This window comes from Gelidibacter japonicus, assembly GCF_010725055.1.
GTDB classification, from domain to species: domain Bacteria; phylum Bacteroidota; class Bacteroidia; order Flavobacteriales; family Flavobacteriaceae; genus Gelidibacter; species Gelidibacter japonicus.
In genome coordinates this window covers 57,672-173,014 of the sequence record NZ_BJKB01000006.1, presented here as the reverse complement: position 1 = coordinate 173,014, position 115,343 = coordinate 57,672, and the positions used below count along the sequence as shown (strand labels likewise).

The window sequence follows — 115,343 nt, the reverse complement described above, 5'->3', positions numbered from 1 at the left end:
ACTATGATTCTTTGCGCTTGTAGGGCCTAATAATTAGTCCTAAAGGTTTATCGTAGGTCAAATAATTGGCCATCCAATCGTAAAAAGCCATGATCTTATTTCTAAACCCTACCAAGGACATGATATGGACAAACATCCAAACCATCCAGGCAAAAGTGCCTTGGAATTGCCATTTAGGCAAATCTACTACCGCTCTTTTACGACCAATGGTTGCCATCACACCTTTATTTTTATACTTAAATGGCGCCATGGGTTCTTGATTTATCAATTTGATGATATTATTAGAAAGCAATTTGCCTTGTTGTTGGGCAACGGGAGCCAACATAGGCAAGCCTTTGGGGTTTTCAGCGGATACGCAAGATGCCACATCGCCAATGGCAAATATATTCTGAGTGCTTTTTACTTGATTGAAAGTATCTACCAATATGCGGCCGCCTGCAATTGCATCGGCAGGAAGACCATCAATTGGCGCTGCTTTTACCCCAGCGGTCCAAATGACCGTATCTGTGGCAAATGAGGTGCCATCTGCCAATGTCAATATCTTGCCATCGTAGGCCTCAACTTTAGCACTAAGATGAACGTTCACGCCCAATTCCATCAAATACTCCAGGCTTTTTGTTGATGATGCTTCCGACATGGCCGAAAGCAGTTTGTCAGCAGCTTCGTAGAGATTGATCTGCATTTTGGACAAATCGAGTTCAGGAAAATCTTTTGGCAGTACAAAATGCTTCATCTCTGCCAATGCCCCGGCCAGCTCAATTCCCGCCGGTCCACCTCCAACAATAGCCACATTCATCAACGCATCAATAGCTTGTTCGTTTTGATGTGCCATAGCCTTTTCCAGGTTTTGATAAATATAGCTCCTCATATTCAATGCATCCGGTATAGATTTCAAAGTCAGAAGTTTATCCTTAACCGGTTCAAAGTTGAAGAAATTATTCGTGCTTCCAGTGGCAATAACCAGAAAGTCAAAAGTTATGTTTCCAATGGATGTGTGTAAAATTTTAGAATCAACACCAACCTTATCAACCTTGGCCATTCTGAAACTGATGTTTTTGTGATTCCTGAAAATCCGCCTTACCGGATAGGCAATACTATCAGGCTCCAGTCCACCGGTCGCGATCTGATACATTAAAGGCTGAAAATTATGGTAATTGTGTTGGTCTATCAATAGGACTTCGACGGGTTTGTTTTTGAAAGCTTTCGCTATGGTTATCCCTCCAAATCCTGCCCCAACTATAACAATTTTGGGCTTGGTCTGCATGTTCATTGACTATAAATTCTAAGATTTAAACACTATTGAAAAGTTTGAGAGTTTAGGTCCATAAAGATACGAATTCCATCGCCCTCTAAAAATTATATATCATTATATGATAGAAGCGAACACAATGCTTTACTCCAAGTACAAAACGGGTAATTTCAATAGGGTTTACCGTTAAGTCATCTAAATTTCTTTAAATTAATTACTTAGCCATCAGCCTTACAATAACTAAATATTTAAGCTATTTCAATTAGGTATAGTCCAATAATTTATCTAAATTTAGGTGTAGATTCACCTTAAAAACACGTTGTAAAATGACCTATATAAATGACAATGTTATCCCTGGAAACCACGGTAAGACATTTACTACAGATGTTAGAAGCCCTGAGGAGAAATCAAAATTGAAAGCTGCAATCATGAAAATTGACGGGGTAGCCAACGTGATTTTTGAAGACACTTATCCATTGGAGGTTACCATTCACACTGATAAAGTTGTACATGTAAGTGAGATACAGGAGAAAGCTACTGAACTGAAATTTCATGTGATTGCAAAAGGGCCTTTCTTTCCTCTGTTTTAAAGAATTACTTTTCTCTTTCTTTTACAAGAATAATACTTGCGGTAACTCCAGTTAACAGGTTCCATTTTTTTGACGATACCTGAACCCCATTGTCGTCATAGACTTGAAATTCTGCCGTGTTTGGACCAGACTCACCTTGATTGAGCGCCACAAAGTCTATTTTATTGATACCTTCAACCAAAGGCACATCAAAGCTCTTGTAATTACCTGTGAGCAATAAATCGGCTATAAAGACATTGCCATTGACAAAAACCCGAACCCGATCTCCGTCTGGATACTCATGGTCCCTACATCTAATATTTGCTTTTTTTCCGGTGATATTGAAGTTGCCCAAAAATTGATCCTCCATGGTTTCCATACGAAAGCCTTGTTCTACAGCTTTCTTATTCCATTTGTTGTCAAATATTTCTCCAGGGTCACGTAAGTTGCTATTGTCAAACATTGAAAACTCGGTTTCACGCTTTTTGATGGTGATAGGATTTTCAGCTTTAGGTTGCTCCTCCTTTACTTTGGGCTCAATTTTAACAGGTGTAGGTTCGGGCTCTTTCTTTTCATCCTTTTTTTCCACTGCAGGAATAGGAATACTCTTAACAGGAAATTCCTGAGCCATGGTTTGGAAAACTGCAACCATAAAGAAAACGCCAAAAAGTTTATATTTGAAAGATGTCATAAGCTTTAAAACTATTTCGGATATAAGAATCAAAAACCATACCTATCAGCGAAACTAAGGATTAATTCTGACTATAATTTTAAAGGAAACGTTAAAACTTCCCGTTAAAACTCAATCGCAATTTTCTAATATATTCTTCCATTAGCCATTCTTTGTAATTCTTAGTGCTGTTCATCATACAATAAGAATACTGTTTGATACGATATGAAATGTCGTCCATCAAATATTTGGTGAGGTCTCTCGCTTCAAAAATGGTATCTGCATTTGCGATACACATTTTGGAATGTTGTTGTATGGAGCGTTCAATAGTAACCATTGATTTATTGCCTTCAGCAATGGCCTTTTCATATTCAGCTTTGACATCAAAATCGATATTTTCAGAATTCTTAAAACGCTCTCTAATAGACTCTGGCATGACGTACACAAAATCGCGCTCAATGTCTTCGTCATTTCTTAGATTTTCGAGGTAAAGATCTGGGTATTTAAAAATGTGCTGCCAATCCACCGGCTGTTCCCATGGCCCAAAACGAACGGCATTATTGCCCAAATCCAAAACCGTGAATGATTTTTTGTCCTTCAGAATTCGGGATCCCCTCCCGATCATTTGAAAATACAAGGTCAATGAACGGGTTGCTCGATTCAAAATAACCGATTCAACACTGGGCTCATCAAAACCTGTGGTCAATATACTGACCGAGGTCAAGATGGCGTCCGGCGTGTTCTTAAACCATTTTAAAATTTCCTTACGCTCCTGCTTGCTGCACGTATTATCCAAATGCTTGACCTTGTAGCCTGCGCGCTTAAAAGTATAATAAACTTCTTTGGAGGTGTTGATGCCATTATTAAAGATCAAGGTTTTCTTGCCCTTGGACATTTCTTCGTAAGCAAAAACAAGTTTCCCCAGCATATAGGAATTAGTGTAGAGTGTTTCCGAAGATTTGACGGTATAATCCCCGTTGATCCCTATTTTCAACGTGTTTAATTCCACATCAAAGTTATACAGATCGGCACTTGCCAAAAACCCGTTTTTAATCAAGGTTGAAATATCATCACCAACAATTAATTTTTGGTAATTATCTTTCATCGGCAATTTGATATTCGAACTTAGAGGTGTTGCGGTGACTCCGAGAATAAAGCAGTTTTCAAAAAATTTAAACAGTTTTCTGAACGAATTATAATGGGCTTCATCAATAATGACCAATCCGATATCATCCAATTTCAGTTTTTTATCAGTGAGACGATTGTTTAATGTCTCAACCATGGCAACAAAACATTTGTATTGGTCCTGATCAGGGAGCTCCTTGACGTGGCTATTGATGACTTTGTTTTCAACATCAAAATTAGTCAGCATTTTTGAGGTTTGCTTACAAAGCTCAATGCGATGCGTGAGGATAACTACCTTTTTATTATGGTTTTTAATATAGCGCCTTACTATCTCAGAAAAAATCACAGTCTTTCCTCCTCCCGTTGGAAGTTGGTACAACAAATTAAAATTGTCTGGAGCAGTTTCCATGACCTCAAAAATCTTAGTGAGATCAGCAAGCTGATAGTCATAAAGATCTTTTTTGGTTTCTGTTGGGTTAAGATGCTCTAAAGTTTCTGACATAAAAAATTGGGGTTCAAAAAATTTCCACAAATTTAAGGCTTTATAAGAGTTATTCTTAGTTAATGTTGAAAAGAATTAAAAACTCTTACTATTCTAATTCATGATTATCTGTTAGTTATATAAGTGGGCTTGAATGATAAATTATAATAGCTACCAAGAATGCGCATAAGGTATTTAACGGAAAAACAGTTTGTATTCCGAAGGAACATTCAATGGTTCAGTCTACCGGAAGTCCAAATGGATACTGAAATTGTACCATATCGGTAATGATTTTTTTCAAAAGCCACCTCAGGATAGCTAAAAAACTCAATGCGATTCGCTTTTGAGTTGTGCCTGCCTATCGTCAGTCTGGGTTTTTACTAAAAAAAAAGAGAAACGAGCTGTTTCTCTTTTTAAAATTCCTAAGCTTTTAGATACTTAAGAAATGCTAATACGCTTAGCTGGTTTGTCTTTCGCCTCTTCCTTCTTAGGTAGATGTACCGTTAGGATACCATCTTTATATTGGGCACTGATTTTATCAGACTCAATAGTATCCGGTAAGGTAAAGGTTCTTTTAAAAGACGAATAACCAAACTCTCGTCGTGTGTAATTTTCTTCCTTGTGTTCTTGCTCTTCTTTGGTTTCTGAAGATATGGAAAGGATTTTATTATCTACATCAATGTTAAAATCTGATTTTTTCTTTCCAGGAACTGCGATTTCTAAAAAGAACTCATCGGCGTTTTCTTTAATGTTAACGGCCGGAAGCGTTATTCCTGTGTTAAAATTGGATAGAAACCCTGTTCCCATTCCACCTTCAAATAAATTGTCAACCCAAGATGAAAAACTTGGTAAAGAAGATAAGTTTCGTTTTGTAGAAACCTCATTGCCGTTTTTTGGCATTGTTACTAAAGTACTCATTGTTAATCAAATTTAAAAGTTAAACATTATTTTGATTACTCTACTTCAAAATAAATACCAATAGCCATTTTATCTCATTTTACTGACATTTTTGTAGTTGCAGCAGACATTTTGACATCTATAACCGCCTGTAAACTAACAATTTGACAGCATTTAACATATAATTAACTACTTTGTATCGCATAGTACTGTAACAAAACATTTGTTGCATCGTCTATATGGTATAATCATCAATTAAAATTAAAGAAATCATGAGAACATTAGACAGCAATCAAACCACAGGAACATTTCAAAATTCAAAAACATCTACTTGGAATAGTAAAAGACGTTTTAAAAATTAGTTCCATTAGAATTTCATCAATCAGCCATGTATCTTGGCACAAATCAATTCACAATGAAAACTTTATCCAAAATAATCGACTCTTCATGTACTCAAGATGACGACCTAGAGACGGTTAAAACGCGATCTTCATTACTACTACTGGCGTCCTAATCAAGCGCCAGTTTTTTTTGGCATCCATTTTGTGATTTCGTTAACACATCCTTAAAACTACAGACGATGAGACATTCACAAAAATCCGCGCCACAGGTCAATGCCGGCTCCATGGCAGATATTGCATTTTTATTATTGATCTTCTTTTTGGTAACCACCACTATCTCGGCAGACAAGGGGATCAATCGGAAACTCCCTTCCCATTGTCCGCCAGGAACGGATTGCACACTAGAAATCAACGAACGCAATATTTTAAGAATCGTCTTAAATTCAAAAAATGAATTGATGGTTGATGGCGACATTACCAAAATTGAAGACTTGAAAGCAATTACTAAAGTGTTCTTGGACAATAATGGAAATGGCTCTTGTACTTACTGCAATGGAACATCCATAGTTTCGCTCTCTGACCACCCTAAGGATGCCGTGATCTCGTTATCCACGAGTGAAAACTCCAACTATGCAACCTTTATTGCCATTCAGGACGAACTTTCCAAGGCATATTATGAATTGAGGGAGGTTTATGGTTATTCTGTTTTTGGAAAATCGCCGGACAAACTGAACGCTTCCGAGATTATAGAAATCAAACAGGCCTATCCCTTTATTCTTTCCGAAGCAGACACAAAATAAATTGTTGTTGTCCGGCATAGAGTCAAGGCTGCTACACTATACCTGCATGCCGCCTGGCCTATAGCAAAGTCTTGATTTTAAACCATTGGCAACACCTATTGTTTAAATTAAAATCGCCAACCACTCTCCATAGAATCAATTTCTAAAAAGTAAGGTGTCATTTTTTTAAATCTCGTGATTGCCAAAACTGGTCATTCTTCTTTTGGCAACCTGAAATCAATACACACCTTCCTCCTTCCCCACGCTCTTGCGGCTTCAATGTCTTCTCCCATATAAATGTCAATATGGTTACGCCATTTGTGGTGCATTTTATCCTTCACTAAATAAATACCTTCAAAACCTTCAATAACTACGGGTGTATTGTGTTTTAATCCTTTTCGAAGTAAGTCTCGAGACACCGCGATATATTTCATTCCTGGCTTTAAACTGTCCCCAAATGCAGTAATATTTGGGTTTCCACTGGTTTGTCGAACCGTAGAATTATAGGCAGACGCAGTCACAACGACAGAATCCCAAATATATTCAGAATCTTCTTTTGGCTCTTCAGAGCAGCTGATGGTTAAAATCATTAAAAACAGAAATCGGAATTGCATGAAATAAATATACAACATTAATACAATTTTGTAACTTGTCGTTTTTAAAATAATACTACCAAACATGAAAAACACTATTCTTTCCTTAAGTCTCATCACCTTATTTATGAGCTGTAAAAACGAAAAAAAAACAATGACAGAGAATGATCCAAAACAAGACTCCATTGCGCTTATTGAACGAGCAAAGGCTATTCATGATCGCGTGATTACCCTTGACACACATTGTGATATCAATGTCAAGAATTTTACAGATTCTATTAATTACACCCAAAACCTAAGCTCACAGGTAACCTTGCCAAAAATGGATCAAGGCGGATTGGATGTAGCTTGGTTCATTGTTTATACAGGTCAAGATGAATTAACAGATAAAGGCTTTAAAAAAGCGTACGATAACGCTATGGACAAATTTAATGCCATACATAAACTGGTAAATGATATTGCACCAGACCAAATTGAACTGGCATTAACGTCAGATGATGTACGACGCATTGTCAAATCCGGTAAAAAAGTAGCCATGATTGGCATTGAAAATGGATACCCTGTTGGAAAGGACATTTCAAATGTTGAGAAGTTTTATGATTTAGGCGGACGCTATATGTCCCTATCCCATAATGGTCATAGCCAACTGAGTGACAGCAATACAGGTGAAGCAGATTCCATTTGGCTACATAATGGCTTAAGTGATCTTGGCAAGAAAGTAATCAAAGAGATGAATCGTTTGGGCATGATGGTAGATGTTTCTCACCCGAGTAAAGAAGCGATGAGAGATATGATCGAATTGTCCGAAGCACCCATTATCGCGTCCCACTCTTCGGCGAGAGCGTTGTGCGATCATAGTAGAAATTTGGATGACGAACAACTGATGTGGTTAAAAGAAAACGGTGGAGTTGTCCAAGCAGTAGCTTTTGGAGCATACCTGAACACTGAAAAAGCTGAAAAATATGCAGCTTTCAAAAAAGAAGTGGCCTTGACGGTCATGGACTCAATGAATGTTGCGTATTTGGATTGGAATGCCCGCAATGAACTGTCATTAGAAGAACGTGAAGCTTATTATCAAGTTTTGGAAAAAGTTAATCCTATTGTGGACGCAAAATTAAAAACCATGGAAAATGTGCCACATGGCGTTAGTGTCTCAGATCTGGTAGACCATATTGACTATATGGTAAACAAAATAGGAATCGAACATGTGGGCATTAGCAGCGATTTTGATGGTGGTGGTGGAATTGAGGGATGGAGTGATGCATCGGAAACCTTCAATGTGACGTTAGAACTCGTAAAACGTGGCTATACTGAAGAGCAGATTGGATTGCTATGGAGTGGAAATTTACTGCGCGTCTTGGACGAAGTTCAAGCGGTGGCCAAAAAACTACAGAGTTAAATCAGAACCGTTTATATAAATAAAAGTCCGCATGCCGCGGACTTTTTTTTGTTCAAAAAGTGTAAAATGCCATAAAACAGGCATCATTTGTTTTTTATAGTCTCAACAAGTTGAACTGCTTTTTCAGCATCAGCTTCAGAAACAAAAAGTTGAATCTCACCAAAAATCCCTGCATAAGAAGAATCCATTTTATTCACCTCCTGATATTCTATACCTTCATTTTCCAGAATGTTTTTAATTTCCATGACCCTGACTTGGGAGCTGCCTGAATATATTTTTATGTCGCTCATAATCTCTTGTTTTTAAAATTGACGTTATCTCTGTAAGTTAGTCAAAAAAAATAATATTAAGAAGATAAAACGACCTCAAACGAGCGTTTGTTTAATTCATAACATTTCAGGAGTAAAACTGTTGGAGAAAAACATCAATTGTAGCACTTTCAGTACTATCGTAAGACCACTAAACACCTTAAACCCAAAACCTATAGGGAGGTTTCTTAAAAACTAATATTCCAAAAGCTCTCTCAATGCCGATTCAAACTTCCCTTTTGCCAGATACTGTTCTTCCAATTGATTGATAAATGGGATAGGCGTTTCCATACTTGCCACTCGTTTGACGGGTGCGTCTAAGTATTCAAAACAATTTTCCATAATCAATGCACTCAAATCACTGGCAATGCCGCCAAACATAGAATCTTCTTGTAAAATGATGGCGCGCCCGGTTTTCCTAACCGATTTATAAATGGCTACGGTATCTAAGGGTTGCAGTGTTCTTAAATCGATCAAGTCTGCTTCTATATCCTCATTTTTAGATAAGGTTTCTAATGCCCAATGCACTCCCGCGCCATAAGTAATGATTGTAATGTCGCTTCCCTCTTTTAAAAGTGCTGCTTTTCCAAATGGAATCGTAAAGTAACCGGTTGGCACATCCTGACGAATACTTCTATACAAAGCCTTGTGTTCAAAATACATTACCGGATTTGGATCATTGATTGCGGTAGCCAATAACCCTTTGGCATCATAGGGAAACGCAGGGTAAACTACTTTTAAGCCTGGGGTTTTCGTAAACCAGGCTTCGTTGGTTTGTGAATGGAAAGGTCCGGCGGCCACTCCGGCGCCACATGGCATTCTGATGACCACATCGGCATTTTCATTCCAACGGTAATGAGATTTTGCCAAATAATTGACAATTGGATTAAATCCGGAACTGACAAAGTCGGCAAATTGCATTTCCACCACCGCTTTCATGCCTGCGATGGATAGGCCCATAGCTGTTTCAACAATCGCCGATTCGCAAATAGGCGTATTTCGAACACGTTCACGTCCAAACTCTTCCACAAAGCCTTCTGTGATTTTAAATACCCCGCCATATTCTGCAATATCCTGCCCCATAATCACCAGATCTCTATGGCGTTGCATACTCTGTCTTAGGCCTTGGGAAACAGCATCTATAAAACGGATATTCTCAGGCTTTTGATTCGACTCAATGTGCTGATAATCAAAAGTTTTATAAACATCATTTAATTCGTCAGTTTCATCTGGAACTATTGCTTCTTCTGCACCTGCAACCTGTAGGGCATCCTCAATTTCGGCCTTAATAGTTTGATGTAATTCTTCGTCTTTTGCACTAGTAAGAACTCCCAAATTGAGGAGGTATTTTCGGTAATTATTGATGGGATCCTTAACTTCCCATTCCGCCATTAATTCATTTGGAACATATTTGGTACCGCTGGCCTCCTCATGGCCACGCATTCTAAAGGTCTTAAATTCAATTAGGATAGGTCGCGGACGTTTGCGTATGCTTTCTGCAAGTTTTAAAACCTTACCATAGACCTCAAGAATATTATTACCGTCAAAAATAAAGGAATCAATGCCATAGCCTTTGCCTCTATCAGCTAAATCTTTACAATGATATTGCTCTGAAGTGGGTGTCGATAGACCGTAGCCATTATTTTCAATACAAAAAATGACTGGTAGCTGCCATACTGCCGCCACGTTTAGAGCCTCATGGAAATCGCCTTCGCTGGTTCCACCTTCCCCTGTAAAAACCGCTGTAACCTGTCCTTTGTTCTTCAATTTACTTGCCAATGCAATACCATCGGCAACGCCCAATTGCGGTCCTAAATGCGAAATCATTCCTACAATATGATAATCTTGGGTTCCAAAATGGAACGAACGATCGCGTCCCTTTGTAAAGCCATTGGCCTTTCCTTGCCATTGACTAAACAATCTGTGCAAAGGGATATCTCGGGTCGTAAAAACACCCAAATTACGGTGCATTGGCAGGATGTATTCGTTAGTTTGCAACGCCATCGTCACACCCACAGAAATGGCCTCTTGTCCAATACCGGAAAACCATTTGGATACTTTGCCTTGACGTATAAGAATCAGCATCTTTTCTTCAATAAGTCGAGGCTTCAACATGTTCTTATAAAGTTGAAGAAGTATTCTATCATCAAGATTTTTCTTGTCGTAATTAATATGGCTCTTGGCTGATGTCAACATAAGGTTCAAGTTTTAAAGATCAAATGTAAATAAAATTCGAGAGATTGACTCTAAACCCTCTATTCTTTTAGCCTAAGAAAGCAACAACATATAACAGTATTTTAGTTACTTTTGTAATAAAGGCAGTTAAATTAAATAAGCTATATAAAATATGAATGTGATACCAAGTGTAAATCTTCAGGATTTTGTTTCTGGTGACCCGGTTAGAAAGCAAAAATTTATTGATGAAATAGGAAAGGCTTATGAAGAGATAGGCTTTGTAGCTCTTAAAGGCCACTTTCTGGATACTCATTTAGTCGATGATCTTTATGGTGAGATTAAGAATTTCTTTGCATTACCCTTAGAAACAAAACAGAAATATGAAATTCCTGGAATTGCCGGTCAACGTGGCTATGTGTCCTTTGGAAAAGAAAGTGCAAAGGGTCAAAAACAAGGTGATTTGAAAGAGTTTTGGCATTTTGGACAATATGTGGAAGACGATCCTGTCCGGGCCAAGGAGTATCCTGAAAACGTTACAGTTACTGAATTGCCAAGATTCAATGAAGTTGGCAAGGAAGCTTATGCGATGCTCGAGAAAACGGCAAAATATGTCCTTCGGGCCTTAGCGCTCCATTTGGGCTTGGAAGAAACTTATTTTGATCAGTACATCCATAATGGCAACTCCATTTTAAGGCCTATTCATTATCCTCCTATTCAGTCTGAGCCTAAAGATGCGGTTCGGGCTGCGGCTCATGGCGATATCAATTTGATTACCCTGCTAATGGGCGCCCAAGGACGAGGTTTACAGGTGCAAAATCATAAGGGAGAATGGATTGATGCCATCGCGCAACCAGATGAACTGATGATCAATGTAGGTGATATGCTATCACGTCATACCAACAATAAATTAAAATCAACGATCCATCGAGTCGTCAATCCGCCAAGAGAACTTTGGGGAACCTCACGCTATTCCATTCCGTTTTTTATGCACCCAATCAGCGAAATGAAATTGGATGTTTTAGAAAGCTGCATTGATGAAGACAACCCTAAACAGTTTGAGGACATTACCGCTGGAGAGTTTTTGCATGAGCGTTTAATAGAATTAGGATTGATTAAGAAATAGTCGGCAGTTTACGGTTTCCAGTGGGCAGCCATGCAACTGAAAACTGAAGACTGCCTGCCCGTCTGTAGCGTTTGTGAAGCCGGGAATACCAGAAGACTGAAAACATGGATTTACAAGACCAACTCAAAAAGCTGTTCCCAGAACACACCCCTGAAGAGACTCCAGAAATCGAACCATCGAATATATGGCTGCAGGATGACCCTATGATTTGTAAATATGAAAAACGAAAAGGGAAACCCATCACGATTATAGAAGGTTATACCGGTGCTACTGAGGATTTCAAGATATTGGCAAAAGAACTGAAAACTAAACTAAGTGTTGGTGGAAGCTTTAAAGACGATAAAATAATTATTCAAGGAGATTATAGGGATAAAATTATGGAAATCTTAAAAGAAAAAGGATTTACAGTAAAACGCGTGGGAGGTTAATGGGATTCGGAATTTTACATATTACCAACGGCAATAATCTGACCGATTATTTGAATGAACTAGGAATAGAAGGCGATTTTTTGACCTGGCAGGAAATGCTCTGTGAAGGTCCAACCACAGAAGAAATTGAAACCGAAGAGTTTTTTAATCTACGAAAGGAGTTTTTGTCTGAATTTTATGATATTGAAATCGCTGAAGCCGAGCTTAGAAGCGAATTGGACATTTTGAACCATACCGATCAGTTTGAAGAAATCATCCTATGGTTTGAATACGATTTGTTTTGTCATATCAATTTAATGGCCATTATCAACCTTTTGAAACAAAAGAAAATTGATATCCCACTGTATTTGGTGTGTAGCGGTAGAGTAAAAGGTGAAAAAGAACTTAAAGCTTTGGCAGATTTAAAACCTGATCAACTCCGCAAGGAATATGAAAACAAAATTAAGTTATCCGAGGAGGATATTGAATTAATGGGCTCATTATGGCGAATTTATTGTGGTCAGGATCACAATCTATTTAAACCATTTATTGTTCAGAAATCTTCCTTTCCCTATTTGAGCAATTGCTTAAAAGCACATTTAGAACGATTTCCTGATTCCAAAACGGGACTTTCAACTTTAGAAACCCATACGCTTCATATGATTACAGACCAGAATATCACATCAAAAAGGCATTTATTGGGATATATCCTCAATTTTCAAGGTTATTATGGTTTTACTGATCTTCAGATTGAAAGAATGATTGACAGACTGGGTATTTTTTATATTGAGGAAGAAAACCGAATTGTTCTCAACCGAAAAGGATATGATGCCATAGCGCAACTAGCTAATTTCTCATCAGAATTACCTTCTAAAATGATCTATGGAGGCGTCAAAAAAAATGATTTTCAATTTAGTAAAATTGAAAACAAACTAATTAAAAAAAGCTAATGTCAATAAAATCATCAGAACTCATAATCAATCCGGATGGGAGTGTCTATCATCTTAACCTTCGACCTGAACATCTCGCCACAACAATTATCACTGTTGGTGACCCTGACCGCGTAGATCGCGTAACCCAACATTTTGACGACATTGAATTTCAGCAAAGAAAAAGAGAGTTTCATACACAGACAGGTACCTATAAAGGCAAACGGATCACGGTGATTTCCACAGGAATTGGAACTGATAATATCGATATTGTATTCAATGAGTTGGATGCCTTGGTCAATATCGATTTAGAAAAACGAGAAATCAAAGATAAACTTACTTCCTTGGAAATTATTAGAATTGGAACCTCTGGCTCCATTCAAAAAAGCATCCCTTTAAATTCTTTTCTGATCAGTGATTATGCCGCAGGCTTTGACAGTTTATTGCATTTTTATAAAAGTGAACACATTCAACATCCAAAAATTTCTGAAGCCTTAATAAAGCATACCAATTGGAGTCCTTTAAAATCGAAGCCTTATATTGTAAGATGTCATGAAGGATTGTACAATAAATTCAGTTCGAACAAAACGGTTAAAGGTTTTACAGCTACCAATGTTGGTTTTTATGGACCACAAGGACGTATTTTAAGACTTCCGCTTCAGGATGACAATCTTAATCATAAATTGGCAAGTTTTGATTATAACGGCATGCCCATCACTAATTTAGAAATGGAAACTGCTGGGATGTATGGTATATCTGCACTTTTGGGCCACAAAGCTTTATCAATGAATGCCATAATTGCCAATAGGGCTACTGGCGAATTCAGCAAGGACCCAACCAGCCTTGTCAATGATTTGATAATTTATACATTGGACAAGCTGGTAGAATAATTCAAAAGGACAAAAAACCCAATCAAAAACATAAAAAACGGACTCCAACTCCATTAAAAATTGGATTGTGGAGTGGATAAATAAAACTCTCAATGACGACAGTAAAAATTGGTGGTGTACCTGAACACTTTAATCTTGCGTGGTATTTAACGCTAAAAAATGGTGAGTATAAGAAAGAGAATATTAATCTACGTTGGGAAGATTATCCTGGAGGTACTGGCGCTATGAACGAAGCCCTTCGGACTGGAGAAATTGACATGGCCGTTATTTTGACTGAAGGAATTGTTAAGGATATTGCAGAAGGGAACCCAAGCAAAGTTGTTCAGGTTTTCGTAGAAACGCCTCTTATCTGGGGAGTCCATGTAGCTGCAGGATCAGAGTTTAAATCTATTGAAGAACTAAAAGGAAAACGCTGTGCCATCAGTAGATACGGCTCTGGATCTCATCTAATGGCGTATATAAACGCCGAAAATCATAATTGGGACTTGGACACAGATCTCAATTTTAATGTCATACAGGATTTAGATGGTGCCGTTAATGCATTAAGCAATGGCGATGCCGATTATTTTATGTGGGAGAAATTTATGACAAAACCCATTGTGGATTCGGGAGTATTTAGACGCATTGGCCACTGTCCTACCCCTTGGCCTTGCTTTGTAATTGCCGTAAGAAATGAATTTCTGGAAACCCATGAGAATATCGTAAAGATTATTCTGGAAATCATCAATAATACGACGATCGATTTTAAGGAAATTCCAAGTATTGATAAGATGATTGCCAACAGATATGAACTACAGTTGGATGACGTTCAAGAATGGCTTAGTTTAACAGAATGGTCCCAGAGCAATGTGGATAAAGCAACCATAAATAAGGTGCAGCAGAAATTAATAAAGCTTGATATTCTTTCAGAACAAAGACCTTACCATGACATTGTAAAAAACGTATAAGTTGATGGCTATAGCATTAACGTTTAATTAAGTTTCCTTATGATTCAGGGGGGAATTGTCTCAAAATTAATTACATTTGTAGTCCGAATCGCAGTAATACCCCCTGGCATACTTAAACAGATATTGACATGACAATTATTTTAATCCTTGGTTCTTTGGTTGTTTTAAATTTCCTACTTCTAAAATTCAGTTGCAACAGAACTACAAAAAAGGTCATTTCTGAAGCAAAACCCATCAATCGTCCTATTTCAGTTCCCAGTCAATCGGAGACGCAGGAACTTGCACCAACTGGGAGTTAGTTTTACTAAAACATTTATTTCCAAACCAATATCCTCTATTGGCACTTAAAGGGGAAGGATGACCCGAAGTAAAAATAGTGTGTTTTGAGGCATCAATAAATTTAGCTTTTTTGTGGGCGTAACTTCCCCATAGTAAAAAAACCACATTCTTTTTTTGTTCATTTATTGTTTTGATTACACGGTCCGTAAAGATTTCCCAGCCATGCTTTTGATGACTGCCAGCTGCTCCAGACCTTACCGTTAAAGTCGCGTTGAGCAAAAGGACACCCTGTTTTGCCCACGGCTCTAAATTTCCTGAGACTGGATATGGATTACTCAAATCAGCCTCCAATTCCTTAAAGATGTTTTTGAGCGAAGGCGGATGCGTAATTCCTTCGTTAACCGAAAAACACAAACCATTGGCCTGCCCAGCACCGTGATAGGGATCTTGACCTATAATGACTACTTTAACTTGATCAAATGGGCACCAATTGAATGCATTGTAGATGTCTTTCTTTTTTGGGTAACAAGTGTACGTTTCATATTCCAATTCAATAAATGCCATTAATTCCTTGAAATAGGGTTTATTAAACTCCGATTGCAAATGTTTTTCCCAGCTGGAATGCAGATTTATGTCCATAATGAACTTTTTGTTTTCGATAAAAATAAGGTGATTTTCTGGATGTGATAAAATATAGATTCCAAAACTTTAAATTTCCTTAAATTTGAACTTAATTAAAGATTCCTTAGAAAAGCATGCATATTCAAGATAAAACCTTAAAAGATATCGAATTTTATACCGTCTTAAACCAAATGGCGGAGCATTGCTTGACCCATTTAGGGACTGAAAAGGCCTTACAGATCACTCCTTTCCGCAAAAAGGAAGATATAATGCAAGCTTTATGGCTGACCAACGATTATTTAGCGTCCTTTGAGAATGACAATCGTATTCCGAATCATGGATTTGAACCCATCACCAAAGAAATCCAATTTTTAAAAATAGAAAACTCATTCCTGGAAACGGGGAGTTTTAAGAAAATAAAAGCCATTTCTATCACCAGTAATGATATTATAGGTTTTTTGAAGAAGTTTAAGGAATACTATCCAAATCTCTTTGAGTTTTCCTCACCAATTCCAATTACCAACGAATTGATTCAGCAAATAGATGGCATCATTGATCGTTTTGGAGATGTAAAAGACAATGCGTCTGATGAACTATTTAAACTGAGACAGGAAATCAATAGCGTTAGAGGTAAGATCAACCAAAGCTTTATGTCGGCATTGAACGCTTACAGTGCCCAGGAATATTTAGATGACATCAAAGAATCTGTCGTTGAAAACAAGCGGGTCCTGGCAGTCAAAGCCATGTACCGCCGCAAGGTCAAAGGTGCTATTTTAGGTGGGAGCAAAACAGGAAGCATTGTGTATATTGAGCCAGAAGCGACATTTAGATATACCCGAGAACTCAATAATTTAGTATTTGAAGAAACTGAAGAAGTCAACAGAATCTTAAAACAGTTGACTGACTTTATGAGGCCGTACCGTGAACTTTTAAAGAATTATCAGACGTTTCTAACTGAATTGGATGTGATTTTCGCAAAAGCAAAATACGCAAAATCCATTAATGCACTTTTACCAGAAGTTACGGAAAATAAAGACTATCACCTAAAAGATGCAATCCATCCGTTACTTTATATTTCGAATCAAAAGAAAAACATAAAAACCTTTCCTCAATCTATAGAGTTACATCCAGAAAACAGGATTATTGTAATTTCAGGACCAAATGCCGGTGGAAAAAGTATTACTCTAAAAACAGTTGGTTTATTACAGGTGATGTTGCAAAGCGGCCTTTTAATTCCGGTTCATGAACGAAGTAAAATTTGTTTGTTTGATCGAATTCTAACGGACATAGGTGATAATCAATCCATAGAAAATCATTTAAGTACGTATAGTTACCGATTGAAACAGATGAATTATTTCTTAAAGAAGTGCAATAAAAATACTCTTTTCTTGATTGATGAGTTTGGTACTGGAAGTGATCCAGAATTGGGTGGCGCATTAGCAGAAACCTTCTTGGAAGAATTTTATCATAGAGAAGCCTACGGAATTATCACCACCCACTACTCTAACCTCAAAGTTTTGGCCAACGAATTGCCATTTATGCAAAATGCCAATATGATGTTTGATGAAAAAAGCTTGGAGCCAATGTTCAAACTTGCCTTGGGTCAGGCCGGAAGTTCATTTACCTTTGAAGTGGCACAAAAAAATGGCATCCCGTATAGTTTGATCAATCGTGCAAAAAAGAAGATTGAACGTGGAAAAGTGAGGTTCGATGCTACAATTGCCAAACTCCAAAAAGAACGTTCCAAGCTCGAAAAGACGGAACGCTCTCTCAAGGTCAACGAACAAAAGAAATTAAACGAGGCTGAAAAATTAGAGGAAATCAATCTGAAAATACAAAAAAAATTAGAGAGCTATCAAGAACTGTATGACAGCAATCAACGTCTGATTTATTTGGGACAAAAATTGGATGATTTGGCGGAGCGGTATTTTAATAATAATCAAAAACGTGAATTAATGGCTGAATTGTTCAAAATTGTCCAAATCGAAAACTCCAAACGAAAAAAAGTTTCGGCCAAGGCAAAAAAAGTTCAAAAAGCCAAAGAACAAAAGGTGATCAAAGAAGCTGAAAAAACTGTAGAGGTCATCCGTGAAAAAAAGAAAGCCGCCAAGAAAAAAGTAGAGGCTGCTCCAAAACCCACTCCTATTTTTAGAATTGGCGATCGCGTAAGGTTACAGGACGGAAGGGCTGTTGGCAGTATTGATAAACTTGAAAAAAACAAGGCCGTTATCAACTACGGTATGTTTACGACCAATGTAAGTGTGGATCAACTGGAATTGGTGGAAGCGGTTAAGAAATAAGTGGGCAGTGGTCAGTCGGCAATAAGCAGTCGGCAGTAAGCAGTCAAGTAAATGTGTTTAATAAATAAAACATCATGTCTATAGACTTGGAAAAAAACAAACAACTCATTCTTTTTGACGGGGTCTGTAATCTTTGTGATGCCTCGGTGCAATATGTCATCAAACACGATAAAAACGATCTGTTTCGATATACAACATTGCAGGGAGAAGTTGGACAAGCCATTATTAAAAAATATGGTGTCGATACTGATAAAATGGATTCTATTTTACTCTATTCGCCAGAAAATGGTATTTCCTATAAATCGACCGCAGCTTTAAAAATTGCATCAAAATTAGGGTTTCCAAGACATTTGATGGTCGTGTTTTTGATTGTCCCTGCATTCATCAGAAATTGGGTTTACGACTTCATTGCACAAAACAGATATAAATGGTATGGTAAAAAGAAAGAATGTATGATTCCCACAAAGGAATTAAAGTCAAAATTCCTATAACAAAAAAAGTCCTCGGAAAAGGACTTTTTTCATTTAACAACTACTTAAAAACTAAATTAATCTAAAATTTTAAATATTATTGAGGGAATAATAAATTGATTAATAGCACATTGTTTTGCTGCGGTAAAATTACACAATGGACTTGTGCTCAAATAAAATAGTCGTTGTATGCATTGAAATATTTGATTAACCAAAAAAGGATGTCAATATCTTCTACAAATGACATTTTTTAGTTCTTTTCAGACGATTTCTCACGTACGAAAATAAAAGCCATTAGTTAAAAATTAATTTAACCTTTTGCGATGTATTTCCATTTCTTAATGGGAGCTTCAAGACTTGGTATTAAAGGGTTGCCAATCTGCTATTATACAAGTAGTCACCATACATACTTCTATAATAGACTTTTCTTTCTATTGATTGAATAACTGGCGTTGCAAAATCAGTATCATACATTTGACCCATCACATTTAAGCCTCCTGGGCTAAAAACGTTTATTTCCATGAGTTTAGATCCTACAATATCAATCCCCACCAAGAACATTCCGTCTTGAACCAGTTTTGGTCTGACAATATCTGCGAGTTCCATAATCTGATCGGTCATCTTTACTTTTTCAGGTTTCCCACCTGCATGAATGTTACTTCTAATATCTCCAGAGGCATTGACGCGTTGCATTAAGGCATATTGACCATCGACCTTCAATGGCTCGCCATTCATTAGGAACAGTCGTGTGTCGCCTCCTTTAGCTTCAGTAAGATATTCTTGGGCAATCACGAAGCCGTCACGACAAATGGCATCAATAGTTTGTGATAGATTATGTTCGTTTTTTTTATCCATCATAAATACATTTGTCCCACCAGAGCCCTGTAATGGTTTGAGAATCATTTTCTGTTTCTGTTCTTTAAAAAACTCCTTTATTTCATTATGGTCTCGGGTGATGATCGTTTTTGGACGTAGAATCTCTGGGAAATGCTGAAAGTACATTTTATTCACCGCCCCAGCTAAACTGCTAGGGTGGTTAAGTACCAACACACCATTTCTCATGGCGATTTCTCCAAATATAAAGGCCGCATTATAAGCCCAATCCCGCTCATTGATTTCATCTGCTGGATTGTTCCTCAAGAACAAAACATCCAGTTCTTTTGATGACACATTGACAAATTCCTCTTTCTGAACGGCTTTAAAGTAAGTTTCCTCGCCTTTAAAAGTTCTATCTTTTATAGTTTTACATCTTACAGAAAGATGTCCTTTTGACGCATACGACAATTCACCAACACCAATAAAAAACACTTCATGTCCTCTTTTATACGCTGCGTACCCCAAAGCAGGAGTCGTATAATTCCACTTTTCTGTAGCGTGATCATTAATTATAAATCCTATTTTCATGTTTTTCTTATTTTATTTTACAAGATCAACAATATTCATCCCCTTCCTTAACTTTTTCAAGCGTTCCTTTACCTCATTACGTTCCAAAAAAGCGGGTAATACAGGTTGCTTCAGTACGTTTCTGTAAAGCAATTCTTCAATCAAGGCAATATGGGTAGTATTAAACTTACCCGTATAAAGAGGTTCAAGCCGCCCGCCTTTTTCTAGGTAACGCATCAAATCAATAAGTCCCGCAAGATAAACGGCGTCTTTAGTAAGTCCGCCCCCTCTGTAAACACGCATGCTTATATAATAAGCTACACGATTTGGAAAAGCATAAGATTCTCTTAACAAATTAAAGGTTTCGATAAAGCTGGCATTGTCTATCATAGACTGTACGGCTATAACACGTCCAGCCAAAAGTCGTAAACGGTTTACGGTCAATCCGCCTACCAAATATTCAGCGATCACCGCTAAGCCTTCCTGTAGCTGATCATAGCCTTCAAAGCCTTCGTACATTTGTTTTAACGGTTGACTTTTACCATTGCAATAAGTCAGAATGTGGGTGCCGATTTCATGCTGAATCAACGCATCGCATCGATTCGCATCTAAATTCATTTCATTATTGATGAGCAATTTCGATTTTGACACCATGATGCCGGCTACATCATCCCTAACTTCAATGCCAAGATCCAAATCAGGAAATTTCGCTGCATAATAATCTATTTCTCTTTGTGCGCGATCTGCAAATTCTGAACTATTAAATCGCTTCGAACCTTGAATGATCTCACCATTTGGATAAGTTGCCAAAATGTGTTTTGCAGCGTCCATAACATCTTCTCGGATCACTCCATAAAGACTTTCACCAATAAATCGAAAGTTATCGGAACCACGCTCCTCAAGCATGATCAATTGCTTTTCAATTTCGAGACGTTTTCCTCGGAGTATAAATGCAATGGTGGGGTCTTCAACAAGATCTATCGGAATGTTGAAAAGCTTACGTTTTTCGAGTTCAGGATCTATCGCAATCAATCGATATTTGAATGATGGTGTGGTTGTAAATTCATTTTGTTCAAATTTTTCCCATTCCTCGTTACTGTTTACCGGTGTCACCCTTAACAGAAAGGACATTCGTTCACTAATTTCTGCAATTTTAGTATCAGAAGAAAGGGTCACAGCATCAATGTGAGTCTTGCCAAGCATCAAATAATTTTCAAAAACATCAGTAGTCTGCACCCTTATAAATTCATAGACCGCTCGCTTAATAGTTTCAGAAAAAATGGTATAGAATTTCCTGAAAAACAAAGAAAAAAGCTCATCCGTTTCAGGATTTTGATAAACTGCAGGAATTGAAATACCAATAACAAGGGTTCCTAGCTTTTTGGAAGTATTGACATCCACCAATGGTGTTAGGTGTTTTGGATGCCTGAATTCTGTTGAAATAAATTTTGTGCTAACATTTGATACTGTTTTTTTTATTTCATTAAACCCTTCCTCAAGTGCATTTACAGTCTCCATTGATTTGTTCTTTGGTCCGTAAATTTGGAATTGGTTTTTTAATACATCTTTATTGGGCCACAATTCTAAAATTAAAAAAGCTTCAAACTTTTCAGAAGTAATCAATCTGATAGCTTCCAATAGATGTGAAATATCAATACTATCTTCAACAATCAAATAAGAAGCTTGTGTCTTTAAAAGCCTCGTGAAATAAACATCCATGACCTTGTATCTATATACACAAATAAAAGGAAGCAGTTTGTCAATATGAAGCAATCCTTTTTTTGGCAACTCCGCATTTACAGGAACATTGTCGGAAATTTTATTGCATATGGTTTGTACTAATTCAGCATCTATTTGATGTTCTTTGATCATTTAATTGGAGTATATATTATAGAAATTTAAAGCATGTTCGGGCAATTGCTTCTTTAAGCCTTTTCTGATGGCAGATACAACTTCTGGATAGATGATTTGGTCCGTTTCATCACAGTAAACCTTTGCCACTTCAGTAGCCAGAACTAGAGTGTTCTTAAAATTGTTGGTAATAAATTTTAGAAAATAACCGTTGCCTTGAAACGTGTCATTGATTTTGGATGTGGTCGGGATACCATTTGGCAACTTAATTTTGGACAACTGTTCTCGCCAAGCTTCTATTGCATTATCAAAGCGCTTATTATCAATGTTTGAGGTTCCCAAATTCCAAGTTGGCACTTCCCTATCCCAACGCTTCCAATTATAACTATGCAAATCATAGACTACACAACATCCAAATTTAAGTTCTAATTTTCTGATAAGTGCGTGAACCACTTTATAAAAGTTCTGATGTTTTTCAAGACTTCGTGACTTTTCGTCTTCGGTCAAGGGCTCTTTCCAGAGTTGTTTTCCCCAAGCGTCTTCATATATAGCATTCTTAGGATCTCTATTCAAATCGTATTCAAATCTGGAGTCCATTCCCGAAATCACAATAGGCTGAGGCTTCAACATCGTTTTGGTCTTTGGATCTTCCTCATACCAGCGGTCATATTCGGTATGCAGACATTTAGGCCAAAGTTCCTTACGAAATTGGTGCCCGTTGTGTACGGCTGCACAAGCATAAGGAACGTAATCGTCAATTTTTATAGTGAAAGAGTAATCAGAAGCCACCGCTTGAAACAATTCCTCGTTTTCTATTTTTGATATAATGTCAACAATGGATAGTTTTTGCATAAGTCGTAATTTATAAGAACTTTAGAGCTTTTTATATGACATAAAATTCTCACATCTTAACAAATTTATCAAATAATGTTCTGTTAGTCTCCAATCAAAATGATAAATAATAGTTAAGATACCTTTATTTATCCTAATGTGACCATAGAAAAACGTCATTTTTTAAGGGGCATTAAGATGATGTACATGGTTTTTTAGAATACCTTTGCACGCTTGTTGGAACAACTCGTAATGAAATCAAAGTATTATATTGCCGTCATCACAGCCTTTAGTATTTGGGGATTTTTTAGTCTTGTACTGAAGTCTCTTGATTCTTTCTCGGCTTTTGATATTCTTAGCTATCGAACCATAGGTTCTGTCCTCATCATGCTGTTCGTATCCTTGGCACTTCGTCCTAAGGCATTGAAAACAAATATAAAGCTGTTTAAATCAATAACAGCAAAGGATAAACGTCGGATCGTCATCATCAATGTGCTGAGTGGCCTGTTTTTGGCTCTCAATTGGTATATTTATATCTATGTGATGAATAATGTGAGTGTTAGCGCTACCTCCTTGGCCTATCTGATCTGTCCCATCTTGACCATGGTTTTAGCCTATTTATTGCTCAAGGAAAAACTTTTCAAATTGCAATGGGTCTCTGTGATTTTGAGTTTGATTGGATGTCTGCTACTCTCTTTAGGGAATTTTACGGATTTGTTTTACAGTATGATCATTGCTTTTACCTATGCCTTGTATTTGGTCCTGCAACGTAAAAATCAGGAAATGGATCGTTTTTTAGTGCTGACCTGTCAAGTGTTTTTTGCGGTGATTTTTCTATTACCGTTCATAATCACTTATGATTCTCCCAACGAAAAAACACCATTTTTTTACGGAATGTTGGCGCTTATCGCCGTAGTATTTACCATCATCCCGATGTTTCTTAATATTTATGCTTTAAGAGGACTGAACTCTTCAGTGGTGGGCGTATTCATTTATTTGAATCCGCTCATTAATTTCATGCTCGCCATTTTTTATTTTGATGAGAAGGTCAGCCTGATTGAAGCTATTTGTTATCTTCTGATCATTATCTCTATCGTCATCTTTAATTTTGCGGCAATAAAAAATCGTATCAACAGAAGGCGCGCTGCGCATATTTGATATTACGATTTTACATCGAAAGTTTCCGTTGGATCCTTATCGTCATCGTATTCCAACATGTTCTCCCCGTTTGCTATTATAGCGCAAACAGTGGCATCACCAGTTACGTTAACTACTGTTCTAAACATATCGAGAATACGGTCAACAGGGAAAATAATGGCAATCCAAGCGGGATTGAGTCCTACGGAATCCAATACGATAATCAGCATTACCAAACCGGCACTTGGCACAGCCGCAGAGCCTATTGAGGCCAGGGTGGTGGTCATCACCACAGTTAATTGCTGTCCTATAGTCAAATCAATCATATGCAATTGGGCCAAGAAAATGACGGCCACAGCTTGATATAAACTGGTCCCATCCATATTTACCGTAGCACCAATTGGCAAAACAAAGCTGCTTATTTTCTTGTCAACACCAAGATTTTGTTCAACACATTCCATAGTTACTGGAAGTGTTGCAGCGCTGCTTGAAGTAGAGAATGCTAAAGTTTGTGCGGGACTCATTGCCTTAAAAAAACCAACATAAGGAATCTTTTTAACAAATGTCTTTAAAATCGAAGGATAGGTTATGAAGATCATGACCAAAAGGCCGGTAAGAACGGTTAAGGAATACCAACTTAAACCTTTAAATATTTCAACGACCTTTCCAATATCATCCCCAGCCATTTTGCTTACAACACCTGCCAACAGGGCAAAAACAAAAAATGGGGCTGCCTGCATTACCAAATCTACCATTTTAAGAAACACCTCATTAATACCATCTACCAACTTTAAAACAGGAGCCGATTTTTCATCTGGAATAAACAAAAGACAGACACCAAAGAAAATCGCAAAAAATATAATTTGCAACATCAAGCCGTTGTTGGAAAGAGAATAGAAAAAATTGTCCGGAACAATATCAATCAATGGTTGTAATGGTGTAGTTTCCTTACGTTTATCTGCCGTTGCAATTTTATCTGATACTGAAACCTCCTTTAAATCTTGTTTAGTCAGCTCTGAAATCTCTTGGGCTCTCTGAAAAAATTCTGGATCCTCGAGATAATTGATGCCATCTTTTATTTCGTGACCCTGTGAGCTGGCCCATATTTCATAATTGATTCGGTTGTCTATCCGGCTTTGCTCGTCAATAAGCTTCCCTGGCTTTATTGTGTTGACTAAGATTAAACCTAACGAAATCGCAAATACCGTTGTCAAGAGGTAAAGAAGCAAGGTCTTTCCTCCCATTCTTCCCAAGCTTGACGGGTCTCCAATATTGGCAACACCGCCTATTATGGAAAACAATACCAATGGGACCGCAATCAATTTCAACAAATTGATAAAAATAGTACCAAATGGATCAATCCAGTTGATGGTAAATGAGCTCCAGCCCATATAACTGGATAATAGCGCCCATATAATACCAAGGACCATTCCAATGACGATTTTCCAATGTAGTGCTAGTTTTTTCATGTAACTATTATTTTCATTCCCGCGAAGGCGGGAATCTCTTAATTTTTAATTAAGGGTAATTTTCGGAAGCTAAAGGCTCCTTCTTTTATTCATGAGACTCCTGCCTGCGCAGGAGTGTGTAATCCGCCAGAACCAATGCAGCCATAGCCTCAACAATAGGAATTGCTCTTGGCACTACACAAGGATCATGTCGTCCTTTTCCCTGCATCTCTACAATATCTCCTTTATTGTCAAGAGTGTTTTGTTTCTGAATAATCGTGGCTACTGGTTTGAATGCCACTCTAAAGTAAATATCCATTCCATTGCTGATTCCACCTTGAATACCTCCTGATAAATTGGTTTTGGTGCTTCCATCTTCATTGAATTGATCATTGTGCTCACTTCCTTTCATTTTGGCGCCACAAAATCCGCTACCATATTCAAAACCTTTCACGGCATTGATGGACAACATAGCCTTGCCGAGCTCGGCATGCAATTTATCAAAGACAGGTTCTCCAAGTCCGATAGGTAGATTGTGAATCACACAAGTGACGGTTCCACCAATGGTATCGCCTTGTTTTCTAATCTCTCTAATTCTTTCAATCATCTGATTTGCAACGACTTCATCCGGACAACGTACAGTATTAGTTTCAATCTTTGAAAAGTCAAGATCCTGATAAGGCTTTTCTAAAAAAATGTCGCCAACAGATGAAGTAAAAGCATGAATTTTAACATCTTTCAACATTTGCTTTGCAATGGCCCCTGCAACAACTCGGCAAGCGGTTTCACGTGCAGAACTTCGTCCGCCACCTCTATAATCACGAACACCATACTTTTTGTCGTAGGTGTAATCGGCGTGACTTGGACGGTAAACGTCTTTTATATGAGAATAATCATTTGATTTATGATCGGTGTTTTTGATGATAAAGCCAATTGGAGTGCCTGTGGTCTGGCCTTCAAAAATTCCTGATAGGAACTCAACCACATCTGATTCTTTGCGCTGGGTGACGATATCAGATTGTCCTGGTTTTCGGCGGTCCATTTCTGATTGAATGGCTTCAAAATCTAAATGTATTCCTGATGGACAACCATCTATTACGCCACCAATGGCTACGCCGTGAGACTCACCAAAAGTTGTGAGTTTAAACAATTTTCCGAAGGAGTTTCCTGCCATAGATATTATTTTGTGCTAATGTAATTGTATTCTGAGAGAAACAAAAATAGAATTTTAAAAGGTTTTTTGAATTTTTAATTGCCGAAAGATAACAATTCCTTCATAAATGCTAACAATTATTCCATGGAACACTCATTCTGAATCCTTGATTAAGTCCTCCACCAAAAAGGTATTGAATATGAGGTTCAAACTCAGTTTATCAGCCCTAAATCCTAAGGCTACAACAATGCTTGCCTCAAAATTGTGATAGGATGCAAGGCTTCTCTTTGTGTGCCATCCATGATTTGGTGCCTGCAACTCGTACCATTTGCTGAGATAATGGCTGTCTCCGAAGCTTTTCTCACCGCAGGGAACAAGGTTTGCTCACCAATTTGCATACTGACCTCATAATGCTCCTTTTCATACCCAAAACTCCCTGCCATTCCGCAGCAACCACTCGGAATTATGGTAACTTTATAATTCTCAGGAAAATTAAGAATTGTAAAACTGGACAATTGATTGCGTAAGGCTTTTTGGTGACAATGGCCATGGAACTTTATGATCTTTTCCTCCTTGGTAAATTGTGATGCCTTAATATGCCCCATGTTGATTTCCTGTTGGATAAACTCCTCAATCAATAAGGTGTGTTTTGCGATATTTTGCGCGGCTACCCTATCATCTGCCAGCCTTGGGTACTCATCCGTAAACGTCAAAATGGCCGAAGGCTCAATTCCAACCAATGGTGTTTCGGCAGAAATCAAATCTTTAAAAACGGCAACATTCTTATTGGCCATTTTTTTGGCTTGCTCCAGAAGCCCTTTGGATATAAACGAACGTCCAGATTCTGAATGGGAAACAAACTTTACATTATAATTCAGACGTGTCAAAAGTTCTATCGCATCCTGTCCAATCGGTGTATCCAAATGATTGGTAAATTCATCGTTAAAAAAATAAATTGTTTTAATATTATTTGACTCAATTACTTGATTGTTAATTGATCTTATATGCTTATCTAAACTTTTTTTTGAAATCAATGGAAGTGATCTTTCTTTTGCAATTCCGAAAGTATTCTTTATCATTGATGAGGTTAATCTGTTTTTGAAAAAGAAATTTGTCATCTGCGGAAATACACTTGAAAATCCATTCAGAGTATTATTATAGGCAAACAATTTTGTTCTCAATGAGACACCATTTGCCTTTTGATATTGGTATTGAAACTCCGCTTTTAAACTTGCAACATCCACACTACTTGGACATTCACTAGCGCATGCTTTACAACTCAGGCAAAGGTCAAAAACCTCCTTTAATTCTTTATGGTCAAACTTATTGGCCTTCTCTGAATTTGTCAAAAATTCACGCAAGGCGTTGGCCCTTGCCCTTGTCGTATCTTTTTCATTGCGAGTTGCTCTATAACTCGGACACATAGTGCCGCCAAATTCTGGTAACTTCCTGCAATCGCCAGAGCCATTACATTTCTCAGCTTCCCTCAAGATGCCCATAGAAGCCGAAAAGTCCATCATGGTATCAATTTCCGGTTCAGTTCTATCAGGTTGATAGCGTAAATTCTCATCCATTGGGTAAGCATCAACAATTTTTCCAGGATTGAAGATGTTTTGAGGATCAAAGGCTTTTTTTATACGCCTCAACAATTGATAATTCTCCTCTCCAATCATTAATGGAATAAATTCTGCCCTCACAATCCCATCGCCATGTTCTCCACTCATGGAGCCTTGATATTTTTTTACCAAATGCGCCACATCTGTTGTTATTTGTCTGAACATGGCTACATCCTCGCTTTTTTTAAGATTGAGAATTGGTCTTAAGTGTAATTCTCCCGCTCCGGCATGTGCGTAATAAATCGCTTCCTGATTATGATCTTTCATCAATTGCGTAAACTCACCAATATAGTTGGCCAAATCAGGCAATGCGACCGCGGTATCCTCAATACAAGCTGCCGATTTTCTATCACCAACTATATTCCCCAAGAGTCCCAATCCTGCTTTTCTTAACTCAACGGCTTTCTCAATTTCAGGTCCAACAAGAACAGGCCAAGCATAACTTAATCCAGATTCCTGGATGGCTTTTACCAAATGTTCAGCTTGCTTTTCGACGGCTTCAAAAGAATCTGCCCGAACCTCACACATTAATATGGCTTTGGGATCATCAACAATAAACGCCCTGTTTTCAGCCTGGGTTTTATTTTGCTTAGTACAATCCAAAATAGTTTTGTCCATCATTTCACAAGTAAAAAGATTGTGTTGCATGGTCAGTTCAACACTCAGCAAACAATTTTCTATACTATCAAAATGCGCCGCAACCATTATACTTTCTTTAGGTGGCAGCGGGTCTAATTGCAATACTATTTCGGTAGTAAAGGCTAACGTTCCCTCACTTCCAGATAACAACTTGCACATATTGAAGTCTGTAGAACCTTCCTGAAAAACAGTACTTTTCAGAAGTTCATCAATGGCGTAGCCTGTATTTCTTCTATGGATTTCAGGCTTTGGGAAATTTGCAGTTATTCGCTTTTGAACATCTTCTGGATGAAGCTCCTTATATATAGTTTGATAAATTTGCCCTTCCAAAGTGCTCAATTTCATTTTTTCAAAGAATTCAGTTTTGGTGGTGTTTTCAAAGATGACTTCGCTCCCATCGCTAAGCAAGGTTTTCATTTTCAAAACCTTATCTCTGGTAACACCATACTGGATTGAAGTGGTTCCTGACGAATTATTTCCCACCATTCCCCCAATCATACAGCGGTTGGAAGTGGAGGTATTTGGGCCAAAAAAAAGCCCAAAAGGTTTTAAGTAGTTGTTGAGCTCATCTCTTACAACTCCTGGCTGAACGGTAACCGTTCTATTCTTCTCATTGATGTCTATAATTTTGGTAAAATGCCTGGAAACATCAACCACAATTCCCTCACCAACACATTGTCCTGCCAAAGATGTACCTGCAGTTCTTGGAATAAGTGAAGCTGAATTGGTATTGGCAAATTGGATAAGCAATTTTAAATCCTCAACAGTTTTAGGATAGGCTACAGCTAAGGGTAGTTTTCTATATACAGAAGCATCTGTTGCATACAGCGCTTTCATTAAATCGTCAGTAAACAGCTGCCCTTCCAACTGACTTTTGAGCTCTATTAACATTTTATTTGACTCTTTTACCATCACTTTTTTTAAAACTCTATTTATATTAAAATTTTGTTATAAATTTAGAGGTAATTAGTCAATTTTAACACAAAGTTGGCGTTATAATTTCTTTCGGATATCAATACGAGGTGTATTTTTGTTAAAACTTTAAAACTTAAATTATGAAGAAAATATTTTTAATCGCTATTGCCTTTGTTGGAGGCACTATGTTTATGAATGCGCAAGATATTGCTGACAACGCCATTGGTTTACGTATTGGTGACAGTGATGGTTTTGGTGCTGAAGTTTCATACCAACGTGCCCTTGGCTCCAACAACCGTTTGGAGTTGGATTTGGGACTAAGAAACGGTAGTGACTATGACGGGTTTAAACTTGCCGGAATATACCAATGGGTTTGGAATATTGATGGAGGATTTAACTGGTACGCAGGTCCAGGTGGTGGCCTTGCAAGTTATGGTTACAAAAGATATGAGGATAACTATAAAAAGGACAATCAAACCTTTATATTTATTGCTGGCGATATAGGAATTGAGTACGTTTTTGATATCCCTTTAATGCTATCATTGGATTTCAGACCAGAAATTGCTTTTGGAAATGATTATAATGACGATTTGGATTTCGATATAGCCTTAGGTATCAGATATAGATTTTAGCAATACATGTCTCTACATAGAGAAATAATCATAAAAATAAAACCATCATTAATTATATAGTGATGGTTTTTTTATGTGTTTTTTATATGCATTTGTCGGTATTCAGTTGGCGTCATCTTATATTCTTCCTTAAAAATTTTAGAAAAATAACTTCTACTTGTCAGGCCTATTTTATATACGATTTCTGAGATGTTAAAATTAGTATTCCTTAATAATTGAGAGGCAAGATTCAATCGCGCATCATTGATATAATTATTGACTGTAGAGTTATAAAGAATTTTGAAACCCTCCTGAAGTTTGGTCTCCGTTAGGCCCACTTCTTGGCAAATATCATTTATTGTATTTGTTTTTTCTATATTTTGATGAATATACTGAACTGCATCTCTTACCCTGGATACTTCATACTGCCTTAAAACATGCCTATTCTCCTCATTGTTCAGATCGTCTTGGTATTGTGCAATTTGGTTTCCCAACAATTGATACCCGCAGCTAATCATGAAAATAGTCCTTAAAAAATAATTGTCATTGAAGTTATTTATCTGTTCAAAAACTTCGGCAAGAGCCAAACTGTAATACCCCTCATGGTAAAAACTGTTTTTAGCCAAAACATCACCAAATATGTCGTTGAGATCAGATTTTATAAGTTCTGAGGAGCATTCGTCATAAAGCATAAAGCGCTCTCGGTCCATTTCCAAGCTATAAAGATTGATCTCCTGGTCCTTTTTGAAACTTATCACGTGACCGTTATAATGCTGACTTGCCACAATAGCTTGTTGGAATTCATGAAGATCATGAAGTGTCTCTTCATTGGAAAAGCGGTGAATGAAACTGCCTTTGGTACAGTATAAAAACTTTAACGGATGAGTGAAATCTTTTACAAACTGAATTTCAACATCCATTTTAAATTTACAATGGTATTCAATAATGCCGAGCCCAGATTCAAGCATCATCGCCTTGATATATCCTTCTCCTATATTCTCTGAGAGTTCAACAAAATATTCCCTACAATTAAGTTGAAAAGGTAATTGAAATGCTTCAGCCAAATCCTTTATGACCAAATCGACAGGCAGGGAGTTGACTTTTATTGTGGTCATATAGGATGAAGTTTAGACTCCCAACATTAGATTGCAGGTAGAGTATTTAAATATAAAACTTATTTTACAAGCTCACAATCTTTTAGAGTTTTAACATAAATAGCTTCATATTGTGGCACCACATTTTCAATCGCGAATTTAGCAGATTCTCTTGTGGCATTGAGCTTGAAAGTTTCGAGCCTTTTTTTATCACTCAAAATATAAAGCGCATTTTTAGACATATCTTCCACATCATTGACATCGCTGAGAAAGCCCGAAACACCTTGTATGTTTACTTCGGGAATCCCACCCGTATTACTTGAGATAACAGGAACGCCCGACGCCATTGCTTCTAAGGCTGCCAAACCAAAACTTTCTGTTTGCGATGGCAATAAAAACAAGTCGCTAAAGCAAAGTATTCTATCAATTTCATGACTGTTGCCAAAAAAGACTACCTTATCCAAAATGTCAAGTTTTTTGCACAACTTTTCGGCTTCTGCTTTTTCTGGCCCCTCACCTACCATCATTAATTTTGCCGGTATTTCCTTTTGTATATTATAAAATATCTTAATTACATCTGGAATGTTTTTCACCTTACGAAAGTTACTAATATGAGTGATGATCATTTCGTCTTCATTGGCCATCACTTCTCTTTGACAATCCGTAAATTGTATTTTATGACGGCTAAAGTCAATAAAATTAGGAATAACGTCTATCTCCTTTTTAATATCGAATAAGCGCATCGTGTCGTCTTTTAAACTTTGGGATACTGAAGTTACGGCATCTGAATTATTAATGCTAAATGTAACGGCCGGTTTGTAGAAAGGATGGCTTCCCACCAGTGTAATATCCGTGCCGTGAAGGGTAGTTACTATCGGGATGTAAATACCTTCTTCCTGCAACATTTTTTTTGCCATATAAGCAGCATAAGCATGCGGAATAGCATAATGTACATGGAGAAGTTCTATTCCGTACAATTTTACCATGTCTACCAATTTACTTGATAATGCAAGCTCATATGGTTGGTATAAAAACAATGGATATTCTGGTACGTTAACCTCATGATAATGTACATTACTCCCCAACAAATCCAATCTTACTGGCTGACTGTAAGTGATGAAATGAATTTCATGCCCTCGTTTGGACAATGCCAAACCTAATTCTGTTGCTACAACCCCGCTACCCCCAAAGGTTGGATAACATACGATTCCTATTTTCATTTTTTTGTTCTTTTTAGTTCAAACTAAAGTTTTCAAGTACTTAAAGTATCTAAAGTTATGTAAGTGACTAAAGTTGGTTATTCATCAAATAATTGTTCAACTGATTGTTCAAAATTCTTGAGCCCAACTTAAAGTGCTTAAGGCTCTCAAAACTTATAACTTTTTCTACTCAATGATCGCTTCATAAATCAAGCGTTGAATTTCTGTTCTGATACCCTCCTTTAGCAAGATATTGTTGCTGGCATTAGGATAGGTCCGATTTGACAAAAACACATATACAATTTCCTGTTCTGGGTCGGCCCAAGCGTAGGTTCCCGTAAAACCAGAATGTCCAAAACTAGACAATGACACACAACCACATGTTGGTCCCTTAGTGCCTAACTGAGGCTTGTCAAACCCAATTCCTCTTCTTACCCCACTACCACAATAGTAACAGTAATTAAATTTATCAATAGTTTCGGGTTTTAGATAACGCTTCCCACCATAATAGCCTTTCTGAAGATACATCTGCATAATTTTTGCAACATCGTTACTATTGCTAAAAATCCCAGCGTGCCCACCAACACCATTTTGCATTGCCGCACCCATATCATGAACATAGCCATGAACAGTCTGATGCCTAAAATAATCGTCTATCTCTGTTGGCACCAGTTGTGAGTTACTAAAAATGGCAGCTGGATTGTAGGTCGTGTGGTTGGCGCCCAAAGATTGGTAAAAATGCTCTTGAACCAATTCATCCAACCCTTTGTCATAGTGTTTTTCAATATATTCTTTCAGTATAAAATACGGAAAATCGCTGTATCGATATTGCAATCTTGACAGCAAATCACTGTCTCTGATTAATTTTTGAATGGTATCGGGGTAATCATGTCTCAAATACATTTCATCAGCCACCTTAACATTGAACATTGGGCTCGATACCCTCCTATAATATTTGGGATCTGGTTTTTTGGAAGCATCCAAAGTAGCACTGTAGAAGGGAATCCATGGCTTTAATCGAGCATAATGTGACAACATCTGCTTCAAGGTCACATTTTTCTTGTTGGAATCTCTATATTCTGGTAAAATTTGTGACAATTTGGTCTCAGTGGAAACGATGCCCTTTTCTTCTAACTCCATTAAGAGCGGCAATGTTGCCAATATTTTGGTAAGGGAGGCCACATCGTACATATCATCCAAATCTACCTTTTCCTTGCCCTCATAAGTGTGCTTGCCAAAGGCTTTGTTATAAATGACCTTTCCTTTACGGGCCACTAAAATTTGCATCCCCGGAGCTGCCTTATGAGCAATGGTGACCTTAGCCATTGAGTCTATCTTATTTAATTTTTCAGAACTCATTCCCACAGATTCTGGAAGCCCATAGCTCAAAGACTGTATGCTGGGAAATTTAATTCCATCACCAACCATAAAATGCTCTCCTGTAGAAACAGGTAGAGTTCCCTTTGCTGGGATAGCGCCAAAAATAAGCTGTACTGATTTTCGCATGGAAATCTCACTATTTTGATAGCTGACTACAATGCCCTCAAAATTTTCTATGGAATGCAAATCGATAAGCGCATAAGGTCTTGCAAACACATCCAAAATGACGGTATTGGTCCGGGCCATTTCATAGAGCCAAACCATCTCTTTATCTGAAAATTGATATGGTTTCCAAGGGTTGACATTCGATTTGTGAAATCCGACGATAACCGTATTGTAGTTTTGGAGTTTGGTCATCAACTCGTCCAATTTTGTTGCTTTTATATGATGAACTTTGGTGTATTTTCTCAATTCTTCCAAATAGGCCGAATTATCAATTGCATCACCCATCTCGACGTAGGCTATTTTTTTTGTTTCCAGATGTCTTAATGGTAGAATCCCTCTTTGATTTCGAACTACAGTTATGGCATTTTCCATGACTCTTTCGTAGAGAAGATCATCTTTTAGTCGGTTGAGATCCTCCACAAGACCTGTGGTAGCTATGGGACTGAAATTATGAAGGCCAACTTTATATTTTGCCATTAAAATCTTTTTAACAGAATGCGCCAAGCGCTCTTCAGTAAACTCATTGGCTTCATAGGCGGCAACAATTTTATCAATGGCTACGGGAACATTTTCAGAAATTAAAAGAACATCATTTCCGGCCAAAAATGCAGCAAGGTCAATATCTCCTGGTTTACTAAAGTTGGAAACCCCCTTCATCTCTAAGGCATCTGTGAAAATCAGGCCTTCAAATTGTAGGCGCTCCTTTAAAATGTCTGTGATGATGTGTTTTGAAAGAGACGACGGAGTACCTTCTTTTGGTTCAAGGCTTGGCACGTTTAAATGCGCCACCATAACGCTGGATAAACCTTCCTGAATTAATTTTTTATAAGGGTACAACTCTATCGAGTCAATACGTCTTTCGTTGAAATTTATGGTTGGCAAGGTTTTATGGCTGTCGGTGTCAGTATCGCCATGTCCAGGGAAATGTTTTGCATTTGCCAAGACTCCGGCATCTTGCATCCCTTTCATAAATGCCAGACCTTTGGCCGTCACATTATCTCTATCTTCGCCAAAGGAGCGGTTTCCAATAATCGGGTTTTTCGGATTGGTATTGATATCGACCGCAGGAGCAAAATTGAAATGAACGCCTATTCGTTTGCTGTGTTCGCCAATTTGTCTGCCCACCTGCTCCACGATCTTATTGTCAGTGATGGCACCAAGGGTCATATTATAAGGAAAAGCATAGGTCGAATCCAATCGCATGCTCAATCCCCATTCTGCATCCATTCCAATGAGCAAGGGAACATTAGAAATAGCTTGATATATATTATTTAATTTGGCTTGTTTAACTGGACCACCTGTAGAATAAATGATCCCACCAATTTGTTGGTTGTTAATCAGTCTGGCAACTTCAGCTTCATTGCTCTTGTTGCCGTTTGACAACGCTCTAGCCATAAATAATTGTCCTACCCGTTGCCGAGTATCCAAGCTATTATATACACTATCTACCCATCTTTGCTGAGCTATCGGGTCTTTTGCCAATAAAGGATTTACTGATTTTTGAGCTACACTGTTGAATGAAATAAAAAAGAATATAATGAGGGAAATTGCTAAGCGCATATAAATTCAGGTCTTTTTAAAGTCTTATTACCAATATCAATTAGAGCGGTAAAATACCACTTTTACATTGAAGCTGATAGTACTTTAAGATAGTTTTATAATGAAGCTAGTTAATAAAATTTATTCGGGCAGTTAAGTTTTACTTAATAAATCGACTGTGCCAGCTTTCACTTGCAGGGACCTCCCAATTTTCGTTGAATTCGGCAATATTATTCACCAAATTATTGAAGACAATGGTGTTTTTTGAGACTGCCTTCTCTTTTGCCATTTTTTTGAAATCCAATAAGTTCTTGTAGGCAATGAAATCACCTTGTTTATAGGATACGTTCATCTTGTCCATAAGATCCACATCATAATCCTTTTCCAATTGTTGAATAAAGTGGACAGAAGCATCAATACTACAACCGGTTGCAGCATTTAAACCTTGATTGATTGCAATAACTATAAAACGTTTATATTTAATGAGATAACCAGCTTGCAAATCGGCACCATGCGCGGTCCAGTTGGTTATAAATATGTCCAATTTGGACTTTATTTCTGAAATTTCATCGTCCGTAAACGAACGATTGGCCTGATAGATCCACACTCTTGATTCTTCCGGTAAAGTATTAAAATCGACTAGCATATTTTTATTTTTTTTCTAACTACAAAAGTACACAATTACATTCAATCTCTATCTTGGGATTCTACCTTAAATAGCAGGTAATCTAATATTGCCTTAGCGTTTTGGTCTGTGACACAAAGAATTTTGACTTTATCAGATGCGGTAGCGATGTGTATTGATGCGATCTCATTGCGCTTTTGAAAAATACTCTGTTTTATCTGTACTGACTGAATTTTTTTCAATTCGCTGATGTTTCGTACACGATCTATAAATCCAGTATTTACGGTAAGATATTCATCTGTTATCTGATAGCTTGCTTTTTTATAAGTAAAGTGGACAAAAAGAACGATCCAAGGTATGATGATGATATAGATCAGCCAAAAATAATTTCCGAAAATAAAAAATGCCAGAACATTCACAAATGCACCCACAAGTATTGAACGAAACGTGAGTAACCGTATATAATAAAATTCTGGTTTTTCATATGAATCAACATCAGCATATCGGGTAAAAACCTTCTGAACCAAATGCATGACTTGATGTTTCTCCAAGGCTACAATCTTAAAGTTCTTTTGTTGTTTTTTATTTACCATGGCCTGTTTGATCGACAGGGTGTGTAAGCCAAAATACTGCTTTAACCGATTGGTTTTAATGATGATATTTTGAATTTTGACAGGTACAAGGATCAGTGAAAGCTTGTTAAATAGGCCTTTGTTAATTTCAATAGTGTTGTCGTTTTCAATAACCTCCAAATTGAAGTTTGAGATAAAGGTGTTGATAACGGAAAATAGCATAGAACCCAAAATTGCGAAAACAACAATAAACACGTTGGCCAACAAGAGATTTAGGATACTACCAGTTTCAATATTGACTGACGTTTGAAAGTGATCAGAGATGCCGAGGTCTTGAAGGTAGTTTTCAAACTCATTATACAATCCAAAAACAAAGGAAACGATGATCAAAAAGCTTTTGATATGATTTTCTGAGATACCTTCTAAGAGCAAACGCTTCATTGAAGCCTTGAAAAACAGAGCGCTTTGGACGGGCTCATCACCCAACCCGTTATCTGAAATAGGTCTACTAATGAACAATTGTTTTTTAAGGTTTAGGGCAACAGAATGGCTTAGAGCGTTGATTTCGATTTCGGCCTTATCATCCCCAGCGGTTTCGATGGTTAAGGAAACAACATTAATGATCTGCTGGATGAAGTTCTGTTTAATGTGGATATTTTGAATCTTGGATTTGGGAATAATGGTCATATCCTTATTGATAATACCTGATGACAAATAAAATTGGTCGTTGTCCAAGTGAAATTTAAAATTCAGGTATTTGAGAATCGCCAATACAAAAATCAACACAAAAACACCTAAGGCAATCAATATTAAACTTGTAGTGGATAAAAAAGATGCTGATTCACTTTTGGATAAGGACAGGCCCAAAGCCAAAAACAGAACAAAATAACGTCTGATAAATTTAAAGGTATTTAGCGCAAAGATAACAAGAATGCCTTTGGAGGATTGCCGTGCAGGTTGAGAAAAATCAATCGATTCCATTTACTCTGTTACTTAAAAAATCATTGATTTGCTTTGCCTCGCTGTAATTCAGACCAGCTATTCTCAAGTCAATCCCCGATTCTCCCGCAGTAAAAATCTTTAAGGTTGCCAAGTTAAATCTTCTGGCCAACCAGGAGCGGGAAATTTCTATATGTTGAATACGTGAAATAGGAATTACAGAAATTGAATTTACCAGCAATCCTTTGGAAAAAATAACATCTTGCTCCCTTATGGCATATTTTCGCTTATTGAAGGCCAGTAACGCAACAACAAAATTTAGAATGCAGAATAAAGCACAAGCTGAAAATAAATACCAGAACGCCAATTGAAAACCCTCGTGCACGATTTTGAGTTTAGCAACCATCAATGCTGATACGATAAGTGCATAAAAAACCCATCTGTTTATTACAATAATCATGAGATATTGTTTTGAAATAGGTTTTAAAGCCACATCATCAATAGAAGGCAAAATATCCAGATTGATTTGCTGATTGGTGAACATGGGCAGTTTAAATCTTGGTTTTACTAAACGACTTATTTACTATCTTATCTCTCAAGACTTACATCAGTAAAAAATCCATAGATGAGCAGTTGGCTTGGTAGATTCACGGGCTTGTTACTTCGAACAAATTTGTTAAATCGACCATGGTTTATTCAAGTAAATCTATATGTCTATCGTGATATCCCAATAAATATAAAACCCCATCCAAGCCAATACTGGATATGGCGCTTTGTGTACTGTTTTTTACTTTTGGTTTTGCGTGAAATGCAATTCCGAGTCCAGCGAGATTAAGCATTGGCAGGTCATTTGCGCCATCACCAACAGCTATGGTCTGATTGATATGGATCCCTTCTTTTTTGGCAATTTCCTTAAGATATTCTGCTTTTTTATCACCGTCAACAATCTCTCCAATATAATTTCCCGTTAGCTTGCCATCTTTTATTTCCAACTGGTTTGCATATACATAATCTATCCCCAATTCCTTTTGCAAGTAATTTCCAAAATAGGTAAATCCGCCAGATAAGATAGCCGTTTTAAATCCATATTTTTTAAGCGTATCAATAAGCCTTCTCGCACCTTGTGTAATTGGCAAATTGATAGCGACATCGTGCAACACATCTTCACTTAACCCTTTTAAAAGCTTCATACGGCGTATAAAACTTTCGCTAAAATCAATTTCGCCATTCATGGCAGATTCTGTTATGGCTTTTACCTCGTCTCCAACACCTGCCAATTCGGCTAATTTATCAATTACTTCAGCCTGAATTAAAGTAGAATCCATATCAAAACATACCAAACGCCGGTTGCGGCGATAAATATTATCTTCCTGAAAAGAGATATCGACACTTAGATCGTGGGAAATTTTCATGAATTTCGCTGTCAATTCGGCTTTATTATCAATTTTACCTCTTATGGATAATTCTATCGATGCTCGCGGATAATTCTCTTTTTTGGTGAGTGATAGGCGGCCTGTCAGTCTTTTTATAGCATCAATATTTAAGTTTTTTTCTGAAACAACCCTCGTAACAGTTGAAATCTGTTCTGCAGTTAGTTTTTCACCCAAAATGGTAATTATATAACGGTCTTTACCTTGATTGTCAACCCACTTTTCATAATTTTCAGAGGTAATGGGTGAGAATTTAGCCTTGACACCAAGCTCATATGCTTTAAATAATAAATCTTTTAAAACTGCAGCAGATTTGTCTCCGGATTCAATCTCAAACAAAAAACCCAGTGACAAGGTATCGTGAATATTAGCTTGTCCAATATCTAAAACTTTAGCCCCATACTGGGCTAAAACGTTGGTTAAACCTGAAGTCAGTCCAGGCTTGTCCTGTCCTGAAATGTTTAATAGGAATATTTCTGTGGCCATTATAAATCCTCTGCATTTGCTATCAATTCTGCAATATCCATCACAGCAATTTCAGATTCCTTGTTTTTTGATTTGACACCATCGGTCATCATGGTATTGCAAAATGGACACCCAGCTGCTATAATATCTGGTTTCACCTCGACCGCTTCCTCTGTCCGTTTGACATTTATTTCTTTATTTCCTAGCTCAGCCTCTTTAAACATTTGAGCGCCACCGGCACCACAGCAGAGTCCTCTGGACTTGCAGCTTTTCATTTCAACCAGTTCCGCATCCAATTTTCGTATCAAATCTCTTGGTGCTTCATACACATTGTTGCCTCGCCCCAAATAACAGGGGTCGTGGAAAGTGATACGTTTGCCTTTAAATTGGCCTCCTTCAACGGTCAATCGTCCTTCATCCAAAAGTGATTTAAGAAATTGTGTATGGTGCATGACTTCATAATTTCCACCAAGTTCTGGATATTCATTTTTTATGGTATTGAAACAATGCGGGCAGGCAGTAACAATTTTTTTGATTTCATAGGCATTGAGAACCTCGATGTTGGTGACCGCCTGCATCTGAAAAAGAAACTCATTACCTGCACGTTTTGCAGGATCGCCAGTACAGCTCTCTTCAGTTCCTAAAACGGCAAAGTCCACCTTGGATTTATGTAGCAGTTTTACAAAAGCCTTGGTTACCTTCTTCGCTCTATCATCAAAACTTCCCATGCAACCTACCCAAAAGAGGACTTCTGGTTGTTTGCCTTGGGCCGTAAATTCTGCCATAGTTGGCACAATAAGTTGTTCGCTCATTTTTTATGAGTTTATATGTTTTTGTTTTTTATTATTTTACTCCAAAAGATTTAATCAGCAACTTTTTGCCGTACATCACATTTTTTATACTATAAAACACAATGTTAGGATGACAGTTGTTCACTATCACCCAAATTAAATTACTCGTTTTTCCAGTTCAATCTATCCATTTGATTGTATGGCCAAGGGGCACCATTGTTTTCAATATTGGCCATCATGTTGTTGAGTTCCATGGGTGCTGCAGATTGTTCCATGATCAAATAATTTCGCATTTCCATAATGATGGACATAGGATCGATGCTCACCGGGCACGCTTGAACACAGGCGTTACATGTAGTACAAGCCCATAATTCTTCGCGTGTAATATAATCGTCCAATAATTGTTTACCGTCATCCTTAAAAACCCCGTTGTTGGCATCTATATTTTTTCCAACTTCTTCCAATCGGTCACGCGTATCCATCATGATCTTACGAGGTGACAGTTTTTTACCAGTTATATTGGCTGGGCATTCACTTGTACACCTACCGCACTCTGTACATGTATAGGCGTTGAGCAATTGTACCCAACTCAAATCTTGTACATCGCTAGCACCAAATTTCGCGGGAATTTCGTCCCCAGCCCCTTCTGGCTGTGCTGCAAATGGATCGACGTTTGGATCCATCATCATTTTTACTTCCTTGGTAACGGCTTCATTATTCTTAAACTGTCCTTTTGGGACAATCTTTCCAAAATAGGTGTTTGGAAACGCCAAAAGAATATGCAAATGCTTAGAAAAATAGAGATAGTTTAAGAACGCAAGAATTCCTAAAATGTGCAACCACCATGCGCTTCGCTCAATAATATGGATGGTTCCATCTGAAAATCCACTAAATAACGGAGTCAAATACTGACTGACGACATTTCCATTTTCCATGGCTTGGAATTTCAAATCCGTGGCGTTCATTATTAAAAACAAGACCATCAACACCATTTCAATATAAAGAATGTTATTGGCATCATTTTTAGGCCAACTGGTCATTTCCTTGGACCAAAAACGTTTGATTTTAATAATATTTCTTCTCATCCAAAAAACGATGACAGAAACAAAGACCAAAACAGCCAATATTTCAAAGACACCAATAAGAACACCATACATTGGTCCTATAGATGAAAAAATGCGATGTGTACCTAAAAGACCGTCAATAATGATCTCTAAAACTTCAATGTTTATGATGATGAAACCCACATAGACAATGATGTGTAAAAATCCAGAAACTGGCCTTTTGACCATTTTACTTTGTCCAAGTGCAATCATTGCCATGTTCTTCCAACGTTGGGAGGTGTGGTCACTTACATCAACATCGCGACCCAGTTTAATATTGCGGATCAATTTTTTTACATTATTTGCAAAGAAACCAATGCCGACAATTAGTGCCAGGGCAAAAAGGATATTTGGAATGTAATTCATTATTAAGGTGGTTAGTTGTTTTCTAATTCTATACGTATTTCTTCTGGTTGTGTTTTTTGATCCTCAATAATATTGCCTTCAGCATCAAAGCGGTCTGGCTTTTTTCCAAAAACTGAAAAATGCACATAGCGCTTCGGGTTTAATTTAAAATCTTGCAACAATTGCTCCAGTTGTAAAGAGGCTCCTTCGAGATTTGAATATAGTTTATCGTCATTCAGCAGTTTGCCCATAGTACCTTTCCCATCCTTGACACTTGCCAACAAGGTATTGACCTCTTGAAGGGTTTTATCAAGTTCTGCAAAAGTTTTGGATACTTCAACCTGTTTAAATTCTGTCGTAATCTCAGCAAGATTTCCGGATAAAGTATCAAAATTGCCGATTGCAGAGGTCAAGGCTTCATCATTCTTTGACACGAGGACAGTCATAGCATTTGCCATGTTCCTAAAAGAAATGATGGTCTGGTTTAATTCTGCAATTGCAGCTTTAATACCATCCTCATTTTCGTTAATAATTAATCGGTTAAAGTTATTCATTAAAGAATCCGCAGCCTTTAGGGTGACACCCAAGTTACTGCTGATCCCAGAAAAGTTTTTTGTCAAGCTTGTGATGAGCCCTTCTTCAACTTCAGATTGCAATAAGTCGCCATCTTTTGCCAGCTCTGGTCCGGGCATAGGTATAATAGCCAAAGCATTGCCGCCCATTAGTCCAGTCTCATACATGCGAATCTTACTATTTGTAGAAAATTTGACGTCTTCTGTCACGATAAAGGTCACAATGGTTTTACCCGTATTATCGTCATAAGTAATATCCTCAATTTTTCCAATTTTATTGCCTTTGATAGTCACCAGAGATGAAGAACTTAACGCATTGTAATCAAATTGGGTCTGGTAGCGATTGTGTTTTTGTAAGATATTGATACCTTTCAAATAATTAAATGTAAAAACCATTAGGAGTATTCCTGATATTACAAGTATTGCGGTTTTAACTTCTCTTGATATTTTCAAAGTCTAAAAGATTTAGTTGCTCACAAAATTAGGAATAAAAATATTAAGAATCTTTTTAATTAGAGTGAGAATTGATTACTGAAGACAAGTCTACACGTTTTCCATTCTGGTAAGCGACAATAAACGAGGTGGGATAACCTTTTGACTTTGCAAATTCAGCCATTAATTTGATTTCATTATAATCAGAAGTGCCGCCATAGAAATATTTGTAAAGCTTACCTTCTTTTTCTCGGGAAATATCGTTTAAGCCGTTAAAATTATATGATTTAGGTTCAAGTTTATTTGAACTAGCTGCTAATTGAACCTTGAATACCGTATTGGTATAAATACGTTTAACAGCATCCTTGGAGTCCAATTCATTAGTTAATTCATCTTTGAGCGAATCCTTGTTGGCTACATCTTTATACACGTTTTGTCCGACATTTCTATCCAAAATCATTTTATAGTCCATTAATCCTTTATAGATGGCCAAGGCAACTTCATTTTGACCTTTTGCAGAGTTGAGATAGGCTCCTTCCGGCTTATAGGTCAAAAACCCTGTTTCTACCAAAACACTTGGCATATAGGTGTTGTGCAAAACCCAAAAGCCAGCTTGTTTGACACCTCTATCGTTTCGTTTTAAAGTTTTTGTGAAATTATCTTGAACCAGACGAGCTAATTGGGTACTTTGATCAAGATACTCCTCCTGCATTAAAGTCAGACCTATAAAGGATTCCGGCGAATTGGGATCAAAGCCATCGTAATGCGATTCGTAGTCTTCTTCCAAGAAAATAACCTCATTTTCCTTCTTTGCAATTTCAAAGTTGCGTTGGTTTTCGTGTAGGCCCAAAACAAAAGTTTCCGTACCGTGTGCACTTGAATGGTGCGAATTGCAATGCACAGAGACAAATAAGTCAGCGTCGGCATCATTGGCAATTTTTGCGCGTTCTCTTAAAGGAACAAAAACATCCGTTTTACGTGTATAAATCACTTTGATATTAGGATGTTTCTCTAAAGATTTGCCTACTGTCAAAACGATGTTGAGCGCAATTTCTTTTTCTTTATAACCATTTCCAACATTCCCGGGATCATTTCCACCATGGCCGGCATCAAGAACTACCACAAATTGACCTTTGTTTTTCTGAAATGCCTGTGCAGGTGTTAAAAAACCAATAAATAAATAGATGCTTAATACTAAGGTATAATATAATTGAGTTCTCATAAAGGTTTAAACGTATAACAAACTTGGTTTATTTTAATTTTTAAATTTTGGTTGAATAGTAATTAATCACAAAAAAATATATGTAATTTTGACTTTTCAAAAACCGAGCCATACTTTTACAAAAATACACTTAAAAGCATTGCGTACAAAAAGCTTTCATATACTTTTTACCCTGAGTTTTACAGTGTTTATTAACACTTTGGGGTTGGCTCAAGATCTCCCAAAAACCCAAGCTCCCATCCTGCCAAAAACAGAAAATGACAGTATGAGGGTGTCCATAAATATCGACTCTTTAGTGACTCCCACAGCACCAGTCAAAGAAACCGATAGTATTTTGCAGGATACCATTCCCAAAAAGAAGGATTTCTTGGAAGCAGTTGTTAATTATAAGGCCAAAGATTATGTGTCTCTTAATCAACGTTTAAAGCAAACCACCTTATATAATGAAGCGGAGGTGCGCTATCAGGACATGGAAATAAAGTCAGGAATTATTGTCATTGATCACAATAAAAATTTGGTTTATGCCGGACGTTTAAAAGATTCGGCAGGCGTTTATTCCCAAGCTCCTATCTTCAAACAGGGCGCCAATCTTGTAGAACCGGACTCAATTATCTTCAACACTGAAACCAAAAAAGCCCTCATCTTTAATTCAAGAACTGAGCAAAGCGGTGGATATATCATTGCCGATGTGACCAAGAAGGAAAACGACTCGGTCTATTTTATCAATCGTGGGAAATTCACAACTTCAGAGGACAAAGATGACCCTGAGTTTTATTTCTTGATGCGGAAAGCCAAGATTGTTCCCAACAAAAAAGTGGTAACAGGCTTGACCAATATGTACATTTACAATGTGCCCACCCCCATCGGTTTGCCTTTTGCCTATTTTCCATTGACTAAAAAACAAACTTCTGGAATTCTCTTTCCTACATTTGGTCAGGATAGTAGGCGTGGTTACAACCTGCAAAATGGAGGTTATTATTTTGCTATTAGTGATTATCTCGATTTGGCGCTTTATGGCGATTATTACACCAATGGAAGTTATGGGTTCCGATCCGAAACCAATTATGCTGTACGCTATAGATTTAGAGGAAACTTTGGAATTAGGTATGAAAGCTTGATCAATAGTGAACGCGGGTTTCCTGATTATTCGAAATCGTCCATTTACAACATCAGGTGGTCACACTCTCAGGATGCAAAAGCAAATCCGAGTTCCCGTTTTTCGGCATCGGTCAACTTAGGGAGTAGTAAATACTATCAGGAATCTGTCAATCAGATGAACGCTTCAAATTTTTTAAATAATACCTTATCATCCTCCGTATCCTATTCCAAGTCCTTCACAGGAGAACCACAAGTGAATGTCAGCTTAACCGCCACGCATTCCCAAAATACAAGAACTCAGCAGATTGACATGACTTTACCTACTTTTCAGGGAAGTGTGAGCAGGATTTTCCCATTCGCGCCAAAAATTGGAGCTAAAAAAGGAATTATTGACAATATCAATTTTCAATATAATGTCAATGCACAAAATAGGATAAGTACAACAGACTCACTTTTTTTTAAAGCAGAAATGTTTGAAGATGCTCGGGTTGGTGTGCAGCAAAGTATTCCAATTTCCACAAACTTTAAAGTGTTTAGACATTTTAGCGTTAGTGCAAGTACGAATTTTCAGGAAAACTGGACGCTTAACACTATCAGAAAGTATTATGATCCCGATGAGAATAAAGTCTTAAAAGAGGATCTAACAGGTTTTGACAGTTTTAGAACCTATAATTTCAGTACGAGTATTGGAACTACGATCTATGGGATGTTCCCTTTTGAAAAGCCAGGGAAAAACACCAAAATCAAAGCTATCAGGCACATCATGAGACCGTCCATAAGTTATAATATCAACCCAGCTTTTGATGATTATTATGATTCCTTTGATTATATTACGGCCAATGGCGATCTGACCCGGGCAGAATACAGCAGGTTTGAAGAATCTCTTTATGGTGCTCCAAATAAAAATTTCTCGAGTTCGATGGGGTTTTCATTGGGGAATAATTTTGAAGCCAAAGTAAGAGATAGGGACTCCACTAAAACGGAGCCTAAAAAAATAATCTTATTGAATAGTCTTAACTTATCCACTTCGTATAATTTTGCTGGCGATTCTTTGCAATGGAGTCCTCTAAGAGTATCTGGTGGAACGCAACTGTTTGATAATAAAATGAGCGTCAATTTTGGAATGACCCTAGATCCTTATGCTCTTGACAATAATAACCGACGTGTGGATCAATTCAATATCGACAATGGTGGAAGTTTATTTAGACTGACATCAGCAAGTATGAATTTAAGTTATAGCCTAAGTAGTGAAAGTTTTTCTGGGCGAAAAGAACCTGACCAAAGAGCCATCGATGAGTCTGTTCTTAGTGGTGGCCGTGCCGACGACTTATTTGGGAAGTCCCAAAACTTTGCCGATCAACGCTTGGGCGATGAAGAGAGAGACCGCAGTAAGGAGGAGAAATCAGAATTTTATAATTTCACCATTCCCTGGAGTTTGCGTGTGGCATGGGCTGTTAACTATTCCAACAGTGCACGACAAAATGAAATTTCATCCAATTCCCTAATGTTTTCAGGAGATATAGATTTATCCCCCCGTTGGACTGTTGGAGTCTCTTCAGGATATGATTTTAAAAACCAAGGTTTCACCTATACCCAACTCAGGTTTGAACGTGACCTATTGAGCTGGCGGATGAACTTTAGTTGGATTCCTTTCAGCGAGCGTAGTTCATGGAACTTTTTTATCGGAATCAAATCAAGTTTATTAAAAGATATCAAATACGACAAACAACGCTCGCCGGACAAAAGACTATAAGTGAAACATTAAAATCACAAATAGCTATAACCTTTTCAGGAAAAAATAAAATACAATTCATTATGAAAACAATCATCAACACACCAAATGCTCCTGCGCCAATAGGCCCTTACAACCAGGCTATCTTAAGTGGAAACACTTTATATACTTCTGGACAAATAGCTTTTGATCCAAAGACCAATGAACTTGTTCTTGATTCAATTGTTGCCGAAACCAAGCAGGTAATGGAAAACTTAAAGGCGGTTTTAGCAGCAGCCGATATGACTTTCGAAAATGTAATCAAATCGTCCATCTTTATTAGCGACATGAACAATTTCGGCCAAATTAATGACGTTTACGGTGGTTATTTTGATGAAGCTACGGCTCCAGCTAGAGAAACTGTGGAAGTGGCCAATCTTCCTAAATTCGTGAATGTGGAAATCAGTATGATTGCAGTAAAATAATTGTAACTTTAATGTTCCACAAAATAAAAAAAGCAGTGTCGTTGTTTTAAAACTTACACTGCTTTTTTATTTTATTCTCACCCGTGTGGAATTAATATCCTGAGGTTCTTGGTTTTATTTCAAATTTAATTTTGAAACTTTCGTGTATGATAACCTACCAAACCTTCAATAGGTCGGCGCACAAAATTTCCTGCGGTGAAACCCATTTCATCTGCTATTTCAAGGATCTGATCTTTGGCAAAAAACGCTATAGATCCAGCAAAATGAACCGGAACCGTTTTAACTTCGTCTTTAAATTGGAAAATCATGTTTCTTGCAAATATTCGGATTCCCTCTTTGATCATATTTTGAATATAGGTTGAATCTATATTTAGAAACATGAATTCTGCAAAATTTGCTAAATAAGCGTTCGGGCTGGGTTGTTTATAGAGATTGTATTTAATATAATCAGCGTCCATATTATACTTGTCGGCAAAGGATACTTTTATGGCTTCTGGCATATGATTAAAGTAATAATCACGAATTAACTGTTTGCCAAAATAATTTCCTGAAGCGTCATCCATTAAGGTATAGCCCAATGACTGAATTCGCTGATCTAAATTTTTGCCGTCGTAATAACTGCAATTTGAACCTGTACCCAAGATGCAAACTATTGCTGCTTCATCATCATGACTCAAAGTTGCCCTAACGGCGGCCATGGTATCTTCTGTAACTTCCACTTCCGCATTGACAAAAATGTCTTCCAGGACTCGTTTGAGGAGCAATCTAGGGTTTTCAGTACCACAACCCGCACCATAAAAGAACACATGAGTTACGTCGCGCTTGATTTCCGCCAGTTCTTCACTCTTTCTTATAATCTTGTAGAGTTTCTTCTCTTTAAGAATTTCTGGATTCAAGCCACCGGTCCTTATTTTTTCCTGTATTTGTTTTCCGCTATGATCTACTGAAATCCAGTCGGCCTTTGTAGAACCACTATCAACTATTAATATCATGTGTTTATTGAATGAAAAAATCCGTATAAGCTTAAATCTATTTAAATATAGCGAACTTATACGGATTGATATGGGTTAATTATAAAGAATGAATATGCTCTGCCAATTCAACCAATTTGGTAGAATAAGCAAATTCGTTATCATACCATCCTACTACTTTAAAGAATCTCGAGTTAAGTTCAATTGAAGCATCGGCATCAAATACACAGGTGTTTGTTTCTCCAACAAAATCTTGAGAAACCACCAATTCGTCAGTATAGCCAACAATACCTTTCATCTCACCTTCTGATGCATCCTTAAAAGCTTTCTTGATCGCATCCAATGAAGTTTCTTTAACAGTTCTTACGGTTAAATCCACCACAGAAACGTTAGCAGTTGGTACACGGAAGGCCATACCTGTTAGTTTGCCATCCAGTTTCGGAATTACTTTCCCAACAGCTTTTGCTGCACCAGTTGAAGCAGGTATAATGTTCATTAACGCACTTCTACCACCTCTAAAATCCTTTCTTGAAGGGCCATCAACCGTTAATTGTGTAGCTGTTGTTGCATGCACGGTTGTCATCAATGCCTCTTCGATACCAAAGTTGTCATCGACAATTTTCGCCATTGGAGCCAAACAGTTTGTCGTACATGAGGCATTAGATACAATTTTGTCTGAAGCTTTTACTTCTTTATGGTTAACACCCATTACAAACATCGGTGCATCCTTACTTGGTGCAGAAATCACCACTTTTTTGGCACCTGCCTCAATATGGTAATGTGCTGACTCTAAAGTTGTAAAAATCCCAGTACAATCGGCAACAACGTCTGCTCCTACTTCATCCCATTTAAGATTACGTGGATCTCTTTCAGCAGATACTCGAATAGTTTTCCCATTCACAACCAATTGTCCGTCTTTTACTTCAACCGTACCATCGAATCTACCATGTACAGAGTCATACTTTAACAAATAAGCTAAATGCTCAACGTCCAATAAGTCATTGATCCCTACTATTTCTACATTTGGTTTATTTAAGGTTGCTCTAAACACAATTCTTCCTATCCTTCCAAAACCGTTTATTCCTAATTTTAAATTTGACATTTTATTTTATTATTTATTAATATTATTTATTCTTGTTTTTTAAATCGGCCCACTTTACAAAACGATACCATGCCATACGGCAACTTGTAAGCGGTCACCATTTTAAGTGGTCATAATTTCTGAGACGCGCAGCAACTCCCTATCAATTTTTGATTTTCCTTTGACTGCCTCTCTAAGGTGGGTTAATTCCATTTTTTCATTGAGTAGACCAACCATATAATTGGTTTTTCCTTCCAACAGCGTTTCCACTGCTTTCACGCCCATTCTACTCGCCAATACCCTATCAAAACATGAAGGTGAACCACCACGTTGCATATGGCCCAAAACAGAAACCCTCACATCATATTCATCCATATTGGCTTCTACATAGTCTTTCAACTCAAAAACGTTTTTTCCAATTTTATCTCCTTCGGCTACCACTACAATACTTGACGACTTGCCTGAACGTTTACTTCTGTGCAACGATTCCAATAAGCGGTCAAGGCCCAAATTCTCCTCGGGAATCAAAATCTCTTCTGCACCTGCACCAACCCCCGCATTCAATGCGATATGGCCTACGTCACGCCCCATAACTTCCACAAAAAACAAACGATTGTGAGAACTTGCAGTGTCTCGTATCTTATCTATGCAATCAACAACAGTATTTAAGGCTGTATCAAACCCGATAGTATGTGTGGTGCCGAAAATATCATTGTCTATGGTACACGGAATTCCAATAATCGGGAATTCATACTCTTTGTTGAAAACCAATCCGCCATTAAATGTTCCATCACCACCAATGACTACCAATGCATCTATTTCGGCTTTTTTGAGTTGTTCATGAGCGATTTTTCGTCCTTCGGGCGTTCTGAATTGTTTTGAGCGAGCAGATTTAAGAACGGTACCGCCCTTGTTGATGATTCCTTTTACGCTACGAGCATCCATTGGCTTAAAATCACCCTCCATAATACCTTCATAGCCACGATAAATACCTACACATTCTACATTGTGGTAGGCACAGGTTCTAACTACGGAACGAATGGCAGCATTCATCCCAGGAGCGTCCCCTCCCGAAGTCATCACCCCAATTTTTTTTATATTTTTTGACATTTAATTCTTTTAGGGAAGTAAAATTACTAAACAAAAACTATAAAAAAGACGGGATTTATGATATTTTACCGGGCAATGTTAAATTCAATCGATTTCGTTAATAACTAAATTGAAATTGTGTAAAATCAGTTGGTCTAATTCTCCTCTTTACTCTTTTTTTTCTTCATTTTCAAATATTCAGGAAGTGGATTTTCTTCTCTTATACCCACATTTTTAGTTTCAACGGTCTTTTTGTCCTTTCGATTCTTTCCCGAAAAAATGATTCTTAGCAATTCCCTAAAGGTATCAAATTCGACATTATAAGATAAACCAACTCCTTGGGTATATCCAATTTCCTCACCAAAATTCCGAATATTGTTTTCTCTGTTAAAAAATTTGGCCGATAGGGTTCCGTCCTCATTCAAGAGTAATTCTATTTCAGCATCTCCGGCAATAACCGTCTCATTGACACCACCAATTGGCACTCCTACTTTCCCGTTGAACAGGACCCGATCACTAATTTTTGTACTCAATGTCAAACCCAATCGATCATCTGATCGGTAATCTGGCGTTTGTTCACCGGCCTGAAAGTTGAGACCTAATTTAAGTTTGTCGTCATCACTGGACAATAAGTCGTTAAACAAACTGTTTACCCGGTCCGCGATAGTACCATATGCTTGCTGCCCCAGACTGATTTCACTGGCAAAAGAACCTGTGGCCAATAAAAATAACGCTTGGTTCTCTCTACTCTCCTTAGTTTCAAGTCGGTATTCCAACTCAGACCTTACGGTAGAACTCGCATTTGGGAATGTTAAGTTGAAGTCTGGTGTGGGCTGTTCCAATTGGCCCGTTAGATCTATTTCTACATTTACCGGAATACTTCTATTGATTGGGTTATCGAGCAAAACGGAAGGGTTGGCTTCTGTTTTGTAGATGGCCTTTAAATTGATTTGTGCCTTTAACGCATCGCCTTCCCAAATGATACTTCCTCCTGGTTCAACCACCAGGTTTTTCTGAATCAAACCACCATAAGAAAAATTATAAATACCCTTAAATACCGAAAAGTCACCCCACATTTTAAACTTACCGTTCGTGTTGATTTCAAACAGGAGGTTGCCCTCCCCACTACCTTGGATCGTACTTCCAGAATTTCTGTCGATCACAATCTCGATATCCGCATTTTGGTTGACATTCAAGTCGAATTTCAGCTCCAAACCTTTGACCTGCGTTTCAGTAATGGTTTCACCTTTTAATCGGGCAGCTTTTTCTTCAGGGCTTAAAAAATGTATATAGGAGTTGTCCCCGAAACTTTCAACATCATTTAATGGAATTTTAAAAACGGTACCTTGTGCAGTACTGCCATCTACTTCAATTACCAGTTGATCTGTTGGCCCGAAAATACTTGCTGTGCCATTCATAAAAGCAGTACCATAATACAAGGCATCTTCAGCATCATCAGTATTTAAAACCAATAACCTATTGGTATCAATATCCAATCCTAGTCTCCAATCAGAAAAATTTTGATGCGACAAGAAACCATTCAATGTCGCTTTCGAAAAGAATTCTGAATCAGTAAGCACCACATCATTAAAAAGGAACCGTTGGTCTTTTAAAGTGACTTCTGTATCAAAATCGAAGGCATAATCAACATTCAGATAAGGTATGGCCAATCCGGCATTGTCCAAAATCAACTGGCCATCAATCTGAGGTTTTTTAATGTCTCCAGAAACTTTAACGTCTCCCGATGCCAATCCACGGATATTGGTGATGACGTCAGCCCCAAACACATTGAGCGGCTCTAAATCAAATTCACGAAATTCAACATCCAAATCGATATTGGAGTTGGTGGCGCTAACGTCTATATTGCCCGTAATGTCCAATGATTTCAGATTGTCGTTCCTTAAGAATAAATCGACCGTATAATTGGTGAGCGATTGGTTACCCACGATATCCGCCCGTAAATCGCCCAACATATAGTCATTAAACATGAATTTTTCTATACTCACATCTGAATCAGGCACATATATTCCATTTTGTTGAAGAATGTCCAAATTTCCGTTCAAGATGCCCCCAAAGCTAATGCTATCAAGGGTAGGTGTCACTTTGTTGAGGTCCACGTCCATGAATCTGAGCTTAATATCCTTATAGGTCGAATCTCGTAGAGCTCCTGACAATTGGATTTCTTCATCTTTATGACTGAAAACAACCTCAGAAATATCAAATTCCTTAAAACTTCGGTCAAAAGCAACTTTATTGAGCTGATTCTTTTGTTGATTTATGACCCACTCATTGTCCTTAATGATAATTTCTGATTTTTTAAACCCTACAACCGATTTATTGTCTTCGTCAATAGTGTAAAACAAACTCAAATTGTACTGGTCATTATTATTCTTGCCCCCATTGAATTCAGATTTGATAAATAGTGTATCCCTGACCGTAACGTTGATAAGATTGAATTTTGATACATTGTAGAATTTAGTGTTGATAGAATCTATCTCTATGAACGTATTGAAAAGAGGATTGCCATTGTCTATTTTTACCTGGATGTCATTCGCGAAATAGTCAAACAGTTTAATTTTAGGCGATTTAAAAGTCAAATTAAATCCGTGTCGGTCACTTTCAATCCGTCCCTTTACAAATGTATTCTTGCCAAGCTCCAGATCATGATAGAACACCTCCACAATTTTATTGTATATGGTAAAATTGAAGTCGAGATATTGATCATTTTCAACTTTATGCGGAACATAGTTGGTGTAAATACTTCCTATTGAATTTTCGACCAATCTGCCAATATCCTTGAACTTAAAAATCCCACTAACCTGTCCTTCAATAATATCAGGGGAATTGATCTCTACAATACGTTCTTTATCAACAAATCTAGAAGTGATTTCGAAATCATCAAAAAAGTAGGAGTCATTTTGATTGATATAAGTAGTGTTATTAAAAGTAAGTGTTCCAAACGCATCATCAATAGACGATCCATCCATATCCATGATAATATCGCCCTTGAAGATTGCTATACTATCTTTTGTCACAAAATTGAGGGCTCTTAAATTGGCATATTCTACTTCTGCGGTAAAATCCAATGCGCTGACTTGTGCTGACATATCGGCCAATCCCTTGAATTTGAATTTTAAATTTTCATCATGTGAGATTAAATCACCATTGAAAATCTTATTTCCCAGCTGGCCTGAAATATCAATGTTTTTATAGTCGTAGTTATTATAATTAAGATTAAAAACATGCCCCTTGATATTGGTGTTTAAGTTTTCTAATGTGAAACCTTTCCCATTCACCTCAAGGTCAAATGTAGTTGCCTTTATGTTTGGATCATTAACAATTTCTCCGAGATCAAATTCTTCAAAAACCACGGTTCCTTTATAGCTGGCATTGTCAATATCGTTAAACCGCAATAAATTCAAATCGGACTCAATATGTCCAAGTGCCGTGTTGATCTTTAAATCGGCAACAATATCAGTGGATGTGATCTTTGTTTTTCCATAAATGGTAAATCCCCCCAGTTTAGAAAATATGCTCGGTATTGAAGCACCTAAAATGTTGGGCATGAGCGACTTTAAATCGTAGTAGTTGGATGAGAGATTACTGAAATCGCCATCCATTTCAAAAGTGTTCGGCTCAACATTAAATAAGTTCTTAAAATTGATATCACCATACACCTTTGTCTGACTGCTGGTATTGAGCCTGAGGTTCATCATGGTCAAATCATTAAGTGTACCACTCAAACTCACACTAAATTTAGCATGATCTTCAACACCAAATTCGTTGTAAAAGGTATTCAATTCGTTAAGCATCACATCAGAATCCTTAAACGATGCAACAACTTCAACCTTATTGGTAAAATCCTGCAACTCTTCTCGATTGTATTTGAAGGTCAAATCGCCATTCAGAAAAGATTTCGGTGTTTTTATCGAAAGATTGGCAAAGGTCATATGATCCAAGGTGTACTCAAATTCAGTAACCATATTTTTTATGGTCAAGCCCCTACTGTCCCTAAAGGTAAGCGTGTTAATTCGCGCACTCACATCGCTACCATTAATCAAGAAATTGGTAGCATTTAAATTAAGATTGTTAAACTCAAGAACTTTGGGGGTCTCCTTATTGTCATTGATCATCCTGAACGTACTTCCATAAATGGATACATCACTTGAAGATAACAAAAACCCACTTTTATCGGGCCTCGGATTATCCTCTTCGAACCTTGCCACAAACACATCCAAATTGGTTTGGTCTTCGCCCAAATAAGTTCTGATATTAAAAGTCAAGCCTATGACATCAATATCTCCAAATGTCAATTTGTTATTATAAAGATTTCTGTAATTCCGTATGGACGTATTCAATGCTTCGATACCTATTAGGGTATCTTGCTTATAATCTTCAATATATATCCCTTTAAGCTCCACATCACCGTTAAACCGAAGGCCCACTTTGTTGATATAAATATGCGTGCCGTAATCATCATTGATGCGTTTGGTCACTTTTTTTCCCAAAAATGTTTGTATGGGCGGAATAGAGAGAATCAGCACCAAAATGATGAATAGCAATATGATTATTGCTACAATTTTGGATGCTATTTTTAAAAGTTTTTTGATGAGTTTTAAAAGTTATAACTTTGAAGCCAAAATTAACAATTATTGTGCCTAATTCTTACTAATGGCAACACAAAATATTTATATTCTTGCAATTGAGTCGTCTTGCGACGATACCGCTGCTTCTGTAATGCTTAACGGGAAAATCCTGAGCAATGTTGTGGCAGGTCAAAGCATCCATGAAGCTTATGGTGGCGTTGTGCCAGAATTGGCCTCGCGGGCACATCAGCAAAACATTGTTCCAGTGGTTCAACAAGCCTTAAAACGCGCCAACGTGGACAAGAAACAGCTCAGCGCCATCGCGTTCACACGTGGGCCTGGTTTAATGGGTTCTTTATTGGTTGGCACCTCGTTTGCTAAATCAATGGCCTACGGACTGAACATTCCTTTAATTGATGTCAACCATATGCAAGCGCATATTTTAGCCCATTTTATTGATGAGGATGGGTTTAAAAAACCGCCTTTTCCTTTTTTGGCGATGACCATTTCTGGAGGACATACACAAATAGTGAAGGTCCATTCTCATTTTGACATGGAAGTCATTGGAGAAACGATCGATGATGCTGTGGGCGAGGCTTTTGATAAAAGTGGCAAAATCTTGGGTTTAGGCTATCCAGCAGGCCCTGAGATTGACAAACGCGCAAAATTGGGCAATCCTAAGGCATTTAAATTCACCAAACCGAAAGTGGAGGGACTGGATTTTAGCTTTTCAGGATTAAAAACGGGCATTCTTTATTTTATCCAGAAGGAGACCAAAGCCAATCCGAATTTTATTGAGGAGAACCTGAATGATATTTGCGCCTCCATACAATATACAATCATCGGTATTTTGGTTGATAAATTGAAACTTGCCTCGAAGCAAACCGGTATCAAACATATTGCTATTGGGGGCGGTGTTTCAGCCAATTCGGGCATTAGACAAGCCCTGAAAGATGGAGAGGCAAAATTTGGATGGACCACCTATGTGCCTAAGTTTGAATTCACAACAGATAATGCGGCAATGATTGCTATTGTTGGATATTTGAAATTTCTTGAGGGTAATTTTGCACAACAGAACGTCATGGCTTCGTCTCGACTTAAAATTTAAATCAACACCGCAATGCAGCTTTTCTATAATCCAAATATTGACGAAAGCACCACGCAGATTGACTTTTCAAAAGATGAAAGCCGACATATTGTGAAGGTGCTTCGAAAAACTAATGGCGACCAGCTCCAAATCACCAATGGAAAAGGTTGGATGTTTGTTGCTGAAATTACACTTGCAGATATAAAAAACTGTGTGGCATCCATAATTTCCAAATCGTTTGTACCTGTCGGAAACTACAAAGTCCATTTAGCGGTAGCTCCTACAAAAATGAACGATCGTTACGAATGGTTTTTAGAAAAGGCGACTGAGATTGGCGTGGACACTATAACGCCCATTATTTGCGAACACAGCGAACGAAAAGTCATTAAAACTGACCGATTTGAAAAAATCCTTCAAGCGGCAATGAAACAATCATTACACCGTTATTTGCCAGAATTACAGGAAGCGATATCATTTAATGACTTTATAAATCAACCCTTCAACGGCCAGAAGTTTATTGCACATTGTGAAGAAACCGAACGTGTTTCCTTAAAAAACGCATTACAATCTCATACAGATGTGCTCGTTTTGATTGGTCCTGAAGGCGATTTCAGTCCTGATGAAATCAAGGCTGCCCTATCTTTAGGATTCCAACCTGTGAGCTTAGGAAATACGCGTTTGCGTACAGAAACAGCAGCCATTGTAGCGTGCCATAGCATTGCTTTTACAAATGAATAAAAGCTTTATATAGAATGCTATATATTCTTGATTAATATCGCTTTAGTAAAACAACCTCTATTTAACCATTCGTTTTCTTATGTCAATTTATGTCGCCCCTATGGAGCTGAAATTTTTTAATCTCTATGATTCTAATAAGATGACGTCACGCTATGCTTTTCTGAAATATCCTTATATCAAAAAAGCATGAATACTGTTCACCGCTCTTGATACTAATAGCTCTATAAAAGTGCTGTATTAATAGACAATAATCTTGTAGATAGAGACGATGAGGGGTCATTACATATTGGTTTCTTGTTTTTCACTTTTTAAAAATGAAAACTGAATTCCGCGATATCGCACTAGTTTAATTTTGAACCAATCTTTTTAATGTTTTACGGTATCACTATTTTTATTTATACTTTTGACAGATGACATTCCATTTGAAAATATTAAGACAATTTGCTTCGCTTTTGGTATTTGCTATGTGCCTATCAGTTTCAACTTATGCACAAGAAATTGCCGTATTAAAGTATAAAGGGGGTGGCGATTGGTATGCCAACCCTACCTCCTTGCCCAATTTAATTTCGTATTGTAATCTCCACATCAATACTAAAATCAATCCCAGACCACAAACCGTAGAGCCTGATAGTCCTGATATTTTTCAATTTCCTTTTATACATATGACAGGACATGGCAACGTGTTTTTCAGTGAGAACGATATTGAAAATTTAAGAAACTATCTTTTTTCCGGTGGATTTTTACATATTGATGACAATTATGGCATGGAGCCTTACTTGGTAAAAGAACTCAAAAAATTGTTTCCGAATAAGGAATTGGTAGAATTGCCAAAGACGCATCCCATTTTTAGTACCGCCTTTAAATTCCCTGAGGGATTGCCTAAAATCCATGAGCATGATGGCAAACGCCCTCAGGCATTTGGTATTTTTGAGAACGATAGATTGGTGTTGCTCTTTACTTATGAAACTGATTTAGGAAACGGCTGGGAAGATGAAGAAGTCCATAATGACCCTTTTGAAGTCCGGGAAAAAGCGTTGAAAATGGGGGCCAATATTATGAAGTATGTTTTTGAAAACTAAGTAGCTTTTGAACTATTTAAAGGTTTTCAAAAACCAACCTGCCCATCTGTTCAGGCGGGTTTCAGAAACACAAATCAGCAATAAAGGGTTATTGTTTATCATTATGAATAGCAATCTTTAATCGTAAATCGTAACTCATCAATCCATTTGCTTAGAGGTACATCCTGATAAGTTAACACATACCGAAAAAGCAGATTCAAATACACAAAATCAATAATCGTTAATCAACAATCTCCAATCTTTATGCAGCTCACCCATTACAATTCAAATTTCAAACAACACACCTTTCCCATAACCTTGATATGCGATAATGTGAGCAATGCTGCCAATATTGGAAGTTTGTTTAGAACTGCTGATGCGTTTGGAATTGAGAAGTTAATCTTCTCTGGCAATCCCATTCCTTTTGGAAGAAAGATGGCAAAAACCTCAAGAGCTACTGAAAAATATGTCAACTTCGAATGGTGTGAGAATTCGGAAGAAGCTTTAAAAAACCTTAAAAACTTGGGTTACCAAATTATCGCTTTAGAAATCACAGATAATAGCACCTCTCTGACTCACATGAAACTGAACACCAATCAACCGATAGTATTACTTATTGGTGATGAGAATTTTGGTATTTCTGAAGCTTGCTTAAAATTATCTGATCATATTATTCACATCGATATGTTTGGTCAAAACAGTAGTATGAATGTTGTACAGGCCACTAATATTGCACTTTATGAAATAACTAAACAGTTTAGAAAAGAATAAATGACAATTGTTCAGAACCATTGTCAAAGTTGTTTTGAATAGCGTTAATTTTTGTTGCAACCGCATCCTAAATTTGGTTTATATTTAAAAAATGAAAGCAAAAACCATTTCGAAAGGAATTTTACAAGCATTAGCCGTTGTATTTGGCATAATAATGCTGTTAATCTTTCTTTACAAAATACAGTCCTTATTACTTTATTTGTTTATTGCCGGGGTCATATCGCTTATTTTCAGGCCTGTGGTTTATTTTTTTAAGGATCGATTGAAGTTAGGAAGAAATATATCCGCTTTTATAACGCTTTTATTTATTGGGGGACTTTTTGCTTTAGCTTTATGGCTTTTCGTTCCCATAATATTGGAACAGAGCAAAAACATATCGGAAATTGATTTTGAAATGGTCAAAACCGATTTAAATGAACTCAGTATTCAGGCAAGCGAATATCTTGGAGTGGAAAAAATCAATATTATTGAAGCCATCAAACGCACCGACTTTGTACAAAATTTTGATTCTGAGTTTGTAGTTAGTTTTGTGGATGTTTTCGTAAATAATATTGGCACCTTTCTTATTGGTGTGTTTTCTGTCCTATTTATTTCATTCTTTTTACTGAAGGACGACCGTATGATATCAAATGCCGTAGCCAGTTTTGCCGAAGAAGGAAAAGAACGTCGGTTTTTGAGAGTTTTGGATAAAGCCAAGGAACTATTGTCCCGTTATTTTATCGGACTGCTCATACAGACCACGATTATGGGCATCTTCTATTTTTTGCTATTGCTAAATTTAGATGTGAAAAACGCACTTGCCATAGCGGTTATCTGTGCATTTCTCAATATTGTACCCTATTTGGGGCCTCTTCTCGGAGGCGCAGTCATGCTTTTGGTAGTGGTTTCTAATAATTTAGGGGTCGATTTTTCATCAGATTTACTACCACTTCTTGTCAAAGTTGTTATTGGAGTGGCCATCGCCCAGTTGATCGATAATCTTTTTTCTCAACCTATCATTTTTGGTAAAAGCGTGCGTTCTCACCCTTTGGAAGTTTTTTTGGTAATCATTATCGGAGGATTGATTTTTGGAATCCCAGGAATGATCATTGCCGTTCCATTTTATACCACCTTAAAGGTTATTTCAAAGGAATTCCTATCGGAATACAAAATCGTTAAGCAATTGACCAAGAATCTTTAAGTGTAATGGTTAATATTGCATTAAATTATATGCGATGAATCCTGCAATTCTACAACCTGAAGTTCAAGATTATATCAACCAAAACCTTAAAACGGATCCAACCACTCTGATTTTAAAAGGTGTCCCTTTCCATAAGGTGAGGGCAACAGAGGTGGTAGAACAGATTGAAGCGAAAGGCCGGTGTAAAAAGAAATTACCAACTTGGTTCCAACAATCCAATATCTACTATCCAAATAAACTCAATATTGAACAAACATCTTCTGAACTGACCGCTGAATACAAGTCGCATTTAATTTCAGGCAAAACCCTCATTGACCTTACTGGTGGTTTTGGAGTAGATGCCTATTATTTCGGAAAGATTTTCCAACAGGTCACTCATTGCGAGCTTGATGCTGATCTCAGTGGTATTGTTAAACACAATTTTGAAACACTTAAAGCCAATAACATCAATATGATTGCTGAAGACGGCTTATCCTATCTTAAAAATTCATCGAAAGATTATGATTGGATCTATGTTGATCCCTCCAGACGTCATGATAGCAAGGGCAAGGTGTTCTTTTTAAAGGATTGTTTGCCCAACATTCCTGAACATTTAGAATTATTATGGTCACACTCAAAGAATGTCTTGATAAAAACCTCTCCATTGTTGGACATTACGATAGGACTGAACGAATTGGAATACGTTAAGACTATCCATATTGTTGCTGTCAATAATGAGGTCAAGGAATTGTTATGGATTTTAGAGCATGTGTTTTCTGGGAATATAAAAATCAAGACCATTAACCTTAAGAATAACGGTAATGAACACTTTGATTTTTTTATGGAAGACGAAGCCCAGGTTGAGACCATGTATAGTGAACCACTCACCTATCTCTACGAACCAAATTCGGCTATTATGAAATCTGGTGGCTTTAACTCAGTGATAGAAGCTTTCAGGGTGAAGAAACTTCATAAACATTCGCATTTATATACATGTGAAACGTTGATTGAGTTTCCAGGAAGGACATTTATAATATTGAAATCGATCCCGTATAACAAAAAGCAAATTAAAGCGCTATCGATTCAAAATGCCAATATCACAACTCGTAATTTTCCTGACACGGTTCAAAATATTCGGAAATCATTCAAAATTAAAGATGGTGGCAATGATTATCTTTTCTTTACAACAGATGTCCGAAATGAGAAAATAGTATTAGTTTGTGCGAAAGTTGAATGATAATTTCTATTTGAAACAAAAAATCAATTCAATTCTTTAACATACTCTTAAGCAGACGGTTACGAGCATTATACATCATTCATCGGTACTAAAACATTTACTTAGAATAAATTAAATACAGGACCCAACAATACATATAAAATGATGAATATGATGATGGTGCCGATGCAGCCGCATTTACCTCCACCTATTTTCTTTGCACCCCAACCAGCAACAAGGGCTCTTAAAATATTTTTCATTCTCTTAGATTTTAATTTATAAATATAATGCGAAATGAAATTGGTGAAGTGCGCATTAACGAAAAATCATATCTCAAATACCGATTTTTCAGTAAAACCGTAACATATAGCAGAATCAACTGTTCGTTTTGTGTTTAATCCTGTAAACTCACTGAACGCAGGAAGGATTAAGCGGTGCTCAGAAAGCTCATAACAGGGAAGTTTAATCGATACCTTCCCTCTACCTCTTATTAGCACTCCAGGATGCGTATGTCCGGAAATACAAAAAATATCCTCGCCACAATGTTGTTCATCATGGACAAATCGGAAAGCGGCCACATCTTTATGAGTTTTGTAAACGGAAATCCCCAGTGATTCGTAAAAGCTATTTTTTAACCGATCGTGATTGCCCTTAATGAGTTCAAAACTGACTTTTCTATTATCTTGTAGAAATTTCTGAAACTGATCGATATCCGTATTGTTTTCTGCATGAAAAAGATCGCCAACCACAAGGACTATTTCTGCCTCAAAAAAGTTTATTAAATCTTGTAGCTTTTTTAAATCATTGTCCAAGATGGCTGACGGAATAGGAATTCCAGCTTTCCTAAAATGGGCAGTTTTTCCTATATGTAAATCAGATAAAACCAAAGTTTTATGCTGTCCCCAAAAAAGGGCACGTTGGTTGGTCAGCGTTAATACTTCATTTTGAATTGAAATGTCTTTGGTAATAGTACTCATAGCTGTGTTTGCTTCAGCACCTCGTCTCTAATCCGTTTAATCCGCGCATCCAAGTCTTCGCTGGTCAAGGATTGTCGTAAACTATCCACTTTTATAGGAAAGCTTAATGGTGTGAAAGATTTTGCAAATCTAAGGATAAGTTTACTTTTAGAAATGCGTTCAAAGGCTTCTTTTAAACGCACTTCTTCCAATTGTTCATTAAAAACTTCGGTGTAGGCTTGTCGCAATAATAAATTTTGAGGCTCGTAATCTTCCAGAACCCTAAAAATCAATCCAGAAGAAGATTGTAAACTTTTATTGTTCTTCCGGGTTCCAGGTTGACTTTGCACCACCAAACCTGAAATAACGGCAATATCCCTGAATTTACGAGAGGCCATTTCTGACGCATTGATGCTTCCGATCACATCTTCCATTAAATTTTCTTTGGATAAGATATCCGTGATCGTCTCCTCATCAATTGGAATGGCCTGATCACTCAACAGTTCGAAACCATAATCGTTCATGGCAATAGTAAAAGTCAATGGTTTTATCAAGCTCAGACGATAGGCGATCAACGCGGCCATCACTTCGTGAATCAGTCGCCCTTCAAATGGGTACATGAACACATGATGGCCATCTTTGGTTTCAATCATTTCGATCAAAAACTCGTCTTTACCTGGAATATGGGAATTCTTTTCCTGTTGGGAAATCAACGGATGCAGAAACTTAAGTTCTTTTTCGGCGGTTTTTGGATGAAGCGACTCCGTCAGTTTCTCACGCAAATAATGACTTAAATAAGAGGATAAAGGCAGACGGCCTCCCATCCAACTTGGGGTAATGGCCGACTTTCGTTTACTCCGCTTCACCAATACCGTCATATCCTTGATGGTCACCATCTCCAATACCCTGCCCGCCAAAATAAAGTGATCATTCGGTTTTAATTTCGAAATAAAATATTCTTCCACCATCCCGATATATCCACCGGAGAAAAACTTCACTTTCAACATGGCATCACTTACAATGGCACCAATATTCATGCGATGCAACATGGCAATCCTTCTACTTTTTACTTTATACAGTCCATCATCGTCCAAAATAACTTTGTGGTATTCTTCGTATGATTTCAAAGTGTTCCCTCCTTCGGTAATAAACTGAAGTGCCCAATGCCAATCGTCTTCGGTCATATAATGAAAGGCATGTACTTTCTGAATGGCTTCAAAAAGTTCCTTCTCATTAAAACCTTCACCAACTGCCAGAGAAACCATATACTGAATGAGCACATCAAAAGTTAAGACCATCGGTTCTCTGGCTTCAATACGTTTATCTTTTACGGCTTGTTTTAATGCGGCGGCTTCAATCAATTCCAAAGAGTGCGTAGGCACAAAATATATTTTAGAGGTTTCATATGGTGAATGGCCACTACGTCCTGCCCGTTGCATAAACCGCGCAATACCTTTTGGCGATCCAATTTGGATAACGCAGTCCACAGGTTTGAAATCGACGCCTAAATCTAACGAAGATGTGCACACCACTGCTTTGAGATGTCCGTCTGAAATGGCATCTTCAATCCAGTTTCGTAATTGCGCATCAATAGATCCATGATGAATGGCAATTTGTCCCGCCAAATCTGGTTCTATCTTAAGAATCTGCTGATACCAAATTTCCGATTGGTTTCTGGTATTGGTAAAAATCAGTGTGGTGTTGTTTTCGTAAATAATCGGTATGATTTTAGAAGCCATCTTTACGCCCATATGTCCAGCCCACGGCAAGACCTCAATCTCATCAGGGAGCACGGTAATGATGTCTATCTTCTTTTTCTCTTTGGCAACAATACGTTTGGTCTTGATGTTTTTATACGGAATCAATACCTTTTGGGCTTCATCCAAATTACCAATGGTGGCTGTTATTCCAAAAATTTTCATAGATTTTGAAAGGCTCAACAATCTGGATATTGCCAACTCGGTCAGCACCCCACGTTTGGATCCCAACAATTCATGCCACTCATCTACTGCAACACAATGCAAGTTTTTAAAAAATCGGGAATTATTTTTTTGTGAAAATAATATATGAAGTGTTTCTGGCGTGGTCAACAACACATCGGGCATTAAACGCTCCTGTCGGCGACGGTCTTTTTGTGGGGTATCGCCATTTCTGACCTCCACTTGCCAATCCAATCCAATTTCTTCCACGGCAATGGTCATCGCTTTTGCCAAATCTTTGGCAAGCGATCGTAGCGGACTTATCCAAAGTAACTTCATGCCTTTTTGATAGGCTTCCGGTTGGTTGAGATAATCAATAACGACAGCTAAAAACACAGAAAAGGTCTTTCCAAATCCTGTAGGTGCAACCACCATTCCGCTGTAACCGTTATGATATTGATTCCAGGTTTGCAATTGGAAATCGAACGGCTTTTGCCCTTTCTTCTCGATCCAATCGGTAACTATCTGATAGCCTTGTGAGTCCTGAACCTTTTTCAAGTGGGATTTGTGATTAGTTGTTTAACTTGTTCAATGGTATCAATCTGATCAACGGTTTTATCACGTCGCCATCTTAAAATCCGTGGAAACCTTAGAGCTACCCCCGATTTATGACGATTGCTAAGTGCAATACCCTCAAAGGCGATTTCAAAAACCAATTCAGGTTTTACGGTACGAACAGGACCAAATTTTTCGATGGCATTTTTATTGACGAATCTTGAAATCTCAGTGATTTCAACGTCGGTCAATCCCGAATAGGCTTTGGCCACGGTTACTAAACCATCGTCTTTTTTTACTGCAAAAGTATAATCTGTATATTTTGAACTGCGTCTTCCACTACCCTTTTGGGCATAAATCATCACGGCATCAATCGTAAGCGGATCGACTTTCCATTTCCACCAATCGCCCTTTTTACGACCAGTGTGATAAGGTGAGTTTTTCTGCTTTAGCATTAAACCTTCACTGTTGAATTCACGTGCCTGATTTCTAATAGCATCCAATTCACTCCAATTATTAAATGTAATGATTTCAGAAATTAAAATATGATTTGGTAAGGTTTGAGAGGCTAATAAAGTCTCTAAAATTTCACGCCGATAGGTCATTGGTTGTGTACGAATGTCTTGCCCATTCCATTCTAAAACATCGTAAACATAAAACCCAACCGGTATTTCTTCCAACATTTTTTTGCTGACGTTTTTCCGATTTAGCCGTTTTTGTAAATCATTGAACAACAAAACAGTATTGTCTTTAAGTGCCAATATTTCGCCGTCGATGACAAAGTCTTCCTCGAAGGTCTCCATAGCGCTCACCAATTCGGGAAATTGACTTGTTACCAGTTCTTCACCTCGTGACCAGATAAAAATCTCGCCATTGCGTTTAACTATTTGACCTCTAATGCCGTCCCATTTATATTCCACTTGCCACTCTTCAGGATTACCCAATTCTGGCAGTTCCTTTTCCAAAGTATAGGCCAAACAAAACGGATAGGGTTTCGAATTGTCATAGTTGATATGCTCACCCTGGATCAAATCTTCAAAACTGATACTGTTGATATCCCAATTGCCAATAATACTATGCATCAGCTGATTGGCATCAATTCCAGAATACTTAGATAAGGCATTGACCAAGGTTTTTTTAGAAACGCCGATTCGAAAGCTTCCACCAATTAATTTATTGAAAATTAGACGTTCTTGCATTTCCAATCCTGACCAAGCATTGAGCACATATATCTTTTTCTCGGCGTCAGATTTTGGTCGTAAGCCAATCAATTCTTCCATCCAAACATTTAATGGTTTTTCAATTTTATGTGTCGGATCTGGAAGCATTAAAGCGATGGTTTCTCCCAAATCGCCCACACTGCTATAACTTTCCAAAAACAACCATTCGGGATATCCGGTGATTTCCATGCACCATTGACGCATCAGCGTTGTTTTCACAGGCCTTGAAGGACGTTTGCCTGTGAATAAGGTAATGATCCAAAGCTTGTCCTTTTCTGGAGCAGCTTTTAGATAGTCCACCAAGGCATCAATCTTTGAATTGGTTTTATTGGTGATTTCAATCGCGCTGATGAGTTCTGAAAAATGTTTCATAAGGCTTCCTTTTTTTCGGTTACTACTTCCTTGTCATCTTCATCTGAACCATATTCTGTTTTTACTTCTGCCGATGGAATACCAAATTCATTCAAATATTTTGAAAAAGTCGCTTGACTGCCGTGGGTTACATAGACTTTTTCTGCTTCGCTGGCTTTTACGGCAGACAACAAACCGTTCCAATCGGCATGATCGCTTACTGCAAATCCGGCATCTACAGCTTGCCAGCGCCTATTCCCCCTAATTTGCATCCACCCAGAGCAAATAGCGGTGGCAGCATTTGGAATCTTCTTCAATAATTTTGATCCCAACAAGCCAGGAGGCATAATGATAATTTTATTTTGAAGATCTTCTTTTTTAAAGTCGTAGTTGAGCAATTCAGTCTGCGGAAGCGGAATGCCTGAACCTTGAATAGCCTTATTAAGGTTGTGGATAGCCGCATGAACGTACATTTTATCAACACCTTCCATGAGTTTCATGATGCGTTGTGCTTTTCCTAAGGAATATCCCAAAAACACGCTGGTACGATTATGCGATTGATTTTTCAATACCCAATCATGCATTTGTTGCTGCAATTGGTCTTCACTTAGCCAATTATAAATAGGAAGACCAAAAGTGCTTTCTGTGATAAATTCATGACATTTGATAGGTTCAAAAGGGATGGTCAGATGATCGTTTTTCACTTTATAATCGCCAGTAAATACCACCACAAAACCTTTATACTGCAATCGTATTTGGGCAGATCCAATGACATGTCCCGCAGGATGAAAACTGACTTGCACCCCATTGACGGTTTTGGGCTCATTATAATTCAAGGATTCGATCTGTATATCGGCTCCGAGTCGATGCTTTAAAATGGCTTTTGAATCCGTTTGGCACAAATAATATTTCATTCCGGTTCGGGCATGATCAGCATGTCCGTGGGAAATGATGGCAAAATCTACCGGCAACCACGGATCGAGATAGAATTTTCCAGGGATACAATAAATGCCTTTTTTTGTGAATTTAATGAGTTTCAAATGTGACGTGCTTTCTAAGTTAAATGTATAAAGTAGAATGGAAATGGATAAAAATCGATTTCAATTCAAATTCTACAATAATTACGGCTTTAATTTTCCGAAATCCATGGTATCGGGTTGATCTGCAGTAATGGCACCAACGCCCATTTTAACCAAAGTAACCAGTTTGTTGTTTTTCGGATCCCAATAAAAGGCTTCGGTCGGTTTTACAGAGATAGCGGTGATGTTTGGATCGTCTTTTCCATCAAACCATGTATCATCAGACTTACCGTAAAGTTCATCAATCATCCTTCTATCTGTGGTGATGGTAGCTGTTCCATAAACATTCAGAAACTGCATATCATTTTTATCGACATAAATTAAATGAAGATTAGGGTCGTTCATCAAATTCTCATTGTGTGTGCTATTCTTATTGCTTAAAAACCAAATATTTCCTTGAGAGTCCACTTTTTTAGTGCTCATCGGAATCATGTGTAGGGGTGTTTGCTTCAGATTTGTGGCCATCATCGTAAAGTCGATATCCTCTGCCATCTCTTTAATCTTCTCTTTTGCGTCGTCATTATATAAATTCTGTGTGCCCATAATTTTTCTGTTTAATTTATTTGTAAAATTAGTGAACAATTTAAACGACGGATAATTCTATCCAATAAAATCATATCCCAAAAACGAAACTTCCACATCTGATTTACTATAAATCTATACAACACTTATTTGTGGCGAATGAGGTAATTCATCTTTAATGAATTGATTTATTTTATAGATAATTAAAATATAGAAACAATGGATACCAACAGATTATCAAAAAAAATAGAAGACATTTTAAATAAGCAAGCCGCTAAGGAAGCTGAGGCAGCCCAGGTTTTTTTAAGCTATGGCTGTTGGGCAGATTCTGAAGGCTATGGTGGGATTGCAAATTTCTTTTTCAGACACGTGGCCGAAGAGCGTGACCACATGATGAAGGTGATTCAATATATTATGCAGCGCGGCGGCACTGTTAAAATAACAGCAATCAAAGCACCTCCTGCAGATCCGAAAAACTTACAGGATTGTTTTGAGAAAACCTTTAAGCACGAAGTTGACAATACTACGGCCATATACGAGATTGTGAATTTGGCGCATGAAGAGCGCGATTGGGCCACTTACAACTTTGCCCAATGGTTCGTAAAAGAACAGATGGAAGAAGAAAAAATGGTCATGGACCTATTGGATAAACTTAAAATTGCAGGTGGTCCAAAAGCCACGGATGAATCCTTATTCAATCTTGATAAGTTTTTGGCTGAAGCACCGGATGAAGCGCCATTGGCAAGAAATGCCTCTATGGACAAACCGGAATAATAAGACTATGTACTTTCCAATATACAAAACCCTCGCTTGAGGGTTTTTTTGTGGGTCATACTTACCAAGTTTATATGGAAGATAAATACCACCATTCACATAGTTCACGTCAAAGTTCGATTGAGGTAAGTTACGCGACAAAAAACTATATATCTAAGAATGTTAATTCTATTTCTATGAAGTAAATTAGTTGCGTATCTTGCGTAATTGATCAACTAATCCATCACCAGTACTAATCATAATTGCGACAACAACACGTAGAAGAATGACTATTGAGGTAAATAAAATAGCACAGCTCACAGGACATAAAGCGGCGATATACGCTTTAGATACAGGAACAGATGACCATCTGATTTTTTCTGGAAGTGTAGATCAGGTTATCGCGCAATGGAATTTAGAAACATTTCAATTGGATAAAGTGGTCGCTCGTTTTCCAGCGCCTATATATTCTATTTGTCACATTCCAGAAAAACAACGGTTACTGGCAGGAACTTCTAATGGCACTGTTCATATAGTGGATTTAAAAACCAATCAAGAAATAAAACTTCTAACAAACCATAGCTCTCAGGTTTTTAATATCCGCTATTCCATTGAAACTAAATGTATTTATACCCTTGGCGGAGACGGTTATTTGGCGGTTTATTCATTGGACAGTTTAGACTTAATCAAATTGGTCCTGCTAAGTGATGAAAAAGTACGTCATCTTGATTTTAATTATAAGAGTTCAGAATTAGCTATTACTGCCGGAGATGGCAATATTCATGTTCTTGACTTAGATACCTCATTGGAGAAAAGGCTTTTTATTGGACATCAATTGTCCTCAAATATCGCGTGTTTCAGTCCAGATGGAAAAGGCCTTTTGACAGGCGGAAGAGATGGCCATTTGAACATCTGGGAAGTGGGAAGTTACGAACTCAAAAAATCAATTCCCGCTCATGAATGGGCAATCTATGACATTGCATACAGCCCAGATGCTAGCTTATTTGCTACAGCGAGTCGCGACAAAGCCATAAAAATATGGGATTCCGAAACCTTTGAACTATTAGAAATAATTGATAAAGAAACCTTTGATGGACACCAATTTTCTGTCAATAAATTAATTTGGAGTACTTATAATAATTGTTTGATTTCAGCAAGCGACGATCGGACCATTATGATATGGGACATACAAGTCGATTAATTACCTCAAGCGATCAATTATCTTTAGATAACTCATAAGTAATCTTCAAATCACAAAAGAAAAAGCATTCCGTGAAAATTACAAGGTAATCGTCTTAAATCCGCTTTCTTGTAAACCAAACAGATAAACAAACCCATCTGGCGTCGTTTCAATAGACGTATGGTAATCTGATTTTTTTACTCCAAAATGGTTCATTGCCGACTCACAAACAACAATACGAATGCCCACTTTTTCACTTATTTCAATAAATGAAATCAAGTTCTCATCGGTTGCCAAGTCTTTGGCAGCTACACTGATAATGACAATCTCAAAATCCATTTTCGGATTATTGCCTTTGAGTTTTTTACCTGTCATCACCGCTGCTTGAAAATAGCGCGCATTAGGGACGAGTATGGCATATTTTCCATCTGCTTTCACAGAATTTTCGATGTCAGAGATGCTAAGGGTTTGTGCAGTGGCTGTAGTGTACAAAACGGATCCTGTAAAAAGGAAAAGGACAATTAAAAACTGATTTCTCATAATTTCTTTAAATTTGGGATAATTTATTGTAAATAGGCGACTAATATCACAAGGGGCAAACATACGGTATCATTTGGTTTTTGATTGTAACCTATGTTACCATATGCCTCCTAAAATTAAACAAAATGAAACGCTCACTTCTAATCTTAATACTGCCGTTGACTTTCAGCATTGCAAATGCGCAAAAAATCTATTCAGTTGACTATGAAAATCAAGCTGATGTCAAAGTATACGTTGTTGATTATGAAAACCAAGCCGATTTAAAGGTGTATAAAGTGAAATATGAAAATCAAGCGGGTAAGAATGATGGCAAGTGGTACTTTACAAAATATGCCAATCAAGCCAAAAAAAAAATATTCTTTGTGAAGTACGAAAACCAAGCAGATTTAAAAATTTTCTTTGTCGACTATAAGAATCAGGCGGGATGGCGAAAAAATTCCAAGAAAAGTTTATTGTATTAAAGTAGATATAAGCCAACTTAAAATTCATAAGATGTCTTCAAACAAGGACAACCCTGTACTATCTAAGGTTTTCTTACTTTATAAGTTAACGACATTTTTTGCATAAACACAACAATTGGTCATGATCCTTAAAAATTCATTTTACAATATTTCTCAAAACAAAAAATCCACCAGCCTGTTGGCTGATGGAAGTTCTGCATTAAGTGAGCCCGATAGGATTCGAACCTATGACCGCCTCCTTAGAAGGGAGGTGCTCTATCCAGCTGAGCTACGAGCCCATTCAAGAACTAGTGTTCTGAAAATGGTAAAGACAGAATAAAACAGTTTTCATTTGTCTTACGGTCGGCAAATATACAATTTCTATTAAAACATCATAAACAAAAAGCAAAAAAAATTGATCTTCAAATAGATGTTTTTTTCTCTTAAATAAATAAAAATACAAATGACTTAATTACTAATTACTTAAGTCTGAAATTTTCTTTTTTATCAATTATCAAATTTGCAAAATATTCACTGGAGCCATCGTAGTTTCATGCTCATTGAGTCTTTACCTTGCTGTTTCCAATCTTAAATTCATGAAGTCTTGTAACCAATCGCTCTCGATGGTACCAATCGTTATACGAAAGTTCCAATTTATTTACCTGGAAACTTCCAAAATCATGATTTCTGTACTTTTCTACAAGTTCCAAAAATCTTTCTTTTTGCTTTAATGGTTCGGTAAACCGAAAAACGGTTGTGTGTGCTGTCTGAATCAAATAGCGCTCGTCCATGCTTTGTTCCAAATCAGAGTTTTTAAAGTCATGTCTTAGGTTGTTTCTAATAGTATTTAAACTGTTATCTTCCATAAATCCTTGGATCATAATACAAGAAGGCGAAGCGGTAACACCTTGACAACTTATACTAATCTTCTGCGCATTTTTAAGGCTATTTCCTATTTGTTCAATGTATGCCGGTACATTCAGGTTTGGCAGCATAAGTCCGTCGTAACAAGATATTATTGAGATGACCGTGATGTGAATGTCAGAGTTTGGATAATAATATTGATGGGGTTCAATCCTTTGAAGTTCCTTTAGAAACTTTTGTATTTCTATTTTGACCGCCATTGGAGGTCTGATCAAAAGTGACATCCCAAATCGCCGATCATTTTCAGCATGGATCATTGGGTCGATTTCGTAATTATCGGAAGATATTTCCCTAATGGATTCCTTATAGAGCTTATTGTAATGTTCCTGGAGATTCAATGATTTTTATCTTATTAGTAGATGGCTATGGTTTTTAACTAATGACTTCATGCTCTGGGCAGTCCACACGAATTTCAGTTTCTGTGAGTTTTTTGTTCAGGAGTTTACAGTAATGGATTCCACCATCGCTCTTGTAATAAGCGCAAGTAAAACACATGCGTTGAATAGTAATAACTCCTGATTTATTTAAATCATATATCAATCTCAGCAATCCGTTGAGCATAACGGATTTTTGTTCTTCAGTTAATTTTTCGAGAGGTTGCTCAATAGAAGACGTGAATAACGATGCCTTTTTTGCTATTTTTTCCCCTTCGGAAGTAAGGACAATTGAATAGCTTCTTGCATCTGATGCATCAGTTATTTTGAACACCAACTCTTTTGCAAGTAATACCTTAACACTATCGCTAATAGTAGCTTTGGTCATATTAAATTCATCTGCTAAGTAACCGACTTTGCATTTCTCCAACGAATGGAAATGAATAAAAATCAAAATCTGAATTTGTATTGGACTTAGTGAATTTTCTTTACTTTCATTCCACAGCAGGACCCTGAACGCGGCTGAGATTCGTTCAAGAGCAACCACAATTTTATGCTCTATTTTTTGATTTTGTACATCTAAACTAAAAGATGAATGCTTCATGTCTGATAGATTTATACGGAAGATTACCCAAAAAACTGAGTTTCCCAAAAATAAATTCAATTTTAGGTGATAAAATTCCCTAATTTATTTTGCCACATCAACAACTATATAACCTAAGCCTGAATAGTTGTATACTTTCTCAATGAAAGTATTTGCCAAAAATTCGAAGTTCCTATTGATAATTGACATCTGTTTTCATTAACAGTTCTCCATTTCGAGAATGAAATAACCTTTCTTATTGATTTCCTCTTCCCATTGTGGTCTTAGGGTTTCAATATGACAAAAGCTGCACTCCTTTGATGTTAATGCTTGGCCGTCTTGTGCCTTGGTTTTCAAATAATCCTTACCATACCCGTAAATAATATTTGGATCCCTAATTTCTTGAGGTGCTATGATATCAAAGTGCATCACGTTACCATCCTTTTTAGTTACATAAGTGTCCCAAACTGCTACTTTCATATTTGTTTTATTTTGACTGAACCTTGTATTGAAAGCAAATCAAAAGGACTAAAACAGTCCTTATTATTGCGCTTTTTACTCTGAAAAAGCCCTGGAAAGATAGGCGTTCTAACTTTACAGGGCGATTCATTAGCCCTTCACATCTGCCATGGATGCCCCAAAATTGAGGTGAAGCACATTTCCATTTGGCGTTAACAGGGCCGGAACCGATTTGACTCCAGCTTTTTCAGCTTCTGCTATTCGGCTACGGTCTTCACCAATGTGAACAAGTTCTACATTGTCTGAACCAATAAGATTTACGATGTCGTGTTCTGCACTAATACAGACTGGACATCCAGCGTGATAGAAAATTGATTTTGCCATTTTTTAAGAATTTAAATGTGTTTTGGTAATATTGCCGCCATAAATATAGTAAGGATTCCTAACTATTTTAGTTAAAATTTAATTTTTTTTTGATGGTTAGATATTCTATGATTGATGTCCAATTTAAATTATGGGCATAACTATCTGTAAATCAATATCGTAATAATATGTATTTTAATGTATTTGTTTTTTATTAAGTTTCTAAAAGTAATTGTCCAATGGAATACATTGTAGATACACCTGATTTCAATCTTATCCAATAAAATCAGGAAAGAAATTTCATCGTCAGCATGAAAATAAATTGCTGTTTTTTAATCTGGTAGAATAAATTACAAAATTTCAAATAATCTCCAAAAAAAGTAGCACCAAAGTCAGTGCTACTCCTACTCTATTAAATATCTTTTATAAAATCAATTCACCAACTCAAAAGCTTGCTTTGCTATCTCCAGTTCCTCATTGGTTGGAATGACCAATATTTTGACTTTGGAAGCAGTTGTATTGATTTCTCTTATATCTCCTGATCTTTTGTTGTTTTTGGTCTTATCCAAGTCCATACCAAAGACCTCCATGTCCTCACATACCAATTGTCTGATCACACTTGAGTTTTCTCCAATTCCCGCCGTAAACACAATGGCATCCAATCCATTCATTGCAGCAGCGTAAGAACCAATATATTTTTTAATACGATAGGCGTTCATTGATAAAGCCAGTTGGCAATCTTTATTTCCCTTTTCAGCTTCAGCTTGAATATCCCTTAAATCTACATGTCCCGTTAGGCCCAGCATGCCGCTTTGGTTGGTGAGCAGTGTTTTGACATTATCCAATGTGTACCCCAGGTTATTAACCATATGGAAAATAATTGCGTGATCGATATCACCACTTCGGGTTCCCATGATTAAACCATTGGAAGGTGTAAATCCTAAACTATGGTCTATACTCTTACCATCCCTAACCGCAGTCATGCTACAACCATTACCCAAATGAATGGTGATAATTTTAGATGATTCTTTTCCTAAATACGCAATTGCTTTTTCTGATACATATTGGTGACTCGTTCCGTGGAAACCATAGACTTGAATGCCGTTTTCCTCATATAAGCTTGTTGGAATGGCATACCTCTTGGCTTTTTCCGGAATGGTTTGGTGAAAAGCTGTATCAAAGATGGCCACTTGCTTTGCAGAAGGAAAAATTTCTTCAGCAACAAGAATTCCCTCAAGGTTTCCAGGATTGTGCAGAGGTGCCAAGGCAGCGTATTCCTGTATTTTATCCTTAACTTCTGACGTAATTAATGTGGTGTCTGAAAACGAATTTCCTCCGTGTACCACGCGATGTCCTACCACCTTAATTTCGTTGGTGTGGGTTATAACCCCCTTTTTGGGATCAAGCAATAATTCTACTACTCTCTCAAGGCCTTGCCTGTGCGACTCGATATGATGTGTTTGTTGCAGGTTGTTGCCATTGGTTTTATAACTAATCGTAGCATTTTTATAGCCAATGCGCTCCACTAGTCCACTGCAAATTAATGTTTCGGAAGGCATATCCATTAATTGAAATTTTATGGAAGAACTTCCGGAATTTATGATTAATATCTTCATATACCTTTTATTTTCGACGTTATGCCGTAATTCCTCATTCTTAATACTTAATACTTTATACTTAATTCTTAGTACTCATTAGATCCCTTGTGCTTGAATTGCCGTTACAATAACCGTGTTATAGATATCGTCTATGGTACAGCCTCGGCTTAAATCGTTAACCGGTTTATTCAAACCTTGAATTATTGGGCCAATTGCCAATGCTTTTGTTTCTCGTTGTACTGCTTTATAGGTATTATTTCCTGTGTTAAGATCAGGGAAAATAAAAACGTTGGCCTGCCCTGCAACTTCCGAATCTGGAAGTTTCAATTTGCCTACAGATATATCAACTGCAGCGTCATATTGGATTGGTCCTTCCACTTTCAGGTCTGGTCTTTTCTCCTTCACTAATTTCGTTGCCTCTCTCACTTTTTCCACATCTTCTCCTACCCCAGAAGTACCTGAAGAATAAGATAACATGGCAATTTTTGGGTCTATTCCAAAAACCGTACTGGTTGCTGCTGAAGAAATGGCAATATCAGCTAATTGGATGGACGTTGGATTGGGATTAATGGCACAATCGCCATACACAGAAACCCTATCGTCCAATAACATAAAAAACACAGAAGAAACAATAGGTGCTTCCGGTTTTGTTTTAATGAATTGAAGCGCAGGCAAAATAGTGTGCTGGGTGGTATGAGCCGCCCCCGAAACCATTCCATCGGCATCGCCTTTATATACCATCATCGTACCAAAATAGGATACATCTTCCATCAAATCTTTAGCCATAGGCAGATTGACATTCTTATGCTTACGAAGTTCAAAGAGCGTTTCTGCATAAGATTCAAAATATTCAGATTCGATCGGATTTATGACGGTGACCTTGTCAAAATCCAATCCAATATCAAGGCTCATCACTTTATCTTCCAATTGTTTCTTATCGCCAAGTAATGTAATTGTTACGACATCCAGATCCACAAGTCGTTTGGTAGCCCTCAAAATACGTTCATCATTGCCTTCCGGTAAAACAATATGCTTTTTACTCAATTTTGCCTTTTGAAATAAATTGTACTGAAACATTCTTGGCGTAACTCCATTTGTCTGGAAGGTAATAAGACGTTCGATTAGCGCATCTACGCTCACGTGCTTTTCAAATTCCTTTATAGACGTCATTATCTTTTCAGTATTTTCAGCATAGATCTGAGACTGAATGCTCCCTAAACGATTTGTTACCGAGAACGTCCCACCTTCAACCAAAATAATTGGAACCACATCTGAAAGTCCCTCAATGAGTTTCAGGATAGAGTCTTCAGGCATCAGTCCGCCTGTTAGCACAATTCCAGATATAGATGGATAATTATCAGAAATATTGGCTTGCAACGCCCCTAATATGATATCGGCCCTATCACCTGGTGTAATGACTAAAGCTTTTTCCTTTAAATGAATAAGGTAATTGCGAAGTTGCATCGCGCCTACACTAAAATTACCCGCTTGGTTATTAATATATTCTTCACCAAAAAGTACTTTAGCGTTCAGGGTGTCCACAATTTCTTTAAGCGATGGATTTGCCAGACTATAATTTAACGGAATTGCGTCTACAATAACATCTTTTGGAAAGAACTTTTTTAATTCTGAAGTGACCAGTGTAAGATTTTGTGGCTCTATCTTATTGGCTATAACAGACAATACCTCAACCCCTTTGTCCTTAAATGAATCATAGGCCATTTGTAAATTTGCTACAAGTTGCTCCAAGGTTTTGCCAACACCTCCCCCCACAATAATAGCAGGTACACCCAAGTTTTTGGCAATCAACACATTCATATCAAACTCCATTATGGATCCTTCACCGATGAAACTGCTCCCTTCTACCAAAACAAAATCAAATCGCTCCTCAAGGCCTTTATATTTTTCAATAATCCTGCCCATTATTTCACCGTCTTTGTTTTCATTTTTTTTCTTGATGACCTCGCTCCGTGTAAAGGCGTAGGCATCTTCAAATTTTATATCAAGATTAAAATAGGTGGATACGGTATTGATATGGTTATCGGTTTTTCCTGGTTCGAAATTATCAATAATGGGTCTGAAATAGCCTACTTTTGCGGCCTTTCCCAACAGTGACTGCATCAATCCTAAAGAGATGATAGATTTCCCAATATTAGGTTCTGTGGTGGCAATATAAATGCCTTTATTGGTTGTTTTTTTTGACATGTTAAATGTAATTATAGTTTAACCCCACAAGCGGGTTAAATTTTTTGGTCGTTATACTCTGAAAATTTAAAATTAGTTGCATATCAGATCTATATGGCGCCGTGTTTATGGGGATGATTAAAAACCATTTGATTTACGAATACAACTAGCAGTTTCATGACGTAAGGCAAATAGCGTTTTTATCTCCATTGTATACAGATCTCATTCAATAATTAGTCGACAAATATCCTAACTTCTTTTGTCAAATGTCATGATTTTTATCATAAATTCAATTTAAAATGATGTTTTATGATTTAATAAATGCCCCAAACTATAAATTCACCAATTGAAGTCCAAAAGCAGTTCCGATATAATTTCCTTACCAAAATCAAAGCCCAATCCCCTCGAAATATTTTGTCAGGTAAAATAGCTTCAAACTACTGGCTTACCTCATCTTATGTAACCATTCCATAGAATTTGCATCCAATAGAAAAGATATTAAATTTTAAGCATCATGGGTATCATATTTCCGTATAAAGCAAAAGTTCTCAATGTTTCCACTTTAAATCACAATGTTATATTACTACAAATTACCAAACCATGGAAATTTGATTTTAATATTGGTCAAGCGGTCGATTTAAGTATTGACAAACCGGGTTACGAGCTTGCCGTTGCGCCTTTTACATTGGCCAATGTGCCTACAGACGAGTATTTAGAATTTGTGATTAAAGTTTACGAAAACCCAAATGCGCTCACACAGGGCATTGCAAAATTGCAACCCGATGACATTGTACAGTTGTCTTATGCCTGGGACTCGTATTCTTACAAAGGCAGCGGCACTTTTATTGCTGCCGGAACTGGCATTACTCCGTTTTTGCCTATTTTCAGAAACATGTCCAAAAACGGCATAGATGTCAAACAAGAGCATAGATTAATTTATGCCAACAAGACCAAAAATGATGTTTTATATTATAACAAGTTGAAGCAATTATTTAGTACTAAATTGTCGGTAATATTAAGCAGAACTAGATCAAAGAATCTTCCATTTGGGAAGATTGATAAAGACTATTTACTTAATTTGGTTCAAAGTACTGACCAAAATTTTTATATCTGCGGACCACAACAATTTGAAGAGGATATTAAAACCCATCTTATTACCATAGGTGTTAAACATGATTATATACAAACGGGCTACAAATTTTGATTAATTTTATCGAAATATTAATTAATATTCCATGAAAAGTCCGAAGCCATATTTTACAAATAATGTATTTGAACTTGAAGAATCTGCCACAGAACGCAAAGCTCTTCTTGATAAAATTCAGAGTTTCTCAGAAGATTTCATTGACACTTTAGACACCCAAAAAGCGTTTCATTACGACACACATGCTGCAACTGAACGGGATTTTTTTTTAAAAATTAATAGGGACAAAGAATCCTTGGATGATATCTTAGCGTTTTTTAAAGAGCGTGTGGTTGATACCGGATTAAATCCTGCATCAGGTGGTCATTTAGGGTATATCCCGGGAGGGGGTATTTACAGTTCCGCCTTAGGCGATTATCTTGCTGCAGTGACCAATAGATACGCTGGGGTGTTTTATGCATCGCCTGGAGCGGTCAAAATGGAAGACGCACTTATCCATTGGACAGGTAAATTAATGGGCTTTTCCGACGGATTCGGAGGAAACTTGACTTCTGGAGGTAGCATCGCCAACCTAATCGCACTTCATACGGCGAAACACCACAAAAACATCACTACCTCAAAGGCTTCAAAAAGTGTAGTGTATTGTACATCGCAATCGCATCACAGTATCTACAAGGCTTTAAAAATCATTGGACTTGAAAATTGCATTATTAGAGAAATCCCTCTCGATTCGCACTTTAGGATTTCAGTTTCAGCTTTGGGAACTCAGATTAAACATGATGAACATATCGGATTAAACCCTTTTTTAATAATCGCCAATGCTGGCTCCACTGATGTTGGGGCTATAGATCCTATGGAAAAATTAAGCAATATCAGCAAAACCCACAATATCTGGATGCATGTTGATGCTGCCTATGGTGGTTTTTTTATGCTAACCGCTTTAGGAAAAGAGAGACTCAAAGGAATTGAATTGGCCGACTCGGTGATTTTAGATCCCCATAAGAGCTTGTTTATGCCATATGGATTGGGAATTGTATTGGTGAAAAACATTGATCATTTAGCGTCGGCCCATGCCTACAGTGCAAATTATATGCGAGATGCCGAAATGGAAAACCAATATTCACCTGCCGATTTATCTCCAGAATTAAGCAAACATTTTAGAGGTTTACGCATGTGGCTGCCACTGAAACTGTACGGGGAGAGTGTTTTCTCCGGCTATCTCAATGAAAAGTTGCAACTCACCAATTATCTACACCAAGAACTTAAAGCTATTGGATATGAGGTGTTATGCGAACCCGATTTGACCGTTGTGGCGTTTAGACTGGAATTAAAAAACTACGACAGCGATGTGCTCAATAAAATCATACTGGATGAGATTCAAAAAGACGGCAGGATTTTTATTTCCTCCACAGTCTTAGAAGATAAATTGACCTTACGCGCCGCCATTCTTTCCTTTAGAACACATCAAAAAGAGATTGATCTATTTCTACATTTACTGAAAAAAATAAAACATCAATTAGATATCTAAAGTCGATTGTTGATTCTATTAGTAATTATATAATATTTTAAGACAAACTTATAGAACTCAAAACAAATGTTCAGCTATTATGTTTCTGCGACTTATTAACTTTGTTTCGAAAATAAGCCACTAGGGTTAACAGGAGCATTCCTGCTGCAGTCATGTAAATCCAGGAGGGAATCGGAATGGGGTCACCAGCGGCATAAGAATGTAACCCAGACAGATAGTAATTGACTCCAAAATAAGTGAAGATAATCGTCCATATCGCCCATAAACTGGCAATATTAAAAGTTAGTTTGCCTCTTAATTTCGGAACCAATCGCAAATGGAGCACTACGGCATAAAAGATAACCGAAATAAATGCCCAAGTTTCTTTCGGGTCCCAGCTCCAATATCTTCCCCAACTCTCGTTTGCCCACATGCCTCCCAAAAAAGTACCTATTGCAAGGGCAAAGATTCCGACCGTTAATGCCATTTCATTCACAATGGTCATTTCCTTGATGGATCTCTCTATTTTTTTGGTTGGTTTTACGCTGAACAGGATCAATGAAATCGAGCTCAATACTGCTGACAAGCCGAAGAATCCATAACTGGACGTGATGATCCCCACGTGGACCATCAACCAATAAGATTTTAGGACCGGTTCCAAAGGTGTAATTTGTGGATCGAGCATGGAGCCTCCATGGGCAAATCCCATCATAATCATGGCGACCAATGCGCCGGCTGCCGGAATAAAAGCATTCCGATTTCTGTAAAGAAGCAATCCCGCCAGCACACCAATTCCCGAAATAAATATAATCGCCTCATAACCGTTGCTCCAAGGCGCATGTCCCGAAAGATACCAGCGAACTCCCAAAGCCAGTGCTTGAAAGGTTAATGCTATAATCATTAATCCCAACAGTATTTTGGTGAGAGTACGAATGATATGATTGTATTTTGACCCAGACGAAAACACTTCTGCAAATCCAAGAATGATCATAGCCATTCCCAAAAAGCTGTAAACAATCATCAACCAAAAGAAAGTGTTCAGATGATTGTAGAGAATTTCCAAATTGACTTTTGATTCCGAAGGAACAATATCCTCTCCCCAAACCTGCTGAAACTTGCTGATGTTTTCAATACTCTTATCTGCATTATTCCAATTTCTCGTTGTTAAACCCTCTTTTACACCATTAAAATACGGAGTTAGAAGTGCATAAGCTGTGCTATCAATCTCAACGGTATTCTCATCAGAACTATAAATCCAACTGATCCATGTTTGTGCAGGATCATTTTTTACCGGAACGACATTGGTATAATATCCGAAAGCAATATTGCTAAAGATATTTAATCGCTCAGTCACCTCTATAACACCTTTGTCATAATTAGACTGGTCCGCTTTCCGTTTGCTAAAGGATTTGTTGTTCTGTTTTCCCAATTTGAAAATCCCTGTTTTTAGGTCTACAAGATTGGCATAAGACGTATAGCCTTCGGCATTGGCACCGGTTTCCTTTAATAGCTGGTCTCCTCCTTTTTGCCCGACCTTGATCAGAGGTTCGTTAGCCCAATACCCCGGATCAACCTGCATGGAAATGAACCATTGGTCTGACGATATGCTAACATTTCCTTTTTTATAGGTGTCTTTTTTGTGGATCTTTCTGAGCAGCTCTAAGGTGTGCGTATTCATAGGCTTAATCCGACCTTGAAAATCCTGAACCAGGAGATGGCCGAATTTTTCTGCATGTTCTGGGTCAATTCTCCTGTTGGAGCCAAGCTCATCAGGTCTCGCAAACTGGACGTCGGGTCGGGGTTTTTGCTGCGAATTGACTGTTGTATCTTTTGCTTGGACATTGTTATTCTGAGCAAAAGATGAGTTTGTCACAAGACCCAGTCCAAAAAACAGTAAAAATGGAAGTAGAATCAGACTTTTTTTGTGAATTTTTTTTAATGAATCGTTCAATTTCCAGAAGTTTGTGCCTTTCCAAAATAAGGTAAAGAACATTCCTCCAAACAATAAGAAATATCCGAAATAGGTGATGTTTGTACCCCATCTGTCTGCATTTACGGAAAGGATGGTTCCACTTTCATCGGGAAAATAACTTGCCTGAAAAAATCGGTAGCCTCGATAATCCATCACATTATTCATATAGATGTGGTGCTGGTTCTCCGTTCCCTTATCTATCACTGTAATCGTACTTTCATAAGACGATGGGTTGTTTGATCCTGGATAACGCTCAAGCAGAAAATCATCACATCGCAACTGAAAATCTGTATAAAGTATCTTGGAGCCAAATCCCAAAGAAACATTCAAACCATTAATCATTAAAGTTTTGTCGAATTCGGTAACCCCTTTTCCGCCTCTAATGAAAAGAGTATCCCTTTGATTTCCTGAGGATAATTCTAATTGAATGACTTCCAGAAGATTTTTGTCCCTCGGATCATTCTTGTCCCCACTGTAATAAACCCTTTCTCCTTTGAACGCAGCCTTTGGAATGATAAAACTGGTGTTGTTAACAGTATAAAGTGCCCGGTGATTTAGAGGTGTAGTTTCATTCGCTTTCATATTGCCTGACTGTTGAGCCAATAATGTCGAATCCGTTACTACACCCACTTGCTGCCCTTCCATCGACATATATTGCCCATCAGATGGAAGGGAAATCATCATATCACCATCCTTTTCCGATAGTTGAACCACACCAGGGAATGGCTTTTTGAAGCTAAATATAGTTCCATCAATGTTTTCGATTTCACCTTCGGTAATATAATTGTCCACTCTACCTCCCTGCCCTACCGTTACAATATTGAGCATTTTCTTTCCAGATTCAGAGGTGCGAATTGAATCTTTTGCCATTGGAATATAATCAAGGGTTTTTAAAGAAATAACTTTATCATCAAACCGATAATTTTGTTCATAGGTTCTCTTGAAAGGCCATTTGGTGTCTTTAGCATTAAAATAAGACATCATATAGGGGTTTTTATCATAGCTGATGGTTTTATTCCCATCAGTGACTAACAATTTAAAATACGTGAGATCGCTATTAATTTCGTTGGTGGTCTGATTTTCCTTGATCGGCATTTGTCCCTCAAAACTAATATAGCGCGTGATGGCACCTCCAATAAACATAAAAATAAAGGCCAAATGAAAAATTAGTATCGGCCATTTCTCCCTTCTTGTGAGTCGGTAAGTTCTAATATTAGCAGCAAATAAGAGAATGAGCCAAAGCATGAGAATTTCAAACCAGGTCGCGTTGTAGATGAGCGTTTTTGCCGTAGCCGTGTCATAATCATTTTCTACAAAGGTCGCTACGGCCATGGAAATAGCATATAATAGCAAAAGCACCGTCATGGTACGGGTGGAGAAGAGAGTTTTTTTTAGACGTGACATTTGTTAGCTTGATTTTTATATATCAATCTTGTATGTGTGTAGTTAGCAGTGATGAGTGGTGAGTTGAGAGAGAGAAATATTAGGCTAATAGTTTTAGTTACTTATAACCTCGTTCTTTTACCTGAAAATTGAAAAATATTTAAATAAAACATCTCCTTAGGGCATGGTTCCTTTAGGAACTGCCTCCCTAAAGAGATGTATAAAAAACAGCAAGCTCTCCAAACGGTAAGGTTAAAATACTTTTACACTACTTATATTGATTTCAGATATTCAGTAAGATCAGACTTTTCTGTATCACTTAATTTAAGTTTGTTTACCTCATTATATCTTGATACCACATCTGCCAACGTCGCTGCGGACCCATCGTGAAAATAAGGAGGGTGTTGCCAAATTCCTTTTAATGGTGAAACTCTCCATTTTTTGGTAGCTGATCGTTTGACATAATCTTTATCTACTGCTACCGATGCACTTTGAGGATGTAATTTACCACCATCAATGACATCAGTAAATAAGGGTCCGGAATGGCATGTTGCACACTGTGCTTTTCCTGAAAAAAGTGCTTTTCCTCTGATTGCCGCAGCGGCATCGAAAGAACCTTCTGGAGGCGTTGGTGCATCAAGAGAAAACTGATAGGCTTGTAATGCAGGAAGTTTGTCGGTGACTAAATCATCACCTTCTCTGTGGTCAACCACCAAATTAAGACGTGGGTCTTCAAAATATCCATGTCCATGCATTTGGGTCACTGCAACATATCTATTCCAATAAGCCACTGGTCCGGCAGGTTCATGTTCGATATCTCCATCCCCAGTAAAAATTGCTTTAGGAAGTCCGTATAGTCCATAAGCAGGGGGAATAACAACAGGATTATTCAAGCCGTCATTGTTGAATCTTGGATCATATATCCCTGGGGCCCAAGATGCGTAAACATCTTTTGTTGCTTGATCTAAGGCTGGCGATAAAGAGATGATAAAACCTGGATCCAAATCTCTATTGGCCCAACCATCCAAGCGATTTCCTATGCCTGGAGCAAAAGAATCATCAACTGTTGAATGACATAAAGCGCAAGTTATACCCATTCTATCCAAGGTCAAAGAACCATCCGGTTTTTCACTTACCTGACCTTGTACCCCAACAACAGCATTCAGTTGCAGCAACACCAACGTGGTTTGAGGATCCTCCAAATCAACGTCCCCATTTTGAATGGCTGCAACAACTTCAGCCGGTAAAGCAGAAGCATCGACCTTTAAGCCCACAGCCAAAGCCGTTGCTGGACTGACTGCGGATTCTATAACTTGGTTCATCTGCAATACATCTGTCCAAAACGTCTCATCACCAAAAGTATCATATCTAAATATGTCTTTTCCCTCTTGGACTAACTGTGGATCCAGAGGAGGCAGGTCCAAACTACCTTCTCCTGGTGGAATTGGTATGATCGTTCCGGTATCATCATCATTGCAACTAAAAAGGCTAAGCATAGCCATTACGGCGAATATCACCGTAGAAATTTTAAAATAATTTTTCATGATTTTTCGTTTTTTGTTAGTGAATTAATAACCTTTTCCTAATGTTGAATTTGAATCGGAATAAGATTTTTTAAGTTTAGAGGCGAAAAATTAATCCAGTTTCATAAACTGAAAAAATAGACAACCCCACTCTAATAAATACTACATCGACTACTTAGCTACCGTAATTGTACCTTTCATCACTTTGTGTAGATCACAGTAATATTTGATATCCCCGGTGATCACTTTTGACCAAGATTCGCCTTGATTAAAAGGTTTTGAAGTCCATTTTTTACTAGTCATTTCAGTCACATCATGTTGATAGAAATCTTTATTGATCCACACCACAGTATCACCTTTATTGACCACTAGATGTTCTGGATTAAATTTCATTTTAAAAATAGTTACTGTATGCCGAGTGGGCTTATAAGTGTCTTCCGAGCTCTTAAACCCCATCATTAGCACAAAAGCACAAATTAGCACCGCTACAATAAATAAATACTTAGAAACTAAAGACTTATGTGTTTGCATTATTTTGAAATTTTACTTTGAGCCATTTTAGCATGTCCAAGATGTGCTTCTAAAGCCGGGAGTACTGCTTCGAGCAAATCTTTGAGTTCTGAATTTTGCGCTTGAGGAATCAATACATTTTTAACAGCACCAATGACCGCTTCATGATATGCTACTTCATTATCGATATAAGTCTTGTCAAAATCCTTTTTACTGACTGAGTTCAGTTTTTTAAGGGTTTCTTTAGATTGGCTCATTAAGGATTGGCTCACCGCATTATCTTTAGGGGTCACGCCTAACTTTGTAACCAAAGCTACTGCCTGATCAATGACTGCACTATGATCCTCAATCATTCGGTTCGCAAAGTCAGTCACCTCTTTATTTTTAGAACGCTTTATCGCCACTTTTCCATAATCGATGTCAATTTGATTTGCCACCACAGCTACAGATGCTATTTCAGGATCTGTTAGTTTTGGGGCGTCTTGAGCCATCATCAAACCCGATGTGGCCATTACTAATGCACAAATTACTGTCAATTTGTATCTAGCTTTTGTTTTCATAATATATATGTTTTAAAAATTGTTTATTGTTTTGATGCATATCTTGTACTTGGGTTACAAATAATTTTAGATATTATTTTCCCAGGGCATTGATAAATCTGGATTTCATTTTGTTCTTAAGGAACTTTCCACTAAAGAAATTTGTTTTAGTCACACTTTTCTCATCTCTTACGCCACGAGAGGCCACACATAAATGCGTAGCTTCTATAAAAACGGCTATATCGTCAGTTTTCAAAAGCTCCGATAATTTTTGACCAATTTCAACCGTGAGCTTTTCTTGGATTTGTGGTTTACTGGCAATGAATTGAACAATTCGGTTGATTTTTGACAGACCAATAACTCTATCATTGGGTATATATGCCACGGCAACCTTTCCGAAAAAGGGTACAAAGTGATGCTCACAATAAGAATACATACTAATATTGTCAACCATCAACATGTCCTTATAGTTGTTGGTGTTTTCAAAAAATGATATTTTCGGAAAATTATTCTCATTCAATCCTCTAAACACCTCATTGACATACATTTTTGCAACTCGTTCTGGGGTTTTCTTTAAACTTGCATCATCAAGATCCAGACCGAGTGCCTCCATTATTTTGGTAAAATGATATTGTATAGATTCTAGTTTTTCATGATCCTCAATATCATCTATTTGTATTTTTCTACTTGAATACATAGTGGATTCAAGAACTCTATTTCCATTAATTCCCATAATCAATTTGTTGATTTAATTAGTTTAAAATTTACATTAAGCTTCGTGGCGCATTTTAGATAAATAGTTCAAAACTCAGAATTATTAAAAGTTGAGCAGTCAACAAAATGCCATCGCCTTTAACTCATGGCCCTTTAGTTTAGATGAGCATCTTAAAAAAAGGTTACAAATTTTGTAACCAGACCCATGAATTCGCATCTAAAGACAAACAGCAATCGTTATGTATAACAAAACAACACCAGAAAAGCAATTGACTGAGGCGGCGATAATTGAAAAAATACTTGAAGGTGAAATTCAATTATTCGAAATTTTAATGAGACGTTATAATGAACTATTATATAGGACAATTAGAAGTTACTTATTAGTAGAAAAGGATGTGGAAGACACCATGCAAGACACTTATATTAAAGCTTTCGAAAAATTACACCAGTTTAAAAATGAATCCAAATTTTCTACCTGGTTGATTAGGATTGGAATAAATGAAGCCCTACAACGAAAGCGGAAAGTTCCAAAGCATACGACCATTTCATTGCAACAAGATGATAATTTTTTACAGATTGCAGATCAAAACACTATGAATCCTGAACGACATACTATATATAAAGAATCTTCTTGCTTCATGGAGAAAGCAATAGATACATTGCCTGAAAAGTACAAGATAGTCTATATGCTGAGAGAAATAGAAGGCTTGGATATTTCAGAAATATCCAAATGTTTGAAGTTAAGCAAAACTAACGTTAAAGTGCGTTTGCATAGGGCGCGGTTCATGCTAAGGAGCTCAATTTTAAATTTAACGGATTACTCAAGTATTTTTGAGTTTGGAAATTCAAAGTGTGATACTATTGTAGCCAATGTTATGGATCATATTTATAAAAATTATTCAAATCAATAATCAATTCAAAATAATAACATTTTTATAAAATAATTGTTTTTCCTCTGTTGTTTCTTGTATTTAAAGAATCTATTGGGACTGGTAGAAACTTCAATGAATTCCACATCCAACCATTTAACTTATCCTCTTCTTTAAATTTGAAGCCATTGTCAAAGGTGTTTATCCAATTGATTTGAACATTACGTTGCTTACGGAAAATCATTTCTGATAATCAGAGTGTTACCCATAGTTCATCGACTACATCCTTATAAATTTTATTGATTTTGTAACCCAAACTTTGTTTCTGCATCAAAAGTATAGAACAGAAAATCATAATAATGGATACAAATACTTTAACCGTCAAAAAATTATTGCATTACACCTTTGGTTTTGTTCCAATAATTGCAGGGATTGACAAGTTCACAAATGTACTGACTGATTGGACTCATTATGTGTCTCCAAATATGGCAGACATGATTCCTTTTGAAGTTTCGACATTTATGATAATCGTTGGAGTCATAGAAATAATAGCAGGGATTTTGGTTATAATACGCCCTATGATTGGGGCCTATATCGTAATGGCCTGGTTAGTTTTAATTGCTCTGACCTTAATTGTTAGTGGATCATATTTAGATATTGCCGTAAGAGACTTGGTAATGGCCATAGCTGCTTTTAGTTTGGCTAAATTGTCTGCTCCTACTTTGAATAAGCCCAAAAATTAAGTTGTTGTCAAATGTTCCCTTGTTGATTAGTAGCGAAAGGCGTCCAAAAGACGCCTTTTAAAAAGAATTGGATTTCAACATAATGATCAAACATCTAACCCATACAACATGAGCATCTCAATAAGAAAAAAAGTTTTTTTGACCGTAATCATGTCAGTTTTTATAGTATTCACTCTATATAAAGTAGTCACGATGCCGCCCAAGCTCATGAATAATAAAAGCATTAGTTATAAAACCAGTGCTAAAAATTTTTACAATGAATTTATTCAAAATCAAACTCAGTTTGACAAACTGCATATGAATGAGGTTATAGGTCTGACAGGAATTATTACTTCTATTCAGGATTCAATTATTGTTTTGGATGATAAAATTGTTTGTATTACCACTAAGTCATATGCCCATGTAGCTCCAAATCAATTAATAAAGATCAAAGGGAAGTACATAGGTTATGATGAGTTATTTGATAATTTAAAATTAAGTGAATGCTTACTAGACTCATTTTAATATTAATTGTTAGTCTGTTTGAAAGTCAGCTACATGCTCAAGATGATCTATTGGATATGCTTGGTAACGATTCAATTACAGGTGAGATGGTATATTCTTTTAAGGGCTTACAAATGGTTAATCTTCAATCCACTAAAATGCCAAATTCAGGTGATTTTTATTTTGTGGTTTCCCATCGGTTTGGATCTTTGAAAGATGGTATCGACACATTCTTCGGATTGGATAATGCCACCACCAAAATAGGCTTTATCTATGGCATTGAGAATTGGTTATCCTTAGGACTTTCAAGGCATACATTAAATAAAATTTATGAAGGCTCATTAAAATACAGGTTGGTGAACCAAAATGATGAGGCACCGGTTACCCTTGTAGGATATCACACCATTCAAGTCAACAGTCAGCTGGATAGGGATGCCTACCCAAATCTCTCCTTTGAAAACCGGTTAAGTTACGTATCTCAACTATTAATTTCTCGGGCAATATCTCACTCTCTAACGGTAGAAGTTATTGGCTCTTATTTATATAAAAATGTTTACAACCCAGAAATTGAACATCAAAAACAGTTTTCAGTTGGCGGAGGCGGACGTTTAAAATTAAGTAAACGCTTGTCATTAAATGCTGAATATATGTACAGTAATCTTCCCTCCTTTTATAACAATCCATTGTCTTTGGGATTGGACATAGAAACCGGAGGACATGTTTTTCAGTTGCTTTTCACAAATTCTCAAGGTGTGTCTGAAAGCAACTACCTAACAAATGCTGTTGGTGACTGGGGAAAAGGCGATGTTTATTTTGGTTTTAATTTATATCGCGTGTTTTAAAATATTATGAAGAAGAGAATTTTTTTTGTTGTTTTTGTGGGTAGCCTGCTCGTCAGTTGTGGATCCAATACATTTTCTGAATTAGAAGATGATTTCACTCCTGATGAGTTTGTTACCTATAATTCTCATGTAAAAGATCTTATTCAAAGGAATTGTATCAGTTGTCATGCTCCTGGAGGAATCTCTGCGTTTAGGCCCTTAACAAATTATACGCTTGTTAAAGAGGCTGTACTGACCACTGATTTATTAGATCGTATACAGAGACAAAATGGCGAACCGGGTGCAATGCCCCAAACTGGAAGAATGGCACAAAACCAGATCGATATTGTACTCCAATGGGTTGAGGATGGATTGTTAGAATTTTAAGCATTATGAAGGAACGATATTTTTTGATATTAATAGTAGTCAGTCTCAATTGCTACTCTGGTTATTCCCAACATTATAAAACACGAAATGGTCATATTGAGTTCGAGGCATCCGTCAAAAGTTTTGAGGAAGTAAAAGCAAATTCTAATACAGTGTCCACCATTTTAGACACTTCAACAGGATCAATTGCATCATTGGTGTTTATTAACGGATTTCAGTTTAAAGTGGGTTTAATGCAAGAGCATTTTAATGAGAATTATATGGAAAGTTCCATTTATCCAAAGGCTACGTTCAAAGGCAAATTAATAGATTTCAATAGAAATGATCTTTCAAATACTAACATGAACTACGTTTTGGCAGGTGAATTGACCATTAGAGGTGTCACAAAATCCATAGAGATACAATGCACTGTGAAGATGGTTGATGAAACGATATATCTAAATGGAGAATTTATAATAACTCCGGAAGATTTCAATATTGAAATTCCAAAATTGGTGATGAATAAAATTGCAAAAGAAATACATGTCTCCTTTAATCACAGCTTAAAACCATGAAAATATTGATCTTTATACTGTTTCCAATCATAGCCTTTGCTCAGTACCAAAACAAAACTGATATCTTTGATGCTGTCAGGAATGGTGATTTACAAAGTGTCAAAAACCAAATAGCGGCCAATCCGGATTTGGCTAACAGTATAGACTCCAATAATCACACCTTACTTATCATTGCTGCCTATTACGGTCAAAAATCTATAGTCGATTATATACTTCCGCTCACGAACAAAATAAATCACAAAAGCGCTAATGGTACCGCATTGGCAGCCGCCGTGGTAAAAAACCATTCAAACATGATAAACACCTTACTAGACTACAGGGCTGACGTTAATATTACTGATGACAATGGGGTCAGTCCTTTGATGTACGCTATTATGTTCAGAAATATTCCATTTATCAAATTACTTATTCGATATAATGCTGACCTCCATTTAGTGGACCAATCTGGGAAAACCACATTTGAGTATGCACTATCCACAGAAAACCAAGACATCATTAACCTTTTAAAAAATTAAAATTATGAGACCACTATTACTTGTTTTCCTTAGCACTTTTTTGAATATTAATTCATTGACCGCTCAAGTGAAATCCACTGGAATTGTCAATTTACTATCAGGAATGACTGCCAAAATCGATTTAAACAACAACAATCAAACTGTTACCTTAACTTTTTCAGGCCCTTCTGATAGATGGTACGCTTTACAATTTGGAAACTTTAGTTTTGGAGACGGCATGAAAAATGGCGAGGATATTGTTTATTTTAATGGAAATACCTTGGTTGATGCTGTTCATAATGGCGTAGGAACCCGACCAACAGATGATTCAATAAATAATTGGAGTTTAACCTCCAATACTGTGTCCTCAGGAATACGGACAATTATCGCCACTCGTCCTTTTAATACAGGAGACTCTAATGATTATATATTCAATTTTCAAAACAACACCATTGATTTTGCGTATTCAAGAAGTCAATCGGCCAATTACATTTTGGCCTATCATGGTTTTTCAAATCGAGGCTACTCAATAAGTAATTCGTTTACAACACTTGGTGTTGACAATCATGATTTAGTATCCAAAGAAGTCAAATTGATACCTAATCCGGCGTCCTCAAGTTTTGTGATTCATTCAAATTTTGATCATAACATTGTCAACACAACTATCTATAACTCGTTAGGTCAAAATGTCTTGTATGTAAAGAATACATCTTCGGAAATTAACATCTCACAGTTACCTACCGGAAATTATTATGTGGAGATAGAGGATGACTTAGGATCGATTTCCATGAAAAAATTAATTGTAAAGTGAACCATTAGTAAACATGAAAGCAAAACCACTTTTAATAATCTTTATAGGTTTTACCATCTACTTCATAGTTGATGATTTATATTTTAAGTTTTTAAGAGATCTATTAAATGAGAACATTCATAATTTTGGAATCAGTCATATCATTAGTTATTTAATATTTGGATTACCCTTATTTATTGGAGCGCTAATTATAGATACAACTCAAAGTTTCTTTGAAAAACTAGGCTTAAATGCTTCAATTGTAAAAGGAGTCATATTTTCATTGATATGTACAGCTCCAATGTTCATCGGTTTTGCTTTTTTATTTTCATTTAACCATGATCTATCACTTAATGAATTTTTGGTGTCGGGTATTGCAGCTGCCTTTTTTGAAGAGCTTTATTTCAGAGGTTTTTTATTTGGTCTTGCATTTAAATACTCACGATTAGGTTTTTTTTGGTCGGTTATTTCAGGTGCCATCCTATTTGCAGCAATTCATTCCTATCAAAGTCAAGAAATAGAAACCCTTATCGGAATCTTTTTAACTACTTTTTTAGGAGCAGTGATATTTGCTTGGGTCTATGTAGAATGGAATTTTAATTTATGGACCGCAATAGGTGTACACTTCTTTATGAATGTATCTTGGATGTTGTTTTCAGTTAGTGATAACGCATTAGGTGATGTCTACGCCAATATCTTTAGAATTATAACCATCATACTCATTTTCGGCTTGACCATTATCTATAAAAAAAGGAAAAACATACCACTTATTATTACCAAGAAAACAATTTGGATGCTAAAAGAACCTGTGATTAAAGGTCTTGAGGCAATTCAGGTCAAAACTGCGAACAAGACCACGAGGCATAAATAAGAGATTTTCTTTTAAATAGAGACAGGTTTGAGGAGAATTAAGACCTATTGGTGAGAATAATATTTGCACATCAAATTGATTATTATCAAAAAAAATAAAAAATGAAAACAGAATTCAATTTATGGGAAATCAACAGAGCACTTTTATTGGAATATTTTGAACATTATTCCTTAGATCAGTTGAATAAAATACCTAAAGGTTTTAACAACAATCTCATTTGGAATATTGGGCATGTGATAGTGGTCCAACAAGCCTTACTATACAACTCTTCCAACTTATCGGGATATATATCAGATAGTTTAGTGAATTCATATAAACCAGGAACGTTTCCGACTGGAAAAACTAATCAGGCCGAAGTCGATGAACTCAAAGAGCTTTTGATTTCATTATTCGAGAAAACTAAAACCGATTATTCAAATCAAGTATTTAACTCATTTGCACCTCGCAAAACACTGCTCGGGTTGAATATGGACTCTGTCGAAGACGCCATTATTTTTAATAATTACCACGAAGCTTTGCATTTAGGTGCCTTAATGGCTATCAAAAAGTTTGTTTAATGACATAATTTCTTTGTCATCATCAACTTTATCAAAAGCTTCAAGACATGCCAACGAGGTATTCAACGGAAATTATATTTCCATTCTAAAGTGTGGACAGAATTAGTATCAGCAGCTACAATTCACATTCAAACGGACTCATAGGTTTTCTATGCCCATTTATTATTTTTCCGCAAACCTCTTTAGGCCTATGAAACATTTATTCAGAGCAGCGAAATTCCTCCAAACATCGATAATATCCAATTTCGATTAATTTTAATTAGGTATTTCAAATCGAAAAATTATTTGTAATTTCAGTGCTTATTTCAAAGTCAAATGAGCAAATCCATTTCTCCTTTTACCCGGGAACAATTGCTTCCTCAGGAAGAAACTCTGGAAATTTTCAAAAAAAAGGGAAATCTTTTTATTGGTATTCCCAAAGAAACCTATTTTCAGGAGAAGCGTGTCTGCTTAACTCCTGACGCTGTATCTGCCTTAGTTTCCAACGGCCATCGGGTCATGATTGAAGCTGGAGCTGGCGATGGTGCCAACTTTAAAGACAGAACCTATAGCGAGGCGGGTGCCGAAATAACCAAGGATACCGCCAAAGTGTACTCCTGCCCTATCATATTGAAGGTTGAACCGCCTTCTTTAGATGAAATTAAACTCATCAACCCTCAGACCTTATTGATCTCAGCGCTGCAATTAAAAACACAAAGCAAAAAATATTTTGAAACTTTGGCCACCAAGCGCATAACGGCTTTGGCATTCGAATTTATAAAAGACGACGACGGCTCTTACCCAGCAGTTCGGTCATTGAGCGAAATTGCAGGAACAGCCTCCATTCTTATTGCAGCCGAATTGTTGTCGAACATTAATGGTGGCAATGGATTGATGTTTGGAAATATCAGCGGCGTACCACCAACCGAAGTTGTTATTATTGGCGCCGGAACAGTGGGAGAATTTGCTGCCCGTTCTGCCATTGGCATGGGTGCAAATGTTAAGATTTTTGATAATTCCATTACCAAATTAAGATCGGTCCAATCCCATTTAGGTCGGACGCTCTACACATCTACGCTCCAACCTAAAAACCTGATCAAGGCCTTGAAACGTTGTGATGTGGCCATTGGGGCGGTAAGGGGTACCAACAGAGCTCCCGTTGTAGTTACTGAAGCTATGGTAGACTGTATGAAAACTGGAGCCGTTATAATTGATGTAAGTATTGACATGGGAGGTTGTTTTGAAACCAGTGAGGTCACTACCCATGATAAACCAACCTTTGAATATAACGGAATTGTTCATTATTGTGTTCCAAATATTCCTGCACGATATTCCCGAACAGCCTCTGTATCAATAAGTAATATGTTTACACCCTATCTTTTGAAAATTGGAGAAGATGGCGGAATTGAAAATGCACTTCGTTTTGATCGGGGTTTAAAAAATGGATTGTACTTTTACCACGGTATATTAACAAGCAAATTGGTTGCCAATTGGTTTGACTTAAAATACAGTGACGTCAATCTTTTAATTTTTTAATAATGAAATTTATCCATCGTGTCGGCTATTATTTAGGCGGCTTTTCCATAGGTTTAATTATTCTGTTCTTTTTTTTAAGCGGAAAGAAAACTTCGTGTGCCTATGGTCCCAACGCAAGGACGACAAAAAACATCTCACTAAAACAAAAATCATATTCGGAAGATGCCTTATTTGCGATGCGTTCATTTGAAATGGACACTCTCGTTGTTTCTGATATGATCAAACATGGTAATGTCAACTTTTCGGAAAGCGACACCAAAAATGAAACTTGCAAGACGTATATTATAGAAAACAGCTATAAAAAACAAAAATTCAAATTGCAAGTTAAAAATTGTGATTCCTTAGCAACTATAGAATCTATCGTCCCCTATAAAAAATAACTGAGCCACGAAAAATTTCCATGGCTCAGTGAATCTTCAAAGTTTTTTTAAACTGATTTATCTCAATACTATCTTTTTAGTGATCACTCTTAGATTATCGACCAATTGCAATAAATAAATGCCAGAAGCAAAATTCGCTAAGTTGAGTGTTTTATTATAACTCTGTTGATCATTTGTATTAATTTCTTCGTTATATAGTGATTTACCCGAAAGGTCATATAGGTGGATGCTAGAGACGTTAGACAGTCCTGATATTTTTATATGGACATCGCCATAAGTCGGATTTGGATGAATCAGAAACTCTAAGGCAGTATCATCTTCTATTGTTGCATTATCATCCACAATCTGAGAAGTTTCACAATTACGAACACTTACCATAACATTGTCTGTATCAGAATCTAAAGCATGGTACACCATCACTGAGTATTCAGTGTCCTTATCTGGATTAACCGTAATACTTTTAGTAGTTTCCCCAGTGCTCCACAAATATTCACTATTGGCTGGACCTCTTGCGGTCAATACCGTGCTTTCGTTAAGGCAAATAGCGACATCTTCACCAGCATCAGCAACTATTTTCTCAAAAACATTGACTTTAATTGATTTTTCAGAAGAACAATCATTAATATATCCAACGACATCATAAGTTTGAGTTTTCGTTGGACGAACCGCAATATTCGGTTGTGTTGCACCATTACTCCACTTGTAGCGATTAGCTCCTTGTGCTGATAAGGTAATAAACTCACCTTTAAGAATCGCAGCTTCGGAACCATTAATGATAGTAACATTGGGCTTAGGACTAACAGTCACGACAGCTTCATCCGTTCCGGAGGCCTCACCAATATATGCTGTAACAGAATACTTGGTCGTTGTTTTAGGATTCACCGTTATACTTGCGGTCTTTTCTCCTGTACTCCATAAATAGCGATCTCCACCTGAAGCTGTCAATGTAACTGGCGTACCTTGACAAATATCTTTATTTCCTCCGGCTCGAGCCACTACTACTTGAGGATTCTCAACTGTAACCTTTACTGTGGCTGTAGCCTCACATCCGTTTTTTGTTCCTGTTACGGTGTAAGTTCTAGTCGCCGTGGGGCTCACGGTAATACTCGCACTAGTGGCACCCGTGCTCCACTTATAAGTAGTTGCTCCCGATGCGGTTAAGGTGGTACTTTCTCCCGAAGTAATCGTGATATTTTTGCCTGCAGAAACGGTCGGCACTGGGTTGACGGTTACTTTGACCTCATCCGTATCTGAATATTTACCAGTACTATCAAAAGCTGTAACTGAATATGTGGTAGTCGTACTCGGACTTATCGTAATGCTTGCCGTAGTAGCTCCGGTACTCCATAAATAGGTAGAACCTCCAGTAGCCGTTAAGGTTACACTTGAACCAGCACAAATGCTTTGGTCTGCTCCGGCATTGGCAATAACCTGCACAGGATTCAAAACGGTAACCCTCACAGTATCTGTAACTTCACAACCATTTCTCGTTCCAGTTACAGTATAAGTTCTGGTCGTTGTAGGACTCACAGTAATACTCGCACTCGTAGCACCAGTACTCCACTTATAACTAGTAGCACCTGTAGCGGTCAACGTAGCACTTTCTCCTGAATTGATCGTGATATTGCTTCCAGCATCAACAGCTGGGAGTGCGTTGACTGTTACTTTGACCTCGTCCGTATCTGAAAATTTACCTGAACTATCAAAAGCCGTCACGGAATAAGTGGTGGTTGAACTCGGACTTATTGTAATGCTTGCCGTGGTAGCTCCTGTATTCCATAAATAGGTAGAGCCTCCAGTAGCCGTTAAGGTTGCACTTGAACCAGCACAAATGCTTTGATCTGCACCTGCATCAGCTATAACTTCTACAGTATTTCTTACGGTTACTTTTACTGTATCCGTAGCTTCGCAGCCATTACTTGTTCCAGTAACAGTATAAGTCCTGGTTGCATTGGGAGACACAGTAATACTTGCTGTCGAGGCACCAGTACTCCATATATAGGAAGTGGCACCTGTGGCGGTTAATGTAACACTTTCACCAGAGTCAATGGTACTGCCGCTTCCTGCATCCACAATTGGGAGAGGATTAACTGTAACAACGACTTCATCTGTGTCAGAACTCGTTTTGGTACTATCATATACAGTCACTGAATAAGTGGTGGTTGCATTTGGATTTACCTCAATACTTTCGGATGTAGCCCCTGTACTCCATAGATATGTATCACCACCTGTAGCAGTTAAGGTTGTACTAGAGCCCGCACAGATATCTACATCTTGGCCGGCATTGGCTATAACTTGTTTAACTACGGTTACAGTTACAGAGGCATTACTAGAGCAGCCATGTGGACCATTAGAGCTGACTGAATATGTGGTTGTAACTTCTGGACTCACAGTAATAGATTCAGAACTCCCGCCAGTATTCCATAGGTAGTTGTCGCTTCCACTGACCGTAAGTGTCGTTGTCTTACCTTCAACAATAGTCAAATTTCCAGTGATTGAAAGGACAGGAGCGTCTTTTACAAAAACACTAACATCATCTGTACTAGAACACCCGTTTGTACTCACTTCAACGCTATAAACAGTATCTGTTGTCGGACTAACTTCTATTGAAGCTGTTGTTTGCCCTGTACTCCATAGGTATGAGGTACCTCCAGTGGCCGTAAGGGTAGTTGTTTCACCATTGCAGATGGTTTGATCATCTCCTGCATTTGCAGTAGGAATATCATTAACCGTAACCGTAACACTAGCTTCATCTGATTGACCGAAGTCATCGGAAACTGTCACCGTGTATGTTGTTGTAGCCTCTGGGGTTACATCAATACTTTTTGTAGTTTCACCTGTATTCCAAACATAATTTGTACCTCCACTTGCTGTGAGTGTGGCGCTTTCGCCTTTACAAATCTGTTGGTCAATACCTGCGCTCGCTTGGAGCGCTTCCGGAAAAACCTTTATGAGAGCTGTATCTGTGAATCCCCCATCAGCACTTTTGAAGGTTATGGTTGCTTCACCTACTGAAACTGCAGTTACGAGTCCATTGGAACTTACTGTAGCTATACTTGCATCACTTGAGGTCCATGTACCATTTTTATTACTAGCATTTGAAGGTGTAAAGCTTGCTGATAATTGAATTGTTTCCGCTACGGCCAATTCAGCTGTGCTTGGTGTTACTTGAACGCCTTGAACGGCAACCTCATTTTTTGGTCGATCCACCTGATTTAAATACTCTTCCAACCAGGTATAACCGCTTGGGGCAATGTCGTTGTGGTCTTGGCCATCTGGTACGTTGGCTTTAAACCATATTTCTGGGATGTGCGGGTTGCTTTTATAAAAATTTCCATCTCTGCTTACCGAAGGTATGTGAGGAATAATCCATTGACTTTGAGGTAATCTGCTTTTAGTATATACCCCGTTTTTAATATTGTTTAACCATTGAGCATCTAACACGTCTAAATTACTACTTACGCTTCCATCTGCATTAAGTCTTGCATTGCAACCAACATTATTAGAAACGTCAATAAGAGCTTCGTCACCGGATAGCACTTTAAAAGGCTCTCCGTTTAAAATATGTTGTTTATTTACAAAATGATTAGCCGGTAATTGTTTTCCATAGTTACTTCCAACAAAATATTTAAAGGCTAGTGTGTTATTTTCATTAATTTGAGCTAAACTACTTGTCAATGGAGTACCTATATTCGCAGATACATATTTATTCCCATTAGTATATATCTCAGGCAAGCCTCTTTCAGTTTCAAACATATGCATTCTATGGTCACTTGCAGGGGTGTTATTATAATTATAATAGTTACCTAAATGATTTAATTTAACACTCCCATCCAATTGGGTAAATCTATTAGCAATAAACCATACTACATTATTAATTATGTCGATTCTTCCTCCATCGCCTCCTGCATTTGGCGTTCTATGTGACACATTATAAAAAGCATTAGAAATAAAGGAATAATTCCCAACTCGAACATTAGATCCTGATTCCGAACCAGATAATGCCCCTCTATCATTTTCAGCAAATAAACATCTTTGAACTGTAAGATTATTAATCTGGGCAGTTCCATTAGTTTCATACCATGATCCGCCCTGAAAAAATCCAAAAGCGAAAGTACAGTGGTCATATATTTGGTTCAATGCACCAGACTTAGATTGAAAACTATTTGTTGGACCACCTGCATAAGCTGTTGATTTAATACCACCTTTAAACCGAATATGTCTAACAATTATATTTTGGACGTTCTCAAAATATACTCGTTCGCCGTCGATGGTAATTCCACCCTCAGGGGCTGTTTGTCCCGCAATAGTTATATTTGATCGATTAACAACACTTAAAGAGCTCGTAAGCTTAATTACACCACTTATATCAAATACTATGGTTCTATTGTTTTTAGATAAAGCATCTCTAAGTGAGCCGACACCACCATCATTTAAGTTTGTCACGTGATAAACTTCGTGACCCCTCCCACCTGTTACGTATGCACCAGCACCTTTAGCAGAAGGAAATGCCAATTGTTGAGCTAACAAAAACTGACAAGAAAATAAAATTATAAAAAATACGGCAATACTGAAGAGGTTTGTAGTAGGTTTATTCATGTTTTTCATAAAGTGTAAAATAGTTCTGAGTGACTAAGGGCCTGCTCATTTATGGTTTCGTGACTAATCTAAAAAATTTATTTATAGTTATGCGTTTAAAATCACATTTATTCGACAAGTCGCCTGACATTGTAAGAATATATTGATATAAAACAAAGATTTGTTAATTTTTTAATTATTTATTTAATCTTAAAAATTTAAAAAAATCCGACCAAATGCATAATATCCTGTTCTAATTACGTGTCAAACTTGATATCGGATGTTTATTACTAAACTTTAACAATAAAGAGAAAACTACTACACTGAAATTATTAAAATCAACAAAGAAGATCTTATAGTAGCTTTTGGAACTATTTTACATGAAGAATTTAAGAAAACAAATTTTATATAAGGAAATTAAGGGAATGAACTAAAAATTGATGCTTTTTTATTTAATCAAAAGATATCCGAAATTAGCTATAAAAAGGCAATTACAAGTATTTTATAAATAAGTGTGATTCAAAAATCACACGTCAAACCAATTCCAAAGCTTCAACAAAAAGCATGAATCCACAAGGGAGTACTATTTTTATTAAAATTTCAAACTAAGTCAATTAAAAATAAAGAAATATAAAATTGGCTATTCAAGTTTAGAAAAATGGAATACTCATTCGAAAGACTTTCGGCCAAAGTTAGAAGCTCAGAAGGTTAATCATATTAAAATTGAGTATATGCACATGTTAATAAAAAGACATCTAAATTATTGAGAATCCCTATGAACTTCTATAATCTTCACCTAATCTTTGCATTGTAATACTCTCAAAGTTATACTTAGTATTTAATGCGGCATAGTGCTGAAGTATATCTGAAAAATTCTTAAAGTTTTCTTCAATATTATTTGCAAAGTTGTGTGGATGCCACCATAGATGATATACCTCATTTCGTTTGGCAGCTTGAGTCATTCCTTTTTTAATTCTATTCACCTTTAATCCTTCCATAAACTTTAATTGAGAATGGTAAGGTCTAAGAAATCGGCTAGCAGGTATATTTATTAATTTAGAATTTTTACTATTATAATCATCTAACTTGAAGCTATTAGAACCTGAAATATTAAAATAAGTATCTAACACTCGTATAGCTAGGAGACCGTATTCTTTTAGTTTAAGTTTTCGGGCATCATTACTGAAATTAAACCAGCAGTTACCTCTATAGGTTTCTATTCCTAAATCTTCGCATGCTTGTAAATAATATTTCTGTACTTGGTTTCTGGGAAAAACAATGCTTTTAATAGTAATGTCTAAGTTGTTGGCTATTGCAATAGCTGAGGTAAGATCTTCCTTAAAATCTTCTATATTCTGTCCGCTTTCATAGCAATAGTAGTGACAGAAGGTATGCGTGCCAATCTCATGTAACGTATCTGCTTTAATCTTTTTTATTAAATCTTGAGCGAAATAAAACTCTTGATCGATTGCAGCTATATTATTCAATAAATTATATGCGTTAAGTTTGCTGTTTCTATAATCTGGCATTCGATCCGGAATGTATTTCAAAACCTCACTTTTGTCTTTGGCAAACATCTTGCCGACAGTAGCAAAGGTTATACTAGTATTGTATTGTTGTGATAATTGCAACAATTTATCAATTACCATACTAATATTTGATAGCTGTGATCTGCATTCATCAAGGGTTTTAATGTCAAAAAAACCCCAATGCATTTCGAAGTCTAGTGATATTACAAATTTCCCATTCTTCATTAAAAACTATAATTTAGAAAATTAATTAGTTGCATTCGCATCTTTAAGTAGCATATACCATGAAATTATTAATTTATAGTCTGATTTCATGTATAAGTGCTTGTCTTTTCGCTTTAAGTTTGTTTATCTTTTTTATATTTCATATAAATCCTATGAAATAGGTAAGTCATTGTGTATTATGCCATGTTGCCCATTTTTAGAATTATAGATATCTTCTTCGAGTGGGCGTAAGGAATCTCACCAAAAAAACAGGCATTCCAAATCAAATGATTATTCATTTTTGCTTTTTGTCCCTGTAAACATTGGCATATCAACGGTTTCTGAACTGTTGATATCACTTCTTTTAATGACCTTGTAAAAGGTCAGCCATAAGATTTTTACATCTAGCAAAAAAGATTGATTATTCACGTAATAAACATCATATTCAAACTTTTGTTCCCAAGTAATAGCATTGCGACCATTTATTTGAGCCCACCCTGTTATACCTGGCATAACTTCATGTCTTCTGCTTTGTTCTTCATTGTAAAGTTCCAAATACTCAGGCAATAGGGGTCGAGGCCCAATTAAGCTCATGTCGCCTTTTAAAATGTTTAACAATTGGGGAATTTCATCTAACGAATACTTTCTACAAATATTTCCTATTTTAGTAACTCTTTCTAAAGCGGGCAATAGCTCACCATTCGCATCCTTTTTGTCATTCATGGTTTTTAACTTAATAATTGTAAAAAGCCTGCCGTTTTTTCCAGCTCTTAGTTGGTAGAAAAATGGCTTGCCATTATTAGAGATGCTTAATAATGTGATTAACACCAAAAATAATGGGGAAATAAATATTAGGCCAACCAAGGCAGCTACAAAATCAATTAAGCGTTTAAAGATAGTAGAATACATAATTAGGTTTCTAATGATTTGTATAGGTTCAATAATTCATTCCAAATAACCTCTCTTTTATAATTTTCTAAAATGTTTGGTCGAGCAACTGAAGCAAATTCGCTTGTCTTAACAGGATTATCAATAAAAAACTGCATGGCGTATTGTAGTGCTTCTATGGATTTTGGCTGAATTACAAGTCCATTTTTATTATTTGTTATTATTTCGTTACAACCATTGATGTCAGTGACAATACATGCCAATTCCATGGCACAAGCTTGCATGACAACATTAGGAAAACCTTCGCGATAACTAGGAAACACTAGTGCGTTTGAAATAGCAAGGTACGGCCTTACATCTGATTGCCATCCTACTGTGATAATATTTTTGTTTGATTCTATTATCAAGATTGTTTGATTATTAAGTGGATCAAGCTCGGTTTCTAATGGCCCAACCAATAAAAGCTTAATTTTATTATAGGTCTTAGAAATAGAGTTGAAAGCACTTACTAATTCATTGATTCCTTTATCTGCAACTAATCTTCCCACATATACAAAAACAAAATCCTCCTGAACAATGGATAGCTGTTGCATCAGGTTATATCGTTGGCTTAGGTTGATGTTGGATTTATTAAAATAGTCCGTATCAATGCCATTAGAGCTACCGTTACCAATAATCCTCAATCTCTTCTCTGTGGTGAAATTAAGATCTTTTATGATCTTTTTCAAACCATATGAATTTGGTAAAACCAAAGTTGCATTAGCGTAAGTTACCTTTTCTACTATATTTAACAGTTGGCGCTTAGCACCAGTAGCTTCTAATAAAGGCATGCCAGCTACTGTGTGTAATCTATTAGAAACTCCGGCCAAACGAGCAGCCAACATACCTAGTGTTCCAGCTTTTGGCGTATGTGTGTGAACGATGAACGGCTTTTCTTTTTTTATAAATTTAAACAACTTATATGCTGATATTAAATCTTTTAATGGAGAAATCTGACGTGTCATTTCTATGACATGGGTTTCAATATTTTCCTGATCTTCTACTAAAGCAATTTCCCTACCAAAACTTGAAACACCAATGACTTCATAATGATTACTCATATATTTAAGTTGACCTTTCAGGAGTACAGCCAATGATATGGGCACAGTAGTTATTCTAATGATTTTTTTCTTCATTATAAAATCTTAAAGGATAGAATAGGTATTTAAATACCATTTTTGAAAGACATAAAAACTCCAAACCCGCAAACTATTATCTTCTTTACCCGAAATATGATTTTTAACCAGTTCAATAATAAAATTAGAATTAAAAACCCCTTGAGATTCTATCAACTTTGGCTCAATGTAAGATTCAAGTTCATCCTTCAAACTGCCTCTCAGCCAGTCTCCAACAGGTACACCAAAACCTTGTTTGGATTTATCTAAAAAACCAGGTGCAAATTTATCTGCAAAAGCTTCTTTCAGTATGTATTTCTTGTTCCAGCCTTTTAATAAATAATTTTCTGGCAGAGAGTTGGTTAAATTCCAAATGGCTTTGTTTAAAAATGGTGCTCTACATTCTAAAGAACTTAACATGCTTGTTCTATCTACTTTAACAAGCATGTCACCCTCAAGACTTACGTTTTTGTCAACCATTCTAAAATCGGTAAGATTTTTAGGATTATGTTGTTTATATCTTGTTTTCAGTTCTGAGAAAGTATCTTCAATTAAGCTATTGGTTTTTAATAATTTTGATTTTTCTTCGTCAGTAAAGGCTAAAGATATGATATTCCAATATTGGTTACCATCGTAATTAAAAGCTTTTAATAACCGATTCAGTTTAAAACGTTTTCCTCTATTATCGTCCTTGGTATTTAACAATTGAGAAGACAACTTAACAATTTGATTGTGAATGCTTTTTGGCACTATAGAAGTGTATTTGTTGTTAAGTTTACCCATATAGTATTTATTGTAACCTCCAAACATTTCATCTCCACCATCTCCAGTCAAGGCCACTTTAACATAATTGCTGGCATGTTTTGACACCAAATAAGTTGGAAGAGCAGAAGAATCTGCAAAAGGTTCATCAAAATTTAATAGAATTTCATCGATTCCATTTTTAAAATCTTCTTCCTTAACAATAAATTCATGATGGTTACTATTGACAAGTTTTGCAACAATCTGAGACTTATCTGTTTCGTCGAAAGATTTCTTTTCAAAACCAATAGAAAAGGTTTCAATCTTCTCGTTCGAAATTTCGGCTAAGCAATGTGTAACGACTGAAGAATCAACACCTCCAGACAAAAACGTACCTAAGGATACATCTGCAATAGATCTACTTTCAACACTTTTTATGACCTCATTGTAAACCTCTTTTTTTGCATCATTAAATGAGATATTTTGTTTTACAATCGGTTTTTGTTTCTCAATTTCATGAATCGTAAAATTGTATGAAGAGAGGTCGAAATCGATAAAATGATTGGGTGGTAATTTTAGAATATCTTGATAAATTGAGTATGGTGCAGGTATATAAGTTAGTCTAAAATAAAGGTTTAATCCTTCACTGCAGATGTCGGGCTTATTAGGCAGATAATTTATTACTGATTTCAACTCTGACCCGTAAATAAAATCTGTTTTTGTCTTAGTATAGTACAATGGTTTCTCGCCAAAAAAGTCTCTTGCAATAATTACTTTATTCTTCGTTTTGTCGTGAATACTAAATGCAAACATACCATCGAGCTCTTTAAATGCCGCAACCCCCTTGTGTTCATACAACTTTAAGATGACTTCAGTATCACTTGCAGTTTTAAAGGTAGCACCTGCATTTTCGAGTTGTTGTCTTAAAATTCTATAGTTATATATTTCACCATTAAAGACAATTGCCATGTTTTTGTCATTGGTGTATATCGGTTGGTTTCCAGTGTTTAAATCTATAATAGATAAGCGACGCATTGCCATAGCTACAGAAGCTGACTCGGAAGAATCAAAATAAAAACCATCATCATCAGGACCACGATGGAAAATGAGCTCATTCATCTTGGTCAATTCACTTTTCAGAAAACCTTTTTCTTTATTACTGTTATTGATTATTCCATTAATTCCGCACATCTATACTTTAATTAATTAAAAATTGATTGAATTTTTTGTAAATACTATCTAAGTGATAGTCTTTTGCTCTTTCTAAGCTTAGAGCACTAAATTTTACTCTTATGTCAGGATTACCTCTATAATAATCAAGTGCCTTACTCAATCCAACATGATCATTATTGTTTACCAATAAACCAAATTTCCCTATAAAAAAATCCCCGCTCTCAATGTTTACATTGCTATTTTCATTTAATAATTCTAATGGACCAGACAAACAATTTGTAGAAATACAGGGAAGACCAATAGCCATGGCCTCCAAAAGAGCGTTAGGGAAGCCTTCAGTAAAAGATGACAAAACGAAGCAATCACTTTCCAAAAGATATTCATTAACATTTTTCACCTCACCTTTAAGAAATACCTGCTTTTCAAGTTGAAGCTTACTTATCTCATTGGTTAAAAATACCTTTAAATGTCCATCTCCCAAAATAACAAGTTTGTCATTGTTTTCAATTTCTTTTAAAGCTTTTATGATCATTATTTGATTTTTTCGGGTATTTAGAGTGCCAGCTGTAATAATTTCTAACGGTTGATTTTCTTTGTACAACGCTGTTGGTATTATTGTTTTTTCTGGTATCTCAATGGGATTGTAAATAACTTCCATTGGTATCTTAATTCCAAAATTATCCTTTAAATCGTTATTGATATGTATTGAATTTGAAAACAGCTTATCACACCGATTATAGAATATGGGATAGAATATTTTGGAAATGTAGAGTGATAGCTTGCTAGTTACATTATCTGATGGGAATCCACGCTCACTTATAATTGTTTTCAATGATTTATTAAAACTCGAAATAATACCATTTATAAGGTTTGGAAATGCCAAAAACGAAATTGAAATATTTATTTTTTCACTTTTTAAAATGCGATTGTATTTAAAGATGAATCTTATACTGTCGATAACCTTTAAATAGAACGGTCGCTCCGAATCCTTTTCTGACAGGAAAACGACATTAACTTCTGGAGGTATAGGGAAATGAATCGTATTATGGAAGAGTACTAATGTCACATTATAATCCTTTATTAAGTCTTTTAGAAGAAGACTAATTACTTTTTGTGCACCTCCACTCCCAAGGTTTATACTTAGAATACTTAAGTTTTGTTTTGATTTACTCAATTTAATTTAATTTAAAATGCCGAAAGACAATGTTTCGTATGGCTCTATCATTTTTTTCTTTTCTAAGTTCTTTCATGATCGAAGCCACCTTCTGTTTTTTAATTTTAAAAAAGTAAGCTTTACCATGTTTTTCTAAAAATTCTTTCTTATTCATTCCCACCATTGGGATTTAATTCCCCGAGGCTTTCCTCGATCTAAAATTCATACCTGGCAGACTTGCCCGTCCGTGCCGGTCAGGCGGGTCCCGAGGTTCTTGATTATTCTATATAGAAAAGTAACAAGAATGATAAAATTAGACAAAAGTGGGTTTTAAAATACTTATCTTGAGAAGTCAATTATATCAACTTCTTATGATTTATAAAAACGAACGACCTTATAAAACATGTCAAACTTTCATTACTACCTTTTCTTAGTTCATTAAACAATAAACAAATCACTTACTCTTGGCCAGTGCCTCTCAGTGACATTCCGAGTGTTTTGAATATTTAGTTTTTAGTTTTTCGACTTCTATTTTCTTAAAATTTGGGTGAAAAACTGTTCATATTCATTAAGTATTTTTTCTTTACCAAACTTGTTATAAACAGATTTGGCTACTGTCTTTGGATCCCATTCCTTAGTTTCATTAAGTTTTTCCAAGAACTCTTCTTCAGAATTAACTAAAAAACCATTGACACCGTCCTCCACTATTTCTTTTGTTCCTCCCGGCACGTTAAAGGCGATCACTGGTGTGCCAACAGTACAACTTTCCAGCAATGTGTTTGGAAAGCCTTCAGAATAGGAACCTTGCAAGAACATGTCGTGCTTAACTAAATGTTCATAAACATTATTGGTATGCTGAATATAGTTAATCTGATCTTTAAGTTTCAGTTCTTCAATTTTATTGAATATCTCATCTTTATAGTCACCATCGCCAATTATGGTGTATTCAAAGGGCGTTTGTAAATTACTTAGAATATCTAATAATCTTAAATGTCCCTTTATTTTCCTCAGCCTCCCAATAGTAATAAACCTTTTGACGCCATTAACATTATTACTAACAAGAGTCTTTTGAACTCCCATTTGTGTAATTGGGTTATGGATTATCCAGATATTGTCCGTTTTGTAATTATAGTTTTCTAAAAAATCAGTTTTCATATCTGTCGACTGACAAATTATATAATCTAATTTTTTTGTTCCATAACTGTAAAGATCAACAAATTGACTAAGCAATGATTTTTTTTTATCTGGCCTAAATTTTTTTGCTACTTTATTTATGGTTGAATGGCGACCTACAAATTTTATTCGATGAAAAAATATCGATATTAAACCCATCATTGTATTTAAATGGGAAATGGAACTCACCACTATTTGAGGCCTCTCTTGTATTAAAATTTTAACTAGAGGCATAAAGGCGTGGAGTACCCTGCTTTTATTTAGATAGTACACAGGTAGGTCCTTGATATCATATTTGCTATCTTTTTCAAAACCAATCACATAAAGTTTAACATCAAACTTTTCCTTATTAAGATTTTCGGCAACAAAAGAAATTACACGTTCTGCACCTCCGGCAAATAAAGTTGGTATTATAAAAAATACTTTATTTTTCATTGTAATTCTTTTATTTTTAAAAGTTCACCAAATTTATAATCGCATTCTTTTTGAATGAATTTTTGAAAGCCTGAAGCGTGATGAAATGTCAATTCACCAAAGAATATTGATCCTTTTACTAAATATAAATCGACTCTAATATATATAAAATCTTGGGCTAATTTTTCTGCTACCATTATCATTTCCTCAAGATTTTTAGGTCTCTCAAGGTCCTTTCCATAGGGCCTTCCCCAATTGCAAGGAATAAGATTCCAATCTCGATCATACAAGTTTCTTGTGCGTTTATCCGTATGACGATCAAAATCAATCATTATAAAAGCTAATTTCCCATTAAAACAATGCAATTTATAGTCATCCGGAATCTTACCATCCTCATATGTTAATAATTCTTCAACAATTAATCGGGGTTCAATATTTTTATATTGCCATTCTATGGTGCTGTAATAGTGATTTTCTTTTAACAGGCGCTTAAAACGTTTTCTAACTGAATTCCATTCTATGGAAGATCCTTCTCTCACAATAACGCCACCTGAACTATCATGATTTGTTTTAATAATATAGTTGGAATCTGGAAGGTTCTCCGGTCTTATATCGCGAAAGTCCTTAGTGTGATAGAGTAAAGGTATTAAGTATTGAGCACCTACCTTTTCTTCAACATAAGCTCTTACCTTATATTTATCAGCTACTATTGCATGTAAATCTTTTCTATCGTAAAGTTTGAGCCAATTAATTTTTTCGTTTAACGTTATAGGATTATCTAAATTTAAAGCATATCCCATGTGCTTTTTAAAGCTTCTTTTTATGATAATCCTATCAGGAACAATTTTTAGACCTAATACATATAGTTTATAAAAGGGTCGTGTAATAGTGTATCCAAAATCAGATTTTCGATAGAAGTCAGAGATTGATTTTCTTAAATTACTCATGGTTAGTTTATAATTCTATTTAGCAAAATTTTTATATGTGTTTTATGAATTTCGTTATATCAACCTCACCAATTACTTTAGCTGGGATACCTGCAATAACAGTATTTTCTTCATTGAAAGATTTATTGACAACTGCATTTGCTCCAATAGCCGTGTTACTTGGAATAGTAATGTTCCCAAAAATTTTTGCCCCTGGAGCGATGTAAACATTGTCGCCTAATTGAGGTGCTTCTTCTTGACCACCAGTTGCTCCTATATTAACGCAAACGTGTATTCTACAATTTGCACCAACTTTAGTATTGCTATTTATGACAATAGTGCCATAATGAGCAATGGCTAATCCTGGTCCAAAAACATTTGGAGGTATAGAAAAACCCATTTTTAAAGAACGGTTTCTAAATTTATATTTTAAATAGAAGTAATAAATTTTGTAAAGGCCCTTGTTCTTGCAGTTTTGATAATATTCTACTTTTCTTAGGAGCTTTTGAAATTTCCAAATCAGATCTGGAAAGAATAGATTTTTAAAATTATTAAATAGTCCCTTATTGTCAATTTTTAAAGCTATCGCGTCTTGTTCTAAATATTTCAAGTAATCGTTTTTATTAAGTATCATACTTTTTTAGCTGAGATTAATTTCTAATTAATGGTTCTAACGGTCGATTAGCTGTTTTATATGGAAACTTACCATACAAAATTATATTAATATCTCTAGTTCTTTTTTTAGTAAGCCATTTTATTTTCCTCTTGGTTTTAAGAGAAATGCAACCTAAGCTTTATTTTCTTAAAACAATTAAAACCGAAGGACTAAGTTATATTTGGTTTTGTAATTAGTATCTTATTCATAATTTAAGTAATGCTATTAAACTTAATTTACGCTTATTAAAAAAAATTAAAATCGTTCTGCCCTGAATCATTATAATCAATAATATAGCCGATAAATGGAAATAAAACAATCAAGTAAGGTTGGTTTAATACAGTTTGGAGACTAATCATAAAAATAGAAAGAACTATTAAAATTGACAACGAAAAAAAACGAATAGGTTTATCTAAACTAAACGATTTTAAGTAATAATAGAACAAAATGCCAAGAAAAAACACAAATGCCAAAATTCCTGCATCAACCCAAACTCCAATGTAGGTATTATGGCCTCTCTTAGCAGCCGAAAAATCCACACCATTTCCTAATATCGGATTTTTATAAAGATAATATAGAATGTGCTCAAATAAACTATCTCTGCCAGAGTTATCAACATCCTGTAAATTAAAAGTTAAAACATTAATGATATTGTCAACCTTTGCGATTTGAGTTTTTGTTAAATCTAAATCTTTCGTTTGAGACTTGAGAGAAAATATTCCAACATATAAAAGCACTATACTTACTCCAAAAAGTGCAAGTCGAAGTCCAGTAAAAAATTTGTAATTAGTTAAGAAAAAGACGATTGTAAATACAAACAAGCCTGTTGTAGAAAATGTAACAAACAGACTGTAGAAGATCAGAAGCAACATCATTGCTTTGAATCCTTTAAAGAGCAATTTCGACGGGTTGTAAAATTTATCGAATAACACATAAGCAATAATACTAGCTAGGGCTGCATTATTGGCATCGCCATATACTCCACTCGCGCGATCAAGGTCATATTCGTAAATTCCACCTACATTAAAAGTAAAGTTGAGCCTGAATAAGATGAGTGTCAATAGTGCAGAAAGTACAAATGAAATTGTTAGAACCTTAAAAAACATCCTACATTGCGTCCTATCACTCAATAGGAAATTAAATCCTATAAAATATATTACTGGTATCAAAGTTGCTAAAATTGGAGATTTAAAACCACTAACACCAGCCGCTAATAAACCAAAGCAATAGTATATAATATAAAAGATAAGCCATAGCCGATTCATTCGTGACAAAACTCCTGCATTCCTTTTAATCAAAAATATTCCTAAAATTATAAGCAGTACATTTGAATATGCTATCAGTTGAGCAATATTTTGTGAAATAAATTTGGCTATAAAATTCTGAATATTTAGACAACTATTAATCAATGGCCAATAAAAACATATGTAAATTATAAGCTTGTTCATTATCATTTAATTACTTCATCAAATAAATCCTCATAACGTTTAGTAATAGCAGAAATATCATATTTATCAAGAGATTTAATACCTTCGTTGGAGAGCCTAATCCTTAGCTCTTCATTTATGATTAAATCACTTAAGCCTTTTTGCATTTTAGCTAAATTTTGATCTTCAATTAGTAACCCGTTTTTTTCATTTTCAATAATATCTGAAGGACCTGTCTTACAGTCATAAGAAATACAGGCCATGCCCTGCGACATAGCCTCGAGCAATACCATTGGCAAACCTTCAAATCTAGAGGGTAATATAAATATAGATGATTCGTACATTATTTTAGATATATCATCGATAAAACCTGTGAATATAATTTTATCGACTATTTTATGCTCTGTAGCTAATTGCTTAAGATATTTTAAGCCTTCATCTCCTGCACCGGCAATCTTTAGATGCCATTGAGTGTGTTTTTTTAATAAGGGAGCTATTAACTTAATTAAATTATCAAATCCTTTGTGGTGATAGCGATTTAAATGACCGACCGCCAGAATGGTCTTTTCTCTTATATGAGTGTTTTCACGAATCGATTTAAAGCTACAGGGATTAGGCATGACGTATACATTTGCACCATGATTACTATAAAATTCAACGTCAAAAGACGTTAATACTGTAATAACATCTGCTCTTTTATATAGATACTTCTTTGTGAAATCTGTAATTCTCTTACGACCTTTCATATATCTTAAATGAGAATTATGTTCTTGTGCAATAATTTTAATCGAAAATAACTTGGCTACAATTATTGTGATTAGATTTGTTAATGTTACAAAAGAAACAATAACATCTGGTCTATTGGATTTGGTTTTGTAGTATCTACTTAAATTAACAATACTTCTGAGTGTATGACTGGGAATGAAACTGGTTTGTTTTAATTTTACCCTATTTATGGATGGGTCAAGTATATACTCTTCTTTATCTTGAAAAAGCGTTATTACTGATATTTTATTCGACTTGTTTTTCGCCAAACTATTGACCATTAGAGCAAGTACACGCTCGGCGCCACCGCCACCCAAATTTGATATTATAAAATCTATTTTCATTTTTTAAATATTGTTTACTACAACTAATTTCCTTATAATATGTATGCTAACTTATAGTTTATAATGCAACTATAAGGGTCCTACCTTCTAAGAATTAGCGCTATAAAAAGTTAAACATTGTATATATTGACCTATAAGCTGATTTTACACCTGAAATTAAACGAACTACTCTAATTGAAAAATTATTTTATAAGTTTAACTTTCTATATAATTTATAAGTATATCCGAAATAAAAACAGCTACTTATGGTTAAAACCAATGTTGTGCTTAAAGCAAGGCCATAAACTCCGTAATATTCTATCAATATAAAATTTAAAATGATATTTACGGTAAGGTTAATTAACGATATCCACGCCATAAATTTATTTTCATTAATACTAGTTAAAAACTTGACAATTATAAGTGTGCATAGATAAAATGGCACATTTGCCAGCATTATTTGCTGTATCGCAGAAACCTTTAATGTATCCGCGTGGGTAAACTCATCTCTTTCAAGCCACAATTCAATTATAAAATCTGACATAAAAATGGCTATGACAACAAAAACAATTCCAATGCCAAGAACTAATTTTAAAATATAAAATAACTGTTTGTATGCAGATTTTAAATCCTCATTTACGAGTCGAGAAAAATGAGGAAGCAGAACACTACCGAGGGCCATGATTACTATAGTTACTCCAAACGCTGGAACTCTATTCCCGTAATTCAAAGCGGCGATTGAACCCACAACTAGCTGTCCAGCAAAAAATTGATCAATAAATTTATTCATTGCAGAGAGAAAACTAGAGGTGATTTTAGGAGGTAACTGTCTTAACATTAGTTTTGAGTTGTTGTTCAAAACAGGTCGACTAATTAATAGATTATTACCTTTAATGGTAAAAAAAAGAAGAAAAATAAAGCCCAAAACACTTCCAGCTAATGTTCCGTATGCTAGAACAAGATTACCTATATCATCCTTTAAATAAAGAAGAAAAACAATCATTGTAATTAAAGGGAATATTTCGGATATGGTCGAAATCAAAAATTTATTCTCTACTTCCAATAAACCAGTTAAGACCGTTGAAAAACCCCAAAAAACCAAACAAGGTAAAATTATATAGAGCTGATCTTTTACTAATTGATAATAGATTTCCGTATGATTAGGAAAGATAAATTGTAAAAATAAGTCTGTAGTTAAAAAAGCTAACAGAATAGATAATAGAGAAATCCCTAATGTCATTAAGAAAACAATTGCCTGAAAACCAGATCTGTCATGGCCACTTTTAATTTCAGCGATATAATTTGGAATAAACAAGTGCTTAAGAGAGTTTAAGAAAACGCTCTGAATAAATGTAGGGACAAGGACCGCCACAAGAAATGTATCCAATATTTCAGATAATCCAAAACTCCCTGCAATAATTGTTTCTTTATAAAACGCAATTGCTTTAATAATAAACGTGATTACTGCGACTGTAACCATACTTTTCATTAAAGGGTTGCGAAGAAGCAATCGAATCCTATTTTTTAAATTATTTAAATAAAAAATTCCCATTTTTTAATATAGTAGATTTTTAGCGAAGTGTGTAAATCTCAGAATAAATTGCAGGAGTAAAAAACATTATTTGAAATCTATTCAAAATAATGTTTCATGGAATTGAGGAATGTGGCATGTTTTAATTTTACAAATTAACAAATAGGTATCAGCGGCTTTAAATTGTTGCCATTAATAAATTTTAAGGAGTTAATTAGAACAAATATTAAAAAATAAACTGGAAAATAATTATTAATAGGTCTAGAAGGCGTATTAGTAGTTGAATTACACTATACCCTATGAATATTTATTCTAATTTATTTTATGCTTTACAACTAAGATAATTCTTGTATTTAATTTACCGGAAATAGAGAGATATTTCAAAAATTTAAGACTTCTTTAAAAATCAAATAATTTTTATATCTCTGAAATCAATGATTAATTCGTTGGGTAAGCAACGATCATCCAAGTATTTATGAGAATCATAATGTATGTTCTTACCATTATCAATTAAGGCTACACTGTACCAGCCTAAACTATTTGGAGCGATAAAGTCTTTTTTTAAATTATCAGCTACATAATAGTAAATTTTGCCAGATATCGAGTTTTCGATAGCTTTATAATTGGTTATACACGGCTTGTCTGATCCAATTTCTTCAGAAATAATAATACTATCTATATATTCCAATATTCCTAAACTATCAATTTTTGCTCTTTGGGTCTTTGATCTACCATCGGTAATTATTCCAATCTTACCATTCTTTGATTTTATAGCATCAAAGACATCCAATACACCCTCAAACAACCGAATGTCTGGATCGTGGTTTCGGTACATATCAACTAAATCTTCAACTTCTTTATTATAAGAATTCGCAACAAATTCAAAAACATTGAATCTGCATCTGTATAAAGAAAACATCTTTGAATATAACACTTTCCAATTATTCGGTTCCAAAGACAAAGCAATTGATTGATATGCTGATTTCAAATAATCTAATTCGTTATATAATGTGTCGTCTAAGTCAAAAACAACAACGGTATTAAAATCAATCTTTATATCCATGAACTAAGATTTCATCATCATAACGAATCATTAACAAATTATTTTCCCAAACTTCGAATTTTTCTCCAATCTCCTTTTCTAATAAATATTCCTCAATAATCCATTTCGTGAAATTGGCTCCTGACAAATAAGACAAGGGATATCCTCCACCAAATCGAGGATTAATTTCAATCCCGTAAATCTTTGTGTCATCTTTTTTGTGCAAGAAAAACTGGGCCGTGAGACACCCTATAGCACCCTCAATATAATCTAAATTGTTTTTTATATAAGGAACCAATGCATTATTCATAGTCAATGCTTTATAAACTTCTCCGTCTCTAACCTCAATCCTTTTGCGAGGTACCGCACATTTTAACTTATGATTTTTACAATAATACAAATCACATGTAAATTCATCATATTCTTCATGATCCAAGTATTCTAAGAACATTAGCTTTTTATTGTTAAAATGATATTCAGTTAAATCATCTTTAGAACGAATCAGAAAAGTATCTACACTCCTACTTCCATCCCTTGGTTTTATAAATAGTGGTAAGCTGAAATTATGTTTGGAATATTCTTCGGCTACATTCACATTATGATCTACAAAAAATTTATGGATCAGTCTTTTATCCCTACATTTAGAGACAAATTCAACTGAAGAAATAACAACCTTAACGCCTTGTTCCTCAAATCTTAGTTTATTTTTTGCAAGATCGAGCAATTCGGTATCTATGGTTGGAACGATTAAGCTAATATTATGAGTTCTACAAAGTTCTATTAGGCTTTCTATATAGTCAGAGGCATCAATTCTTGGAGCTTTAAAAAACATATCCGAAATTTGGCAAGCAG

Annotated in this window: 98 protein-coding genes and 1 tRNA gene (1 of these 99 only partly in view); 37 read left to right on the top strand and 62 right to left on the bottom strand. The window is 36.4% G+C overall.

The window, feature by feature from the left end; translation table 11 throughout:
- Position 1 precedes the first annotated feature (1 nt).
- Positions 2 to 1,264, bottom strand: a complete 1,263-nt coding sequence (locus tag G6N06_RS08565; protein ID WP_163515933.1) for an NAD(P)/FAD-dependent oxidoreductase — start codon at positions 1,262 to 1,264, stop codon at positions 2 to 4.
- A 311-nt stretch (positions 1,265 to 1,575) separates the two neighbouring features.
- Between G6N06_RS08565 and G6N06_RS08560 the strand changes: the two genes are divergently transcribed.
- Positions 1,576 to 1,839 (top strand): heavy-metal-associated domain-containing protein, encoded by a 264-nt coding sequence (locus tag G6N06_RS08560; RefSeq protein ID WP_163515875.1) that lies wholly within the window; start codon positions 1,576 to 1,578, stop codon positions 1,837 to 1,839.
- A gap of 4 nt (positions 1,840 to 1,843) precedes the next feature.
- On the opposite strand, the gene G6N06_RS08555 is transcribed toward G6N06_RS08560, so the two are convergent.
- The 3 genes from G6N06_RS08555 to G6N06_RS08545 form a co-directional block, all read right to left on the bottom strand.
- Positions 1,844 to 2,509 carry a hypothetical protein gene (locus tag G6N06_RS08555; protein ID WP_163515873.1) on the bottom strand — a complete coding sequence of 222 codons (666 nt, stop codon included), beginning with the start codon at positions 2,507 to 2,509 and terminating at the stop codon, positions 1,844 to 1,846.
- A gap of 91 nt (positions 2,510 to 2,600) precedes the next feature.
- Positions 2,601 to 4,115, bottom strand: a complete 1,515-nt coding sequence (locus G6N06_RS08550) for a DEAD/DEAH box helicase (RefSeq protein ID WP_163515871.1) — start codon at positions 4,113 to 4,115, stop codon at positions 2,601 to 2,603.
- Positions 4,116 to 4,532: 417 nt separating this feature from the next.
- Positions 4,533 to 5,012 (bottom strand): Hsp20/alpha crystallin family protein, encoded by a 480-nt coding sequence (locus tag G6N06_RS08545; protein WP_163515869.1) that lies wholly within the window; start codon positions 5,010 to 5,012, stop codon positions 4,533 to 4,535.
- A gap of 559 nt (positions 5,013 to 5,571) precedes the next feature.
- On the opposite strand from G6N06_RS08545, the gene G6N06_RS08540 reads away from it, so the two are divergent.
- Positions 5,572 to 6,132, top strand: a complete 561-nt coding sequence (locus G6N06_RS08540; protein WP_163515867.1) for an ExbD/TolR family protein — start codon at positions 5,572 to 5,574, stop codon at positions 6,130 to 6,132.
- A 191-nt stretch (positions 6,133 to 6,323) separates the two neighbouring features.
- On the opposite strand, the gene G6N06_RS08535 is transcribed toward G6N06_RS08540, so the two are convergent.
- The gene (locus tag G6N06_RS08535) at positions 6,324 to 6,743 is read right to left on the bottom strand and encodes a 3D domain-containing protein (RefSeq protein ID WP_240338017.1); all 420 of its coding nucleotides are present in this window, start codon (positions 6,741 to 6,743) and stop codon (positions 6,324 to 6,326) included.
- A gap of 46 nt (positions 6,744 to 6,789) precedes the next feature.
- Between G6N06_RS08535 and G6N06_RS08530 the strand changes: the two genes are divergently transcribed.
- Positions 6,790 to 8,103: a dipeptidase gene (locus G6N06_RS08530; protein WP_163515866.1), complete on the top strand. Its 1,314-nt coding sequence runs from the start codon at positions 6,790 to 6,792 to the stop codon at positions 8,101 to 8,103.
- 83 nt (positions 8,104 to 8,186) lie between these two features.
- On the opposite strand, the gene G6N06_RS08525 is transcribed toward G6N06_RS08530, so the two are convergent.
- Complete coding sequence (locus tag G6N06_RS08525) at positions 8,187 to 8,393, bottom strand: putative signal transducing protein (RefSeq protein ID WP_163515864.1); 207 nt, start codon at positions 8,391 to 8,393, stop codon at positions 8,187 to 8,189.
- 213 nt (positions 8,394 to 8,606) lie between these two features.
- Positions 8,607 to 10,607, bottom strand: a complete 2,001-nt coding sequence (locus tag G6N06_RS08520) for an alpha-ketoacid dehydrogenase subunit alpha/beta (RefSeq protein WP_163515862.1) — start codon at positions 10,605 to 10,607, stop codon at positions 8,607 to 8,609.
- A 151-nt stretch (positions 10,608 to 10,758) separates the two neighbouring features.
- Between G6N06_RS08520 and G6N06_RS08515 the strand changes: the two genes are divergently transcribed.
- From G6N06_RS08515 to G6N06_RS08495, 5 genes are all read left to right on the top strand, one after another.
- Positions 10,759 to 11,709, top strand: a complete 951-nt coding sequence (locus G6N06_RS08515) for an isopenicillin N synthase family dioxygenase (RefSeq protein ID WP_163515860.1) — start codon at positions 10,759 to 10,761, stop codon at positions 11,707 to 11,709.
- Positions 11,710 to 11,813: 104 nt separating this feature from the next.
- Positions 11,814 to 12,137, top strand: coding sequence for a translation initiation factor (locus tag G6N06_RS08510; RefSeq protein WP_163515858.1), 324 nt, complete (start codon positions 11,814 to 11,816; stop codon positions 12,135 to 12,137).
- Positions 12,137 to 13,066 (top strand): DUF1835 domain-containing protein, encoded by a 930-nt coding sequence (locus tag G6N06_RS08505; protein ID WP_163515856.1) that lies wholly within the window; start codon positions 12,137 to 12,139, stop codon positions 13,064 to 13,066. Before G6N06_RS08510 ends, G6N06_RS08505 begins: the two co-directional genes overlap by 1 nt.
- The gene (locus tag G6N06_RS08500; RefSeq protein ID WP_163515854.1) at positions 13,066 to 13,935 is read left to right on the top strand and encodes a nucleoside phosphorylase; all 870 of its coding nucleotides are present in this window, start codon (positions 13,066 to 13,068) and stop codon (positions 13,933 to 13,935) included. The genes G6N06_RS08505 and G6N06_RS08500 overlap by 1 nt, the downstream gene beginning before the upstream one ends.
- 92 nt (positions 13,936 to 14,027) lie before the next feature.
- On the top strand, positions 14,028 to 14,882 hold the full coding sequence (locus G6N06_RS08495; RefSeq protein ID WP_163515853.1) for a substrate-binding domain-containing protein: 855 nt from the start codon (positions 14,028 to 14,030) through the stop codon (positions 14,880 to 14,882).
- Between the two features lie 243 nt (positions 14,883 to 15,125).
- Here the strand turns inward: G6N06_RS08495 and G6N06_RS08490 are convergent, their stop codons facing one another.
- The gene (locus tag G6N06_RS08490) at positions 15,126 to 15,800 is read right to left on the bottom strand and encodes a uracil-DNA glycosylase (protein WP_163515851.1); all 675 of its coding nucleotides are present in this window, start codon (positions 15,798 to 15,800) and stop codon (positions 15,126 to 15,128) included.
- Between the two features lie 116 nt (positions 15,801 to 15,916).
- Here G6N06_RS08490 and G6N06_RS08485 point away from each other — a divergent pair, with 116 nt between their 5' ends.
- Both G6N06_RS08485 and G6N06_RS08480 read left to right on the top strand, forming a co-directional pair.
- A complete protein-coding gene (locus G6N06_RS08485; protein WP_163515849.1) occupies positions 15,917 to 18,082 on the top strand; it encodes an endonuclease MutS2 in 2,166 nt (721 codons plus the stop codon).
- Between the two features lie 74 nt (positions 18,083 to 18,156).
- Positions 18,157 to 18,573: a thiol-disulfide oxidoreductase DCC family protein gene (locus G6N06_RS08480; protein WP_163515848.1), complete on the top strand. Its 417-nt coding sequence runs from the start codon at positions 18,157 to 18,159 to the stop codon at positions 18,571 to 18,573.
- Between the two features lie 342 nt (positions 18,574 to 18,915).
- Here G6N06_RS08480 and G6N06_RS08475 read toward each other — a convergent pair whose 3' ends face one another.
- From G6N06_RS08475 to G6N06_RS08465, 3 genes are read right to left on the bottom strand one after another with little or no spacing between them, the layout of a single operon-like run.
- Positions 18,916 to 19,956, bottom strand: a complete 1,041-nt coding sequence (locus G6N06_RS08475) for a glutathione synthetase (protein WP_163515846.1) — start codon at positions 19,954 to 19,956, stop codon at positions 18,916 to 18,918.
- Positions 19,957 to 19,968: 12 nt separating this feature from the next.
- The gene (locus G6N06_RS08470; protein ID WP_163515844.1) at positions 19,969 to 21,807 is read right to left on the bottom strand and encodes a peptidase MATCAP family protein; all 1,839 of its coding nucleotides are present in this window, start codon (positions 21,805 to 21,807) and stop codon (positions 19,969 to 19,971) included.
- The gene (locus tag G6N06_RS08465) at positions 21,808 to 22,638 is read right to left on the bottom strand and encodes an N-formylglutamate amidohydrolase (protein WP_163515842.1); all 831 of its coding nucleotides are present in this window, start codon (positions 22,636 to 22,638) and stop codon (positions 21,808 to 21,810) included.
- Positions 22,639 to 22,869: 231 nt separating this feature from the next.
- On the opposite strand from G6N06_RS08465, the gene G6N06_RS08460 reads away from it, so the two are divergent.
- Positions 22,870 to 23,775 carry an EamA family transporter gene (locus tag G6N06_RS08460; RefSeq protein WP_163515840.1) on the top strand — a complete coding sequence of 302 codons (906 nt, stop codon included), beginning with the start codon at positions 22,870 to 22,872 and terminating at the stop codon, positions 23,773 to 23,775.
- Between the two features lie 2 nt (positions 23,776 to 23,777).
- On the opposite strand, the gene G6N06_RS08455 is transcribed toward G6N06_RS08460, so the two are convergent.
- The 3 genes from G6N06_RS08455 to G6N06_RS08445 form a co-directional block, all read right to left on the bottom strand.
- The gene (locus G6N06_RS08455; protein WP_163515838.1) at positions 23,778 to 25,223 is read right to left on the bottom strand and encodes a dicarboxylate/amino acid:cation symporter; all 1,446 of its coding nucleotides are present in this window, start codon (positions 25,221 to 25,223) and stop codon (positions 23,778 to 23,780) included.
- A gap of 85 nt (positions 25,224 to 25,308) precedes the next feature.
- Positions 25,309 to 26,376 (bottom strand): chorismate synthase, encoded by a 1,068-nt coding sequence (gene aroC, locus G6N06_RS08450; RefSeq protein ID WP_163515837.1) that lies wholly within the window; start codon positions 26,374 to 26,376, stop codon positions 25,309 to 25,311.
- A 218-nt stretch (positions 26,377 to 26,594) separates the two neighbouring features.
- Positions 26,595 to 29,522: an FAD-binding and (Fe-S)-binding domain-containing protein gene (locus G6N06_RS08445; protein WP_163515835.1), complete on the bottom strand. Its 2,928-nt coding sequence runs from the start codon at positions 29,520 to 29,522 to the stop codon at positions 26,595 to 26,597.
- Between the two features lie 143 nt (positions 29,523 to 29,665).
- Here G6N06_RS08445 and G6N06_RS08440 point away from each other — a divergent pair, with 143 nt between their 5' ends.
- Positions 29,666 to 30,157: a hypothetical protein gene (locus G6N06_RS08440; protein WP_163515833.1), complete on the top strand. Its 492-nt coding sequence runs from the start codon at positions 29,666 to 29,668 to the stop codon at positions 30,155 to 30,157.
- A gap of 71 nt (positions 30,158 to 30,228) precedes the next feature.
- Here the strand turns inward: G6N06_RS08440 and G6N06_RS08435 are convergent, their stop codons facing one another.
- The 11 genes from G6N06_RS08435 to G6N06_RS08385 form a co-directional block, all read right to left on the bottom strand.
- Positions 30,229 to 31,251: a helix-turn-helix transcriptional regulator gene (locus G6N06_RS08435; protein WP_163515831.1), complete on the bottom strand. Its 1,023-nt coding sequence runs from the start codon at positions 31,249 to 31,251 to the stop codon at positions 30,229 to 30,231.
- A gap of 59 nt (positions 31,252 to 31,310) precedes the next feature.
- Positions 31,311 to 32,450: an N-acetyl-alpha-D-glucosaminyl L-malate synthase BshA gene (gene bshA, locus G6N06_RS08430; RefSeq protein ID WP_163515830.1), complete on the bottom strand. Its 1,140-nt coding sequence runs from the start codon at positions 32,448 to 32,450 to the stop codon at positions 31,311 to 31,313.
- A 165-nt stretch (positions 32,451 to 32,615) separates the two neighbouring features.
- A complete protein-coding gene (locus G6N06_RS08425) occupies positions 32,616 to 35,534 on the bottom strand; it encodes a serine hydrolase domain-containing protein (protein WP_163515827.1) in 2,919 nt (972 codons plus the stop codon).
- A gap of 139 nt (positions 35,535 to 35,673) precedes the next feature.
- A complete protein-coding gene (locus tag G6N06_RS08420) occupies positions 35,674 to 36,159 on the bottom strand; it encodes an ABC transporter ATPase (protein WP_163515826.1) in 486 nt (161 codons plus the stop codon).
- Positions 36,160 to 36,200: 41 nt separating this feature from the next.
- Positions 36,201 to 37,691, bottom strand: a complete 1,491-nt coding sequence (locus G6N06_RS08415) for a PH domain-containing protein (protein ID WP_163515823.1) — start codon at positions 37,689 to 37,691, stop codon at positions 36,201 to 36,203.
- Positions 37,678 to 38,193: a PH domain-containing protein gene (locus G6N06_RS08410; RefSeq protein ID WP_163515821.1), complete on the bottom strand. Its 516-nt coding sequence runs from the start codon at positions 38,191 to 38,193 to the stop codon at positions 37,678 to 37,680. Before G6N06_RS08410 ends, G6N06_RS08415 begins: the two co-directional genes overlap by 14 nt.
- A 148-nt stretch (positions 38,194 to 38,341) precedes the next feature.
- Positions 38,342 to 39,565: a phosphoserine phosphatase SerB gene (serB, locus tag G6N06_RS08405; RefSeq protein ID WP_163515819.1), complete on the bottom strand. Its 1,224-nt coding sequence runs from the start codon at positions 39,563 to 39,565 to the stop codon at positions 38,342 to 38,344.
- Positions 39,565 to 40,356 (bottom strand): (Fe-S)-binding protein, encoded by a 792-nt coding sequence (locus G6N06_RS08400; protein ID WP_163515816.1) that lies wholly within the window; start codon positions 40,354 to 40,356, stop codon positions 39,565 to 39,567. Before G6N06_RS08400 ends, serB begins: the two co-directional genes overlap by 1 nt.
- A 140-nt stretch (positions 40,357 to 40,496) precedes the next feature.
- Positions 40,497 to 41,804, bottom strand: coding sequence for a 4Fe-4S dicluster domain-containing protein (locus tag G6N06_RS08395; RefSeq protein ID WP_163515815.1), 1,308 nt, complete (start codon positions 41,802 to 41,804; stop codon positions 40,497 to 40,499).
- An 11-nt stretch (positions 41,805 to 41,815) separates the two neighbouring features.
- Positions 41,816 to 42,808, bottom strand: coding sequence for an MlaD family protein (locus tag G6N06_RS08390; RefSeq protein WP_240338016.1), 993 nt, complete (start codon positions 42,806 to 42,808; stop codon positions 41,816 to 41,818).
- Positions 42,809 to 42,863: 55 nt separating this feature from the next.
- Positions 42,864 to 44,009 carry an N-acetylmuramoyl-L-alanine amidase family protein gene (locus tag G6N06_RS08385; protein WP_163515813.1) on the bottom strand — a complete coding sequence of 382 codons (1,146 nt, stop codon included), beginning with the start codon at positions 44,007 to 44,009 and terminating at the stop codon, positions 42,864 to 42,866.
- A gap of 88 nt (positions 44,010 to 44,097) precedes the next feature.
- On the opposite strand from G6N06_RS08385, the gene G6N06_RS08380 reads away from it, so the two are divergent.
- Together G6N06_RS08380 and G6N06_RS08375 are read left to right on the top strand one after the other, a co-directional pair.
- Positions 44,098 to 46,860, top strand: coding sequence for a putative LPS assembly protein LptD (locus tag G6N06_RS08380; protein ID WP_163515811.1), 2,763 nt, complete (start codon positions 44,098 to 44,100; stop codon positions 46,858 to 46,860).
- A 62-nt stretch (positions 46,861 to 46,922) separates the two neighbouring features.
- A complete protein-coding gene (locus tag G6N06_RS08375; RefSeq protein WP_163515809.1) occupies positions 46,923 to 47,303 on the top strand; it encodes a Rid family detoxifying hydrolase in 381 nt (126 codons plus the stop codon).
- A 125-nt stretch (positions 47,304 to 47,428) separates the two neighbouring features.
- Here the strand turns inward: G6N06_RS08375 and G6N06_RS08370 are convergent, their stop codons facing one another.
- From G6N06_RS08370 to G6N06_RS08355, 4 genes are all read right to left on the bottom strand, one after another.
- Positions 47,429 to 48,295 carry an N-acetylglucosamine kinase gene (locus G6N06_RS08370; RefSeq protein ID WP_163515806.1) on the bottom strand — a complete coding sequence of 289 codons (867 nt, stop codon included), beginning with the start codon at positions 48,293 to 48,295 and terminating at the stop codon, positions 47,429 to 47,431.
- A gap of 79 nt (positions 48,296 to 48,374) precedes the next feature.
- Positions 48,375 to 49,376 carry a type I glyceraldehyde-3-phosphate dehydrogenase gene (gene gap, locus G6N06_RS08365; protein WP_163515805.1) on the bottom strand — a complete coding sequence of 334 codons (1,002 nt, stop codon included), beginning with the start codon at positions 49,374 to 49,376 and terminating at the stop codon, positions 48,375 to 48,377.
- Between the two features lie 102 nt (positions 49,377 to 49,478).
- Positions 49,479 to 50,465 carry a 6-phosphofructokinase gene (gene pfkA, locus G6N06_RS08360; RefSeq protein ID WP_163515803.1) on the bottom strand — a complete coding sequence of 329 codons (987 nt, stop codon included), beginning with the start codon at positions 50,463 to 50,465 and terminating at the stop codon, positions 49,479 to 49,481.
- A gap of 134 nt (positions 50,466 to 50,599) precedes the next feature.
- Positions 50,600 to 55,006, bottom strand: coding sequence for a translocation/assembly module TamB domain-containing protein (locus G6N06_RS08355; RefSeq protein WP_240338015.1), 4,407 nt, complete (start codon positions 55,004 to 55,006; stop codon positions 50,600 to 50,602).
- A gap of 109 nt (positions 55,007 to 55,115) precedes the next feature.
- Between G6N06_RS08355 and tsaD the strand changes: the two genes are divergently transcribed.
- From tsaD to G6N06_RS08325, 6 genes are all read left to right on the top strand, one after another.
- Positions 55,116 to 56,138, top strand: a complete 1,023-nt coding sequence (gene tsaD, locus G6N06_RS08350) for a tRNA (adenosine(37)-N6)-threonylcarbamoyltransferase complex transferase subunit TsaD (RefSeq protein WP_163515800.1) — start codon at positions 55,116 to 55,118, stop codon at positions 56,136 to 56,138.
- Positions 56,139 to 56,150: 12 nt separating this feature from the next.
- Positions 56,151 to 56,855 carry a 16S rRNA (uracil(1498)-N(3))-methyltransferase gene (locus G6N06_RS08345; RefSeq protein ID WP_163515798.1) on the top strand — a complete coding sequence of 235 codons (705 nt, stop codon included), beginning with the start codon at positions 56,151 to 56,153 and terminating at the stop codon, positions 56,853 to 56,855.
- Between the two features lie 464 nt (positions 56,856 to 57,319).
- Entirely contained in the window at positions 57,320 to 57,934 is a 615-nt protein-coding gene (locus tag G6N06_RS08340; protein WP_163515926.1) for a DUF4159 domain-containing protein, read from the top strand.
- A 243-nt stretch (positions 57,935 to 58,177) separates the two neighbouring features.
- Entirely contained in the window at positions 58,178 to 58,684 is a 507-nt protein-coding gene (locus G6N06_RS08335) for a TrmH family RNA methyltransferase (RefSeq protein WP_163515796.1), read from the top strand.
- 91 nt (positions 58,685 to 58,775) lie between these two features.
- The gene (locus G6N06_RS08330; RefSeq protein ID WP_163515794.1) at positions 58,776 to 59,864 is read left to right on the top strand and encodes an AI-2E family transporter; all 1,089 of its coding nucleotides are present in this window, start codon (positions 58,776 to 58,778) and stop codon (positions 59,862 to 59,864) included.
- 34 nt (positions 59,865 to 59,898) lie between these two features.
- Entirely contained in the window at positions 59,899 to 61,080 is a 1,182-nt protein-coding gene (locus G6N06_RS08325) for a THUMP-like domain-containing protein (protein ID WP_163515792.1), read from the top strand.
- A gap of 101 nt (positions 61,081 to 61,181) precedes the next feature.
- Here the strand turns inward: G6N06_RS08325 and G6N06_RS19715 are convergent, their stop codons facing one another.
- The 6 genes from G6N06_RS19715 to G6N06_RS08300 form a co-directional block, all read right to left on the bottom strand.
- The gene (locus tag G6N06_RS19715) at positions 61,182 to 61,319 is read right to left on the bottom strand and encodes a hypothetical protein (protein WP_205334744.1); all 138 of its coding nucleotides are present in this window, start codon (positions 61,317 to 61,319) and stop codon (positions 61,182 to 61,184) included.
- A gap of 66 nt (positions 61,320 to 61,385) precedes the next feature.
- The gene (pdeM, locus tag G6N06_RS08320) at positions 61,386 to 62,036 is read right to left on the bottom strand and encodes a ligase-associated DNA damage response endonuclease PdeM (RefSeq protein ID WP_163515790.1); all 651 of its coding nucleotides are present in this window, start codon (positions 62,034 to 62,036) and stop codon (positions 61,386 to 61,388) included.
- Positions 62,033 to 64,492, bottom strand: a complete 2,460-nt coding sequence (locus G6N06_RS08315; RefSeq protein ID WP_163515788.1) for a ligase-associated DNA damage response DEXH box helicase — start codon at positions 64,490 to 64,492, stop codon at positions 62,033 to 62,035. Before G6N06_RS08315 ends, pdeM begins: the two co-directional genes overlap by 4 nt.
- The gene (locus G6N06_RS08310) at positions 64,489 to 66,081 is read right to left on the bottom strand and encodes an ATP-dependent DNA ligase (protein ID WP_163515786.1); all 1,593 of its coding nucleotides are present in this window, start codon (positions 66,079 to 66,081) and stop codon (positions 64,489 to 64,491) included. The genes G6N06_RS08315 and G6N06_RS08310 overlap by 4 nt, the downstream gene beginning before the upstream one ends.
- On the bottom strand, positions 66,078 to 67,100 hold the full coding sequence (locus G6N06_RS08305) for a ligase-associated DNA damage response exonuclease (RefSeq protein WP_163515784.1): 1,023 nt from the start codon (positions 67,098 to 67,100) through the stop codon (positions 66,078 to 66,080). Before G6N06_RS08305 ends, G6N06_RS08310 begins: the two co-directional genes overlap by 4 nt.
- An 81-nt stretch (positions 67,101 to 67,181) precedes the next feature.
- Positions 67,182 to 67,682 (bottom strand): pyridoxamine 5'-phosphate oxidase family protein, encoded by a 501-nt coding sequence (locus G6N06_RS08300; protein ID WP_163515782.1) that lies wholly within the window; start codon positions 67,680 to 67,682, stop codon positions 67,182 to 67,184.
- Positions 67,683 to 67,880: 198 nt separating this feature from the next.
- Here G6N06_RS08300 and G6N06_RS08295 point away from each other — a divergent pair, with 198 nt between their 5' ends.
- Together G6N06_RS08295 and G6N06_RS08290 are read left to right on the top strand one after the other, a co-directional pair.
- Complete coding sequence (locus tag G6N06_RS08295) at positions 67,881 to 68,435, top strand: ferritin (RefSeq protein WP_163515780.1); 555 nt, start codon at positions 67,881 to 67,883, stop codon at positions 68,433 to 68,435.
- Positions 68,436 to 68,700: 265 nt separating this feature from the next.
- Entirely contained in the window at positions 68,701 to 69,615 is a 915-nt protein-coding gene (locus tag G6N06_RS08290) for a WD40 repeat domain-containing protein (RefSeq protein ID WP_163515778.1), read from the top strand.
- A gap of 78 nt (positions 69,616 to 69,693) precedes the next feature.
- Here G6N06_RS08290 and G6N06_RS08285 read toward each other — a convergent pair whose 3' ends face one another.
- Positions 69,694 to 70,134 (bottom strand): DsrE family protein, encoded by a 441-nt coding sequence (locus G6N06_RS08285; protein ID WP_163515776.1) that lies wholly within the window; start codon positions 70,132 to 70,134, stop codon positions 69,694 to 69,696.
- A 125-nt stretch (positions 70,135 to 70,259) separates the two neighbouring features.
- Between G6N06_RS08285 and G6N06_RS08280 the strand changes: the two genes are divergently transcribed.
- On the top strand, positions 70,260 to 70,595 hold the full coding sequence (locus G6N06_RS08280) for a 7(1) septoil knot domain-containing protein (protein WP_163515774.1): 336 nt from the start codon (positions 70,260 to 70,262) through the stop codon (positions 70,593 to 70,595).
- A gap of 204 nt (positions 70,596 to 70,799) precedes the next feature.
- Here the strand turns inward: G6N06_RS08280 and G6N06_RS08275 are convergent.
- The 7 genes from G6N06_RS08275 to pta form a co-directional block, all read right to left on the bottom strand.
- Positions 70,800 to 70,873 (bottom strand) — tRNA-Arg (locus G6N06_RS08275).
- A gap of 258 nt (positions 70,874 to 71,131) precedes the next feature.
- The gene (locus G6N06_RS08270; protein ID WP_163515771.1) at positions 71,132 to 71,836 is read right to left on the bottom strand and encodes an AKAP7-like phosphoesterase domain-containing protein; all 705 of its coding nucleotides are present in this window, start codon (positions 71,834 to 71,836) and stop codon (positions 71,132 to 71,134) included.
- A gap of 34 nt (positions 71,837 to 71,870) precedes the next feature.
- The gene (locus tag G6N06_RS08265) at positions 71,871 to 72,476 is read right to left on the bottom strand and encodes a MarR family winged helix-turn-helix transcriptional regulator (protein WP_163515769.1); all 606 of its coding nucleotides are present in this window, start codon (positions 72,474 to 72,476) and stop codon (positions 71,871 to 71,873) included.
- Positions 72,477 to 72,674: 198 nt separating this feature from the next.
- On the bottom strand, positions 72,675 to 72,935 hold the full coding sequence (locus G6N06_RS08260; RefSeq protein ID WP_163515767.1) for a DUF2024 family protein: 261 nt from the start codon (positions 72,933 to 72,935) through the stop codon (positions 72,675 to 72,677).
- Between the two features lie 129 nt (positions 72,936 to 73,064).
- A complete protein-coding gene (locus tag G6N06_RS08255) occupies positions 73,065 to 73,298 on the bottom strand; it encodes a thioredoxin family protein (RefSeq protein ID WP_163515766.1) in 234 nt (77 codons plus the stop codon).
- A gap of 410 nt (positions 73,299 to 73,708) precedes the next feature.
- The gene (locus G6N06_RS08250) at positions 73,709 to 74,893 is read right to left on the bottom strand and encodes an acetate/propionate family kinase (RefSeq protein ID WP_163515764.1); all 1,185 of its coding nucleotides are present in this window, start codon (positions 74,891 to 74,893) and stop codon (positions 73,709 to 73,711) included.
- A gap of 78 nt (positions 74,894 to 74,971) precedes the next feature.
- Positions 74,972 to 77,080 carry a phosphate acetyltransferase gene (pta, locus tag G6N06_RS08245; RefSeq protein ID WP_163515762.1) on the bottom strand — a complete coding sequence of 703 codons (2,109 nt, stop codon included), beginning with the start codon at positions 77,078 to 77,080 and terminating at the stop codon, positions 74,972 to 74,974.
- 493 nt (positions 77,081 to 77,573) lie between these two features.
- Between pta and G6N06_RS08240 the strand changes: the two genes are divergently transcribed.
- Together G6N06_RS08240 and G6N06_RS08235 are read left to right on the top strand one after the other, a co-directional pair.
- The gene (locus G6N06_RS08240) at positions 77,574 to 78,263 is read left to right on the top strand and encodes a ferredoxin reductase domain-containing protein (protein ID WP_163515760.1); all 690 of its coding nucleotides are present in this window, start codon (positions 77,574 to 77,576) and stop codon (positions 78,261 to 78,263) included.
- Positions 78,264 to 78,294: 31 nt separating this feature from the next.
- A complete protein-coding gene (locus G6N06_RS08235; RefSeq protein ID WP_163515758.1) occupies positions 78,295 to 79,731 on the top strand; it encodes a pyridoxal phosphate-dependent decarboxylase family protein in 1,437 nt (478 codons plus the stop codon).
- Between the two features lie 70 nt (positions 79,732 to 79,801).
- On the opposite strand, the gene G6N06_RS08230 is transcribed toward G6N06_RS08235, so the two are convergent.
- The 5 genes from G6N06_RS08230 to folE all read right to left on the bottom strand — a co-directional run bounded on the left by G6N06_RS08230 (position 79,802) and on the right by folE (position 86,370).
- Positions 79,802 to 83,086, bottom strand: coding sequence for a cytochrome c biogenesis protein (locus G6N06_RS08230; protein WP_163515756.1), 3,285 nt, complete (start codon positions 83,084 to 83,086; stop codon positions 79,802 to 79,804).
- A 251-nt stretch (positions 83,087 to 83,337) separates the two neighbouring features.
- Entirely contained in the window at positions 83,338 to 84,609 is a 1,272-nt protein-coding gene (locus G6N06_RS08225) for a hypothetical protein (RefSeq protein ID WP_163515754.1), read from the bottom strand.
- A gap of 150 nt (positions 84,610 to 84,759) precedes the next feature.
- A complete protein-coding gene (locus tag G6N06_RS08220; RefSeq protein WP_163515752.1) occupies positions 84,760 to 85,119 on the bottom strand; it encodes a cupredoxin domain-containing protein in 360 nt (119 codons plus the stop codon).
- Positions 85,119 to 85,658 (bottom strand): DUF4142 domain-containing protein, encoded by a 540-nt coding sequence (locus G6N06_RS08215; protein WP_163515750.1) that lies wholly within the window; start codon positions 85,656 to 85,658, stop codon positions 85,119 to 85,121. The genes G6N06_RS08220 and G6N06_RS08215 overlap by 1 nt, the downstream gene beginning before the upstream one ends.
- 73 nt (positions 85,659 to 85,731) lie before the next feature.
- A complete protein-coding gene (gene folE, locus G6N06_RS08210) occupies positions 85,732 to 86,370 on the bottom strand; it encodes a GTP cyclohydrolase I FolE (protein ID WP_240338014.1) in 639 nt (212 codons plus the stop codon).
- Between the two features lie 220 nt (positions 86,371 to 86,590).
- Here folE and G6N06_RS08205 point away from each other — a divergent pair, with 220 nt between their 5' ends.
- The 12 genes from G6N06_RS08205 to G6N06_RS08150 all read left to right on the top strand — a co-directional run bounded on the left by G6N06_RS08205 (position 86,591) and on the right by G6N06_RS08150 (position 94,815).
- On the top strand, positions 86,591 to 87,262 hold the full coding sequence (locus G6N06_RS08205) for an RNA polymerase sigma factor (RefSeq protein WP_163515748.1): 672 nt from the start codon (positions 86,591 to 86,593) through the stop codon (positions 87,260 to 87,262).
- Positions 87,263 to 87,579: 317 nt separating this feature from the next.
- The gene (locus G6N06_RS08200) at positions 87,580 to 87,963 is read left to right on the top strand and encodes a hypothetical protein (RefSeq protein WP_163515746.1); all 384 of its coding nucleotides are present in this window, start codon (positions 87,580 to 87,582) and stop codon (positions 87,961 to 87,963) included.
- 108 nt (positions 87,964 to 88,071) lie between these two features.
- Positions 88,072 to 88,467 carry a hypothetical protein gene (locus G6N06_RS08195; protein WP_163515745.1) on the top strand — a complete coding sequence of 132 codons (396 nt, stop codon included), beginning with the start codon at positions 88,072 to 88,074 and terminating at the stop codon, positions 88,465 to 88,467.
- On the top strand, positions 88,446 to 89,288 hold the full coding sequence (locus G6N06_RS08190) for a DUF5777 family beta-barrel protein (RefSeq protein ID WP_163515743.1): 843 nt from the start codon (positions 88,446 to 88,448) through the stop codon (positions 89,286 to 89,288). The genes G6N06_RS08195 and G6N06_RS08190 overlap by 22 nt, the downstream gene beginning before the upstream one ends.
- A gap of 6 nt (positions 89,289 to 89,294) precedes the next feature.
- Entirely contained in the window at positions 89,295 to 89,654 is a 360-nt protein-coding gene (locus G6N06_RS08185) for a c-type cytochrome (protein WP_163515741.1), read from the top strand.
- A 5-nt stretch (positions 89,655 to 89,659) separates the two neighbouring features.
- Positions 89,660 to 90,208: a YceI family protein gene (locus G6N06_RS08180; RefSeq protein ID WP_163515740.1), complete on the top strand. Its 549-nt coding sequence runs from the start codon at positions 89,660 to 89,662 to the stop codon at positions 90,206 to 90,208.
- Complete coding sequence (locus tag G6N06_RS08175) at positions 90,205 to 90,723, top strand: ankyrin repeat domain-containing protein (protein WP_163515738.1); 519 nt, start codon at positions 90,205 to 90,207, stop codon at positions 90,721 to 90,723. The genes G6N06_RS08180 and G6N06_RS08175 overlap by 4 nt, the downstream gene beginning before the upstream one ends.
- A gap of 4 nt (positions 90,724 to 90,727) precedes the next feature.
- The gene (locus G6N06_RS08170; protein ID WP_163515736.1) at positions 90,728 to 91,513 is read left to right on the top strand and encodes a T9SS type A sorting domain-containing protein; all 786 of its coding nucleotides are present in this window, start codon (positions 90,728 to 90,730) and stop codon (positions 91,511 to 91,513) included.
- 13 nt (positions 91,514 to 91,526) lie between these two features.
- The gene (locus tag G6N06_RS08165; RefSeq protein WP_163515734.1) at positions 91,527 to 92,363 is read left to right on the top strand and encodes a CPBP family intramembrane glutamic endopeptidase; all 837 of its coding nucleotides are present in this window, start codon (positions 91,527 to 91,529) and stop codon (positions 92,361 to 92,363) included.
- A 101-nt stretch (positions 92,364 to 92,464) separates the two neighbouring features.
- Positions 92,465 to 92,920, top strand: a complete 456-nt coding sequence (locus G6N06_RS08160; RefSeq protein ID WP_163515732.1) for a DinB family protein — start codon at positions 92,465 to 92,467, stop codon at positions 92,918 to 92,920.
- A 315-nt stretch (positions 92,921 to 93,235) separates the two neighbouring features.
- The gene (locus G6N06_RS08155; protein WP_163515729.1) at positions 93,236 to 94,435 is read left to right on the top strand and encodes an alanine dehydrogenase; all 1,200 of its coding nucleotides are present in this window, start codon (positions 93,236 to 93,238) and stop codon (positions 94,433 to 94,435) included.
- A gap of 2 nt (positions 94,436 to 94,437) precedes the next feature.
- A complete protein-coding gene (locus tag G6N06_RS08150; protein ID WP_163515727.1) occupies positions 94,438 to 94,815 on the top strand; it encodes a hypothetical protein in 378 nt (125 codons plus the stop codon).
- A gap of 57 nt (positions 94,816 to 94,872) precedes the next feature.
- On the opposite strand, the gene G6N06_RS08145 is transcribed toward G6N06_RS08150, so the two are convergent.
- The 14 genes from G6N06_RS08145 to G6N06_RS08080 form a co-directional block, all read right to left on the bottom strand.
- Complete coding sequence (locus G6N06_RS08145) at positions 94,873 to 99,414, bottom strand: Ig-like domain-containing protein (RefSeq protein WP_163515724.1); 4,542 nt, start codon at positions 99,412 to 99,414, stop codon at positions 94,873 to 94,875.
- Between the two features lie 752 nt (positions 99,415 to 100,166).
- Positions 100,167 to 101,147: a polysaccharide deacetylase family protein gene (locus G6N06_RS08140; protein ID WP_163515722.1), complete on the bottom strand. Its 981-nt coding sequence runs from the start codon at positions 101,145 to 101,147 to the stop codon at positions 100,167 to 100,169.
- Between the two features lie 270 nt (positions 101,148 to 101,417).
- Complete coding sequence (locus tag G6N06_RS08135; protein WP_163515721.1) at positions 101,418 to 102,035, bottom strand: sugar transferase; 618 nt, start codon at positions 102,033 to 102,035, stop codon at positions 101,418 to 101,420.
- A gap of 2 nt (positions 102,036 to 102,037) precedes the next feature.
- Entirely contained in the window at positions 102,038 to 103,189 is a 1,152-nt protein-coding gene (locus G6N06_RS08130; RefSeq protein ID WP_205334743.1) for a glycosyltransferase family 4 protein, read from the bottom strand.
- 9 nt (positions 103,190 to 103,198) lie between these two features.
- The gene (asnB, locus tag G6N06_RS08125; RefSeq protein WP_163515719.1) at positions 103,199 to 105,100 is read right to left on the bottom strand and encodes an asparagine synthase (glutamine-hydrolyzing); all 1,902 of its coding nucleotides are present in this window, start codon (positions 105,098 to 105,100) and stop codon (positions 103,199 to 103,201) included.
- 7 nt (positions 105,101 to 105,107) lie between these two features.
- A complete protein-coding gene (locus G6N06_RS08120) occupies positions 105,108 to 106,256 on the bottom strand; it encodes a glycosyltransferase (RefSeq protein WP_240338013.1) in 1,149 nt (382 codons plus the stop codon).
- Between the two features lie 507 nt (positions 106,257 to 106,763).
- On the bottom strand, positions 106,764 to 107,843 hold the full coding sequence (locus G6N06_RS08115; protein ID WP_163515717.1) for a glycosyltransferase: 1,080 nt from the start codon (positions 107,841 to 107,843) through the stop codon (positions 106,764 to 106,766).
- Positions 107,840 to 108,769: an ATP-grasp fold amidoligase family protein gene (locus tag G6N06_RS08110; RefSeq protein WP_163515715.1), complete on the bottom strand. Its 930-nt coding sequence runs from the start codon at positions 108,767 to 108,769 to the stop codon at positions 107,840 to 107,842. The genes G6N06_RS08115 and G6N06_RS08110 overlap by 4 nt, the downstream gene beginning before the upstream one ends.
- Positions 108,770 to 108,800: 31 nt before the next feature.
- Positions 108,801 to 109,358 carry a serine O-acetyltransferase gene (locus G6N06_RS08105; RefSeq protein ID WP_240338012.1) on the bottom strand — a complete coding sequence of 186 codons (558 nt, stop codon included), beginning with the start codon at positions 109,356 to 109,358 and terminating at the stop codon, positions 108,801 to 108,803.
- Between the two features lie 290 nt (positions 109,359 to 109,648).
- Positions 109,649 to 110,851 (bottom strand): O-antigen ligase family protein, encoded by a 1,203-nt coding sequence (locus G6N06_RS08100; protein ID WP_163515712.1) that lies wholly within the window; start codon positions 110,849 to 110,851, stop codon positions 109,649 to 109,651.
- 2 nt (positions 110,852 to 110,853) lie between these two features.
- The gene (locus G6N06_RS08095; RefSeq protein WP_163515710.1) at positions 110,854 to 111,939 is read right to left on the bottom strand and encodes a glycosyltransferase family 4 protein; all 1,086 of its coding nucleotides are present in this window, start codon (positions 111,937 to 111,939) and stop codon (positions 110,854 to 110,856) included.
- Between the two features lie 187 nt (positions 111,940 to 112,126).
- The gene (gene murJ, locus G6N06_RS08090) at positions 112,127 to 113,470 is read right to left on the bottom strand and encodes a murein biosynthesis integral membrane protein MurJ (RefSeq protein ID WP_163515708.1); all 1,344 of its coding nucleotides are present in this window, start codon (positions 113,468 to 113,470) and stop codon (positions 112,127 to 112,129) included.
- A gap of 385 nt (positions 113,471 to 113,855) precedes the next feature.
- Positions 113,856 to 114,512: an HAD family hydrolase gene (locus tag G6N06_RS08085; RefSeq protein WP_163515706.1), complete on the bottom strand. Its 657-nt coding sequence runs from the start codon at positions 114,510 to 114,512 to the stop codon at positions 113,856 to 113,858.
- On the bottom strand, positions 114,496 to 115,343 hold the 3' portion of the coding sequence (locus tag G6N06_RS08080; protein WP_163515705.1) for an ATP-grasp domain-containing protein. Its footprint extends 124 nt past the window's final position; the window shows 848 of its 972 coding nt (coding positions 125–972); its start codon lies beyond the right edge, outside the window; the stop codon is at positions 114,496 to 114,498. Before G6N06_RS08080 ends, G6N06_RS08085 begins: the two co-directional genes overlap by 17 nt.

What these genes read in the sequence shown, in the direction of transcription:
- G6N06_RS08400 (WP_163515816.1), bottom strand. Translation starts at nt 40,356, where the DNA reads ATGAGCGAACAACTTATTGTGCCAACTATGGCAGAATTTACGGCCCAA.
- G6N06_RS08260 (WP_163515767.1), bottom strand. Translation starts at nt 72,935, where the DNA reads ATGAAAGTAGCAGTTTGGGACACTTATGTAACTAAAAAGGATGGTAAC.
- G6N06_RS08375 (WP_163515809.1), top strand. Translation starts at nt 46,923, where the DNA reads ATGAAAACAATCATCAACACACCAAATGCTCCTGCGCCAATAGGCCCT.
- G6N06_RS08285 (WP_163515776.1), bottom strand. Translation starts at nt 70,134, where the DNA reads ATGAGAAATCAGTTTTTAATTGTCCTTTTCCTTTTTACAGGATCCGTT.
- G6N06_RS19715 (WP_205334744.1), bottom strand. Translation starts at nt 61,319, where the DNA reads ATGAAAAATATTTTAAGAGCCCTTGTTGCTGGTTGGGGTGCAAAGAAA.
- G6N06_RS08440 (WP_163515833.1), top strand. Translation starts at nt 29,666, where the DNA reads ATGAAGAAAATATTTTTAATCGCTATTGCCTTTGTTGGAGGCACTATG.
- G6N06_RS08265 (WP_163515769.1), bottom strand. Translation starts at nt 72,476, where the DNA reads ATGAAGCATTCATCTTTTAGTTTAGATGTACAAAATCAAAAAATAGAG.
- G6N06_RS08130 (WP_205334743.1), bottom strand. Translation starts at nt 103,189, where the DNA reads ATGAAGAAAAAAATCATTAGAATAACTACTGTGCCCATATCATTGGCT.
- serB (WP_163515819.1), bottom strand. Translation starts at nt 39,565, where the DNA reads ATGGCCACAGAAATATTCCTATTAAACATTTCAGGACAGGACAAGCCT.
- G6N06_RS08555 (WP_163515873.1), bottom strand. Translation starts at nt 2,509, where the DNA reads ATGACATCTTTCAAATATAAACTTTTTGGCGTTTTCTTTATGGTTGCA.
- G6N06_RS08520 (WP_163515862.1), bottom strand. Translation starts at nt 10,607, where the DNA reads ATGTTGACATCAGCCAAGAGCCATATTAATTACGACAAGAAAAATCTT.
- G6N06_RS08465 (WP_163515842.1), bottom strand. Translation starts at nt 22,638, where the DNA reads ATGCAAAAACTATCCATTGTTGACATTATATCAAAAATAGAAAACGAG.
- G6N06_RS08180 (WP_163515740.1), top strand. Translation starts at nt 89,660, where the DNA reads ATGAAGGAACGATATTTTTTGATATTAATAGTAGTCAGTCTCAATTGC.
- G6N06_RS08500 (WP_163515854.1), top strand. Translation starts at nt 13,066, where the DNA reads ATGTCAATAAAATCATCAGAACTCATAATCAATCCGGATGGGAGTGTC.
- G6N06_RS08175 (WP_163515738.1), top strand. Translation starts at nt 90,205, where the DNA reads ATGAAAATATTGATCTTTATACTGTTTCCAATCATAGCCTTTGCTCAG.
- G6N06_RS08475 (WP_163515846.1), bottom strand. Translation starts at nt 19,956, where the DNA reads ATGAAAATAGGATTTATAATTAATGATCACGCTACAGAAAAGTGGAAT.
- G6N06_RS08565 (WP_163515933.1), bottom strand. Translation starts at nt 1,264, where the DNA reads ATGCAGACCAAGCCCAAAATTGTTATAGTTGGGGCAGGATTTGGAGGG.
- G6N06_RS08085 (WP_163515706.1), bottom strand. Translation starts at nt 114,512, where the DNA reads ATGGATATAAAGATTGATTTTAATACCGTTGTTGTTTTTGACTTAGAC.
- G6N06_RS08460 (WP_163515840.1), top strand. Translation starts at nt 22,870, where the DNA reads ATGAAATCAAAGTATTATATTGCCGTCATCACAGCCTTTAGTATTTGG.
- G6N06_RS08185 (WP_163515741.1), top strand. Translation starts at nt 89,295, where the DNA reads ATGAAGAAGAGAATTTTTTTTGTTGTTTTTGTGGGTAGCCTGCTCGTC.
- G6N06_RS08225 (WP_163515754.1), bottom strand. Translation starts at nt 84,609, where the DNA reads ATGAAAAATTATTTTAAAATTTCTACGGTGATATTCGCCGTAATGGCT.
- G6N06_RS08385 (WP_163515813.1), bottom strand. Translation starts at nt 44,009, where the DNA reads ATGAGAACTCAATTATATTATACCTTAGTATTAAGCATCTATTTATTT.
- G6N06_RS08510 (WP_163515858.1), top strand. Translation starts at nt 11,814, where the DNA reads ATGGATTTACAAGACCAACTCAAAAAGCTGTTCCCAGAACACACCCCT.
- G6N06_RS08485 (WP_163515849.1), top strand. Translation starts at nt 15,917, where the DNA reads ATGCATATTCAAGATAAAACCTTAAAAGATATCGAATTTTATACCGTC.
- folE (WP_240338014.1), bottom strand. Translation starts at nt 86,370, where the DNA reads ATGGGAATTAATGGAAATAGAGTTCTTGAATCCACTATGTATTCAAGT.
- G6N06_RS08190 (WP_163515743.1), top strand. Translation starts at nt 88,446, where the DNA reads ATGCTTACTAGACTCATTTTAATATTAATTGTTAGTCTGTTTGAAAGT.
- G6N06_RS08530 (WP_163515866.1), top strand. Translation starts at nt 6,790, where the DNA reads ATGAAAAACACTATTCTTTCCTTAAGTCTCATCACCTTATTTATGAGC.
- pdeM (WP_163515790.1), bottom strand. Translation starts at nt 62,036, where the DNA reads ATGAGTACTATTACCAAAGACATTTCAATTCAAAATGAAGTATTAACG.
- G6N06_RS08215 (WP_163515750.1), bottom strand. Translation starts at nt 85,658, where the DNA reads ATGAAAACAAAAGCTAGATACAAATTGACAGTAATTTGTGCATTAGTA.
- G6N06_RS08325 (WP_163515792.1), top strand. Translation starts at nt 59,899, where the DNA reads ATGAATCCTGCAATTCTACAACCTGAAGTTCAAGATTATATCAACCAA.
- G6N06_RS08415 (WP_163515823.1), bottom strand. Translation starts at nt 37,691, where the DNA reads ATGGAATCGATTGATTTTTCTCAACCTGCACGGCAATCCTCCAAAGGC.
- aroC (WP_163515837.1), bottom strand. Translation starts at nt 26,376, where the DNA reads ATGGCAGGAAACTCCTTCGGAAAATTGTTTAAACTCACAACTTTTGGT.
- G6N06_RS08240 (WP_163515760.1), top strand. Translation starts at nt 77,574, where the DNA reads ATGGGTATCATATTTCCGTATAAAGCAAAAGTTCTCAATGTTTCCACT.
- G6N06_RS08165 (WP_163515734.1), top strand. Translation starts at nt 91,527, where the DNA reads ATGAAAGCAAAACCACTTTTAATAATCTTTATAGGTTTTACCATCTAC.
- murJ (WP_163515708.1), bottom strand. Translation starts at nt 113,470, where the DNA reads ATGGGAATTTTTTATTTAAATAATTTAAAAAATAGGATTCGATTGCTT.
- G6N06_RS08290 (WP_163515778.1), top strand. Translation starts at nt 68,701, where the DNA reads ATGACTATTGAGGTAAATAAAATAGCACAGCTCACAGGACATAAAGCG.
- G6N06_RS08110 (WP_163515715.1), bottom strand. Translation starts at nt 108,769, where the DNA reads ATGAGTAATTTAAGAAAATCAATCTCTGACTTCTATCGAAAATCTGAT.
- G6N06_RS08435 (WP_163515831.1), bottom strand. Translation starts at nt 31,251, where the DNA reads ATGACCACAATAAAAGTCAACTCCCTGCCTGTCGATTTGGTCATAAAG.
- bshA (WP_163515830.1), bottom strand. Translation starts at nt 32,450, where the DNA reads ATGAAAATAGGAATCGTATGTTATCCAACCTTTGGGGGTAGCGGGGTT.
- G6N06_RS08490 (WP_163515851.1), bottom strand. Translation starts at nt 15,800, where the DNA reads ATGGACATAAATCTGCATTCCAGCTGGGAAAAACATTTGCAATCGGAG.
- G6N06_RS08330 (WP_163515794.1), top strand. Translation starts at nt 58,776, where the DNA reads ATGAAAGCAAAAACCATTTCGAAAGGAATTTTACAAGCATTAGCCGTT.
- G6N06_RS08395 (WP_163515815.1), bottom strand. Translation starts at nt 41,804, where the DNA reads ATGAATTACATTCCAAATATCCTTTTTGCCCTGGCACTAATTGTCGGC.
- G6N06_RS08255 (WP_163515766.1), bottom strand. Translation starts at nt 73,298, where the DNA reads ATGGCAAAATCAATTTTCTATCACGCTGGATGTCCAGTCTGTATTAGT.
- G6N06_RS08230 (WP_163515756.1), bottom strand. Translation starts at nt 83,086, where the DNA reads ATGTCACGTCTAAAAAAAACTCTCTTCTCCACCCGTACCATGACGGTG.
- G6N06_RS08410 (WP_163515821.1), bottom strand. Translation starts at nt 38,193, where the DNA reads ATGTTCACCAATCAGCAAATCAATCTGGATATTTTGCCTTCTATTGAT.
- G6N06_RS08170 (WP_163515736.1), top strand. Translation starts at nt 90,728, where the DNA reads ATGAGACCACTATTACTTGTTTTCCTTAGCACTTTTTTGAATATTAAT.
- G6N06_RS08560 (WP_163515875.1), top strand. Translation starts at nt 1,576, where the DNA reads ATGACCTATATAAATGACAATGTTATCCCTGGAAACCACGGTAAGACA.
- G6N06_RS08300 (WP_163515782.1), bottom strand. Translation starts at nt 67,682, where the DNA reads ATGGGCACACAGAATTTATATAATGACGACGCAAAAGAGAAGATTAAA.
- G6N06_RS08100 (WP_163515712.1), bottom strand. Translation starts at nt 110,851, where the DNA reads ATGAACAAGCTTATAATTTACATATGTTTTTATTGGCCATTGATTAAT.
- G6N06_RS08115 (WP_163515717.1), bottom strand. Translation starts at nt 107,843, where the DNA reads ATGAAAAATAAAGTATTTTTTATAATACCAACTTTATTTGCCGGAGGT.
- asnB (WP_163515719.1), bottom strand. Translation starts at nt 105,100, where the DNA reads ATGTGCGGAATTAATGGAATAATCAATAACAGTAATAAAGAAAAAGGT.
- G6N06_RS08250 (WP_163515764.1), bottom strand. Translation starts at nt 74,893, where the DNA reads ATGAAGATATTAATCATAAATTCCGGAAGTTCTTCCATAAAATTTCAA.
- G6N06_RS08205 (WP_163515748.1), top strand. Translation starts at nt 86,591, where the DNA reads ATGTATAACAAAACAACACCAGAAAAGCAATTGACTGAGGCGGCGATA.
- G6N06_RS08525 (WP_163515864.1), bottom strand. Translation starts at nt 8,393, where the DNA reads ATGAGCGACATAAAAATATATTCAGGCAGCTCCCAAGTCAGGGTCATG.
- G6N06_RS08515 (WP_163515860.1), top strand. Translation starts at nt 10,759, where the DNA reads ATGAATGTGATACCAAGTGTAAATCTTCAGGATTTTGTTTCTGGTGAC.
- G6N06_RS08535 (WP_240338017.1), bottom strand. Translation starts at nt 6,743, where the DNA reads ATGTTGTATATTTATTTCATGCAATTCCGATTTCTGTTTTTAATGATT.
- G6N06_RS08505 (WP_163515856.1), top strand. Translation starts at nt 12,137, where the DNA reads ATGGGATTCGGAATTTTACATATTACCAACGGCAATAATCTGACCGAT.
- tsaD (WP_163515800.1), top strand. Translation starts at nt 55,116, where the DNA reads ATGGCAACACAAAATATTTATATTCTTGCAATTGAGTCGTCTTGCGAC.
- pta (WP_163515762.1), bottom strand. Translation starts at nt 77,080, where the DNA reads ATGTCAAAAAAAACAACCAATAAAGGCATTTATATTGCCACCACAGAA.
- G6N06_RS08540 (WP_163515867.1), top strand. Translation starts at nt 5,572, where the DNA reads ATGAGACATTCACAAAAATCCGCGCCACAGGTCAATGCCGGCTCCATG.
- G6N06_RS08155 (WP_163515729.1), top strand. Translation starts at nt 93,236, where the DNA reads ATGAGCAAATCCATTTCTCCTTTTACCCGGGAACAATTGCTTCCTCAG.
- G6N06_RS08200 (WP_163515746.1), top strand. Translation starts at nt 87,580, where the DNA reads ATGGATACAAATACTTTAACCGTCAAAAAATTATTGCATTACACCTTT.
- G6N06_RS08140 (WP_163515722.1), bottom strand. Translation starts at nt 101,147, where the DNA reads ATGAAGAATGGGAAATTTGTAATATCACTAGACTTCGAAATGCATTGG.
- G6N06_RS08280 (WP_163515774.1), top strand. Translation starts at nt 70,260, where the DNA reads ATGAAACGCTCACTTCTAATCTTAATACTGCCGTTGACTTTCAGCATT.
- G6N06_RS08345 (WP_163515798.1), top strand. Translation starts at nt 56,151, where the DNA reads ATGCAGCTTTTCTATAATCCAAATATTGACGAAAGCACCACGCAGATT.
- G6N06_RS08340 (WP_163515926.1), top strand. Translation starts at nt 57,320, where the DNA reads ATGTGCCTATCAGTTTCAACTTATGCACAAGAAATTGCCGTATTAAAG.
- G6N06_RS08095 (WP_163515710.1), bottom strand. Translation starts at nt 111,939, where the DNA reads ATGAAAATAGATTTTATAATATCAAATTTGGGTGGCGGTGGCGCCGAG.
- G6N06_RS08295 (WP_163515780.1), top strand. Translation starts at nt 67,881, where the DNA reads ATGGATACCAACAGATTATCAAAAAAAATAGAAGACATTTTAAATAAG.
- G6N06_RS08135 (WP_163515721.1), bottom strand. Translation starts at nt 102,035, where the DNA reads ATGTATTCTACTATCTTTAAACGCTTAATTGATTTTGTAGCTGCCTTG.
- G6N06_RS08545 (WP_163515869.1), bottom strand. Translation starts at nt 5,012, where the DNA reads ATGAGTACTTTAGTAACAATGCCAAAAAACGGCAATGAGGTTTCTACA.
- G6N06_RS08470 (WP_163515844.1), bottom strand. Translation starts at nt 21,807, where the DNA reads ATGATCAAAGAACATCAAATAGATGCTGAATTAGTACAAACCATATGC.
- G6N06_RS08425 (WP_163515827.1), bottom strand. Translation starts at nt 35,534, where the DNA reads ATGCGCTTAGCAATTTCCCTCATTATATTCTTTTTTATTTCATTCAAC.
- pfkA (WP_163515803.1), bottom strand. Translation starts at nt 50,465, where the DNA reads ATGTCAAAAAATATAAAAAAAATTGGGGTGATGACTTCGGGAGGGGAC.
- gap (WP_163515805.1), bottom strand. Translation starts at nt 49,376, where the DNA reads ATGTCAAATTTAAAATTAGGAATAAACGGTTTTGGAAGGATAGGAAGA.
- G6N06_RS08370 (WP_163515806.1), bottom strand. Translation starts at nt 48,295, where the DNA reads ATGATATTAATAGTTGATAGTGGTTCTACAAAGGCCGACTGGATTTCA.
- G6N06_RS08480 (WP_163515848.1), top strand. Translation starts at nt 18,157, where the DNA reads ATGTCTATAGACTTGGAAAAAAACAAACAACTCATTCTTTTTGACGGG.
- G6N06_RS08220 (WP_163515752.1), bottom strand. Translation starts at nt 85,119, where the DNA reads ATGCAAACACATAAGTCTTTAGTTTCTAAGTATTTATTTATTGTAGCG.
- G6N06_RS08145 (WP_163515724.1), bottom strand. Translation starts at nt 99,414, where the DNA reads ATGAATAAACCTACTACAAACCTCTTCAGTATTGCCGTATTTTTTATA.
- G6N06_RS08445 (WP_163515835.1), bottom strand. Translation starts at nt 29,522, where the DNA reads ATGGTAAAAGAGTCAAATAAAATGTTAATAGAGCTCAAAAGTCAGTTG.
- G6N06_RS08495 (WP_163515853.1), top strand. Translation starts at nt 14,028, where the DNA reads ATGACGACAGTAAAAATTGGTGGTGTACCTGAACACTTTAATCTTGCG.
- G6N06_RS08420 (WP_163515826.1), bottom strand. Translation starts at nt 36,159, where the DNA reads ATGCTAGTCGATTTTAATACTTTACCGGAAGAATCAAGAGTGTGGATC.
- G6N06_RS08160 (WP_163515732.1), top strand. Translation starts at nt 92,465, where the DNA reads ATGAAAACAGAATTCAATTTATGGGAAATCAACAGAGCACTTTTATTG.
- G6N06_RS08455 (WP_163515838.1), bottom strand. Translation starts at nt 25,223, where the DNA reads ATGAAAAAACTAGCACTACATTGGAAAATCGTCATTGGAATGGTCCTT.
- G6N06_RS08310 (WP_163515786.1), bottom strand. Translation starts at nt 66,081, where the DNA reads ATGAAACATTTTTCAGAACTCATCAGCGCGATTGAAATCACCAATAAA.
- G6N06_RS08550 (WP_163515871.1), bottom strand. Translation starts at nt 4,115, where the DNA reads ATGTCAGAAACTTTAGAGCATCTTAACCCAACAGAAACCAAAAAAGAT.
- G6N06_RS08195 (WP_163515745.1), top strand. Translation starts at nt 88,072, where the DNA reads ATGAGCATCTCAATAAGAAAAAAAGTTTTTTTGACCGTAATCATGTCA.
- G6N06_RS08335 (WP_163515796.1), top strand. Translation starts at nt 58,178, where the DNA reads ATGCAGCTCACCCATTACAATTCAAATTTCAAACAACACACCTTTCCC.
- G6N06_RS08150 (WP_163515727.1), top strand. Translation starts at nt 94,438, where the DNA reads ATGAAATTTATCCATCGTGTCGGCTATTATTTAGGCGGCTTTTCCATA.
- G6N06_RS08235 (WP_163515758.1), top strand. Translation starts at nt 78,295, where the DNA reads ATGAAAAGTCCGAAGCCATATTTTACAAATAATGTATTTGAACTTGAA.